Origin of the sequence: Pandoraea sp. PE-S2T-3, assembly GCF_002179965.1 — a bacterium.
Taxonomy (GTDB): domain Bacteria; phylum Pseudomonadota; class Gammaproteobacteria; order Burkholderiales; family Burkholderiaceae; genus Pandoraea.
The window spans coordinates 57672-173014 of sequence record NZ_NGUQ01000015.1; the positions used below are offsets into that span (position 1 = coordinate 57672).

A 115343-nucleotide genomic window follows, 5' to 3' on the forward strand; every position below is an offset into this window, starting at 1 on the left:
TGCGCTTCGTCGCTGGCGAGGTATTCGAGGAATTTCACGGCGTTGTCGCGGTTCGGTGCGTGCTTGGCTACACCGGCACCCGCAACGTTCACGTGCGCGCCTGCGCCGGCCTGATCCGGCCACAGGAAGCCCACCTTCGACATCAGCGCCTTGTCTTCCGGCTTGTCCGAGCGCGCCATGCGCACGTAGTAATACGAGTTGGCGAGCGCCACGCCACACTCACCCGTTGCCACCGCCTTGATCTGATCGGTATCGCCACCGCGCGGTGCACGCGCGAAGTTCGCGACCATGCCTTCCGCCCACTTCGTGGTCGCCGCCGCGCCGTCACGTGCGATCAGCGCGCCGACCAGCGACAGCATATACGGATGCGAACCCGAGCGCGTGCAGACCTGCCCCTTATGCTTCGGATCGGCCAGCGACTCATAAGACGCCACCGTCTTCGGGTCGACCTTGTCCTTGTTGTAGACGATCACGCGAGCGCGCGTCGAGAAGCCATACCAGTCGGTGCCCTTGTTGGTGCTTGCGGCATGCAGCTTGGCGGGAATGCGCGCGTCGAGCGTCGCGGACTTCACCGGCTGGAAGAGCCCTGCCTCGTCGGCCTTGGCCAGACGCGCTGCATCGACCATCAGAATCACGTCGGCCGGGCTCTTCGCACCCTCGCCTTTCAGACGCTCCAGCAACGCGGCGTCATCCGCCTCGATGCGATTGATCTTGATGCCGGTCTGCTTGGTGAACGTGCCGTAAAGCTGCTCGTCGGTCTGGTAATGACGTGCCGAGTACAGATTCAGCACCTTATCGGTATCGGCTTGCGCGCCGAATGCTGCGGCCATCGTGGCCCCCAGCACCGTCAGTCGCGTCAGTTTGCCAATCGTCGTCGCCTTCATGGGCAGTTCCCCGGAGAAATAGTGAGAGTAAGTGCGAGTGAATCTGAATGCGCCCGGAAAGCCGCTGAAGATCCCGGCAATCGGCGGCAAACGGTTTTGCACAGAGGAACAGCATAATGAAATATTCATATCAAAGCAAATGATTCTTATTCGCATTTGTTTCGATATTCACCATTTCCCGAGTGAATCGTTGCGAGAGCATGGCGAGAGGAGACGGGGGATGGGCACAGCAGAGGGTTGCGGCAGATAAGACGAACCGTGCCGGAGAAGGTTCCGCGAGGAAGCTGACAAGTCGACGCCCTTCGACTTCCCGCGCCAAAAGTGAACTGATGGGTGTTCGTGACGCTCCAATCGCCGTAAAATTGCGCGTCGGTGCTTCTGCCGCCGTACTCGCCCGTCCCGCCCTGTTGGAGTTCTCCCCTTGTTGCCGTTGTTCCCCACTTTGCGCCGTGTGCGCCCCACGCTTGCGGCATTGACCGTGGCCGCCGTGTTGGCTGGTTGCGCCAGCGCCCCGTCCGTCGATATCAGCGCCAATGGCGGGAATGCCCCGGCACCCCAGACCTCCCCCGCTACGCCGCTCGCCCAGACGCCGGCAACACCCGCCACACCGGTCACGCCGCCCAAGGTTGTCCGCCCCCTGAAGATCGGGCTGGCACTCGGTGGCGGTGCCGCACGTGGCTTTGCGCACGTGGGCGTGATCAAGGCACTGGAAGCGCGTGGCATTCACGCTGACATCGTCGTCGGCACGAGTGCCGGCAGTGTCGTGGGCGCCATGTACGCCTCGGGTCTGAACGGCTTCCAGCTCAACCGTCTGGCCTCGACGATGGACGAAGCCTCGATCAGCGACTGGACCATGCCGTTCCGCTCACGCGGCATGCTGCGCGGCGAAGCGCTTCAGTCGTACGTCAACAAAATCCTCAAGGACCGTCCGATCGAACAGATGCCGCGTCAGCTCGGCATTGTGGCCACCGACCTGCAAAGCGGCGCGCCGATCCTGTTCCGCCGTGGCAACACGGGGCAGGCCGTGCGGGCGTCCAGCAGCGTGCCGGGCGTGTTCGAGCCCGTGCATATCGGCAACCGAGATTACGTGGATGGCGGCCTCGTGGCGCCGGTGCCGGCCGAGTACGCGCGTCAGATGGGCGCCGACTTCGTGATCGCGGTCGACATCTCGGCCAACCCGACCGCACAGGCAACGCAGGGGCAGTTCGACATCCTGATGCAGACGTTCACGATCATGGGCCAGTCGATCAAGCAGTACGAACTGGAGAAGAACGCCGACGTGGTCATTCGCCCGTCGCTGGCCAAGATGGGAGCCTCGGACTTTCAGGGGCGCAATCGCGCCATTCTGGCGGGCGAGGAAGCCGTGTCGCAGTTGTGGCCGCAGATTCAGCGCAAGCTCGCCGAGGCTCAGGCACAGGCGGCCAGCGGCACCCAGCAAGCCGCCCGCTGAACCCACTCGCGCCCAATCCGCGCCCGCCATAAAAAATGCCGCCCGAGGGCGGCATTTCTTTTGTTCGTCTGGCTCAGGCGTCCCGGCGGTTGCCCCGGGCACACCCCCGCCACTTACATCGGGTGATCGTTCTTGAAGATTTGTTCGACGCGCGACAGCTCGGCGCTGGCCTTGAGCGTCTCGACGCGACGCGCGCCGTTGTAGCGGGCCGACCAGTACGACTCGCTCAGCGTTTCCACGCGAATCTTGCCGCCGGTGGCCGGGGCGTGCACGAACTTGTCGCCACCAATATAGATACCGACGTGCGAGAAGCTGCGGCGCATGGTGTTGAAGAACACCAGATCGCCCGGCTTCAGATCGGTCTTGGCAATGCGCTCGCCCACCTGGCTCATCTCTTCCGAGCGGCGCGGCAGCATGAAATTGAGCGTGTCCTGGAACACATAGCGCACGAAGCCGCTGCAATCCAGACCGCTGTCCGGCGTGTTGCCGCCGTACTTGTAGCGCACGCCGATGTAGTTCAGCGCGCCCAGCACAACGTCCGACGCCTTGTCCGTCACATTCGAGAGCAGCTTTTGCGCACGTTGCACACGCGACTCTTCCACGGCGGCAACCGGCGTATCGCCCGTTGCAATACCCGTGACGCCCGTAGAGGCGTTGCTGGTCGAAGTCGAGGAGGAAGTTTGCGAAGCGGCCTGAATGGCAGCCGCCGCAGCGCGGGCGGCGGCCGAGGGGCCGTTGTTGTAGTCGTCAGCCTTTGCCGTCAACGAGGCGGTGACGAGCCCAGCGGCAGTGAACGCGAGAAGGAGAGTCTTGCGGGTGCGCTTAGGTTTCGTCTGCATTGGTCGCCGGGTTGAGGGTGTCGGATGGCCGATGAGTAGCTCGTCAGGTGCAACTACGGTGGTGCTATGTCGGATATCTCGGGGTTACCCTCGCTTTCGCTTCGGTTAACTCGTTGAATATTCAACTTAATTGGTACGCGATAGTAATGTGAACGTCACACGATGTCAAAAGGTAATAGAAAAAAACAATCAATACAATCAGAAAATTTTCATTAACAATCAAGCCCTTGTGATTTAGCCGACGTTTCGTGACGTTGCACGATGTTTCGCCGCGGCGTCACGCAACTTGAGGTGACTACAACATGGCAGCCGCGACCAGTTCCCGGGTGTAATCGTTTTGCGGGTCAAAAAATACTGATTCCGTATCGCCCTGCTCCACCAGATGCCCGTCTTTGAACACCAGCACGCGGTGCGCCATGGCCCGCATGACGGCCAGATCGTGACTGATGAAGAGGTAGCTCAGGTTGTACTTCACCTGTAGCTGTGCCAGCAGATGGAGCACTTGCTGCTGAATCGACACGTCGAGCGCACTGGTCGGCTCATCGAGCACGAGGATCTGCGGATCGACCACCAGCGCCCGCGCAATGGCAATGCGTTGCCGTTGACCGCCCGAGAATTCATGCGGATAACGCGACATCGCGCGGGCGTCGATGCCCACTTCGCGGAGCACATCCGCGACCCTTGCGCGGCGGTCCGCCTCCGACTGCTGCGGACGGTGCAACGCCAGCCCTTCGCCGACAATCTCCTCGATGGTCATGCGCGGCGACAGCGAGCCGTAGGGGTCTTGAAACACGATCTGCATATGCGAGCGCAACGTGCGCTGCGCCATGCCCCGGTAGCTGGCCAGCGGCTCGCCGAGGAACTCGATCTGCCCCGCACTCGCCCGCTGCAACCCCAGCAGCGTCATCGCCAGCGTCGACTTGCCGGACCCCGACTCCCCCACCACGCCCAGCGTCTCACCTTGGCGCAGCGACAAGTCGACGGGATGCACCGCACGGAACAGACCTCGCTTGAACCAGCCGCGCATGCCTGGCTGTGCGATCGAGTAATCGACCGTCACGCCTTTCGCTTCGAGCAACACCGGCGCAATCGGCAACACCGGGTGAATCTCGCGCTGCGGCCGGCTGTTGATGAGCTTCTGCGTGTACGGATGCTGCGGCTGGGTGAACAGCGTTTCCGTGTCGGCACACTCCACCAGCACGCCCTTCTCCATCACCGCCACACGTTCGGCAAAGCGGCGCACCAGATTCAGATCGTGCGTGATGAGCAGCACCGCCATGCCGCGCGTCGCGGCAGCATCACGCTGCAACTCCAGCAGCAGCTCCATGATCTGCGCGCGAATGGTGACGTCGAGCGCTGTGGTCGGCTCGTCGGCGAGCAGCAGCTTCGGGTGACACGCCAGCGCCATCGCGATCATCGCGCGCTGGCGCTGCCCGCCGGACAACTCGTGCGGAAAGTGAGAAACGCGGCGCTCCGGCTCGGGAATCCCGGTGCGGCGCAGCAAGGCAATGGCACGCGCCTTGGCGTCTTTCGGCGAGAGCCCTTCGTGCAGCTCCAGCGCCTCGGCAATCTGCTCGCCGATCGGATAGAGCGGATTGAGCGCGGTCATCGGCTCTTGGAAGATCATCGCGATATCGTTGCCGCGCAACGCTCGCATATCGCGCTCGCGCAGCGAGGCGAGATCGACGCCATCGAGCAGTACCTTCCCCTGCACCTGCGCATCTTGCAGCAGCCGCAGAATGGCCAGTGCCGTCACGCTCTTGCCCGAGCCCGACTCGCCCACGAGGGCCACGCGTTCGCCGCGCCCGATGGCCAGACTCAGATCCTTCACGACCTCGGTGTCGCCAAAGCGCACCGACAGGTTTTCGATACTCAGCAGCGGCGCGCTCACATTACCCCCCCGGCGGCGGCCTGCTTGTCGGCGACGCGCGTGTCGAGCGCGTTGCGCAACGCATCGCCCATGAACGTGAGCAACAACAGCGTGAGCACGAGCACCACGAACGTGGCCAGCGAGATCCACCAGGCGTCGAGATTCGCCTTGCCCTGACTCAGCAGCTCACCGAGGCTCGGCGTTGGCGGCGGCACACCGAGACCGAGAAAATCCAGACTCGTCAGTGCAAGAATCGCCCCGCTCATGCGGAACGGCAGAAACGTGATGACCGGCGTCATGCTGTTGGGCAGCACATGCCGCCGGATGATCTGCCAGTTCGACAGCCCCATCGCCCGCGCCGCCCGCACGTAATCGAGCTGGCGATTGCGCAGGAACTCGGCGCGCACGTAATCGGACAACCCGATCCAGCCGAACAGCGACAGCAGCACGAAGAGCAGCCACAACTGCGGCTCGAAGATGGACGCGAAGATGATCAGCAGATACAGCTCCGGCAGCGAGCCCCAGATTTCGATCAACCGTTGCAGCGTCAGGTCGATGCGCCCGCCGTAGAAGCCCTGCACGGCGCCCGCCAGAATGCCCAGCAGCGTGCCCGAAATGGTGAGCGCCAGCGCGAAGATCACCGACAGCCGGAAGCCGTACAGCAGCCGCGAGAACACGTCGCGGCCGCGATCGTCGGTCCCGAGCCAGTTCTCGGACGACGGCGGCGCCGGATTGGGCACCTTCGCGAAGTAGTTGATGGTGTCGTAGCTGTAGCGCACCGGCGGATAGATTGCGAAGTTATCGCCCGAGCGGATGCGCTTCTCGATGAACGGATCGAGGTAATCGGTCGGCGTAGGGAAGTCGCCGCCGAAGGTGAGTTCGGGATACGTCTTGACCAGCGGGAAGTACCACTGGCCTTCGTAACGCACCACCCACGGCTTGTCGTTGCAGAGCACTTCGGCGAACAGGCTGATGCCGAACAGCACGACGAACGCGATGAGGCTCCAGTAGCCGAGCCGCTCGCTGCGAAAGCGCCGCCAGACGCGCCAGCGCGGCGAGCGCGACGTGTATGACGACTGCGACGCACGGGCAGGTGCCGCAGCGGGCGGCAGTGACGAACGAGGCGGACGCGGCGATGGCGTGTCGGATCGGTTCACGTCAATGCTCCAGTCGGTCGAATTGAATGCGCGGGTCGACCAGCACGTAGCACAGGTCGGAAATGAGTTTGGTCACGAGTCCGATCAGCGTGAACAGGTAGAGCGAGCCGAGCACGACCGGATAGTCGCGCCGTTGCACCGATTCGAACGACAACCGGCCGAGCCCGTCGAGCGAGAACAGCGTTTCGATCAGCAGGCTGCCCGCGAAGAACGCACCGATGAAGGCGGCGGGGAAGCCGGTGATGAGCGGAATCAGCGCATTGCGGAAGACATGCTTGAACAGCACCTTGCGCTCCGAGAGCCCTTTCGCGCGCGCGGTCAGCACGTACTGCTTGCGGATTTCGTCGAGAAACGCGTTCTTGGTGAGCATGGTCACCACCGCAAAACTGCCCACGACCGATGCCGTCACCGGCAGCGTGATGTGCCACAGATAGTCGGTAATTTTCGCGGGCCACGACAGCTCGGCCCAGTTGTCCGAGACGAGTTCGCGCAGCGGAAACACCTGCCAGAACGAGCCGCCACCGAAGAGCACAAGCAACAGCACGCCCAGCACGAAGCCCGGGATGGCGTAGCCGACGAGCACGACCAGACTGGTGAGCGTGTCGAAGCGGGAACCGTTGCGCACCGCCTTGGCGATGCCCAACGGCACCGATATCAGATACGTCAGGAAGAAGGTCCACAGCCCGAGCGAGATCGACACCGGCAGCTTCGAGACGATCAGCGACCACACGCTCTGATGATGAAAATAGCTCTGACCGAGATCGAACTGCGCGAAGCGTTTGAGCATGAGCCAATAGCGCTCTGCCGGCGTCTTGTCGAAACCGTAGAGCGCCTTGATCTGGGCGAGTTGCTGGGCATCGACGCCGTTGCGGCCGCGATAGTTGTTGCCGCTGCCCCCGCCGCTCGCTTCACCGCCGCCACCGCGGTGCTTGAGCTCGAGAATCACCTGTTCGACCGGACCACCCGGCACGAACTGGATGACGACGAAAGTCAGGGTGATCACGCCGAGCAGCGTCGGGATCATGATCAGCAGACGCTTGAGTATGTAGGACCACATAGTGGAAGACAGCTCCTGTAGGTGCCCGGCGTTCAGTGACGGTCGGTGCTGTCCGCGCGCTTGCCGACACGCGAATCCCACCACATTGCGATGAGCCAGCCATCGGCGGTGTAGTACAGCGGCAGCGTGTCGGGAAAGCGCAGATAGCTTTTGTAGGCCATGCGGTGCGTCGACGAGAACCAGTGCGGCACGATGTAGTAACCGTGCGAGAGCACGCGGTCGAGCGAGCGCGCCGCGGCCACCAGATCTTCATAGGTGTGGGCACGCACCAGCGCCGCCACCAGCGCGTCGACGGCCGGGTCCTTGAGGCCGATGACGTTATCCGAGCCGTCGACATTGGCCGACTGGCTGCCGAAGCGGTCGATCAACTCGGTACCCGGAATTTGCGAGTCGGGAAAGCGCAACGAGATCATGTCGAAGTCGAAGGTCTCGATGCGTTTCTGATACAGCGCGAAGTCGCTCGTGCGGAAGTTCAGCGTGATGCCGAGTTTGGCGAGATTGCGCGCGTAGGCCGAAGCGACCGGGCCCATCGAACCGCCGTCGTCGATGAACTCGAATTCGAACGGCTCACCCTTCGCGTTACGCAGTGCGCCGTCGCGATACGTCCATCCCGCTTGGGCGAGCAGCTCACGCGCCTGACGCAGGTTTTCGCGCAGGCTCGCGGGGGGCGTCGTCGTCGGCTGCACGACCATCGGTCCGAACACGGCCGGGTCGAGCTTCGCGCGCAACGGTTCGAGCAGCTTCAGCTCATCCGCGGTCGGCAGGCCGCGCGCCGCGAGATCGCTGTTGGTGAAGTAACTGTAGATGCGCTGGTACTGGTCGTAGAACAGTTGGCGGTTGAGCCATTCGAAGTCCAGCGCCAGATCGAGCGCGCGGCGCACGCGCACATCCTGAAACATCGGCCGCCGCGTGTTGAAAATAAAGCCCTGCATGCCGGCCGCGTTGTGATGGCCGAACTCGCGCTTGACCAGCTCACCGCTCTTGAAGCGCTTGCCGACGTAGCTGCGCACCCAACTGCGCGCGCGATACTCGGTCGTTGCATCGAACTCGCCCGCCTTGAAGCCTTCGAGCCGCACGATGTCGTCGGTGTACAGCTTATAGGCGATGCGCTCGAAGTTGAAAGTGCCGCGCCGCACCGGCAGGTTGTCGCCCCAGTAGTTCGGATCGCGCTTGAAGGTGATACGCCGGCCGCCGTCGTACGACTCGATCAGGTACGGGCCGCTGCCGATGGGCTTCTCGAAGGTCAGCGCGTCGAACGGCTTGCGCTTGCCGTCCGGGCCCATGCCCCACTTCGGCGAGAACACCGGCACGCCCGCCACCAGCAGCGGCAGATCGGGGCTCACGCGGCGAAAGTCGAAGCGCACGCGGCTTTTGTCGAGCACGGTGACGCCCTTCACGTCGGAGAGCATCACTTTGAATCCGGGGGCGGCCTGCGGACTGATGAGCGTGTCGAAGGAGTATTTGACGTCCTGGGCGGTCACCGGATCGCCGTTGCTGAAACGTGCGGCCGGGTTCAGGTGGAACGTGACCGAGGCGCCGTCGGGCGACACCGCAATGTCGTCGGCCAGCAGGCCATAGACGGTTGCAGGCTCATCGCCGCTGCCGATGCCCAGTGTCTCGAACATGAGGCTGGCGACACCGGCCGGTGCCGAACCGCGTAGCGTGAACGGATTGAATTTGTCGAAGCTGGTGCGCCGGTCCGGATTGGCCAGCGTGAGCGTGCCGCCGCGCGGGGCATCCGGATTGACGTAATCGAAGTGGGTGAAGCCTTGCGGGTATTTGGGCTCGCCATACTGGGCGATGGCGTACTTGGCGTACGCGGACTGGCTCATGCCGAGGCCAGCGAACAACACGACAATCAACGCAGCAAAAAACGCTTTGAGAGGCACGAATGGCCGAGGCAAATCATCTTCGGTCGTGCGTGGATGCTGTGTCGTTTGCGCGCTCATGCGTCTCCTGTCGTCTCCGATGCAGCATCGTGTGTGCACCCGCCTGCCGGGGCTGAACGCATCCTGCCCCTCCCCTTCGTCCCGTCGGCATCGTGCGCCTGTGATCTGCACACAAGCGCGTTTGTGCCGTAACCTGCCGTAACCTCTCGTAACGCGTCTGCCGGAGAGATTCCCCCGTGAGGCTTGGCGGCAGGGCCGGACCGCGCGACAATTGTACCCAAAAGCCCGGTCTGTATGCCGCTCTTAAGGACACATACCTGCCGGATCGGTTCCCCCGCTCCCGCCCTGGAGGCCGCCGTTGAGTGCTACACGATCGCCTGTGCAGAACCCCAACCGTACCCTGCCCCGCTGGCTTGCCCGATTTTTTTTCCGGTGTGTTGAAGCCGCGCAACGCCGCATTGCCCGGGGTTCACTGGTCGGTGACCGGCCCATCTTCGATAACGCCCTGTTCCCTTGGGTCGGCGCACTCGAAGCACAGGCCCCGGCGATCGCCAAAGAACTCGAAGCCGTGCTCGCCACGCCCGGCCGCCTCCCGGCCTTCCACGAAATCTCCCCCGACGTCGCCACCATCACGCAAGACCACCAGTGGCAGACCTTCGTGTTTCTCGGCTACGGCATGCGTGCCGAGCGCAACCTCGCGCGATGTCCGGCGACGGCGGCTGCACTCGATGGCATTCCCGGATTGCGCACGGCCTTCTTTTCGATTCTCTCGCCGGGCAAGCAGATTCCCCTGCACAGCGGCCCCTATAACGGCGTGCTGCGCCTGCACCTCGCGCTGAAGGTGCCGCGCGAGCGCGAGCAATGCTGGATTGAAGTGAATGGGCAACGCTACGTGTGGCAGGCCAATCGTGCGGTGATCTTCGACGACGCCTATCCGCATGAAGTGCACAACGACACCAACGAAACCCGTGTGGTGCTGTTCGTCGATTTCGAGCGCCCCTGCAAGGTGCCGGTGTCGTGGCTGAATCGGTTGCTGCTGGCGTTCGCACCGCTGACACCCGAGTTGCAGCAAGCCAAGACGAATCATGAAAAGTGGGAGCGCGATTACTACGCCGACGACGGCCAAGCCGCGCCGGACCCTGCGCCTGCCACTGCCGTCACTGCCGCTACAGCAGCCGTTGCTACGCCCGCACCCAACGTGACGACTGCGCCGGCCGCCAAACCACGCGTAGCGCCTCAGGAGGCCGATGTATCACATGCGGGGCACGCAGAGCACTCCGAACACGCAGAACACGCGGAAGCGGCCGGTAACGAGCGCGCACACGGCTGACGAATCGATCTGGTCGCCACAAACAAAAAGCCAGCGAAATTGCTTTCGCTGGCTTTTTGCTTTGTTGCCTTGTTGCTCTATTGCCTCTCAACGGCGTTGATTGGCTAGCGCCAGCGCCTTCACATGGACGGGGTTACGTCTGACGCCCCGGCTGCGCGAGCACGTCCTGCGCCGGCGGCGGCACGAAGTTCGCTGCCAGCACGGCAACGAGCGCTGCCGCCATCATCGCGCCAATGCCGAGTGCCGCATCCCCAAAGTGCAGATACGCCATCTTCATCGCCTCGATCACAGCCACCGCCACGACGATGGTGATCATGCTGAGCATGCCCGCGACTGTCGCGCGATTGGGGCTGTCCACGGCAAACAGCGACTGCCGATACACCACGCCATAGCTCATGCCCATGCCGAACGCATGCAGCGATGTGCCGACCAGCAGCGCCGGATACCCGGGGGCCAGAATGGCCGTGCCCACGAGCGATACCGCCGCGCCGATCAGCATCGCGGCTACCCCGGTGGCCAGCAACCGGCCATTCGACCAGCGGCCCACCTGACGCGCGAGCACCACGTTGCCGAGAATCAGCGCCGCGAACACCGGCACCTGCAACATCGCGTAGTGCATCTGCGACAGCCCGGCACGCTCGATCAGGAACACCGGACCCAGTGCAATCCACGTGAGCAACGGCGTAATCGCCACGCCTGTCAGCACCGCACCGCGCCAGAACCGCGCGCTCGAGAGCGGCAGCTTGTAACCGGCCCAGAGCGCCTTCGCGTTGAGGGCATTGCGGTCATGCCGTGAAAGCTCCGGCATCGTGCGATACAGGCCGATAAACGACGCCACGGCCACCAGCGCAATCAACCAGAAGATGCTGCGCCACGGCCAATACGACACGACAGCAGCCCCCGCGAGCGGGCCGAACAAGGGCGAGAGCAGCGACACGTTGGCCATCAGCGCCATCACCCGCACGGCCGTCTTTTCTTCGAAGGCTTCATGTACGGTCGGGTAGCCCACGGTCAGCACGAAGCAGCAGCCCATGCCTTGCAGGAATCGCAGTGCAATGAATTGCGGCATCGTCTGCACGTAGTGCATCGCCAGACACGCGAGCACGAACATCGTGAGACCGGAGAGCAGTACGCGACGGCGTCCGAAGCGATCGGAGAGCGGGCCGAGCAGCCATTGCAAACTCGCGTTGCCCAGCATGGCGGCGGTGAGTGCGAGTGTCGTCATTTCCGCCGACGCGCCGAATTCGCGCGTCACCAGCGGCATGCCGGGCATGATCATGTCGTTCGAGATGTAGACCGCGAACTCGAAGAGCACCAGCGAGAAGGGAAACCAGAATCGTGAAACGCGTAAAGCAGGAGTTGCTGAGTGAGACACCTCGTAAGGCTCCTTTGTGTGGCCGACGCTCATGACGAAGGCCCACGTAAAAAGACAACACCCCCGGTGCCAGCGAGGCACCGGGGGTGTCTGTTGCATCGGCCGTATCGTTATCGGTCAGATACGGCGTTCGATGGCTCAGACTTCCAACAGTTCAACCTCGAAGACCAGCGTTGCGTTCGGCGGAATCACACCACCGGCGCCGCGTGCGCCATAGCCGAGTTCGGGCGGAATGACGAGCTTGCGCTTGCCGCCGACCTTCATGCCGGCAACACCTTCGTCCCAGCCACGAATGACCATGCCGCCGCCCAGCACGAAGGCGAACGGGTCATTGCGGTCTTTGCTCGAATCGAACTTCTTGCCGTCGGTGAGCCAGCCGGTGTAGTGAACGGTCACGGTCTGGCCGGGAGTGGCTTCTGCGCCGTCGCCCACTTGGAGGTCGTCGTATTGCAGGCCGGAATCGGTAGTGATGGTCGACATCGTGGTTCTCGCTCGAAGAGGGGGGAAAGAATCGACGCGCGAGGTATCGCCAACGCGCGAACTCGGGAAAGAAAAAACCCCCGGCTCTCCGCGAAGAGCCGGGGGTGTTCCGCCAAGGCGACTTGGCGGAGACGGAGGGATTCGAACCCTCGATCCAGGTTTTGGCCCAGATGCTCCCTTAGCAGGGGAGTGCCTTCGACCTCTCGGCCACGTCTCCCAAACTTGTCGTCACATCAGGGAGGTGATGTAACGAAGGCGTGATATTACCTAGTGTTCCGCGTTGCGTCAAACATTATGCGCATCAAAATCCAACTTTTTTTGCGCACCTGTCATGCTTTCGCCACGCACGGGGAGTTTTCCCCGCATCACGACACCGCAATGTCGTTTCGCGCCGCATTCACGCCCCATCCGTCTCGCGAGAATCCGACGCGAATTTCTGCTGCTGATTCAAACACTTCAATCACTTCGCATCACACGTTTGCACGTGCGATGCGACTGTGATGTCTTGCGGCTTCGAGTGACTTACGCCTGATCGAGTTCGAAAGCCTTATGCAGCGCGCGCACGGCGAGCTCCATGTACTTTTCGTCGATCAGCACCGAGATCTTGATTTCCGAGGTGGAGATCATCTGGATGTTGATGCCCTCTTCCGACAGCGTGCGGAACGCCTTGCTGGCGATACCGACGTGCGAGCGCATGCCCACACCCACGATCGAGACCTTCGAGACCTTCGGGTCGCCCGATACTTCCGCGGCACCGATATGGCCTTGCACGTCGTTTTGCAGCAGCGCCATGGCGCGCTGGAAGTCACCACGCGGCACCGTGAACGTGAAGTCGGTCTTGCCGTCCACGCTCTGGTTCTGGATGATCATGTCGACATCGATGTTCGCGTCGGCGATCGGGCCGAGGATCTGGTAGGCGATGCCCGGGCGGTCCGGCACACCGCGCACGGTGATCTTGGCCTCGTCGCGCTGGAATGCGATACCCGAAATGATGGCCTTTTCCATTTGTTCGTCTTCCTCAAAAGTAATCAGCGTGCCCGAGCGCGCTTCTTCATCGAGCGCAATCATCGGATCGGTCAAGCTCGAGAGCACACGCGTCTTGACCTGGTACTTGCCGGCGAATTCCACCGAGCGGATCTGCAACACCTTCGAACCGAGGCTGGCCATTTCCAGCATCTCTTCGAAAGTCACCTTATCGAGGCGGCGAGCCTCGTCGACCACACGCGGGTCGGTGGTGTACACACCGTCCACGTCCGTGTAGATCAGGCACTCGTCGGCCTTCAGTGCGGCAGCGACGGCAACCGCCGACGTGTCCGAACCGCCACGGCCAAGCGTGGTCACGTTGCCGTTCGGGTCGATCCCCTGGAAACCGGTGATGACGACCACGCGGCCGGCATCGAGATCGGCCATCACGCGCTTGTCGTCGATTTCCGAAATACGGGCTTTGGTGTGGGCACTGTCAGTCTTGATCGGCACTTGCCAGCCGGCGTAGCTCACGGCGTCGACGCCCTCGGCTTTGATAGCAAGGGCCAGCAGGCCAACGCTCACTTGCTCGCCCGTGGCGGCAATGGCGTCGAGTTCGCGCGGATCGGGTTCGGCCGAAATCTCTTTGGCCAGACCCAACAGACGATTGGTTTCGCCGGACATTGCCGACGGCACCACCACCATCTTGTGACCGGCCTTATGCCATTTGGCCACGCGCTTGGCGACATTCTTGATGCGCTCCACCGAGCCCATCGACGTGCCGCCGTATTTGTGTACGATCAGAGCCATAACATTGCTAACACATTGATTTGAAACCGTTTATGAATCCTGCGCAGATACCCTGGAACGGGCATCGATGACGTTTCGATTCGCGGAACTTTTGATTATCGCACGAATGTATCGCGCATGAGCCGGTTTGGCGCAGATTGCACTGTCCGGGGGCTCACACGCCGCATTCGGCAGCAGATCATGCTGCGGATTTCAGTGGTTACGAGGGGATATGCCGAATCACCCGATCAAGGGCGGAGATAGCAGCATGATGTGATTGGCGTGGTGGCTGGAACTGACCCGATGCGTGCCGGCCAGCCGATCATGCCTCGTCACGCCACGTCATCCGCCAGCGCGGGCCGTCGACGCACAATGCAGCACCATCGATGCCCAGACGCGGCACGAACACGATGTCCGCCGCCTGCCAGACGATCGGCACATGGCGCTGCCACGCCGGCACTCCCTTGTTCTGATACCAATGCTTGAGCGAGCGCGAATGCCCGTCGGGGCGTTCGCGCCAGCGCTCGCCCCCTGCCCGCTCGCGAGCGATCAGCGGGTGCGCACGCAGCGCCGCTTCGGCAATGCCGGCTGTCTGTGTTGCCGCGTCGGCATCCACGACAGGGTCGAATACGACACTGCCCTGCCACTGCGGCAACGGCCAGACGCGCTCGCCTGACCAGCGCAGCACCACGTCATCGACGGCCGCATCGGCATCCGCTGCGGCATAAACCGGCGTCCATTGCAGCACATCGCGATACAGGCGCAACACGGCGTCACCGTGCGGCAGCGTGAGCGACGCGTCGGGTTGCGCATCGCGAATCTGCCGCACCCACTCATCGAGACGCGCCTCGGGCGGCGCCGCCAACCCCTCGCGCGCGGCCCAATAGCGCAACAGGTTCGCCAGACGCGCCGTGTCGAGGCCCTGCAAACGACGGCGTTGCAGACGCGACGCATCGACATGCGCGGCGTCAAAATCCATCTGTGCGAGTTGATCGAGCAGCGACTGGGCTTGCGCTGCGTGCCGCGCGAAACGGGCGAGCGTCTCGCGATAGGCGGGGACGTGCGCGGCAATCGCGGGCATCACGTCGTGACGCAGCGCATTGCGCAAATACTGACGGTCCTGATTGGAGGGATCCTCCACCCACGACAGCGAACGCACCGTCGCAAAGGTCTGCATCGTTTCGCGCGACACGTCGAGCAGCGGACGAAGCAATTGCGCCGACGAAGCGACCGGCAACACCCCTGCCACGGCCATCGCCGCGACACCCGGCAGCCCGGCGCCGCGCAGCATTTGCAGCAACACCGTCTCGGCCTGATCGTTCGCATGATGGGCCGTGAGCAGCCAGTCGATGCCATGCGCGGCACAACACTCGGCCAGCGCCGTGTAACGCGCGGCGCGCGCGGCCCCTTCGATACCTTGGCGGGCATCGCGCGGCACGTTGACGCGACGCGCCTCGAAGGCAAAGCCCCGCAGACGCGCCTCGCGCTCGCAGGTGGCCAGCCACTCGTCGGCGTGCCCGGACAGTCCGTGATGAATATGAATGGCCAGCGGCTGCGCCACTGGCTCACCGGCGTCGCGTCGCGATTGCGTCCATTGCGCCAGTGCGTCGAGCAGCACCATGGAATCGAGACCGCCGCTGAGTGCCAATGCCAGCCGTGGCACGGCAGACGATTCGCGCGAAGCGAAGGCATGCGCCAACGCGACGCGCAAAGCGACGTCCACATGAACAACTGCCGCGTCACCTCGGGCAGAGGCGAACGCGGCAGCGGTGTGAGGCGAGGAAGACACGGGCGGTTCGACGCCAGGCGTCATCGCCACCAACGGCGACGACGCGCTGGCCGACGACTTACTTGGCGCCGGCTTCCTTGAACTTGCCATAACTCATCAGACGCTCGAAACGACGATCGAGCAGTTCCTTGTGGCTCATGCCCTGGAACTGGCGCACCGAGTCGGCAAGCGCACGCTTGAGCATGCCGGCCATACCGAGCGGGTCGCGATGCGCTCCACCCAGCGGTTCGTTGATGATCTTGTCGATCAGGCCGAGCGCCTTCAGACGGTGAGCGGTCAGGCCCAGCGCTTCAGCGGCTTCCGGCGCCTTGGCCGCGCTCTTCCACAGAATGGAGGCGCAACCTTCCGGCGAAATGACCGAGTACGTCGAGAATTGCAGCATCGCGACCGTGTCGGCCACGGCCACGGCGAGCGCACCGCCCGAGCCGCCTTCACCGATGATCGTGGTGATGATCGGCGTCTTGAGCTCGGCCATGACGAACAGGTTGTGGCCGATGGCTTCCGACTGACCGCGCTCTTCGGCATCGATACCCGGATAGGCACCCGGCGTGTCGACGAACGTGAACAACGGCAAACCGAACTTCTCGGCGAGCTTCATCAGGCGCATGGCCTTGCGATAGCCCTCGGGACGCGGCATGCCGAAGTTGCGCAGCGCGCGCTCCTTCGTGTCGCGGCCCTTCTGGTGACCGATGACCATACAGGCCTGACCGTTGAAACGGGCCATGCCGCCCACGATGGCATGGTCGTCCGAGAACTCGCGATCGCCATGCAACTCGTGAAAGTCGGTAAAGATGTCGCGCACATAGTCGAGCGTGTAAGGACGCTGCGGGTGACGCGAGATTTGCGAAACCTGCCACGGCGACAGGTTCGTGTAGATGTCCTTGGTGAGCTGCTGGCTCTTTTTAGAGAGGCGCTCGATCTCTTCGGAAATATCGACGGCGGAGTCGTCCTGCACGAAGCGTAATTCTTCAATCTTCGCTTCGAGTTCGGCGATCGGCTGTTCAAAATCCAAAAAGGTGTTCTTCATCAGGTTTCCCCGGAAATGCGGCAGCGTATTGTACCGCCGGCGACCACTGTCCGATCAAGATAGACAACTTTCATCGCCTCTCGACAAACAATAGACACCGATAATGACTAAATGATACGGAATCGGACGCGGATTATACGTCCTAAGCGGAACAATCAGTATTCGACCGGTACCGGTTCGAGACTTCGCCACATGTACCACGTGGCGACGGAGCGCCAGGGCTCCCAATTGGCGGCCACTTCGCGCGCTTCACTGCGCGTGACGGGCTCGCCGCTGAAGTAGTTGACGCTGATGGCATTGATGAGCCCGACATCGTCGAGCGGCAGCACATCGGGGCGCAACAGGTTGAACATCAGGAACATCTCGGCCGTCCAGCGACCGATGCCGCGAATGCCGGTCAGCTCGGCAATGACGGCTTCATCGTCCATGCTGGCCCAGGCGTCCACGTGCAGCGCACCCGACTTGAAGTGGGTTGCCAGATCGAGGATGTACTCGGCCTTGCGACGCGACAGCCCGCAACCGGCCAGCGCGTCGTGCCCGGCCTTGATGAATTGTGCCGGCGTGAGCTTCGGGCAGATGGCGACCACACGGTCCCACACGGCCTGTGCCGCTTTGACTGAAATCTGCTGGCCGACGATCGAGCGCGCGAGCGTGACAAACGGCTCGCCGCGACCGGTCAGATGCGCCGGGCCGAATTGGGGAATGAGTTTCTTGAGAATGCGATCGCGTCGCATGAGATCGGCGCAGGCCTGATCCCAGAAGTCGGGGCGGGTCGCGCCCGGCGCGACCGGCAGCGGCACCACACCAGTGACGGCCTGCTCCACGACGTCGGTTTCGATGCGGGCAATCTCCGGCGTGACGATACGCGTCTCGCCGTCGCGCTTGGCGATCACGCGACGCGTGGTCGCGACGCCCGCCGCGCCATTGCCTTTCGCCGCCGCTCCCGTGACACGCGTCGTCTTGGCGGGCTTCGCCTGACGGGCCGGTTTGGTCGCCTTGGTTGCCTTAGCCGGCTTCGTCAGCACATCCGCGCCATCGGCTTTGGACGTCCGGGCCGACACTTTGCGTGCCACGCCCGCAGCGACCTTGGTCGACTTGCCCGCGGCACCGTTGCCGGCTTCTTTCACCACCTTCTTGGGCTTGTCGGCAACCGCCGCCGCACCATTGCCGCTGCTGGCACGTTTGGCCGTCACGGGCGCCGTCTTCGCGCCGGTCTTGCTCTCGACCTTACGGGACTGGCCATCAGCCTTGGCCACCTTGGCAGGCGCCGCGCGCTTGGCCGTCGGCCGCGTTGCCTTGGCAGCACGTCCGGTCGTGGCGGTTTGGGTCGCAGCCTTTGCGGCCACGGATTTACGAGTCACCATGAAATTCGCCTCGATACGCCGCGCTCAGGCACGACGCCATTCGGTGGCGCCTCCGGGACGATCTTCCAGCACGATGCCGTCGGCGAGCAACTCGGCACGAATGCGATCGGCTTCTGCGAAATTCTTCTCGCGCTTGGCCTGCGCACGCGCTTCGATGCGTGCCTCGACCGATGCGCGCAACGCGTCGGCATCACCCAACTCGCCGGCACCTGCCGCCCCTTGCAGGAACGACTGCGGATCGCGGCCGAGCAAACCGAGCGTACCGGCCAGACCCAGCAACTGACGCACGAGCACCGGGTCACGCTGCTTGTTGATTTCGCCGGCGAGTTCGAACAACACCGAAATCGCGATCGGCGTATTGAAATCGTCGTTCATCGCCGCCGCAAAGCGCTGCGCGAACGGTTCGTTCCAGTCGAGTGCGGCACCGTCGCCCTGCGCATCTTTCAACGCGGTGTACAACCGCGTCAGACCGCCACGTGCGTCGTCCAGATGGGCATCGCTGTAGTTGAGCGGACTGCGGTACTGCGCACGCAGGATGAAAAAGCGGATGACTTCGGCATCGAACTTCGCCAGCACTTCACGGATGGTGAAGAAGTTGCCAAGCGACTTGGACATCTTCTCGTCGTCCACGCGCACGAAGCCGTTGTGCAGCCAGTAGTTCACGAACGTCTCGCCCGTGGCGGCTTCGCTCTGCGCGATTTCATTCTCGTGGTGCGGAAACTGCAAATCTGCGCCGCCGCCGTGAATGTCGAACTGGTTGCCGAGCAACTGGCAGCTCATGGCCGAGCACTCGATGTGCCAGCCCGGGCGTCCTGCGCCCCACGGCGAGGCCCATTTCGATTCGTCGGGCTCGCTGTCTTTCGAACGCTTCCACAGCACGAAGTCGAGCGGGTCCTGCTTGGCGGTGTTCGCGGCAACGCGCTCACCCGCACGCAGGTCTTCGATCGACTTGCCGGAAAGCTGGCCATAGTTGGCAAACTTGCGCACGGCATAGTTCACGTCGCCGTCTTCGGCCTGATACGCATAGCCGTTACGTTGCAACGTGCCGATCATGTCGACCATCTGCGGAATGAAGTCGGTCGCGCGCGGCTCGTGATCGGGGCGCTGCACACCGAGCGCGTCGGCGTCTTCGTGCATCGCGGCGATGAAGCGCGTGGTCAGCTCGCGCATCGTTTCGCCGTTCTCGACGGCACGCTTGATGATCTTGTCGTCAACGTCGGTGATGTTGCGCACATAGGTCACGCGGTAGCCGAGCGTGCGCAGCCACCGTTGCACCATGTCGAACACCACCATCACGCGCGCGTGGCCGATGTGACAGTAGTCGTACACGGTCATGCCGCAAACATACATGCGGACTTCGCCGGGAACGAGGGGCACGAACGGCTGTTTGTCTCGCGCGAGCGAGTTGTAGACGCGGAGTGAATCCATAGATAAATGCTTGACCGGGGGCGAGACAGCGCCGGGCGCTGCGACGATGCCTCCGGGCACGATTCGCGTCGTGCGGCGGGAGCGACATCGCGAGGCGGGCTGCGCGCCGTGCGGTAGAAAAAACGAACCTGCGAACCGTATCCGCCGCCACAAGATGAAATGGCGCAGGCCGGGCGCAGGTGTTTTGTTAGAATGCGGCCGAGTATAGCATCTCTTGCGCACCTCTCAGGTATCCCAAGCACCCATCATGACGCAACGAAGCCGGTCCCTTTCGCGCAGTGCAACGCGCCTGCTTTCCCGCCTCCGCCCGAGCGCTTTCACCATGAACGCTGCCCGCCGTCATACCCACGCGCTCACGCTCGCAGGCGTGACGCTCGGCCTTGCCGGCTCGCTGTTCGCGCTGCCCGCAGGTGCCCAGGCGATCATCGATCCGCCCCCGCCTGCCCCGCTGCAAACGCCGCAGCAGGCCAGCGAATCGGCGATCAACAAATTGGTCGAAGCGCGCAAGTTCAGCGACGCCCTCACCAAGATCGACGATCACCTGAAGCAATACCCGCGCGATGCGCAGGTGCGCTTCACGCGTGGCCGCGTGCTCATGGAGCTGGGCCGCACGCCCGAGGCCATCGACGCCTTCACCGCACTCACGCAAGACTTTCCGGAATTGCCCGAGCCGTACAACAACCTGGCCGCGCTGTACGCGCAGACGGGTGAGTACGACAAGGCGCGCGCCGCACTGGAAAGCGCGATCCGCAACAACCCGAGCTTTGCCGTGGCGTATTCGAACCTTGGCGACATCTACGCCAAGCTCGCACAGCAGGCCTATCAGAAGGCACTCAAGATTTCGCCGACGGCGCGCGTGTCGAGCCGCGAGAAGGTGCTCGCCGACATGCTGGCCCCGCAACGTGCCGCACCGGTCGCGCAGACGCCCTCGCCGGCCAAGCCCGGCGAAGATGCCAGTTTGAAGAACGTCGGCAAGTCGGGGAACTGATCGCCCCTCGCGCGACATCCAACGACCTCATACGAATTCATAGCCCAGGAGACCCGCATGTCCCTTCCGAATCGCCTGCGCCGCGCACTGCTCGGCGGTGCCGTCGCTGCCGCCGCACTGACGGGCACCGTTGCCAGCCTGCCGGTGCTCGCACAGGCCACGCAGCCGCAGGTGCAATTCAAGACGTCGGCCGGCAACTTCACGGTGGAACTCAACCCGAAGGCTGCGCCGAAGACGGTTGATAACTTCCTGCAATACGTCAACAGCGGCTTCTACAACGGCACGGTCTTCCATCGTGTCATTCCCGGCTTCATGATTCAGGGCGGCGGTTTCACGCCCGACATGAACGAGAAGCCCACCCGCGCCCCGATTCCGAACGAATCGCAAAACGGCTTGAAGAACACGAAGGGCACCATCGCGATGGCGCGTACGTCGAATCCGAATTCGGCGACTGCGCAATTTTTCGTGAATGTGTCGGATAATGCGTCACTGGACTACCCAAGCCCGGACGGCTATGGTTACGCAGTGTTCGGCAAGGTGGTCGCCGGCATGGACACTGTCGAGAAAATCAAGGGTGTCGCCACGACCAGCAAAGGCATGTACCGCGACGTGCCTGTCACGCCCGTCGTGATCGAATCGGCCAGCGTCGTCAAACGCTGAACACGACGCTGAACTCCTCCGGCCTGCCGGGACCATTTCATCAGAAGGAAAGCATCATGGTTGAACTGCAAACGAATCACGGCGTCATTCGCATCGAACTCGACGAAGCCAAAGCACCGAAGACGGTTGAAAACTTCCTGACCTACGTGAAGGAAGGCTTCTACGACAACACGGTGTTCCACCGCGTGATTAACGGCTTCATGATTCAAGGCGGCGGCTTCGAGCCGGGCATGAAACAAAAGGCCACCAACACGCCGATCGAGAACGAAGCCAACAACGGCCTGAAGAACGACAAGTACACGCTGGCCATGGCCCGCACGAACGATCCGCACTCGGCCACGGCTCAGTTCTTCATCAACGTGAACGACAACGACTTCCTGAACCACAGCGCACCGACGCCGTCGGGCTGGGGCTACGCCGTGTTCGGCAAGGTCGTCGAAGGCCAGGAAATCATCGACGCGATCAAGGGTGTCAAGACCGGTTCGCGTGGTATGCATCAAGACGTGCCGGTTGACGACGTCGTCATCGAGAAGGCCGTGATCGTCGCGTAAGCGCCCATCTCGTCACCGACGACACTCGATGCCAGTATCGACTGCGCGGTGCCCGCAATGTCCCGTGACACCACGGGGCGACGGGCCCGCGCTTTTCATTTCCGATCTTCACCTCGCGCCGGCGCTGCCGCGTACGGTGCAAGTCTTCGAAGACTTCCTGCGCGGACCTGCGCGTGAAGCGTCCATCCTCTTCATCCTTGGCGACCTGTTCGAATACTGGGTCGGCGACGACATGCTCGGCGCTGACAAGGATGCGCCCGCCCGACACACCGGCACCCCCGACACCGAGCCCCTTGGCGCCTTCGCACGCCGCATGACGGCCGCCATCGCCGAGCTGTCCGCCAGTGGCGTGCCCGTGGCGATCATGCGCGGCAATCGTGATTTCCTGCTCGGCAAGCGCTTCGCACGCGCGGCAGGCGCCGTCATGCTCGACGATCCCTGCGTGTTCTCGTTTCTGGAGCAAGCGCTGGTGCTCAGTCACGGCGACCAGTTGTGCACGGACGATGTGGGGTATCAGCGCTTTCGGCGCGTCGCGCATTCGCCGCTGGGCAAGGCCTTCTTCCTCGCGCTGCCGCTGCGTGTGCGCATGGCGATTGCCGATCGTATCCGGCGGCGCAGTGCGGCCAAAGGCGCCCATCGCATGGCCTACGCCGATGCGAATGCGCAAGCCATCAACACCCTGCTCGATGCGGCCGGCGAGCGCACGCTCGTACATGGCCACACGCACCGGCCGGCGCGACACGCCGAAGGCCGGCGTGTGCGCTGGGTGCTGCCCGACTGGGAGTTCGATATCGAGCCGCCACGCGGCGGCTATCTGCAATGGGACGCGCACGGACTACGGGCGATCGATCTCGTGGCATCGACGCCCGCGCCCGCTCACATGTCCTGAATTTCCTTGCCGAGCTTGCGCAGTTCGGCCGTGTCGATCTTGCTCGCACCGAGCGCTTCGAGATGCGCACCCAACTGGTTGAGCGCGGCCACCATCACATCGATCTTGTGCGACTGGTCGGTCGCGTTCTCGATCAATCCGTGAATGGCCAACGACACCGGATCGTCTGCGTTCGGTGTGATGCCATAGGCGGAAAACTCGGCTTTGCGGCCATTGCCGTTCGGCTTGCCTTCAGCATTTTCACGCGGGGCATCGGGACGAATGACGCGTGCCGGATTGCCCACCGCCGTGCCGCCTGCGGGCACCGGCTTGACCACCACGGCGTTCGAACCGATCTTCGCGCCCTCACCCACCGTAAAGCCGCCGAGCACCTTGGCACCAGCACCGACGATGACGCCGGCCTCCAGCGTCGGGTGACGCTTCGCGCCACGCGAGAGCGACGTGCCGCCGAGCGTGACGCCCTGATAGATCGTGCAATCGTCGCCGATGATCGCCGTCTCGCCGATCACCACCCCCATGCCGTGATCGATGAACACGCGGCGGCCCAGCGTCGCGCCCGGATGGATTTCAATGCCCGTGAGAAAGCGTGCGTAATGCGAGACGAAGCGCCCGAGCCACTTGAAACCGGACGTCCAGCAACGATTCGCCACGCGATGGAGCATCACGGCATGCAGGCCGGGATAGCAGGTGAAGACTTCCCAGTTACTGCGGGCAGCGGGGTCTTTTTGCCGGATAGCGGCAATATCTTCGCGAAGGCGGGTAAACATGAGCCTGATGTCGATCCTGTAGTGCGCGTCCTGCCGTCTTGGGGCGGGATCGTGCGAATTCACCGGAAAGCGTGCTGGCCGAAGCCGGCAGACGTTGAGCGGCGTGACTGACGAGGGATGAGGGACACGACAGATGTCCGGCCTCGCCACGCCGTGGCGCGAGGGCGTGCGTTAACAGTGCACGTGATATGGCAGGGAGGCGGCGCAACGCTCGCGCAATCGGTTCATATTCGCGAAGGGCTAATAAGCTTGTGACTGAGAATTGTATGGGGTTTTCACAATGCGTGCAGACGCCCGGAAAATGACCGGATACTCTGTAAGGGCATAGCGTGTGTGCCCTTCCTGCTCCGTGTCGCTACGTCCCCTGCCCAGTCATCAACGCCGGATCTTGCGCTCGAGAATGTGCTTCGAGATACCGCGCAGAATATTGACCTCTTCGCGCTCCAGATGACTCTTGGCGAAAAGGCGACGCAGGCGCGTCATGAGTTTCTTGGGATTGTCCGGATCGAGATAGTCGAGATCGACCAGCGCCCGCTCCAGATGCGCGAGCATGCCTTCCACATCGTCGCGCGTGGCGAGATGATCGTGCGGTGCACCGGCATTCGCACTCGCACTGACAGCGCCCGCCGCCAGCGCAGCGACCGCATTCGCCGCCGCACCACCGCGCTCGACACCCAGACACGCCATGCGCACTTCATACGCGATCAACTGCACGGCCTGCGACAGATTGAGCGAGCTGTAGACCGGGTTTGCGGGAATGTGCACGAGCGCATTGCATCGCTCGACATCCGTATTCGACAAGCCCGTTCGTTCGCTGCCGAACACGAACGCCACCGCCTCGCCCTGCCCCGCATGCTGCACGGCCAGCGCAGCGCTCTCACGCGGCTCGGCATTGGGCGGGCCATATTCGCGCGTGCGTGCAGACAGAGCAACCGCCCAACTCACCCCCTCCAGCGCGGCGTCGAGATCAGCCACCACGCGCGCGTTGGCCAGCACGTCATCGGCGCCGCTCGCGAGGGCGATGGCTTCCGGGTCGCGCAAGACATCGGCCCCGAAACGCGGTGCTGCAAGCACCAACTGACCGAAGCCCATCGTCTTGATCGCACGCGCCGCCGAGCCGACATTGCCCGGATGGCTCGTCTCGTTGAGCACGAAACGCACTTGATCAAACAGCGGCGACGGGACGGGAGCAACGGACTGGGACATGAGCAGGCGGCAGGTATCGGGATGGCGTTCGGGAAGAAATTCGGGATGAAATTCAGCGCAGGCCGCTATTTTGCCCTGATTCGCCGACCGCGTGGCGTCGAAAAAGGGTCAGAAGATGCGCACAACAGAGCGCAGGCGGCCGGTTTTTGCTAAAATACGCGTTTTCGTCCCTGCAATCGAGCCGCCAAGTCACCTGCGGCACTTGCCGGGCATCGCTCTTGCCCAATTCGTTCGCTTTGTCTGCCATGCCTGCCAGCCGACCCAGAGGGGGTCGTGTTTGACGCGGGCGATGGCCTTAACAGGAATCTGTCATGCAGCATCCCATGCTCAATATCGCGGTGAAGGCCGCCCGTAAAGCCGGCAACATCATCAGCCGCGCGTCGCTCGACCTCGACAAGGTCCTGGTCAGCAAGAAGCAGCACAATGACTTCGTGACGGAAGTGGACAAAGCGGCAGAGCAAGCGATCATCGACGTCCTCCTGCAAGCCTATCCGGACCACGCCATCCTCGCCGAAGAATCGGGCGAAGAACACGGCAAAGCGGGCTCCGAATTCCAATGGATCATCGATCCGCTCGACGGCACCACCAACTTCATTCACGGCATGCCGTATTACTGCACGTCGATTGCGCTCTCCCACAAGGGCATCGTGTCGCAAGCCGTGATCTATGACCCGACGCGCAACGAGCTGTTCACCGCCTCGCGCGGCCGTGGTGCCTACATCGACGGCAAGCGCATTCGCGTGTCGCGCCGCGACCGTCTGGCCGATGGCCTGATCGGCACGGGTTTCCCGTTCCGCGATCTGCAAGGCGTGGAAAACTACCTCAAGATGTTTGGCACGATGACCGAGCATTGCGCCGGCATCCGCCGCCCGGGCGCCGCCGCACTCGATCTGGCGTATGTCGCCGCCGGCCGCATGGACGGTTTCTTCGAGCAAGGTCTGAACCCGTGGGATATGGCCGCCGGCAGCCTGCTGGTGACCGAAGCCGGTGGTCTCGTGGGCAACTACACGGGCGAATCGGACTTCCTGTTCGAAGGCGAAGTGCTCGCCGCCAACCCGAAGATCTACGCGCAAATGGTCAAGGTGCTTGAAGGCTATTCGCGCACCAAGCGCACACCGGCCCCGGCCAAGACCAGCACCGTCACGCTGGAAGCCAAGCCGCAAGCGTAAGTTTCCCGGCGACGGCAGCCATCCCTCGGGAGGGGTGCCACAGTCACAAAAAACCCCGGCGATGCCAAGGCATCCCGGGGTTTTTTGTGACGTCTTGATGCTAGTGAGGCTTGCCGCGTCGGTTACGCCGCCAGACGTGCCAGCACCGTATCGCGGCCCAGCAGTTCGAGCACGGCGTCGATGGCCGGCGTGTGCGTGGTGCCCACGACGAGCAGGCGCACCGGCATCGCCAGTTGTGGCATCTTCATGCCGTGCTGCGCGAGTGTGGCCTTGAACACCGGCGAAATGGCTTCTTTCTTCCACTCCGGCAAGGCGGCGAGACCGGCCGCCAGATCCTTCACCGCAGCGCGTGCGGTGTCGGTCAGATGCTGTGCGACATCTTCGCCGGACGGTTGCGGCTGGCGATAGAACATCTCGGCACTCGCGGCGATGTCCTTGATCGTGTTGGCGCGATCCTTGAACAGCCCCACCACGCCCGCCAGCGACGGACCGCCGTCGATCGACACGCCCGCCTTTTCGAGGAACGGCACGGTCAGACCGGCCAGACGCTCGTTATCGGCCTGCTTCAGATATTGATTGTTCAGCCACAGCAGCTTTTCCGGATTGTGCTGTGCCGGCGACTTGCCCAGGTGATCGAGATCGAACCACTCCACGAACTGGTCGCGCGAGAACACTTCCGCGTCGCCATGCGCCCAGCCCAGACGCGCCAGATAGTTCACCACCGCCTCGGGCAGGAAACCTTCTTCGCGGTACTGCACCACGCTCATGGCGCCGTTGCGCTTGGACATCTTCTCGCCCTGGTCATTGAGCACCGTGGGCAAGTGAGCGTAGATCGGCGGCTGCTTGCCGAGCGCTTCGAAGATGTTGATCTGACGCGGCGTGTTGTTCACGTGATCGTCACCGCGAATCACGTGCGTAATGTCCATGTCGATGTCGTCGACGACCACGCAGAAGTTATACGTCGGCGTGCCATCGGGGCGGGCAATCACGAGATCGTCGAGCTCTTCGTTCGAGATTTCGATGCGGCCCTTGACGGCGTCTTCCCAGACCACGCTGCCCGCGAGCGGGTTCTTGAAGCGCAGCACCGGCTGCACGCCGGCCGGCGGCTCAGGCAAGACCTTGCCCGGTTCCGGGCGCCAGCGGCCGTCGTAACGCGGCTTTTCGCCGCGCTCGCGCTGCTGCTCGCGCAATGCGTCGAGCTCTTCCACGCTCATGTAGCACGGGTAGACGTAACCGGCGTCCTTCATCTGTTGCAGCACTTCGCGATAGCGATCCATGCGCTCCATCTGATAGAACGGGCCCTCGTCGTAATCGAGGCCCAGCCATTCCATGCCTTCGAGAATGACCTGCACGGCTTCCGGCGTGGAGCGTTCGAGATCGGTGTCTTCGATACGCAGCACGAAAACACCGTGGTTGTGACGCGCAAACGCCCACGGGTAGAGAGCGGAACGGATGTTGCCCAGATGGATGAATCCGGTCGGGCTAGGCGCAAATCGGGTGCGGACAGTGGTCATGGTTTGGCTTCGGTGCATCGCGTCGGCAACAAATAAAAACGCCCGCGGCGGAAAGTCTCGCGCAGGCGGGTCGCCGACATTCGGAAGCCGTCATTATATCAGCCGAGTGCGTGCATTCGCGGCACAGTCCGAGCCGGGGTTCGGAATTTCCCCGTACCGGCATCGGACTTCACCCGGCAAGCCATCTCCAAAACGCTGGAATCGCGGAAAACGCCGGCTCAGAGCTTGGCGAGCGACACTTCGGTGGCCTTCACGAGGGCCACGACTTCGGAGCCGACGTCCAGACGCAACTCGTCGATGGAGCGCGTGGTGATGACCGAGGTGACGATACCGCTCGGCGTTTCGACGTCGACCTCGGAGAGCACCGGGCCGCGCAGAATTTCGCGAATGCGGCCTTTGAACTGGTTACGGACGTTGATGGCGGTGATACCCATGATGAACTCCTGCGTTCAGTGATTCGGATAAAAGACGGTCGGATGAACGTCAGTCGGATAAAAAGACGGCGAAGGATGAATGTGACGGGTCAGACAGCCCAGCGCACCGTCGCGGCGGGCCAACTGGGTTCGGGTGCGGCCGCCACCGGCGTGCCGCTCGATTCGGTTTGCAGCACGCGGTCGAGCACCTGCGCTTCGAGTTGTGCGAAATCGACACTGCCGCGTGCGCGTGGACGCGCCAGCGTCACGGGTTGATCGAGCCCCAACTGGCCCTGCTCGATCAGCACCACGCGATCGGCCAGTGCGACGGCCTCCTGCACATCGTGCGTGACGAGCAACGCCGTGAAACCGTGGGCGCGCCACAAGCGTTCGATCAGGGCGTGCATTTCGATCCGCGTGAGGGCGTCGAGCGCACCGAGCGGCTCATCGAGCAGCAGCAAATCGGGTTGATGCACGAGTGCACGTGCCAGCGCTACACGTTGACGCTGACCGCCGGAGAGTTGACTCGGCCAGTCGTTGGCGCGCTCGGCGAGGCCGACTTCGCGCAACACTTCCAATGCCTGCGGATGCGCCGACTTCGGCAACCCGATGGCGACGTTTTGCAGCACCGTACGCCACGGCAACAGCCGCGCGTCCTGAAACATGATGCGCGTCGACACCTTGCTCGACGTGGTGCCCAGCGCATGACCATCGAGGGCGATGGTGCCCGCGTCGGCCGCTTCCAGCCCGGCGATCAGGCGCAGCAGCGTCGACTTGCCGCAGCCGCTGCGTCCCACGATGGCGGCAAAGCCGCCGCGCGGAATCGCCAGCGAGAAGTCCGTCAATACGGCGCGTGCGCCGTAGTGTTTGTTCACGCCATCGATGCGCAACCCGGCAGAGGCCGCGACGTCATTCGTCTGACGCACGACTTTGAGATTCGCGCCGGTATTGCCGTTGGTATTGCCGTTGGCGGGTGTGGCTGACGTGGTGGCGCGTTGTTCGGCGGTCCATTCGGATTCGATATCCACGCCTGCGACGGGGGCCAGTTGTTGTGCGCTCATGCGGCGGTTCCTCGTTGAAAGGCCGGGTGCCAGCGCAACCAGCGAAACTCCAGTTCCTTGGCCAGCACATCGGCCAGCTTGCCCAGCAGCGCGTAGAGCAGAATGCCCACCAGCACAATGTCGGTCTGCAAGAACTCGCGGGCATTCATCGTCAGATAGCCGATGCCCGACTGCGCCGAGATGGTTTCCGCCACGATCAGCGTCACCCACATCAGGCCTAGCGAGAAGCGCACACCCACCAGAATCGACGGCAGCGCGCCCGGCAGAATCACATCGCGATACAGCGCCCAGCCACGCAAGCCGTAGCTGCGAGCCATCTCGACGAGTTGGCCGTCGACGGCGCGAATACCGGCATACGTGTTCAGATACATCGGGAAGAACACACCGATCGAGACGAGAAACAGCTTGGCTTTCTCGTCGATACCGAACCACAGAATCACCAGCGGAATGAGCGCCAGATGCGGGATGTTGCGCAGCATCTGGAACGACGAATCGAGCGCCGTCTCGGCGAACCGCGACAGGCCCGTGAGCATGCCGAGCAACAGGCCGAGACCACCGCCGATTACAAAGCCGAGCACGGCACGGCCGGTCGACACACCGATGTCGCGCCAGATCTGGCCGCTCACCGCGAGTTGCCACGCGGCATCGACCACAGCAGACGGCGCGGGCAAGACACGCGTCGAGAGCCAGCCCGCTTCGGCGGCAATCTGCCAGACGGTCACGAGCACGATGGGAACGAGCCACGGTGCGAGCCGTCGTGCGGCAACACGCCAGACGCGCTGCCACGTGCCCGACGCGGCGCCGGACGCACCCACCGGCGTCGCGGCGGGAGCGAGTGTTGATTGGGTCATACGAATTTCTCCACGGGCCGGGTTGGCCAAATCAGCTTTGCGAGGCCTGCGGCAAGATGTTGTTGGCCATCACTTCGCCGACCGGGCCGCCAAGTTGGGTATTGCCCAGACGCTCGCGCACGTCGAGCGGCAGGTGCGGGAACACCAGTTCTGCGAAGCGATACGCTTCTTCCAGATGCGGGTAACCCGACAGAATGAAGGTGTCGATGCCCAGGTCGGCGTACTCGCGCAGGCGCTCCGCGACGGTCGGTCCGTCGCCCACGAGTGCCGTGCCCGCGCCACCGCGCACGAGCCCGACGCCAGCCCACAAATTCGGGGCGATCACCAGCTTGTCGCGGCGTCCGCCGTGCAGTGCCGCCATGCGGCGCTGGCCTTCCGAATCCATCTTGGCAAACTGCGTCTGCACGCGCGCGATGGTCGCGTCGTCGAGCTTGCTGATGAGCGAATCGGCGGCACGCCACGCTTCGTCTTCTGTCTCGCGCACGATCACATGCAGGCGCAGCCCGAAGCGCAGCGTGCGCCCCAGCTTGGCGGCACGGGCCCGCACGTCGGCGATCTTTTCGGCCACATCGGCGAGCGGTTCGCCCCACGTAAGGTAGACGTCGAGTTGTTCGGCCGCGATCTGGCGCGCCGCTTCCGACGAGCCACCGAAATATAGCGGCGGGTGCGGTTTCTGCACCGGCGGATACAGCAGCTTCGCGTCCACAGCACGCAGATGCTTGCCATCGAAATTGACGGCCTCGCCCGTGTGCGACTTCTCACCCAGCTCGCGCCAGATTTTCAGAAACTCGTCGGTCACTTCGTAACGTTGCGCGTGATCGGCGAAGAAGCCGTCGCCTTCCAGCTCACCGGCGTCGCCACCGGTCACCACGTTGATCAGCAGGCGGCCACCCGACAAGCGATCGAACGTGGATGCCATGCGTGCCGTGAGTGCGGGCGAAGCAATGCCCGGGCGAATCGCCACGAGAAACTTCAACTGCTTCGTTGATCCGATCAGGCTCGACGCGGTCACCCAGGCGTCTTCGCACGAGCGGCCCGTGGGCAGCAGCACGCCCTCGTAACCCAGCGAATCGACGGCGCTGGCGATCTGGCGCGCGTAGTCGAAATCGAACACACGCCCGCCATCGGACGTGCCCAGATAACGCGCATCGCCGTGTGTCGGAATGAACCAGAAGACTTTCATCACGGACTCCGGATCAGGCGGCGAGCGTGGCTTGCAACGCACCGGCACGTGCCTGGTGCGCGGGCCACTGGCGAATCACTTCGCGCTCATGCAGCCATTGCGAGAGCTGGTCGACGGTCGCGCCGAGGCGTTCGGCAACGGCCGCATCAAGCGTTGCGCCCTCTTCTTTCGGCACTTGCTGATCGACGGCGAACACGCCGCGAAGAATGTGTTGTGCGCCCAGCGCGGAGAGCACCGGCTTGAGCGCGTAGTCGAGCGCGAGCAGATGCGCGGGGCTGCCACCCGTGGCAAACGGGGCCACGAGCTTGCCGGCCAGGCCGTCTTGCGGCAACACGTCGAGGAAGGCCTTGAGCAAACCGCTATACGCTGCCTTGTAGACGGGCGTGGCGACGATCACCGCTTGCGCGCCGGCCACTTGGGCGAGCGCATGGCGCAGATCGTCGTGGGTGGTATCAGCCGCGAGCAGCGCGGCAGGCGAGAGCGCGCGAATGTCGATGCGACGCACGGCGATGCCGGCGGCGGTCAGATCGGATTCGATAAAACGCAGCAAACGCGCACTGCGCGAGGCGGCCGACGGGCTGCCGGAGATCGTGACGGCGTATGTCATACTTCCCTGCCAAAGACGGGTGCCAGCGTAGTCCGACGCGCCACACACCCTGAGGATTCGAAGCACACCGGCGTCTTCACGCCGATGCCGGCCGGATCGCCCCGACCACTGGAGAACCAGTGTAGCGATGCGCCCCGCGCGCCCGAACCAATGAATCCGGGAAAGCTTTGCGCGTTTTTTCATAACCTGTAGTCATGCACTTCTCATGCCTTATGCCCAAGGCAATCCTTGAACTTCGCGAATACCGCCCGACCGACAGCACCGACACGCACGATTTCCATCAGGTGGTGATCGGGCACTCGGGGCGGATGGCGATTTCGCTCGACGGCGACGCGTCGCAATACGGCCGCGTGGGCGCGCGCAATGGCGTGGTGATTCCTGCGGGGGTGCGGCATGACTACCGGGGCGACGGGCCGAATCAGCAGGTCGTGCTCGACGTGCCGACAACGGTGGCCCGGGTGACAGGGAGCGAACGGGCGTTCGATCACGAGACGTTCTTCGCGCTCGATGCGGCAATGCTGGCGCTGGTGCGCCGCGTGTCGGCGTTTGCCTCGGCACACGCCGACAGCCATGCACTGAGCGCCGACGATCCCGGCGTGCGCGAGATGCTCGCGATGCTCACCGCGAAGCTGGCCCCGGCGCGCCCGGCCCTGCGCACTGCGAAGCTCGATCTGGCCACGGTCGACGCAAGGCTTCAGGCCGATCTGGCAGCGCCGCCGGACACCGCGACACTCGCGCTCGAAGCGGGCATGAGCGTGCGCCACTTTCACGATTGCTTCGTGGCCATGACGGGCGAGACGCCCCATCGGCATTTGATGCGGCTACGACTTGCGCGCGCCGCCGTGCTGCTGGCAACGGATGACGCCCCGCTTGCCGAGATCGCACTCGATGTTGGCTTCAACGATCAGAGCGCCCTCACCCACGCGTTTCGCCAGCACTATGGCCAGACGCCCGCCGTGTGGCGACGGGAACGCGCCGGCACACGCTGAACACCTGCACCGGCGATGCAGCGACGCACACGCCGGCGGCGTCCCCAAGCCAAGCCGAAGCCACCGCCTGCCGTTTTTCACAATCCCCGCGCACCCTTCGCGCGCTAGGCTTCTCTCTTTCTATTTGTTTCGTGCGGCCACGGCCGTGCGTCAGCACAGGAAGCAGGACATGGCCGAGACCATCGAGTGGCAGGATTTCGAAAAGATCGAATTGCGCGTAGGCACCGTGATCGCCGCGCGCGTGAACGAGAAGGCAAAGAAGCCGGCATACGTGCTTGAGGTCGATCTGGGAGAACTCGGCGTGAAGACGTCGAGCGCACAAATCACCGTGCACTACACGCCCGAGTCGCTCATCGGCCGGCAGGTGCTGTGCGTGTGCAACTTCGCGCCGAAGCGGATCGCGGGCGTGGCGTCCGAAGTGCTGGTCACCGGCTTTGCCGATGAAAGCGGCGCTATCGTGCTCGCTGGTGTAGAGCGCGCCGTGCCGAACGGCGCGCGGCTTCATTAGTCCCGATGAGATTAGTCCCGATGAGTCGCGGCCTCATCCCGGATCAGGGCTGCGGGCAATAGTCGACTTGCCGCGCAAACGTTGCGCGATCGGCGTCGAACACATCGCGTTGCACGATGGCGTTCTCGCCCACGGCGCGGTCAAACGACAGCTTGCCGTCGAGATGGTCGATCTCGTGCTGCAACAATTCGGACTCGGCCAGCGGCAGCTTCGCCTTCATGTGCATCTCGCCCGATAGATCAACGCAACGCACGGAGATCGACGCGTAACGCGACACCCGCACCAGCGTGTCCGGGAAACACATGCAGTCGTCCCAGAGCGTGACGCGCTCATCGCTCGTCCATACGATTTCCGGATTGACGATCACGCCGGGCCAACCCGGCACCGCAAGCGCGATCATGCGCCGGTCGATATCGATTTGCGGCGCGGCGATGGCACGTCCGAAACCATGCGCCGCGCGAAAGGCTGCCAACGCCTCACGCAGATCGGCGGCATCGCGGCGCACCACCGGATCGGTGACATCCGTGACTTCGGCTGCCACCCGGCTCAGCGATGGTGCCCCGACACGAAGAATCTCGCGCGTCATGACGTTTCCCCGATGGCAGGCGTCAGCGCCGCCACTTCGGCGGGCAACGTGCGGCCGCCAAGCGGCGGAACGGGTGAGCTGAGCGGGTCACACATCGTGTCTGGCAGCATCGGAATTCACGAATATCGGTTGAGCGAATGCCACGATTGTAGAGGGCCGCCGCGAAATGCAATTTCGTTGAAGCCCGCTTTACGTCAATAAACTTCCATGCGCGAGCAGGCGTCGCGGCGCTTGCCGATTTGGCGAGTGAAAAACGCCGAACGTGCCGAACGTGCCGGACGCGCCGAACGCGCCGAACGTGCCTTTTCCCACGCAATCGCGTGGGAATCCACTTCAACACACTAATAACTACCCTCATTCGCCTAAAAAAGTCGCACAACGCTGACACTTTCCCGAGTCTTGGCAGTCGAAACGCCCGATTCGGCAGCCCATGCGGTGCCGCGCGGGAACTCTCACCCCGCAAAGACAAATGGCCACAGCACGAACTGGCCCGAAAAAAGCTCGGCGGAGACAGCGATTGAAACCCTTATTGCATCGGCTATACCTCGGATTGGGCGGACTGGCAGCGTTCTGGGCCCTCGGCATGATCAGTGCCAACGAATACGGCAAGAGCGCCGCCCTCATGGCGACCGCCCTGCCCGGCCTTGCCGGCCTTTGCCTGCTATTGCGCGCGCGGCCCGTCTGGTTCAGCGCCACCACGCTCAGCGTCATCGCCGTGTTCTTTTTCGATGCCGCCACCAAGGGCTTCCTGCGCGACTACTTCGGCATGCGCCCCAATCACCTGTTGGTACTGCACGCAGTGTTCAACACCAATCCGTCCGAAACCAACGAGTTCTTCCGCCATAACTGGCGCGACGTCTTCGAAGCCAGTGCCGCCTTCGTGGTGCTGATGGGCGCCGTCGTGTTCGGCGAGCGCCGCCTCGCACGCGAAGAAGCCCGGCAATCGCCCGCACCGATGCAGCGCACCGGCAAGTCGACCGTCGTGGCGCTGCTGGCCGTTTTCCTCGCGCTGCACTTCAACCCGACGATGGCCAAGGAGAATCCGCTGCTCTACTGGCCGATGCGCTATCTCGATTACAAGGGGCAAGCCGATCACGCCGCGCAACTACAACGCGATCTCGACCGCAACATGGCGCAACGTGCGGATTGGCGCGTGCAGTATCACGGGCCGGACAAGAACACCGTCGTCTGGGTGATCGGCGAGAGTTTGAATCGCAACAACATGTCGCTCTACGGCTACGCACGCAACACCACGCCGATGCTCGATTCGCTGCGCGGCGATCTCACGGTGTTCCGCGACGTGGTGTCGTCGGAACCGGCAACGATGTCGTCGCTCATGAAGATGCTCACACCGGCCAGCCTCGACGACCCCGAAGCGTGGACGCGCCAGCCCGATGTCGTGATGCTCGCCCGGGAAGCCGGCTACCGCACTTACTGGATCTCGAATCAGGTGCCCAACGACGGCTGGTTAGGTTTGGTAGCCAAGCGCGCCGACGAGCAGGTGTTCATCAACAAGGGGTACGGACGCGGCGAGAACAACGTCGACGGCAATCTGCTGCCCGCCTTTGATGCGGCGCTGGCCAGCGAAGCCCCGAAGAAGCTGATCATCGTGCATCTGCTGGGGGCGCACCCGACCTACGACATGCGCTATCCCGAAGAATTCGCACGCTTCGACAATACCGACGATGCCGTGATGGCCACGCTCGCGGCACAAGGCCGGTCGACGTGGGTACGGCACCTGCGCAATGAGTACGACAACGCCATCGCGTACAACGATTTTGTGGTCTCCAATTTGATTCGCAAAACGATGGCGACAGGCGCGCAAAGCGACGCCAGTCTGCTGTTCAGTTCCGACCATGCGCAGGAAGTGGGCCATACGCGCAATCACGCCGGGCAGTCGGTGGCCGACGCGTCCGGTTACGAAATTCCGATGGTTGTGTGGTCACGTGACGGCGCGCAGCAACCCGGCGTACCGACCCAATTGACTCAGGCTGTGCTGGAAGCGCGCCCGTACCAGACGGACCGGCTCGAACACACGCTGCTGGGCATGCTCGACATCGACACGCGTTACTACAGCGCTTCGGACGATCTGCTCAGTCCGGCCTTCACGCCGCGCGAGCGTCGTATCAACGGGCAGGCATACACGTGGCTTCAGCCCAACAGCTAGGCAGCGCCCCGCCTGAATTCACTGGCCATTCCATCGGAAATCGACCGGAATTCAATCGCAAGAAACGGAGCGTCTCTGCGCACCACACCGCCTAGACTCCCCCTCGTCTGACCAATTTCGAGGGGATGGGTATGGCACAGGAGTGGGCGCAGAGCCCGAAGGCACCGCCCGTCACGTCGCTCGTGACATCGTTGTCGCATGCGAATCTCGCCGCGCAGTTCAGCGAACAGATGACGCTCGCCGTCATTCCCATCGTTGCCGTCATCGCGCTCGGCGCCTCGGCTGAACAGACGGCCTCGTTGCAGGCGGCCACGACCCTCCCCTTTCTGCTGCTCTCGCTGCCCGCCGGTGTGCTGGCCGATCGCTATCGGCGCAAGCCGCTCATGGTCGCGACCGAACTGCTGCGTGCCGTCGCTTTGCTCGGCTTGTTCGCGCTGTTTCGTGCGCAGCTGCTGACACTGCCCGCGTTGGGCATGCTCGGCTTTGCGATGGCCACGGGCACGGTCGTCTTCGGTGCCGCCGCGCCGTCGCTGGTCGCTGCGCTCGTCGATCCGGCAGATCTGCTCACGGCCAACCGGCGGCTTGAGATTGCGCGCAGTATTGCGTTCACGGCGGGCCCGGCATTGGGCGGCCTTTTGGCGGGATGGGCATCGGGCACGCTCGCGTTTGCCGCCGCGTTCGTGCTCTCGCTCGCGAGCGTCTATTGCCTGACGCGCTTGCCTGCCGAAGCCCCTCGCGTGGCATCCCGCCGCCATTTCGTGCATGAACTTGCCGAGGGCGTGCGCTTCATCGCGCGCAGCCCTTATCTGCGGCCCATCGTGGCGACGGCGTTCGTCTTCAATACCTCGTGGTATCTGCTGCTCGCCATCTTCGCGTACTACGCCATCCACGCGCTGGCGTTCTCGGCGCAGGCAGTCGGCATTGCGTTGGGTGTCTACGGGTTCGGGATGGTGTGTGGCGCGTTCGGCTACCGGCGCGTGGCGAAGCGGCTCTCGTTCGGCCGGCAGATCGTGCTGGGGCCCGCCTGCGCTGCCCTCGCGTCGTTGCTGATGGTGGCGACGTGGCAGATGTCGGGCGGCGTGGCGGCCTATGCCGTGGTATTCGCCGCGTTCTTTCTGTTCGGTTTCGGCCCGATCGTCTGGACCATCTCCACAACATCGCTGCGTCAGGTCGTGACACCGGGCGGGTTGATCGCCCGCGTGTCGGCGGTGACGATGACCGCTACGGCCGGAGCACGTCCGTTCGGGGCGTTTCTCGGCGCATGGCTGGCGGCGACACTGGGCACGCGGTATTGCCTGGCCGCCATGGCGGCCGGGTTCGCGGTGCAACTCGGCATCATCGTGTTTTCACCGGCCTCGCGACTGTCCGCCATCGAAGCGGCGTCGCTGGATGCCGCCAAACCGGCCTGAAGCATCACGCGCGTTGACGCTGCATTGACGCTGAAATGAAAAAAGCCGACGCAGTCGCCTGCATCGGCTTTTTTTGCTACCGGGCGTTCGATATCACACGATCAGAGGATCTGATGCTCAGACGTCGAGACGCGTAACGAACTTCGGTTGCAGGTACGCTTCGAGAGCTTCCGGGCCGCCTTCCGAACCGTAGCCGCTGTCCTTCACGCCGCCGAACGGCACTTCCGGCAGCGCAAGGCCCGAATGGTTGATCGTCAGCATGCCGCTTTCCACGCGCGTGGACAGGCGCTGCGCCGTGCCCGCCGACGTGGTGTAGGCGTACGCGGCCAGACCATACGGCAGACGGTTGGCTTCGGCGATGGCTTCTTCTTCCGTATCGAACGGGTTGATGATCGCCACCGGGCCGAACGGCTCTTCGTGCATGATCTTTGCCGTGAGCGGCACGTTGCACAGCACCGTCGGGGCGTAGAAGTGACCACCGTCGGCGGCACGCTTGCCACCGGTTTTCAGTTCGGCACCGTGAGCCACCGCGTCATCGACGATGGCGCTGATGGCTTCGAAGCGCTTGCCGTTCACGAGCGGGCCCATCGTCGTTTCCGGGTCCAGACCGTTACCCACGCGCACGGCTTCGGCCGCCTTAACGAAGGCTGCGACGAACTGGTCGTACACACCGCGCTGCACGATGAAGCGCGTCGGCGCGATACAGACCTGACCGGCGTTGCGGAACTTGCCGCCAGCGAGGTTGCGCACGGCAGCGGCGATGTCGGCGTCGTTGAAGATCAGTGCCGGGGCATGGCCGCCGAGCTCCATCGTCACGCGCTTCATGTGCAGACCGGCCATGGCGGCCAGTTGCTTGCCCACCGGCGTGGAGCCCGTGAACGAGACCTTGCGGATGGTCGGGTGCGGGATCAGATACGACGAGATTTCGGCCGGCACGCCGTACACGAGGTTCAGCACACCATCGGGCAGACCGGCGTCGGCGAAGGCGCGAATCAGTGCAGCGGGCGATGCCGGGGTTTCTTCCGGTGCCTTGACGATCACCGAGCAACCAGCGGCCAGCGCAGCGGAGACTTTGCGCACGACCTGATTGACCGGGAAGTTCCACGGCGTGAAGGCAGCGACGGCGCCGACCGGCGTCGGGATCACCAATTGCGTGACATTCGGCACGCGCGACGGGACGAGACGGCCGTAAGCGCGTTTGCCTTCTTCTGCGAAGAATTCAATGATGTCGGCGGCGGAGAGCACTTCACCCTTGGCTTCGCCGACCGGCTTGCCCTGCTCCAGCGTCATCTGGCGGGCGATATCACCCACGCGTTCGCGCAGCAGGCCGGCGGCTTTGCGCATGAGCTTGGCGCGCTCGAACGGGGCGACTTCGCGCCACTTGGCGAAACCGGCTTCGGCGGCGGCAAGGGCGGCGTCCAGATCCGGTTGCGTGGCGCGGGCCACGGTGCCGATGGTTTCACCGGTGGCCGGGTTTTCGATCGGCAGCGTCAGGCCTTCTGCGCCCGCTTTCCACTGCCCATTGATAAACAATTCGACTTGATGCGACATTCGACGTCTCCGATGACTTCATGGGGGAATCCCGCAAGCATAGCGTAGTCTCGCCGGACGCGTCGACGCGTCGAAAAGCAGGGGTATCCGTGAATGTTTGCCATGACGCTACCTGTCAACGTTGACAGTTGCTGCGCACACGTTGTGAGCCAAGAGTGGTAGCGAGCCGGTGTGTCGGTGGCAACGCTACGACCGACTTGCAGTCGCCGCCCCGGTATCGCTGATGCCGTAGATGCGATGTGACTGCCCTCACGAGCAACGAGGTAATCGTCATGAACCAGACTTTACGCGCGGGCGATCTCGACCCGTCATTTGGCAACCGCGGGCATTCCGACATACCGGGTGGTCTGGGGACTTCCGCGCTGCGTCCGGATCAAAAAATCGTGACGGTCGAGGGCATCTTGGATAGCGTCGGCATTCGCGTCTTTCGTCACCTACCCGACGGCACACCTGATCCACTCTTTGGCGCCGAGGGAAAAGCAATCCATTTTCCTCACGCGGAGGCAATTAATTTCAGCGTGCTCGGATGCTCGTTCCAGTCCGACGGCAAGATCATCGTGTCAGGCAATCTGAATTTTCCGGAAGAAAGCCGCTACCAGTTGTTGGTCGCGCGGCTGCATGAGGACGGTCAGCTTGACACCGGGTTCGGCAACGCCGGATTCACGATGGTCATTCTGGACAATCCCTATAGCAACGAAATTTTCGGTTTCAGTGTCCAGCAAGACGGTCGCATCGTCCTGTGTATGCGCGGCTCAGGCCGCAGTGCCCTCGTCCGCCTCGCTTCGGATGGCACACTCGACCCCTCGTTTGGCGTGGTCGGCATTTCCTCGGATGTTCCCCCGCAAGCGCATCTTCTCGGCATTTTGCCCCAGAGTGACGGCACGTTGATGTTGTGGGGAACTGCAACGTACGATGCGCCCGTCCACCTGCAACCGCAGGTATCCCGGTACGACGACAGAGGCAAACCCGTTCCGACGTTTGGTGACGACGGGTATCGTTTTTTCGATTATCCGGAGCAGTATCCCGGCTCAACCTTTTGGCAAGCCGTCGCACTCGCGACACGGTCAGACGGAAAGATCCTCGTGCTCGGACTGGCCAGCCCGCCGGAGCGTCCGCAGACGACCTGGATAACGCGTCTTGAGACAGACGGGGCGACGGACATGACCTTCAACGACGGCAAACTCCTCATGACGCCGATTGGTAACGAGGGCAATGTTGCAGGCGCGTTCCTGCTCCAACCTGACGGAAAGTTCATCTGGGCGGGCTATACCGGCGGTGTGAGCAAGACCACGCTTGAACGACGTTTGGCCGACGGGTCTCGTGACCCGACATTCGGCAATGACGGCCTGGTCATCTCGGATCCGCCTCCGGGCTCGCTGATGGCCAAGGGGACACCGATGCTGCAAGCGGACGGCAAGTTGCTGTTGTCTTCGCGGGTGCTTGGCGCACTGACCGGCGTGCGACTCAGCCGCTACTTGCTGTAAGCCGCTAGCTCGATGTCTGCGCATCGGGACGGAATCCGACCTCTCTGACGCTCAGCAAGCAATCCACCGCCCATAGCGTCAGAAACATACCGAACTGGGCGCCAAGCGCGCTTCGTGCGAGCAGGCATGCGACCGTTCCGCCTAACCCCAGAACGATCGCACCACGCCAAAAGTGCAGAGTTTTGACACCGAATGTCGTACGCGGCTGTCGGCGCGAGCCGTAGAACCAGCTCGGGAACACCACCATGAAGATCGAACACGCGAAGTAGCTGAACAGCGCCGGGAAATAACTTCCCATCACCCTCGACCAGCCAACCAGCCAGAACACCCCGGCAAGGAGCAGCAAAGCACCGTACCAACCGGCGCGTGGCAGGTATGTCGTCTTCATGGGCATCTCTCTGATCGAATTCCCGCCATCGTAACGGCGTACATGCCGCCTTGCCAGAACCCAAAGCAAAAAGGGCCGGCACCCCGTGCGACGCATGATGCGCCACCGAATACCGGCCCTTCGAGCGCTGACGTTTCCGTCCACTCTCTGGCGAATCAGCCCGCCAGAACTTCCTTCAATGCGTCCGTGAAGGTCTCGCACTCTGCGTCGGTGCCCACCGTAATACGCAGGAACTGCGCCACGCGTGCGTTCTTGAAGTGGCGCACGATGATCGCGCGCTCACGCAGCGCGGCCGCCAGTTGCGCGGCATCGTGCAACGGATGACGCGCGAACACGAAGTTCGCCTTCGACGGCAATACTTCAAAGCCCAGCGCCGTCATGCGTTCGACCAGCGCCTCACGGCTCGCGATCACCGCCTGACGCGTCTGCTCGAAGTACGCCTCGTCTTCGATCGCCGCCACACCGGCCGCTTGTGCCAGCCGGTCGAGCGGATACGAGTTGAAGCTGTTCTTCACACGCTCCAGTGCTTCGATCAGGTCCGGATGTCCAATGGCGAAGCCAAGCCGCAACCCCGCCAGCGAGCGCGACTTCGACAGCGTTTGCACCACCAGCAGATTCGGATACTTCGCAATCAACCCCGCCGCCGTCTCGCCGCCAAAGTCGATATACGCCTCATCGATCACGACCACCGAGCCCGCGTTATCCGCCAGCACGCGCTCGATCTCGCCCAAGGCGATCGCACGGCCCGTCGGTGCGTTCGGATTCGGGAAGATGATGCCGCCGTTCGGCCTGCGGTAATCCTCTGCGCGAATCTCGAACGTGTCGGACAGCGGCACGGTGTCGAATGCGACGCCATACAGCCCGCAATACACGGGATAGAAGCTGTACGTGATGTCCGGGTAGAGAATCGGTTTGTCGTGCTTGAGCAGCCCCTGAAACACGTTGGCCAGCACTTCGTCCGAACCGTTGCCCACGTGCACGTTGGCAACTTCCAGACCGAAACGCGTTGCAATCGCCTGCTTGAAACGGCGCGCGTCCGGGTCCGGATACAGCTTCAGCGCCTCGGCATCGCTGCCGAGCGCGTCGCGAATGGCGGCGAGCACGCGCGGCGACGGGCCGTACGGGTTCTCATTGGTGTTGAGCTTGATGAGCCGCTGCATCTGCGGCTGCTCACCGGGCACGTAGGGCGTCAAATCGGCAACGCCCGCGCTCCAGAATCGACTCATGTCCGCTGCGCTCCGCTTATTGCGCGTTCGGCGCAAAGCCGCGCGACAGATCGGCCTGAATGTCAGCGGGCGACTCAAGCCCCACCGCCAGACGAATCAGCCCTTCCGTAATCCCCGCGGCAGCGCGCGCTTCCGGCGTGATACGGCCGTGCGTGGTGCTGGCCGGGTGCGTGATGGTCGTGCGCGTATCGCCCAAGTTGCCGGTAATCGACAGCACACGCGTGTTGTCGATTACACGCCAGGCGTTTTCGCGTTGTTCGGCCGGCGTGGCGCCCTTCAGTTCAAACGCGACGATCGCACCGCCCGCCTTCTGCTGACGCTGCGCCAGTTCGTATTGCGGGTGCGACGGCAGGCCCGGGTAGAACACGCGTGCGACTTGCGGTTGCTGCTCCAGCCATTGCGCCACAGTCAGCGCGCTGGCCGATTGCCGCTCCATGCGCAGCGACAGCGTTTCCATGCCCTTCAGAATCACCCATGCGTTAAACGCCGAGAGCGTCGGGCCCGCGCTGCGCACGAACGGGAAGACCTTGCCCATGATGAAGTCTTTCGTGCCCACGATGGCACCACCGAGCACACGGCCCTGACCGTCGAGATACTTGGTGGCCGAGTGCACGACCACATCCGCACCGTATTCGATCGGACGCTGCAACGCCGGCGTACAGAAACAGTTGTCGACGACGAACAAGGCGTTCGCTTCCTTCGCGATCTTGCCGATGGCGGCAATGTCGGCGATGTCGGTGAGCGGGTTCGACGGGGTTTCGAGGAAGAACATCTTCGTGTTCGGCTTGATCGCGGCGCGCCAGGCGTCGAGATCGGTCGGATCGACGAAGGTCGTCTCCACGCCGAAACGGCTGAAGATCGTCGAGAACACGTTCAGCGTGGAGCCGAAGATGCTTTGCGAGCTGACAAGGTGATCACCGGCCGACAGCGCCGTCATCACGACCGAGACAATCGCCGCCATGCCCGAAGCGGTGGCCATACAGGCCTCGCCGCCTTCCAGTGCCGCCAGACGGTCCTGGAACATCGACACCGTCGGGTTGGTGAAGCGCGAATAGGTGAAGCCCTCTTCCGAGTGCGCGAAGCGCTCGGCAGCCTCGGCCGCGCTCTTGAAGACGAAGCTCGAGGTCAGGTACAGCGCCTCGGAATGCTCACCGAACTCGGAGCGCTGCGTGCCCGCGCGCACCGCCAGGGTATCGAAATCGAAGGAGTCCATCGTGTATCTCGTTTCAAAAAGAAAAAGCCCGTTTCGCTTGTCAGCAAAACGGGCTCGAAATCCATCTGTCTAGGCCTCGCTTTAGCTGTTTCGGGGATGTTCCCCCACGTCCGCAAGCTGAAATCAAATCGACGTGAAAAGCAGTGTAGCACGTTGCAGGCACGGAAGGAAAATCCCTCCTTGCGCTGCTGGCCGGCCTCTGGCGCCGTAGCGCGCTGGCCAGCCTGTCTGAGCGGCGCGCTCAGCCATTGGCCTTACAGGCCGAGCTGAGCCCCGCGGGGCTCGTTTTCGTCACCCTCGCCGCCATCGCCATTATCACCGGCATCGCGCTCGACCGACGCCTTAGGCGCCTTGCGTTGCTGTTCCAGACGGTTCAGGTATTCGACGGTGATGTCGCCCGTGATGTAGTTGCCGTCGAAGCACGAGGCATCAAAGTCGGTCAGCGCCGGGTTGATGTCGCGCACAGCAGCCTTCATGTCTTCGACGTCCTGATAAATCAGTTCGTCGGCACCGATGATGCGCGCCACTTCTTCGTCGCTGCGATCGTGGGCCACCAGTTCGCTGCGCGTCGGCATGTCGATGCCGTACACGTTCGGGAACTTCACGGGCGGCGCCGCCGACGCGAAGATCACCTTGCGGGCACCGGCGTCGCGCGCCATCTGCACGATTTCCTGGCTGGTCGTACCGCGCACGATCGAGTCGTCGACGATCAGCACGTTCTTGTCCTTGAACTCGACGCGCATGGCGTTGAGCTTCTGGCGCACCGACTTCTTGCGCATCGCCTGGCCGGGCATGATGAAGGTACGGCCGACGTAGCGGTTCTTGAAGAAGCCTTCGCGATAATTCAGGCCCAGACGCTTGGCAACCTGCATGGCTGCCGGACGGCTGGAGTCCGGAATCGGCATCACGACGTCGATGTCCTTGTAATCGATCTCGCGGCGAATCTTCTCGGCGAGATAGTCACCCATGCGCAGACGTGCGTCGTACACCGCCACGCCATCGAGCACCGAGTCAGGACGGGCCAGATACACGAGTTCGAAAATGCAGGGATGCAGCGACGTGGCTTCCGCGCATTGCTGCGAAGTCAGTTCGCCGTCGTTGCTGATGAAGATCGCTTCGCCCGGCTTGACGTCGCGCTCGAACGCGAAGCCCATGCCTTCGAGCGCCACCGATTCCGACGCCACCATCCACTCCGTGCCGTTCGGGCCTTCGAAGCGGCCGATGCACAGCGGACGGATACCGTTCGGATCGCGGAACGCGAGCAGACCGAAACCGGAGATGATCGAGACAATCGCGTACGAGCCACGCAGGCGGCGATGCACACCGCGCACGGCTTCGAACAGCGACGGCACGCTCAGGCCTTCGAGCGAGCTTTGCTGCAACTCGTGCGCGAGCACGTTGAGCAGCACTTCGGAGTCGGAGGTCGTGTTGATGTGACGGCGGTCGATGCGGAACATCTCGTCTTTGAGCTGTTCCCAGTTCGTCAGATTGCCGTTGTGCGCGAGCACGATGCCGTACGGGGCATTCACGTAGAACGGCTGCGCTTGCGCGGCGCTCGACGAGCCAGCCGTCGGGTAGCGCACCTGACCGATACCCACCTGACCCGGCAGGTCACGCATGTTGCGCGTGCGGAACACGTCGCGCACCATGCCGTTGCCCTTGTGCATATAGAACGACTGGCCATCCGTCGTCGCAATGCCGGCGGCGTCCTGGCCGCGATGCTGCAAGAGCAGCAGGCTATCGTAAATGAACTGATTGACAGGGGACTTGGAGACTACACCGACGATGCCACACATGGCATGAATCCTTCAAAAAACTTCGAAATCTGTGTCAAACGAACGGACCGTATTATCCGTCATTCGGAAACCTTGTGCAGGCCGGCGGACGGCGCGGCCGATCCGCCGCTGCGCATGCCCCATCCCTGCTGTACGCCATCGCTCGCACCGGGGCTCGCCAAACCGGCGCCCGGCGCTTGGCCGGAGGCGCTCCCAGCGCTACCGCCGCCGAGGCCCGCGTTCGTTCCGGCGTTCGCAACCCCGCCGGCACCGTTCGCCTGCCCCGCCCCTGCGGCACCGCCGCTGAGGTTGTCGCGAATCCCGACCATCTCGCCACGGCTCTTCAAGCCGCCCTGCCCGCCGAGCATTTCCTGCATCCGGCGACTCGGTTCCAAACTACGTTCCAATTGTGGCAAGGGGATCGGCGTCCCCAGCGAGTTCACGCTCGGCACGGCCTCTTCGGGCTTGTGAAGGTAATGCTGGACCGGCTCGGGCAGATACGGCATCAGGCGCTCCAGCCCGGCTTCGACCCACGGGCGCACCATCGAGTGCTGCCACGCCGGTTGCTGAGGCAATGCTGTCAATCTGGCGGCGACCAGCAACAACATCAAGAGCAACATGCCGCGCACGATACCGAACAACATGCCTAAACCGCGATCGGCCGGACGCAGCCCGATCATGTCGGTCATGCGCCCCACCAGCGCGCTCACGATGCCGGCCCCGAAGACGACGGCCACCAACACCAGCAGGAAACCGAGCGCACCCTGCGTCATCTCGCCGCCGGGCAGGTCGGCTGGCAGCCAGTGCGCCACGGTCGGGCCGAAAGCGCGCGCCACGAAGAAGGCCACCACCCAGCCCACCAGATTGAACAGCTCGCGTACCAGACCGCGCAACATGCCCAGCACCATCGAGCCGAGCAAAATCGCGATCGCCGCGTAATCCACTACGGTCAGCAGACCGCCCTGCGCAAAATTACCCAACTCAGCCCGCCTCGGCGACCATGGCCGTCAAACCGGCATCACGGATCTTCTTGCTGGCGGCTTCGGCGCTGTTGCGGTCAGGGAACGGACCGGCACGCAGCAGGTAGAGCTCGCGGCCGTCGACGTTGCCCTTCACCATGTAGCTCGGCACGTTCACGAGCTTGAGCTTGACGAGCCACGCCTGCGCGCGGTCCTGCGTCGAGAAGGCGCCGATGCGCACCAGATACTTGCCATTACCGGCAGGTGCCGCCGCTTTGGCTTGTGCGTTGTCGTGATTGGCCGCCGGCTTGGCGTTGTTGTTCTGCGCGAACTGGGCGATCGGGTCGGCAGCGTTCAGATCAGGTTTGTTGGCTGCCTTGGGCGTGTCGTGCGATTCGCTGGGCTTGGCCGCAGGCTTCGCTTCGGCGTGCTGCTCGGGCTTCTTCACCTCAGGCTTGCTGTCCGGCTTCGATTCCGGCTTGGCCTGCGCCACCGGCGGCGTGACCGGCGTGAGGGGCACGGCAGGGGCGACCGATGTACTCGGCGACGACGGCGGCACACCTGTCGGTGCCGGTGGCACCGCCGCGGCTTGCGACTGGGACGATGCCGGCTTGTTGGTGTTGCTGCCGCTGCTGTTGCTATTCGCGAGCGAGTTGCCGTCGACGGCTTCTTCACCCTTGTCGAGCGACGCATCGGTCGACGGTGCCGCCGCTTGCGGCTTCACGCGCACGGGCGGCGAATTGGCATCTTTACCGGGAATCTGGATGGCGATGTCGTCGGCCGCCGGCTTGGGTTCGGGGGCCAGCACCATCGGCAAGATGATGACGGCCGCGAGCACCAGCGCAAGCGCGCCTACCAGACGGCGGCGCGCGCGTTGCTTCTCGGGCAGCAGCGGGTCGAGTTGTTCGTGCTCGCTGTATTCGCCCCCTCCCGCCGTACGGCTGCCGGTGCGGCCGCTCTTGCGGCTACCGCGCTTCGGGGAAACGGCTTCGGCGTCTTTCTTGCGGAAGGAAAACAATCCCATAGGCCCTTGGCTCAGGTCGAAACTTGCGTCGTTGGATTGATCATCGCGCATCCGGTGCATACTGCGCATGACATTTCTCGTAAGAAAATGTCACTGCATGTCACTGCGATTACACCATCAGGCGTTAGTGGCGCTGCAATTTGCGGTGCGACATCACACCCGCCACCGTAAAGAACGATCCAAAAACCACAATTCTATCATTCTCCCCGCACTGCTCGAGCGCGGCGGCATAGGCTTTCTCAGGGGATTCGAAGGTTTCGACCGAATGATCGGCGTCTTCGACAAACCCGACGGCACGAAGCTTCTCTTCAAGCACTTCCGGACTCGCCGCGCGCGGGGTCGGCAAACCGCACAGGCGCCAGTGATCGACCTTGTCGACCATGTGCCGCAGTACGCCTTCAATATCCTTGTCGGCCATGGCCCCGAACACCGCGTAGGTATACGGAAAGAACCCCATGCCGTCGATGTTGTGTCCCAGCGCAGCGGCCGCGTGCGGGTTGTGTGCCACGTCGAGCACCACGGCCGGACGCCCCGGCAACACCTGAAAACGCCCCGGCAATTCGACGGAGGCCAGCCCCAGACGGATGTCCTGTGCCGACACCGGCAACTCGGCCCGCATCGATTCCAGCGCCGCCAGTGCAGCAGACGCGTTCAGCAACTGGTTGGCGCCCCGCAGTGCCGGGTACGCCAGTGCCGGGCGTCGCATGTTGCGCCCTGCGTAGCTCCACTGCTGCTTGTCGCCCTGATAGTTGAAGTCGCGCCCAAATTGCCAGAAGTCGGCACCGATGCGCTCGGCTTCGGCAGCCAGCGTGGCGGGCGGCATCGGGTCGCCGCAGACCGCCGGCTTGCCGGCGCGGAAGATGCCGGCCTTCTCGATGGCGATCGCTTCGCGCGTGTTGCCCAGATACTCGGCGTGATCGATGTCGATGCTGGTGATGACCGCGCAATCGGCGTCGATGATGTTCACGGCATCGAGACGGCCGCCCAGTCCGACTTCGAGAATCACCGCGTCGAGGCCCGCAGTGGCGAACATCTGCATGATCGCCAGCGTGGTGAATTCGAAATAGGTGAGCGAGACGGGTTCGTCAAAGCTCGTGCGGGCACGCTCGACGGCCTCGAAATGCGGCAGCAACGTCGCATCGTCGACGATCTCGCCATTGATGCGGGCGCGCTCGTTGAACGTGAGCAGGTGCGGCGAGGTGTGGCAGCCGACGCGATAACCGGCCGAGAGCAGAATCGCCTCGATAATCGCGCAGGTCGAGCCTTTGCCGTTGGTACCGCCGACGGTGAAGACCGGACAGGGGAAATGCAGGCCGAGGGCCTCTTTCACGCGCCCGATGCGCGTAAGTCCCATGTCGATGCCCACAGGGTGAGCGGTTTCAAGATGGGCGAGCCAGGCGTCGAGAGTGGAGTATGTCGGCATGAATGTGCGGGCAGAAAAGCAAAGCGCGGACGAACGTCCGCGCTTGAGATCCTGCTAAGTAATGCAATGGCAGTGGGTGACACGTACGTGGCACTGCGTGGCGTGGCGCCATTTTACGCCGATGGGCGCGCCTTGGGGGCGGCATACCGAACGTTGCAGCGCCATGCCGCAGTGTTTCGCCGCAACGCTTCACGTAGTGCAGCGGTGCGGCACACCACGCATCAGGCCACCGCGTCAGCCGGCTGGCACTGCATCAGTGCGATCAGACGTGCGATTTCTTCGCGCATCTTGCGGCGGTCGACGATCATGTCGATCGCGCCCTTTTGCAGCAGAAACTCAGAACGCTGGAAGCCTTCCGGCAGCTTCTCACGCACGGTCTGTTCGATCACGCGCGGACCGGCAAACCCGATCAGCGCCTTCGGCTCGGCCATCACCACGTCACCCAGGAAGGCGAAGCTTGCCGACACGCCACCCATCGTCGGGTCGGTCAGCACCGAGATGAACGGCAGCTTGGCATCGGCCAGTTTGGTCAGCATGGCCGTGGTCTTGGCCATCTGCATCAGCGAAAGCAGGCTTTCCTGCATGCGCGCACCGCCCGAAGCGGTCACGCAGATGAACGGCACGCCCTGCTCCAGCGCATTCTGCGCACCGCGCACGAAGCGCTCGCCGACCACCGAGCCCATCGAACCGGCCATGAACGCGAACTCGAAGCACGCCACTACCACCGGCAGCGTGTGAATCGCCCCGCCCATCACAACCATGGCGTCGGTTTCACCCGTGTCGTCCATGGCTTCCTTGATGCGGTCCGGGTACTTGCGGCTGTCCTTGAACTTGAGTGCGTCGACCGGCACGATTTCCTGACCCAGCTCGTAGCGGCCTTCCGGATCGAGCAGCGCGTCCAGACGGGCGCGCGCACCGATACGCATGTGATGATCGCACTTCGGGCAGACATGCAGATTGGCTTCCACGTCGTTGCGATACAGCACGGCTTCGCACGACGGGCACTTGATCCACAGCCCTTCCGGGATGCTCTTGTTGCGCTGCGTCGGATCGGTTTGCTTGATCTTCGGGGGCAGCAGCTTATCGAGCCAGCTCATAGTTTCTCCTTGGCAAACGCCCGCCCCCGGTCGGGGACAGGCGTCTCAGCGGCCTGACGGCCGTTTCAATTCAGCGTTTCATCGGCGGGATGATACCCCACCCGGCCGCGCGTGTTACCGCGCTGGCAGGCCCTCGTCGAGCGCCTGACGGATTTCGCCGATGAATTCAGCCAGCGATTTTACCGCGTTCTGGCCTTCCAGATCACGCGGCGTGTTTTCAAGCCGTTGCACGATGGCACTGCCGATCACCACGGCATCGGCCACCCCCGAGATGGCACGGGCCGTTTCGGCATCGCGAATGCCGAAGCCCACGCCCACCGGCAGCGGTGCCACCGCCTTGATCTGAGGGATTTTCGCGGCCACGCTGTCCAGATCGAGGCTCGCCGCACCGGTCACACCCTTGAGCGAGACGTAGTACAGATAGCCGCTCGCCTGCTTGGCCACGGCGGCAATGCGCGCGTCGGTCGACGTCGGCGCCAGAAGGAAGATCGGATCGATACCGCGGGCGCGCATGGCGCCGGCGTATTCCTCAGCTTCTTCCGGCGGATAGTCGACCACCAGCACGCCGTCCACCCCGGCCGCCGCTGCCCGTTCGGCAAAGGCGTCGAGCCCCATCGCCTCGATCGGGTTGGCGTAGCCCATCAGCACGATCGGGGTGCGGTCGTTGGTCTGGCGGAATGCGGCCACGTAGCCGAGCACCTCGGCGAGGCTCACGCCGCGTGCCAGCGCACGCTCGGAGGCGCGCTGAATCACCGGGCCATCGGCCATCGGGTCGGAAAACGGCACGCCGAGTTCGATGACGTCGGCGCCGTTATCGGCCAGTGCATGCATCAATTTGACCGTCCAGCCCGGCTCGGGGTCACCGGCGGTAATGAACGGAATGAGGCCCTTCTTACCCTGCGCTTGCAAGGCTTGGAACGTCGCTTGAATGCGGGACATGATCGGAAAGTCTCTGAAGTCGTTGGTTGGCGAGCGCGTGGTAGTGCGCGTTCAGCTCGAAGCCGACGAAACGCCGGCCGTGCAGCGCGCAGGCCACGGCAGTCGTGCCACTGCCCATGAACGGGTCAAGCACGAGGCCGCCGGGCGGGCAACTCGAGAGCACCATGCGCTCGATGATATGCAGCGGTTTCTGCGTCGGATGATCGACGCGTTCGGGGTCTTGCCGGTGCAATCGCGAGATGGACCACAGATCCTTGGGGTTGTAACCGAGTTCCAGCCACTTGCTGCCCTCGAAGATACGACGCGAGCGCGCTTTCTTCGTCGCGGCGTCGTAAGGCACGCGCACGGCATCGAGATCGAAGTAATAGTCCTTCGAAATCGCGAAGAAGCCGATGTTGTCGTGCACCGACGAAAAGCGTCGCGTGCTGCCGCCCATGCTCGGTACGCGGCGATCCCAGATGATCTCGTTGATCATCAGCATGCGCTGCTTGAGGAACACGAACAGCTCGGGGGCGTATTGCCACGTGCAGAACAGATACAGCGAGCCGCGCGGCGCGAGTTTCGGAATCGCCGCTTCGAGCCAGCCGTAGGTCCAGCCGAGGAAATCCTCGCCCGAACGCTTGTCGGAGTCGTTGCCGTAATCCTTGCCGAGCCCGTACGGCGGGTCGGCAAGAATCAGGTCGACGGACCCGTCGGGCAGTTCATGCACGTGTTGCAGGAAGTCGGCATGACGTAGCGCAATGTCGCCCGGCGCCCAGCGCGCACGAAGCTCGCCGGCCGCCTCCATGGCTTCAAGACGCGCAGCCGCGGCTTCGGTGGCATCAACAGGACGAGCGGGACGCACAGTCCCGAGGACGTCATTTTGTGCCTCGCCCTGAGCGATGGTCTCTTGCGGCGGCGCGTTGCGGTCGGTCATGCGGATTCTGGTTACCTGTCGGATCGGTGGAGTCTCGCGGCGCCGCTCAGGCGTCGCTGGCCGGTTTGGCCATCGCCATCACGGTGTGCATGTCCTTGTCGCCCCGTCCCGAGAGGTTGACCAGAACGATCTGGTCGCGGCTCAGTGTGGGCGCAAGCTTGCACGCGTAAGCCAGCGCGTGGCTCGACTCCAGTGCGGGAATGATGCCCTCGATCCGGCAGCAGTCATGGAATGCCTTGAGGGCTTCGGTATCGGTGATGCCCACGTACTCGGCGCGATGGATGTCGTGCAGCCACGCGTGTTCGGGGCCGACACCCGGATAGTCGAGACCGGCCGAGATCGAATGCGTCTCGGTGATCTGGCCATTGGCGTCTTGCAGCAGATACGTGCGGTTGCCGTGCAACACGCCCGGCGTGCCACCGATGATCGACGCCGCGTGACGGCCGGTCTCGATACCGTCGCCCGCCGCTTCCACGCCCACGAGCTTGACGTCGGGCAGATCGATATACGGGTAGAAGATGCCCATGGCGTTGGAGCCACCGCCCACGCAGGCGAGCACATAGTCCGGCTGACGGCCGGCGAGCTCGGGCATCTGCACCTTGCACTCGTCGCCGATCACGCGCTGGAAGTCGCGCACGAGCATCGGGTACGGGTGCGGGCCGGCCACGGTGCCGATGATGTAGAACGTGCTTTCGACGTTCGTCACCCAGTCGCGCATGGCTTCGTTGAGGGCATCTTTGAGCGTCTTCGAGCCTGATTCGACGGGCACGACGGTCGCACCGAGCAACTGCATGCGATAGACGTTGGCCGCCTGACGCTTGACGTCTTCCGCGCCCATGTAGACGACGCATTCCATGCCGAAACGCGCCGCGATGGTTGCGGTCGCCACGCCGTGCTGACCGGCACCGGTCTCGGCAATGACGCGGCGCTTGCCCATGCGACGGGCGAGCAGCGCCTGCCCGATCACGTTGTTCACCTTATGCGCGCCGGTGTGGTTCAGGTCTTCGCGCTTCAGATAGACCTGTGCACCGCCCAGCTCGCTGCTCCAGCGCTTGGCGTGATAAATCGGCGACGGACGGCCGACGTAGTGCTTCAGTTCGTAATTGAATTCTTCGAGAAAGGCGGGATCGTGCTGGTACTTGGCGTAAGCCTCACGCAGCTCGTCGAGCGCGTGAATCAGCGTCTCGGCAACAAAAACACCGCCATATTGGCCAAAGTGGCCACGGGCATCGGGCAAATCGTACATGGTCGTCACTCTTCGCAGTAACCGGGTGTGCAGCCCCTTGCGGGCGCCCCGGCAGGTTGCTATTCGGCGTCGGCAGCGCGTACTGCGCGCACGAACGCCGTCATTCGGGCGGGATCTTTCACGCCCCGTGACGCCTCAACACCGCTCGACACGTCGACGGCGTACGGCGTCACCTGGCGGATTGCCTCAGCAACGTTGTGTGCGTTCAAGCCACCACTCAAAACGGCCCGACGCGCGATGTCTTTTGGAATAAGTGACCAATCGAAAACCTTTCCCCCGCCCCCGTAGCCCTCAACCAGGGCATCCAGCAAAATACCTTGCGCGGCGGCGTATGCGTTTGCGAATTGTAGCAAATCGCTACTGTCTTTCGTCTCCGGGCCAATACGCATGGCACGCATGTACGGACGGTGCCCTGCGGCGGCGGCCAACGCCGCGCAGACTTCGGGCGATTCATCGCCGTGGAACTGCAACGTGGTCAGCGGCACCGCCTCGACGGTACGCGCGATGTCGTCTGCCGTGGCATTGACGAACAACCCCACCACGCTGACATACGGCGGTACCCGGCGGGCCAGTTCGGCGGCGCGTGCGAGATCGACGTAACGCGGGCTGGGCGGGTAAAACACGAGGCCGATCGCATCGACGCCGAGGGCGACCGCGTGGTCGACGTCCGCCGGCTGCGAGAGGCCGCAAATCTTGATTCGGGTGCGAGATGTCATGAAGGGGTTCCGTCTTGTGCCCAAGGCATCGGGAACGGCCACGCCGCCCAGTTGGGCTCGGGCACTGCGAAGCGCTCAGGATACCCCACGCGTGCGAGATACAAGCCATCGGGCATGAAGGTCGGCGCGGCCTGACGGCGGTCGCGGCTCTCCAGCACGGCAGCCATCCAGTCGACCGACTGACGGCCCCGGCCGATCGCTACCAGACACCCCATGATGTTGCGCACCATGTGATGCAGGAACGCGCTCGCGCGAAAGCGGAACACGAAGAAGTTGCCCTGCTGTTCGATGTCGATGGCGTACAGATGCTTCACCGGCGTCTTGGCCTGACATTCGGACGAGCGGAACGCCGAGAAGTCGTGTTCGCCGACCAGCGCCTGACCGGCGGTGCGCATGGCGTCGAGATCCAGCGGCGTGTGCAGCCAGCCGCAACGGCCTTCGAGCAGCGGCGAGCGCACCGGATGCACGTAGAGCACGTAAAAGTACGTGCGCTCGAACGCAATGAAGCGCGCGTGAAAGTCATCCGGCATCGCCTGCGCCCATTGGACGGCGACGGTCTTCGGCAGAAACGCGTTCACGCCGCGCACCCACGAGAACATCGCCCGGTCGAGTTCGGTGTCGAAATGCACCACCTGCCCGATGCCGTGCACGCCCGTATCCGTACGCCCGGCCACGGTCGTCGGCAGGGAGACGCCGCCGAACTCCCGCAATGCGGATTCGAGCGCCTGCTGCACGGTGTTGCCATGCGGCTGCGATTGCCAGCCGGAAAACGCCGTGCCGTCGTAGTGGATGCCCAGTGCGATTCGCATATCTGATGCGCGCCCAACGGCACGCCTGCGGTAAAAGAAAAACGGGCGCCCAACCTACGAGCGCCCGAAACTACGGTCAACCTGTGGTGTGTTCGCCGATCGCTGCCGGCGTCACTGTGTCGCTATATCGCTATGTTCCTGCGGACGATCAGGGTGTTCGGCAATGCCTCCGCCTCGCACCCGACGTCGAATTTCACGCCGTTTTCGTCACTTTCCGAGTTCCGCCAGACGGCTGCGAGCGACCGACTGTTGCGCCTCGTCGCCACCGGCGATGACTTCTTCGAGCAACTCGCGCGCACCGTCATCGTCGCCAATCGTCTGGTAGGCCGCCGCCAGTTCGAGCTTGGTGTGGAACTCGTCAGGCACTGCCAGATCGGCCAGTTGCGGCGCGATGGGGCTGGGCGCTGCGGGCGCGGGTGCGGGCGCAGCGGGGGCCTGAGCGGGTGCCGCCGGCTCCGCAGGCGACGCAAAGGCCGGTGCCTCCGGTGACTGCGACGGGGCTGCCGCTTCCGTCACGTCTTCCGCAGCCGCGTGTGCCCAAGTCTGAGCCGACGGCGTCGCGTGGGGCGCATACCCCGTCGACGGGGCCGCTTGTGCGAAGGTGTCGTGCTCGACCAGCGCTTCATCGCCCGTGGCTTCCGGCAACGTCGGCGCGCTCACGAAGGCAGGCGCGATAGTTGTTGCGGACGCGTCGTCACCCTTCAAGTCCAGACTGAAGTCCGACAGGTCGAACGACATCGGCTTGAGCGACGGGGCTTCGTGCGCACTGTCGGTATAGCTGCGCGGCGATTCGGCGGCGGCCTTGAGCGCCGCGTCGAAATCGGCGTCGCTCAGTTCTCCGTCGTCGGCATCGAAATCGCCTTGATCGCCGGACGGCGCGTGAATATGGGCTTCACCCGCCTGCGGTGCCATCGTGAACTGCACGGAACCGATACCGCTTGAGAGCGACGGCAATGCGCCGCTGGCAATCGTGCCGACGTGCGCCGGCTGACCCGGCAAGCCGAGATCGAGATCGCCCAGCATGCCTGCCACACCGTTTTGCGGCTCGGCTTCTGCGACAGGTTCGGCAACCGGCGCTTCGTGCTGCGGCTCGACCACCGGCTCGGCCACGTGTGCCGAGGCTGCGGCAACACCACCGACGGCGGCAGCAGCACCGAGAGCCTCCAGCGCCGACAGACTTGCGGCGGCCGGATCGTCGTGCGGCGTCTGTGCTACCGGCACCTCGCCCGCCTGTTCGGCGAAAGCGTCGTCCCAGTTGATTTCCGGCTCGCTGACGCCCTCCGCGACGGGTTCCTCGGCAACGTCATGCGCCGGCGCTTCCGGCGGCGTAACGAAGGCCTCAGGGGTGTCGGCGAGCGTCTCTGCGGCATCGAACGACGCTTCGTGCGCTTCGTGCGTCTCGTGTGTCTCGTGCGTTTCGTGTGCCTGATCGGCCAGCTCGTCCGTCAGGTGTTCCTGTTCGGCGTCCCATTCGCCCGGCAGCGCTGCGCCAGCAACCGTCGCATCGGGATGCTCGGCTTCCAGCGCGGCAACGCCATCGCCTTCAGTCGGCTCGGCGGGCTCCGCCCAAGTGTCGTCGGCGCTCGGATGCAAATGCTCGTCGGCTTCGGCCTGATGGGCGGCGTACATGGCAGCAGCGCCGGCGGCGCCTGTGGCCACCGCTGCGCCCGTCACAACGCCTGCCACCGTCGAACCGCCTTGCGACAGCTGCGGCTCAGCGCCATGCGGGCCGTCATGCGGCGCGCGGCCATCGCTGCCATCACGGCCATCGTCGTACGGACCGTCCTGCCCCACCGGCGGCTCGGCGCGACGGCGGCGCATCAGCCACCAAAGGCCCATCAGCACCACCAGAACGCCTGCGCCCGGCAGCACGTACGGGTTGTCGCGCACGGCACGCCAGTTCATCGAAGCATTCGGCGCAGGCTTCGTATCGGCAACCGCCGCACTGGCCGCCTGCGTCGCGGACGCTGCCGCTTCGCTCGCCACCACGGCTTGCGCTGCGGCATCCGAAGCGCTGGCTGCCGCAGTCGCGGCCGAGGCACCCTCCGCCGCCGCGCCCGACGCGTTCGCGTCATTCGCCGCGGTCGCCGTGGCATTGGCCGCATTAGCCGCATTGGCTGCGTTAGCAGCATTCGCCGCGGGCTTCGCGTCCTTGGCTGTCGCGTTGGCGGCGTCCTTACCCTTGACGGTATTCGCTTGCTTGTCTTGTGCAGCCGCCCCGGAAGCGGTGGCGGCCTGCTCCTCCAGGTTGGCGACCGCTTGATTCTTCATCGCCAACAACTTCTGGAGATCTGCTACGTTCTTCTGCAACTCATTCACCCTGCCCTGAGCCTCGGTCTGCGCCTTGCCCTGAGCGATTTGTTCTTCCTCGCCGTTGCCGGTCTTGCCGGCTCCGCGCCCCTTACCGGGTCGCGACAGCTTCAATTCATCACGCGCGGCGGGGGCGGCGGCTTCCGGCGCCTTGCCCGCTTCAATCGCACCCTGAGCACTGCGGCCATTGGCCGGTGCTGCCTGCTGTGCCGTCGATTCGGCCAGCCGCGCGCGATACGCATCAAACTGTTCCCGCGCCGCCGACACGAACTTGCGTGCCTGCGTGGGCGGGACTTCCTGCACCTGTGCATCGGACGGGCGCGCGAGCGTCGCCCCCTGACGCAAACGATTCGGGTCGTTGCCAATGAACGCCGAGCGATTCGATTCGAACAGCGCCGTCATCATCTGCGCGAGCGTCGTACCGCCCTCGCCGCCCGTGAATTCGCGGGCAATGGACGACAGCGAGTCACCCCGCTCTACCGTGCGCGCACCGTCGGCCGAAGCGTTCGAGGCAGCCGCCGCCGGTCTGGCGTTGGCTGCATTGCCCGGACGAGCGGGTTGGTTCGATGGGGTCGATGGGTTCGATTGGCCTGACTGACCTGACGCAGCGCCCTGCGCCGGCGCACTTGCTGCGGCATTCGGCGAGGCACTGGCCGCCGCAGCCGCCGGCACAACGGCCTGCGGTTGCGCAGCACTGGCTTCGGGAATGGCCGAGAGCGTCACGGCATTGGACTGTCGTCCGGTGCGCCACTCCAGCACGAGCAACAAATCGAGGAACGACGTGCTGATCGGCTCGGCCGAATCGACGTGCACGAGATACGTGCCGCTATAGCCCGGCTCGCGCCCGCCCGTCGGCTCGACAGAGACGGAAATCTTCTCGAGCGTCGGGTCGTAGCGCAGTCCGGCTTGCCGGAACGCGTCGCGCCCGGCGAGCTTGACGGACAGCCCATCGGCCTCGGCCTGCGACACATTGCCCAGCACGATCACCGCACGCAGCGGTTGCCCGGCAGCGGAGCGCACTTGTTGCGGGCCGAACTCGGCCGCACCGGCATTGAGAAGCCCGAGGCTCCACAAGACGGCCGCCGCCGCAGTCAGTCGAAACGAGTTGCGGGACGAGTTCCGGGACGAGTTTGCGCGCTTGCCGATCGAGTATTTCCGCACTGTGTCTTGTCAAGCCTGTCAGTCGATTGTTCTCACTGGCCGCCCCGCGAGTTGCAGGGGGCGCCTCCCAAAGCGCGGACGGCGGCCACGCGGGCCGCCGTTCTTCACGCCTTACCGATGCACTGTAACGCTCAAGCGTCCAGCAGGATCCGCAGCATACGACGCAGCGGTTCTGCCGCACCCCACAGGAGCTGATCGCCCACCGTGAACGCCGACAGATACTCCGGACCCATCGACATCTTGCGCAGGCGGCCCACCGGAATCGACATCGTGCCGGTCACGGCAGCAGGCGTCAAATCCTTCATCGACGCCTCGCGCGTGTTCGGTACGACCTTCACCCAGTCGTTCGCCTGACCGATGATGTCGGTCAGTTCATCTAACGGCACATCCTTCGTAAGCTTGATGGTCAGTGCCTGACTATGGCAACGCATTGCACCGATACGCACGCACAGACCGTCCACCGGAATGGCGCGCGTGCCCGGGAAACCGTCGCCCAGACCCAGAATCTTGTTGGTCTCGGCACCGCCCTTCCATTCTTCCTTCGACTGGCCGTTGCCCAGATCCTTGTCGATCCACGGAATCAGGTTGCCGCCCAGCGGCACGCCGAATTGCTTGGTCTCGTCAGCCGTCAGTGCGTGCTGCTTGGCCAGCACCTTGCGGTCGATTTCGAGAATCGCCGAGTGCGGGTCGTCGAGCAGCGCCTTGACTTCGGCGTTGATCGTGCCGAATTGCGTGAGCAGCTCGCGCATGTGTTGCGCACCGCCGCCCGAGGCAGCCTGATACGTCATCGACGTCAGCCAGTCGACCAGACCGTGCTGGAACAGACCACCCAGGCCCATCAGCATGCAGCTGACCGTACAGTTGCCGCCGACGAAGTTCTTGGTGCCCTTGGTCAGCGCATTCTTGATCACATCGAGATTGACCGGATCGAGCACGATGATGGCATCGTCCTTCATGCGCAGCGTCGAGGCCGCGTCGATCCAGTAGCCGTTCCAGCCCGCTGCGCGCAGCTTCGGGAAAATCTCTGTTGTGTAGTCACCGCCCTGGCAGGTAATGATGATGTCGCATTTTTTCAGCTCGTTGACATCATTGGCGTCTTTCAGCGAAGTCTCATTCTTCGCCATCGACGGGGCTTTGCCGCCCGCGTTGCTGGTGCTGAAAAACACCGGCTCGATCAAGGCGAAGTCGTTCTCCTGCTGCATGCGCTGCATCAGCACCGAACCGACCATGCCCCGCCAACCTACCAGACCTACGGTTTTCATTTGTCCACTCTCTTATCGTTGCAATTGCGCTGAGGGGCGTCTCCCGACGCCCCGTCAACGTTACAGCGCGGCAACCACCGCCGCGCCCATTTCGCGCGTACCGACCTTGGTCGCGCCTTCCTGCCAGATATCGGGCGTGCGCAACCCCTGCGCCAGCACCTTCTTCACTGCGCTCTCCACGCGATCGGCCTGTTCGGCGCGACCCAGCGTGTAACGCAGCATCATGGCCGCCGACAGAATCGTTGCCAACGGATTGGCCACGCCCTTGCCGGCGATGTCGGGTGCCGAACCGTGCGACGGCTCGTACAACCCCTTGTTGTTGGCGTCCAGCGACGCCGACGGCAGCATGCCGATCGAACCCGTGAGCATTGCGGCTTCGTCCGACAGGATATCGCCGAACATGTTACCCGTCACCACCACGTCGAAGTTCTTCGGCGCTTTGACCAGTTGCATCGCGGCGTTGTCGACGTACATGTGCGACAACTCGACGTCCGGATACTGCTTGGCGACCTCGATCATCGTGTCGCGCCACAGCTGCGACGTCTCGAGCACGTTGGCCTTGTCGACCGAGCACAGACGCTTGTCGCGTTTGGCCGCTGCCTGAAACGCCACGTGGGCGATACGCTCCACTTCGGGCACGCTATAGCGCATGGTATCAAAACCTTCGCGCGCACCTTCGAAAGCGCCATCCGGCGATTGACGGAAGCCCTTCGGCTGACCGAAGTAGATGTCGCCATTCAGCTCGCGGATGATCAGGATATCGAGGCCTGCCACGATTTCCGGCTTCAGGCTCGATGCGTCGGCCAGTTCCTTGTACAGAATGGCCGGACGGAAGTTGGCGAACAGCTGCAAATGCTTGCGCAGGCCCAGAATCGCCTGTTCGGGGCGCAGCGCGCGCTCCAACGAATCATACTTCCAGTCGCCCACGGCGCCAAACAGGATGGCATCCGCTTCTTTGGCCAGCTTGAGCGTGGCGTCGGGCAGCGGGTGTCCCGATGCCTCGTAACCGGCGCCGCCGACGGGCGCTTCTTCCAGTTCGAACGTCTCGCCAAGCGCATTGAGCACATTGACGGCTTCCTTCACGATTTCCGGACCAATGCCGTCACCCGGCAACACTGCGATTTTCATGCGTTTCTCCTATGGGGTACGCGGGGCTCAGCCCGGCAAACGCGTCGAGAGCCACGGCTGCTTGGCAAGCCGCTCCGCTTCATATGCGCGAATCTTGTCGGCGTGACGCAGCGTCAGACCGATATCGTCGAAACCGTTCAGCAGGCAGTACTTGCGGAACGGCGCGATGTCGAACTCATACGCGCGGCCGTCAGCGGCGATCACGGCCTGCTTGTCGAGGTCGATGGTCAACTGATAGCCCGGGAACGCAGCCGTCTCGTTGAACAGGTGGTCGACCTGCAACTCGGACAGCGCGATCGGCAGCAGCCCGTTCTTATAGCAGTTGTTGAAGAAGATGTCGGCGAAGCTCGGCGCAATCACGGCGCGAAACCCGTATTGCTGCAAGGCCCAAGGCGCGTGCTCACGCGAGCTGCCGCAACCGAAATTCTTGCGGGCGAGCAGCACCGTCGCATTCTGGAAACGCGGCTGGTTCAGCACGAAATTCGGGTTGAGCGGACGCGTGCTGCAATCCTGACCGGGCTGACCCACGTCGAGATAACGCCATTCGTCGAACAGGTTCGGGCCGAAACCCGTGCGCTTGATCGACTTCAGGAATTGCTTGGGGATGATCGCGTCGGTGTCGACGTTCTCACGATCGAGCGGTGCCACCAACCCCGTATGGACGGTAAATTTTTCCATCACAAACCACCTGATCAAAACAGTTCGGCTGCGGTGTGATCCTTCGCCCTTTGGCGCAGGCCACCCCAGCCGGGATTCTCAAAGGCGCATATCGTGAGTCCGGTGAGACCGGAATCGTCACGACACCCGCCGTCGCATCACTTCTTCGCCGCGTTTTCGAGCGCCGAGCCGGCAGCCTGCGTATCTTTGCCGAGGCCGGCCATCGTATTGCAGCCCGTCACGCCCAGTAGCAGCACCGCACCGATCAGCATCCACAGTTTCTTCATGGTTTTGTCTCTTTAAAAGAAATTGTCAAACGACGGATAAATCGATGCCTGGCGCTCAGACCAAGCGGCGCACGTCGACGAAATGACCTTCGATGGCAGCTGCCGCCGCCATGGCCGGGCTCACGAGGTGCGTACGGCCACCTGCGCCCTGACGGCCTTCGAAGTTGCGGTTCGAGGTCGAGGCACAACGCTCACCCGGCTCCAGACGGTCGGCGTTCATCGCCAGACACATCGAGCAACCCGGCTCGCGCCATTCGAAGCCGGCGGCCTTGAAGACCTGATCCAGCCCTTCCTGCTCGGCCTGGTGCTTCACTAGCCCCGAGCCCGGCACGACCATCGCCAGACGCACGTTCGAGGCCACACGGCGGCCCAGCTTCTTGACCACGTACGCGGCTGCGCGAATGTCTTCGATGCGCGAGTTGGTGCACGAACCGATGAACACCTTGTCGACGGTGATGCTCGACATCGGCGTGTCCGGCGTGAGCGCCATGTACTCGAGCGCGCGCTCCATGGCACTGCGCTTGACCGGGTCCTTTTCCTTCTCGGGGTCCGGCACGCGGTCGTCGATGCTGACCACCATTTCCGGCGACGTGCCCCAGCTCACTTGCGGGCGCAGGTCGGCGGCGTTGATCTCTACGACGTGGTCGAACTTCGCGCCCGCGTCGGTGTGGAACGTGCGCCAGTAGGCTTCGGCCTGCTGGAATTCCACGCCGCTCGGCGAGAACGGACGGCCCTTCACGTAGTTGATCGTGGTGTCGTCCACGGCGACCAGACCGGCGCGCGCGCCCGCTTCGATCGCCATGTTGCACACGGTCATGCGGCCTTCCATCGTCAGCGAGCGAATGGCCGAACCGGCGAATTCGATCGTGTAGCCGGTGCCGCCTGCGGTACCGATCTTGCCGATGACGGCCAGCACGATGTCCTTGGCCGAGCAGCCGCGCGGCAGCGTGCCTTCGACCTTCACGAGCATGTTCTTGCTCTTCTTCATGAGCAGCGTCTGCGTGGCGAGCGTGTGCTCGACTTCCGACGTGCCGATGCCGAAGGCCAGCGCGCCGAACGCGCCGTGCGTCGACGTATGCGAGTCACCGCACACGACCGTCATGCCGGGCAGCGTGGCGCCCTGCTCAGGGCCGATCACGTGCACGATCCCCTGACGGAGATCGTTCATCTTGAATTGGGTAATGCCGAAGCTGTCGCAGTTGGTGTCGAGCGTGTCGACTTGCAGACGCGAAATTGGGTCGGCAATGCCTTGCGTGCGGTCGGTGGTCGGCACGTTGTGGTCCGACACCGCGAGGTTCGCGGACAGACGCCAGACCGGACGCTGCGCGAGTTTTAGCCCCTCGAACGCCTGCGGACTGGTCACCTCGTGCAGCAGGTGACGGTCGATGTAGAGCACCGTAGTGCCATCGTCCTCGGTATGCACGACATGTGCATCCCACAATTTGTCATACAGCGTCTGGGCCATGATAAAAACGCGGGGCTAAATATTGTTCTGGGAACAGATTTCGTTCTGGGAACTTTTGATTATGCCATAGCGCTTTCGCGCCGGCGGAATACAAAATCCCCGGGAAACCGGGCGGTAAACGCACGATCAACCGGGGATTTGTGCGAATCACGGCAGCGTGTGCCGTGGATTCGAATATAGCGCAACGAGGGCTCGTTGCGGGCCGCACCGCCTTGCCGTTTCAGCAAGGTTACGGTGCCGGCACGGCAAGCGGGGGCCGTGCCGGAAGCCTCGACGCGCTTAGCGCTTGTCGATGGCTGCGACTTCGCGCGGCGTGTGGCCGATGAACAGCTGACGCGGACGGCCGATCTTCTGATCCGGCTCGCCGATCATCTCGTTCCACTGCGCGATCCAGCCCACGGTACGGGCCAGCGCGAAGATGCAGGTGAACATCGACGTCGGGATACCCAGTGCGCGTTGAACGATGCCCGAGTAGAAGTCGACGTTCGGGTACAGCTTGCGCGACACGAAGTATTCGTCTTCCAGCGCGATCTTCTCGAGCTGCATGGCCAGCTTGAACAGCGGATCGTCGTGCAGGCCCAGTTCGTTGAGCACTTCGTAGCACGTTTCGCGCATCAGCTTGGCACGCGGATCGTAGTTCTTGTAAACGCGGTGACCGAAGCCCATCAGCTTCACGCCCGAGTTCTTGTCCTTCACTTGCTTGATGAACTCAGGAATCTTGTCCGACGAACCGATCTGCTCGAGCATGTTCAGCGCGGCTTCGTTCGCACCACCGTGTGCCGGGCCCCACAGACAGGCGATACCGGCAGCGATACAGGCGAACGGGTTGGCGCCCGACGAACCGGCCAGACGCACGGTCGAGGTCGAAGCGTTCTGTTCGTGATCGGCGTGCAGGATCAGGATACGGTCGAGGGCGCGCACCAGCACGTCGTTGACCTTGTACTCTTCGCACGGGTTGGCGAACATCATGCGCATGAAGTTCGCGCTGTACGACAGGTCGTTGCTCGGGTACACGAACGGCTGACCGATGCTGTACTTGTACGCCATGGCGACCAGCGTCGGCAGCTTGGCGATCAGACGAATCGCCGAGACTTCACGGTGATTCGGGTTATTGATGTCCAGCGAGTCGTGGTAGAACGCCGACAGGGCGCCGACCGAGCCGGTCAGCACAGCCATCGGGTGCGCGTCGCGACGGAAGCCACGGAAGAAGAAATTCATCTGCTCGTGAACCATCGTGTGACGGGTCACGGTGTCGACAAACTCGGCCTTTTGCTGCGCGTTCGGCAGTTCGCCCTTCAGCAGCAGGTACGAGGTCTCGAGGAAGTCGCAGTTGGTGGCCAACTGTTCGATCGGGTAGCCGCGGTACAGCAGCTCGCCCTTGTCGCCATCGATGTAAGTGATGGCGGAATTGCACGACGCCGTCGACATGAAGCCCGGGTCATACGTGAATTTGCCGGTCTGGCCGTACAGCTTGCGGATGTCGATCACATCCGGACCCATCGTACCCTTGTAAATCGGCAGCTCTACGCTGGGCGATTCATCAGAGAAAGATAGGGTGGCTTTAACATCAGACGGAGTCATATCGCTTCCTCAAAAAAATACTTAAACCCCTACACGGCACGCAAAAGCGCCAGCAGGCGCTGCACGTCCGGCCCGTCCAGATCCGCCTCGGGCTCTTTACGCGCTAGCAGCAGATCCATCAAATCGTTGTCGCTCAAATCGAGCAGCCTAGTCAGGGCGCCGACGTCCTCATCGGTCATCGAGGCTTCGTACTTGGCGAAGAACCGCTCTAGGATGAGGTCGTTTTCCAGCAAGCCGCGACGTGCCCGCCAACGCAGGCGGGCACGCTTGACCGGATCAGACTGGTGAGTAGTGTCCGGCATGATCTGTGATTAGACGGCGCGACGCACCATCAACTCCTTGATCTTGCCGATGGCCTTCGTCGGGTTCAGACCCTTCGGGCACACGTCCACGCAGTTCATGATGGTGTGGCAGCGGAACAGTCGGTACGGATCTTCCAGGTTGTCCAGACGCTCGCTCGTCGCCGTATCGCGGCTGTCCGCGATGAAGCGATAGGCTTGCAGCAGGCCAGCCGGGCCGACGAACTTGTCCGGGTTCCACCAGAAGCTCGGGCACGACGTCGAGCACGATGCGCAAAGAATACACTCGTACAGACCATCCAGCTCATCACGCTGTTCGGGCGACTGAAGGCGCTCCTTCTCCGGTGCCGGCTCGGGGTTGATCAGGTACGGCTTGATCGAGTGGTACTGGTTGAAGAAGTGCGTCATGTCGACGATCAGGTCGCGAATGACGGGCAGGCCCGGCAGCGGCTTCAGCACGATCTTGTTCGGCAGATCCTTCATGTTGGTCAGGCAGGCCAGACCATTCTTGCCGTTGATGTTCATCGCGTCCGAACCGCACACGCCTTCACGGCACGAGCGGCGGAAGGCGATGCCTTCATCGATCTTCTTGAGCTTGACCAGGGCGTCCAGCAGCATGCGCTCATGACCGTCGAGTTCGACCTCGTAGGTCTGCATGTACGGTGCGGCGTCCTTGTCCGGATCGTAACGGTAGACTTCAAAAATACGTTTCATGATCTTGCGAATCCCTTAGAACGTCCGCGCCTTGGGCGGAACCGAGTCGACGGTCAGCGGCTTGAGTTGCACCGGCTTGTAATCCAGACGATTACCTTCGCTGAAGAACAGCGAGTGGCGCATCCAGTTGGCGTCGTCGCGCTCCGGATAATCGCTGTGCGCGTGTGCGCCACGGCTTTCCTTGCGGGCTTCGGCTGCGATCATGGTGGCCTTGGCCACTTCGATCAGGTTGTCGACTTCCAGCGCTTCCATACGCGCCGTGTTGAACACCTTCGACTTGTCCTTCAGGTGGACGTGCGACACGCGCTCGGCCACTTGCAGAATCTCGCCCACGCCTTCCTTGAGCAGGTCGGCGGTACGGAACACGCCTGCATGCTTCTGCATCGTGGCGCGGACATCGTTGGCGACGTCCTGGGCATACTCGCCCGAGCTCGACCCTTCGAGGCGGCCCAGACGTGCCAGGGCGTTCTCGCCGGCGTCGGCAGGCAGCGGCTTGTGGTCGCCGTGATTCTTCACGAAGTCGACAATGTGGTTACCGGCCGCACGGCCGAACACCACGAGGTCGAGCAGCGAGTTCGTGCCCAGACGGTTCGCACCGTGGACCGACACGCACGAGCACTCGCCCACGGCGTAGAAGCCGTTGACCGGCACCGAGGCGCCTTCTTGCTGCACCACGACCTGGCCGTGATAGTTCGTCGGGATACCACCCATCTGATAGTGGATGGTCGGCACGACCGGAATCGGTTCCTTGATCGCGTCGACGTTGGCGAACTTCAATGCGATTTCGCGAATCGACGGCAGGCGCTTCATGATCGTCTCGGCACCGATGTGCGAGAGGTCGAGCAGCACGTAGTCGCCGTTCGGGCCGCAACCGCGGCCTTCCTTGATTTCCTGGTCCATCGAACGCGACACGAAGTCACGCGGCGCCAGATCCTTCAGCGTCGGGGCGTAACGTTCCATGAAACGCTCGCCGTTCGAGTTGCGCAGAATACCGCCTTCGCCGCGCACACCTTCCGTGATCAGCACGCCCGCGCCGGCCACGCCGGTCGGGTGGAATTGCCAGAATTCCATGTCTTCGAGCGGAATGCCGGCACGTGCCGCCATGCCCAGACCGTCACCGGTGTTGATGAACGCGTTCGTCGAGGCAGCGTACACACGGCCGGCACCGCCGGTCGCGAACAACGTGCACTTGGCTTCGAGCAGGTAGACTTCGCCGGTTTCGAGTTCCAGCGCCGACACACCGAGGACATCGCCTTCGGAGTTACGGATCAGGTCGAGCGCCATCCACTCCACGAAGAAGTGGGTCTTGGCGGCGACGTTTTGCTGATACAGCGTGTGCAGCAGGGCGTGACCGGTACGGTCGGCGGCCGCGCAAGCGCGCTGGACCGGCTTCTCACCGTAGTTGGCCGTGTGGCCGCCGAACGGGCGCTGATAAATCGTGCCATCCGCGTTACGGTCGAACGGCATGCCGAAGTGTTCGAGCTCGTACACGGCGTTCGGTGCCTGACGGCACATGAACTCGATCGCATCCTGGTCGCCGAGCCAGTCGGAGCCCTTGATGGTGTCGTAGAAGTGGTAATGCCAGTTGTCTTCGCTCATGTTGCCGAGCGAAGCGCCGATGCCGCCTTGGGCAGCAACGGTATGCGAACGGGTGGGGAACACCTTGGACAGCACGGCCACCGACAGACCGGCCTTGGCCAGTTGCAGCGACGCACGCATGCCCGAACCACCTGCGCCCACGATGACAACGTCAAAGCGGCGGCGCGGCAGCGAATTTTTAATTGCAGCCATTCTTTACACTCTCCACAGAATCTGCGCGGCGTAGCCGGCACAAGCCAGCAGCCAGACGATCGTCAGCGCGTACAGCGCCAGTCGCAAACCGACCGGCTTGACGTAGTCCATCCAGACGTCGCGCACACCGACCCACGCGTGATAGAACAGCGCGAGCAGCGTGACCAACGTGGCCAGCTTCATCCACTGATGCGCGAAAATGCCGGCCCAGCCTTCGTAGGAGAAATCCTTGGCGGTGAAGAACCACACCAGCAGGATCACGGTGTACACGGCCATGATGACCGCGGTCATGCGCTGCGCAATCCAGTCGCGCAGCCCGTAATGGGCGCCGACGACCAGGCGCTTGGAACCAATATTGTTCTGTGCCATCTTAGAACGCTCCGAACAGCTTGAGGGCCACGGCCAGCGTCAGCACGAGCGACACGACCACGACGACCACTGCCGAGTTCTTGCCGCCTTCCTTGCTCACGGCGTCGTGATTGAAGTCCATGCGCAGGTGGCGCACGCCAGCACAGAAGTGCTGTAGGAAACCCCACGACAGCGCAAGGATGACGAGCTTGGCAAACCAGTTGGAGGCGATGCTTCGCAGAACGTCGAAGCTGAGTTCCGACGTGAGGCTCTGTTCGAACAAATACAGCGCGAACGGCAACAGAAGGAACAAGATCACACCGCTAATACGGTGCAGGATAGACACGATACCAGCCAGCGGGAGACGGTACGTGACAATCTGTCCGATACCGATATTCCTGTAGACTGGCCGCTCTTTTTTTACCACTTCAGCCATGCTAGACCCCATGTAGTTACATCAGCCCCGGATTTTAGCGCCGTTTCTAGTGCGATGCACCATCACGGTTCCCAATGATCCGGAAATTCCTGCCAACGGCGCACGACACGCCGCCCCTCATGCCTCCAGCCATCAGGTATCTGCCGGCCACGACGCCAACCGATACCCTCGACCGCCCTACCCTCTCAACTTAATTCGTTCTGGTAATGATGTTCCGTGGTGACATACCAGCCCCGGCGCACTTCCACCGGTTTGTCCCCGTAAGTGTAGGAGACGCGCTCCACACTCAGCAGAGGGAAGCCCTTCGGCACCTTCAGCAGATCCGCCGTCGCGTCGTCCGCGGCCACCGCGCGAACTTTTTCCACGGCGCGAATCATGCGCGTGCCGAATTCGGCTTCGAAGAGACCGTACATCGGCCCCTTGTATTCATTGAGTTTTTCCGCCGTCAGGCCGCGAAACAGCGTGCCCGGCAGCCAGATTTCGTCGAGCACCGTCGGACGGTCCGAGAAATCCATCATGCGGCGAATCAGAATCACTCCGTCGCCGGCGCGCAGGTCGAGCTGACGCGCGATTTCGGCCGGTGCGCGCATACGGCGGCACTCGATCAGACGGCTGGGCGGATGGTGTTGTTCGCCCGAATCGGGCGCGAGGCGCAAAAACCGGAACTGCACCCGGTCTTCGTGGTGCGTGGCGACAAACGTGCCGCGCCCCTGACGGCGCACAAGCAGGTTTTCGGCCGCAAGCTCATCGATGGCTTTGCGCACCGTGCCCTGACTGACCTTGTAGCGGCCGGCCAGATCGACTTCACTCGGAATGATTTCGCCGGGCTTCCATTCGCCGGCTTGAAGGCTCTGTGTAATGAGCCCCTTGATCTGCTGGTACAGCGGGCTGAACGTCGGCGACGCGCCTGCCGCAGCCATGCCCGATGGGGCTTGGGGAGCCGGTGCGGCGTCACGCGCGCTGTCCGGCCGCTGCTGGGCATCGACAGGCGGCGTGGTGTTGGATGTGTCGCGAACGTTCGCATTCATGGCGGGGATTTGACCACAAATCAAGACCTTCGTCCATCGAATAACAGCAATAATCCTATGTCTTATATAAGACATAAGATAGAGTTGACATTCAGTGTGGCCACTCCTACACTGACGCGGGCTAACAGGGGCCTGCGCAGCCGCAATATGGCTATCTTATAAGAGAGTCCGGCGCTTCGCACGCGTCGATGGCAGCACACCCCGCAGCCCGCAAGCTTCCGTAGGTCAAGGAATTTTAGAAGCTTCATGTGACGCGGCGCTGTCAGCCTGGCAAAAAAGCCACCCGGACGGCGAGCTTATCTTGAGCTTCGCAGGAATTTGTACACGTCTGGAGAGATTCTCATGGCAAAACCCGCAATGCGTGTCGCCGTCACCGGCGCCGCTGGTCAAATCGGCTACTCCCTGCTGTTCCGCATCGCCAATGGCGACATGCTCGGCAAGGATCAGCCCGTCATCCTGCAACTGCTCGACCTCCCGCAAGCTCAAGCCGCCGTCAAGGGCGTCGTGATGGAGCTCGAAGACTGCGCATTCCCGCTGCTCGCCGGCGTGGTGGTGACCGACGACCCGAAGGTCGCCTTCAAGGATGCTGACGTCGCACTGCTGGTCGGTGCCCGTCCGCGCTCGAAGGGCATGGAACGCAAGGACCTGCTCGAAGCCAACGGCGCCATCTTCACGGTGCAAGGCAAGGCCCTGGACGAAGTCGCCAAGCGCGACGTCAAGGTCCTCGTGGTCGGCAACCCGGCCAACACGAATGCCTACATCGCCATGAAGTCGGCCCCGAACCTGCCGAAGGAAAACTTCACCGCGATGCTGCGCCTGGACCACAACCGTGCCCTGTCGCAAATCGCCGCCAAGACCGGCAAGCCGGTCGCCAGCATCGAAAAGCTGGCCGTGTGGGGCAACCACTCGCCGACGATGTACGCCGACTACCGCTTCGCCACGATCGACGGCCAGAACGTGAAGGCCCTGATCAACGACGACGTGTGGAACAACGACGTGTTCCTGCCGACCGTCGGCAAGCGCGGCGCGGCCATCATCGAAGCCCGTGGTCTGTCGTCGGCTGCTTCGGCTGCCAACGCTGCCATCGACCACATCCATGACTGGGTGCTCGGCACGAACGGCAAGTGGGTCACGATGGGTATCCCGTCGGACGGCTCGTACGGTATTCCGGAAGACGTCATCTACGGCGTGCCGGTCACCTGCGAAAATGGCAAGTACAAGCGTGTGGAAGGCCTCGAGATCGATGCCTACTCGCGCGAAAAGATGAACTTCACGCTCAAGGAACTCGAAGAAGAGCGTGCAGGCGTCGCACATCTGCTGGGCTAATCCCCTCGGAGACCTCGGCCCCCTGCGATGTCACAAGCATCGCGAGGGGCCGAAACAGCGCCGGCGGCTTACCCCCATGCCGGTGCTGCCCCCTCTGGTCGAGGGATTGTCTTGAACCGACAAGCAAAACCGCAGTCACAAAGTTTCGCGTATCTCCACGCGCCCTCGATTGGCGCATAAGATAGCGACTCTGAGAGCGAATTTTTGGCCAAGCGAATGCAAATCCTCAATGCCGCCGCAAGCCCGCCGCACCCAACCCCGGGCGCCGGCGTGCCGATGACAGCAACGGATTCACCGGCTTTACCGGATTCACTGCCTTCCACGTCCGCCCTGCCCGCCCCGCGTTCGTTTCGCCAAGCATCCTCTGCCCGTCGCAGCCGAGTCAGACGCGACACCCAACCCCGCACTGCAACATATTCATCAGCGACGCCGGTTCGTACCGCCGCCGCCCGCTGCGCTTGCCCGTCCGGAAATGAAAAAATTTGTATGGTGACGACGAACTACGCGAACTTCGTACGATAATCTGCGCTTTCGTTTTCTTACCGACTGGAGACTCACCATGAAGAAGCTTTGCCTGACCGCACTGGTCGCCCTGTGTTCCGCTGCCATGGTGCCGGCTGCGTTTGCCGCCGACGCGTCCACCACGACGACCAAGAAAGCGGCGCCGAAGAAGAAGGCACCGGCAAAGAAGAAAGCCGCAGTGGCTGCCGCCCCGGCACAACCGGACGAAGGCTCGGAACTCTGGAGCTGCAAAGAGAACAACAAGCTGTACATCAAGGGCGACATGAAGCGCGACCAGATTCTGACGATGTTCTGGGAAGGCCGGAATTACAAGCTGCCGCGTCAGGTGACGACGACGGGCGCTGACCGCTTCTTCGACGCCGCCAGCGGCCTGGATCTGATCGTGATCCCGACCAAGGCGATGCTCTTCACGCACCGCGAAGGCGGCAGCCGTCTGGCCGACGAGTGCATGACGCAAGCGATGTCCGATCAGAACAAGCTGGCCCCGACCCAGTCGGTGGAACTGCTGAAGTAAGACGTCTCCGGCCACGAGAGACGCATGCAGCACCAGCCACTTTCCTGTCAACCGTAATCACGCTGTACCGGCGTGCCAGCGGGCACACTCCCCTGTGCCCGCTTGACGCCGGCCCCCACTAAAAAGCCTCAACACCGCTTCGTTTTTCTGTATCACTCAAGGAAAGATCATGGCCCACAACCTCCACAAAACGCTTAAAGAGTTCAAACTCGGCGGCGACAAGAAAGGCAAGTTCTACTCGCTGCCCCAACTGGGCAAAGCCCTGGGAGTGAATGTCGAACGCCTGCCGGTGTCGATCCGTATCGTGCTCGAGTCCGTGCTGCGCAATTGCGACGGCAAGAAAGTGACCGAAGAGCACGTCAAGCAGCTCGCCAACTGGAAGCCGAACGCCGACCGCATCGACGAAATCCCGTTCGTCGTGGCGCGCGTCGTGCTGCAAGACTTTACGGGCGTGCCGCTGCTGGCCGACCTGGCCGCCATGCGTAACGTCGCTGAGCGTCAGGGCAAGAACCCGAAGCGCATCGAGCCGCTGGTGCCGGTGGATCTCGTGGTCGATCACTCGGTTCAGATCGATCACTTCCGCGAGAAGAAAGCGCTCGACCTGAACATGAAACTGGAATTCCAGCGCAACAACGAGCGCTACCAGTTCATGAAGTGGGGCATGCAGGCGTTCGACACGTTCGGCGTCGTGCAGCCGGGCTACGGCATCGTGCACCAGGTGAACCTGGAGTACCTGGCACGTGGCGTGCACAAGAAAGACAACGTGTTCTATCCGGATACCCTGGTCGGTACCGATAGCCACACGACCATGATCAACGGCATTGGCGTAGTGGGCTGGGGCGTGGGCGGTATCGAAGCCGAAGCCGGCATGCTCGGCCAGCCGGTGTACTTCCTGACGCCAGACGTCGTCGGTGTGGAACTGACGGGCCGCTTGCGCGAAGGCGTGACGGCTACCGACCTGGTGCTCACGATCACTGAAATGCTGCGTCGCGAGAAGGTCGTCGGCAAGTTCGTCGAATTCTTCGGCGAAGGCACGGCCAGCCTGGCGCTGCCGGACCGCGCAACGATCGCCAACATGGCCCCGGAATACGGCGCCACGATGGGCTTCTTCCCGGTCGACGAAAAGACCATCGACTACTTCGAAGGCACGGGCCGCACGAAGGCCGAGATCGATGCGTTCGCGTCGTACTTCAAGGCTCAGAAGCTGTTCGGTATTCCGAAGTCGAACGAAATCGACTACACGAAGACGGTCAAGCTGGATCTGGGCTCGGTGGCCCCGTCGCTGGCAGGCCCGAAGCGTCCGCAAGACCGTATCGAAATCGGTCACGTGAAGTCGACGTTCGCCGATCTGTTCACGAAGCCGACCGCAGAAAACGGCTTCAACAAGACGACGGAACAACTCGAAACGACGTACCAGACGGCCAGCGGCATCGACGTGAAGAACGGCGATGTGCTGATTGCTGCCATCACGTCGTGCACGAACACGTCGAACCCGAGCGTGCTGCTCGCCGCCGGCCTGCTGGCCAAGAAGGCGGTGGAAGCCGGCCTGAAGGTCGCCCCGCACATCAAGACGTCGCTCGCCCCGGGAAGCCGTGTGGTGACCGAGTACCTCGAAGCGGCCGGCCTGCTGCCGTACCTCGAGAAGCTGGGCTTCGGCGTGACGGCTTATGGCTGCACGACCTGTATCGGCAACGCCGGCGATCTGACGGCGGAACTGAACGAAACGATCACCAAGAACGACATGGTCGCCTCGGCCGTGTTGTCGGGTAACCGTAACTTCGAAGCACGTATCCACCCGAACATCCGTGCCAACTTCCTGGCCTCGCCGCCGCTGGTCGTCGCTTACGCGATCGCCGGCAACGTGACGCGCGACCTGATGACCGAGCCGGTCGGCAAGGGCAAGGGCGGTAAGGAGATTTTCCTGGGCGACATCTGGCCGACCAGCGACGAAATCCACAAGCTGATGAAGTTCGCGATGAACGCGAAGGTGTTCAAGACGAACTACGACTCGGTGAAGACGCCGAGCCCGCTGTGGGCGAAGATCAGGGGTTCGAAGGGCGAGGTCTACAACTGGCCGACCTCGACGTACATTGCTGAGCCGCCGTTCTTCGACGGTTTCGCCATGGACCCGAACACCGACATCAAGCCGGTGAACGGTGCGCGCGCCCTGGGCGTGTTTGGTGACTCGGTCACGACCGACCACATCAGCCCGGCAGGTTCGATCAAGGAAACGTCGCCGGCCGGCAAGTGGCTGCTGGAGAACGGCGTGCTGAAGGCCGACTTCAACAGCTACGGTTCGCGCCGCGGCAACCACGAAGTGATGATGCGCGGCACGTTCGCCAACGTGCGTATCAAGAACCTGATGATTCCGGCCAAGGAAGACGGTTCGCGCGTCGAAGGCGGCCTGACGATTCACCAGCCGAGCGGCGAACAACTGTCGATTTACGACGCCGCGATGAAGTATGTCGACGAAGGCACTCCGACGGTCGTGTTCGGCGGCGAAGAGTACGGCACGGGCTCGTCGCGTGACTGGGCAGCCAAGGGCACGCAACTGCTCGGCGTGAAGGCTGTGATCACGCGCTCGTTCGAGCGTATCCACCGCTCGAACCTGGTCGGCATGGGCGTCCTGCCCCTGCAATTCAAGGGCTCGGACAGCGTGCAATCGCTCGGCATCACGGGCGAAGAAACGTTCGATATCGAAGGTCTGACGGCCGATATCAAGCCGCAACAGGACGTCACGCTGGTGATCCATCGCAAGAACGGCGAAACGCAAAAGGTGCAAGTCCTGCTGCGTATCGACACGCCGATCGAAGTGGATTACTACAAGCACGGCGGTATCCTGCCGTTCGTGCTGCGTCAGTTGCTCGCAGCGGCTTAAGTGGCTGCCTAAGCCGTTACGACGACTTGCCACACGCGGGCTGACGGGTGACGCTTCGGCGTTTCCCGTCTTCCGATGAAACCCGGCTTCGGCCGGGTTTTGTCGTTTACGGGCTCGCCCCTTGTCATGTCCGAAAATGACTAGCACCGCCCCCGCCTCGCGCGTAGAGTGACACCCATACTCTCGTAGCCCCGCCGGGGCGCCCCATCATGACGCTTGATCCCGAAGTCTGCTACAAAGCCGTCTCCGCCCGCGATCGCCGCTTCGACGGCTGGTTCTTTGTCGGCGTGTCCTCGACCGGCATTTACTGCCGCCCGGTGTGCAACGTTCGCACGCCGCGCTTCGAGAACTGCTCGTTCTACGGCAGCGCCGCCGGTGCGGAAAAAGCCGGCTTCCGGCCCTGCCTGAAATGCCGGCCGGAGCTCGCGCCCGGCGTCGCCCGCTTCGACGCCACCCGCGAACTGGCCGACGCGGCCGCCGCCATGATCGACGAAGGCTTCCTCAATCGGGCCGACCTGCCCGCCCTCGCCGCCCGCATCGGCATTACTGAACGCCACCTGCGCCGCATCTTTGCCGACGAATTCGGGGTCTCCCCGGTCGAATACGCCCAGACGCAGCGCCTGCTGCTCGCCAAGCGGCTGCTGACCGATACCGCGCTCCCCGTCACGGAAGTGGCCCTCGCGTCCGGCTTCGGCAGCGTGAGGCGCTTTAACGGCCTGTTCAAGACGCGCTATGGCTTTGCTCCCGGGCGTCTGCGCCAGACCGCCCGTCACGCCGCGATTCCTGAGGGCGATCTCGTCTTTCAACTCGCCTACCGACCGCCGTTCGCGTGGGACGCGCTGCTCGATTTTCTCGGGAATCGCGCCATCGAAGGTGTGGAACATACCGACGGCAATTCCTACACGCGCACGCTGCGCATCGAACGCGAAGACGGACAAACACTCGTCGGCTGGTGCCAGATCACCCCGCTGCCCGATCGCCACGCCCTTCAGGTGACGTTGCCCCCGTCCCTCGCCGGATGCGTGCCGCAAGTGCTCGGCAAGCTCCGTCATCTCTTCGATCTCGGCGCCCGCCCCGACATCATCGACGCGCATCTCGGCGCCCTCGCCCTCTCGACACCCGGGCTTCGGGTGCCCGGCGCGGTCGATGGCTTCGAAATCGCCGTGCGTGCCATCGTCGGCCAGCAGATCACGGTCAAAGGCGCGCGGCGCCTGCTGGGACGGCTGGCACAACGCTTCGGCACACCGCTGGCCACCCCCGTCGACGGCTTGACGCACACGTTTCCGAGTGCCGCACAAATGCTCGCGGTCCCCGTCGACTCGCTCGGCGAAGCCGGTATCATTCGCAGTCGTATCGCCGCAATTCACGGGGTCGCGCAAGCCATCGTCGATGGCGGGCTTCGTCTGGACCCGCTGGCGCCGCTAGAAGCCACGGTGAAGGCGCTGCTGGCCATCAAGGGCATCGGGCCCTGGACGGCGCAGTACATCGCGATGCGTGCTCTCGGCTCGCCCGATGCCATCCCGGTCGACGATCTGGTGTTGCGTCAGGCCTTGGGGGTGCCGGATGGGCGCGCAGTCGCCGAACGCACGGCGCAGTGGGCCCCGTGGCGGGCTTACGCGGCGCTGCATGTCTGGCGTGCCGCGGCACAAGGACCGGCAGGGTTGCCGGTCGTCACATTGCAGGAGATTTGTGTATGACGCGCTTTAAAGCCCCCGCCAAAAACCTGTATGAAGCCATATACGACAGCCCACTCGGCGAGATGCTGCTCGTCTCGAATGGCGACGCCCTCACCGGGGTCTATTTCTCTCGTCAGAAGTATTGCCCGGACGACGACGCGCAGCGCCGCGACGGTGCTGACGTTGCCGTGTTGAATGACACCAAGCGCCAACTCGGCGAGTACTTTCACGAAGGACGCCGCGCGTTCACGTTGGCACTGGCCCCCGAAGGCACGCCGTTTCAGCAACAGGTCTGGGCGCAGTTGTGCAGCATTCCTTTCGGCGAGACCCGCAGCTATGGCGATCTCGCTCACGCCCTCGGCGACGCCAACAAATCGCGCGCGGTCGGTGCGGCCAATGGCCGGAATCCGATAACGATCATCGTGCCGTGTCATCGGGTGATCGGCGCGGACGGCACGCTCACGGGCTACGCCAGCGGTGTGGAGCGCAAACTTGCGCTGCTCTCGCTGGAAGGTGCCGCGCTGGCGGCCGTCGACGCCGCAACCGGCACAAAACGCAGCGCCGCCACGGCCCGCACGCGACTTTCCGCCCCGGCCAATCTTGCTTTTGACTTCTGACCACTGACGCCGGCGGGTGCGCCGGGCTCCCCCTCACCCGCCGAAGATGTCGCCTGCGGGCACTGCGAAGTGCCCCGTATTCACGCGAATACCTTACCTTGCCGGTAACCGTCCCCTCAATCGCGTTGCCGCATGCCGTACAATCGTGAGTTCATGTGTTTCTGCCTTGCACGACTATGCGCCCACGCACCGCCAAAAGACTGACCCCCGACGCTGAAAAGCTGGTCGGCCACGCGCTTGCGCTGGCTGCCTCAGGCAGCCGTATCGAAGACCGCTTTTGGGAAGCCCAACTCGACACGCTGCTCACACGCGTGCTGCGCACCGGCAACCAACCCGCCATCGATGCTGCGCTCGACCACCTGCAAGCCAATCACAGCGAGGCCTACGGCGCGCTCGCCGATCTGATCGAATCGCAAAGCGAATCGGCCGAACCGGAAGCCGACGGCAAGGACTGGGACGGTCTGCTGATCGCCATCCCGATTCTCGCGTGGACGCGCTACGCGATTCCCTCGGGCCCGGTGAAGGACGACGCCCTGATGCCGATTCGCGCGCATCTGCACGCCCACGTGCTGGCCGACGCAGCCCGCGTATCGATCTCTCCGTATCTCTACAGCATCGACCAACTGCCGCGCACGCACTGCGAGTCGTGGAAGGTCACGCAGCAACTCGTGCGTGCTGCCGTCGACAACGCAGAGGTGAAGCATCCCGGCAACGATCTGCCGGAGACGGCCCCGATTCTCGCCGACCCGCGTTTCCTGCTCGCCGCTGTCGTGGTGGCCAAGGGCGCCCCGATGTTCCGCTGGCAGGAAGAGGACGCCCGTCACGCCGAGCGCGGTCAATGTCAGGAAGCGTGGACCGCACAAGGCGGCCCGAATCTGAACGCGCTGCTGCCGGGCTGCGAGATCGAATGCCTGCTGCCGGACGCGTACTACGCCAGTTGCCGCGAGGCTGACGAACGCATTCGTCCGCACACGATTCGCACGGCCCTGCGCTACCTCGAAGACGTGCTCACGCTCACGCCGACCGAGTTGCGTGCCGTGGTTGCGGGCTTCGGCGAACAGAACATCGACGAGTACCGCATTGGCTTCACGCAACGCGGCAGCAACGACGTGATCTATGGCGTCGTGTGGCCGTTGTACGGCCGTGAAAACGGCGAAGTCGAAGGCGGCACACTCGACGAAGTCACCGACCTGTTGAAAGCCTGCGGCGTGACGGAAATTCGCAAGCATCCGGGACGCTTCGACCCCGAGTATTGCGACGATTGCGGCGTGCCGCTGTATCCGGACCCGGTTGGCGAAGTCGTTCACGCCGAAATGCCGGAAGACGCCGAACCGAGCCGCCCGCACTTCCACTAAAGCCAATGTGCGCCACGTGCGCACAACCTCGACGGCAAAACAAAGGCCATGCGCTCATCACGCATGGCCTTTGTCATTACAGCGGCCAACTCACGCGGCCCCTGTCTTCCTACAGCGTCACTTGTCCCGTCGGTGACTCGCCCGGCAGCGTTGCCACGCAACGATGCAGCGCATGCCCGGACGCCAGATATTTACGCTCGAACGGTGTGACGGGTGTCTCGGGGTTCCAGACTTCCACCGCCGGCTTCACGCCCGAGAGCCGCTCGACGGCCAGCGCAAACTCTTCGACGTACACATCCCAATTGCTGCGGCACTCCAGCACACCACCGAGTGCAACGATCGTCGGGAACACGGCATGGCCCTGCCAGCGACGCGAGAGTTGTCCGATCTTCGGCCAAGGGTTGGGATACAGGATGTAATGACGCGCCGGCCGAATATCGGCAGCGAGCAACTGCCGCCAGAAGTCGACGAGATCGGCGCGCACCCACACGAAATTCTCGGGCCAGACCTCACCCCACCAATCTTTGCCGCGCACGATGCGGCTCTCCGATTGATCGATGCCGATGACGAAATGATCGGGAAACTGTGTCGCGAGGTGCAGCGTACTTTCGCCGACACCACAGCCCGCATCGATGATGAGCGGCGGCGAACCCACCGAGCGCCAGACGGCAATCGCCGTGTCGAAAGCGGCTGCGCTATAGGCCGCGAGCGGCTTGCGAAACGTGGCGTCACGGTGTCGCGCGACGAGTTCGGCGAGCTTGTCATGCGGGCCGGGCTGCGCGCTGGCGACGGTGCGGGAATTAGCAAACATGCGACGAAGAGCAGAAAGAAAAACGAGCGGAAAACATCTGCGTAAAACGAAACGAACGCGGAAAAACCGCCGGTATTCAAGCGATTGCGCGGCGTACATCGATGCCACAATCGCGGTCCTTTGCGAAAAACCATCGCCGATATTTCTCGGCATGACCGCAGCACTTACCCACCATTGGCAGCGCGTGCAATCGCGCGAAACACGGACAAGATGGCGAGCATTGTAGCGCGCCGTAACTTTCAAGCTTCGGCGAAACACGCGGGCGTGCCCCGCCTGAAGGGCGTCGGCGACTTTTTTTCGGTTAAGATTGAACTCGCTTTCGCCGTTGTCTTTCAAATAGCGGCTAAGCCCTTTCACGAGCGTCGCGCGTGCAGAACTCACTGAATGAGTCATCGCGCAGTCGCATTGCTCCGCAGCGTTGTGCGTCCATGTGCCGGTGAGTGGCATGTCGTCAGGTTCCGCCCGAACGCCCCCGAGAATACATCTAGCAATGTCGAATCGATTTCTTCAACGCGCCGCAGGCGTGGTCATGCGAGCCGTGCGCCAGGTCGCCGGTCTCGCAGCCATGGCTGCGCCGCTGTGTCTGTCGGCCCTGCCGGCACCGGCACAAGCCTTTACGCTCGAACAGCACCGTGCGCTGGTCGAGCAATTCATCAACACCCGTCATGCCGACCCGCTGGTGGCCGATTGCGCTGCTCACGCGAGTTTTGTCGTCGCGACGTTGCCCGGTTACGAGAGTGTCGACTATGGCGACACGGCGCTCGATCCGGCGCATGCGAAAGTCGAGCCGTGGAACGGCCCGTTCGATGATCGCAAGCAACGCGTGGATGTGACGCAGATGGTGCAGCTCGATGGCGTGGGCAAGCGCACGAACGGCCAGACGGACAACATCCACATCCGTTGTGGTTATGCCGATGGCCGCATGATGGGCTTCGACTACACGTCGCCGCTGCCGCAGGTCGAACAACCGGTCAAACGCGCCGCACGCAATACGCGCGGCACGCGAGGCAATGCGGCACATGCCACCGGTAAGTCGAGCGGCAAGAAGAGTACTGCGGCCAAGTCGTCGGGGACCAAATCGACGGCGAAGTCGACGGCAAAGTCAGGTACCGCCAAGAAGAGCACGACGACGGCCAAGAAGAAGACGACGAACTGATGGCAACCGATGCCGTCACGCCATTGCGGTGTGACGGCATCGTCGTCAGATCAAACCGTCTGGGCCTTGTCGGCCTGCATCTGCGACTCGATAGCCGCAAGCATCGACGCGCCCAGTGCCGCACTGCGCGCGCCGCTCCAGCCGACGTTGGCATCGGGGCGGTTGGCGTTGTCCTTGAACGGCATCTCCAGCGTCAGCGACAGGCAGTCGAAGCGGCGTGCGATCCACTTCGAAGCCAGCTTGAGCGATTCCGCCGCGTGCTTGCCCGGCGGGTAGCCGAACTTGTCCTGAAAATCGAGACTCGCGGCCTTGAAACGCTCGATGTAAGCGCGCTCACGGGCCAGCATCGCCTCGCTCGCGCCTTCCACGCCCTCGTTGCCCGCGACGAACACGTACGGCAGCGCTTCGTCGCCGTGAATGTCGAAGAACATGTCGCAGCCCGTCGCCTCGATGGCGGCACGCACGTGAAACACCTCCGGGCTGCGCGTCAGATCGGGTTCGAGCCATTCGCGATTCAGGTTCGCGCCGGCGGCATTGGTGCGCAGATTGCCACGCGCCGACCCATCGGGATTCATGTTCGGCACGATATGGAAGACGGCCTCCGCCAGCAGCGCCTTCGCGAGCGGATCGCCTGCCCAGTCGCCTGCCCCCAGCAAGCGGCGCATCAGCCCTTCCACGAACCACTCTGCCATCGTCTCGCCCGGATGCTGACGCGCGATGATCCAGATATGGCGCTTGCCGTCGCCGACTTCGCCGATAGTCAGCAACGTCATGTCGCGGCCGTCGAGGGTGGCCCCCAGCGAGCGCGAACGCACGAGCGGCGAGTTTTGCGCCGTGCCCAGCAACGCCAGATGGCGCTCCTCGGCGTACGGCTCGAAGTACGCCAGATAAACGCTGTCGTGCGACGGCGTGAACGACACGGTCATCGTGCGGCCGTCATACGTGGTCGGCACGCGAAACCACGTCACGCGGTCATACGACGCCACCGCGCGATAGTCCTGCCAGCCGCGCGGATACGACGTTTCGCTCGCGTTGTCGAAGACGATCCGGCACGGCGTACCCGCCACACCCTGCACGCGAAAATGAAACCACTGCGAGAACTCGGCCGCGTTGTCCTGCGGAATGCGCACGTGAATGTCGTCGGCGCGCTCGGCGCTCACCACGTGGATGGCGCCGCTATCGAACGTGCTGCTGATGAATACGGTCATGACTCGCCTCGCTGGCTGCAATGAAAAACCCCGGGACACGGCCCGGGGCTAAAGGTAAGTGCGGGTCAGGCCACGCGACGGCGGAACACCCACAGCGCGTCGTTCGACACGCTGTCGTCGAAGGCGTAGCCCTCGCTGTCGAAGGCCTTGAGTTGCTGCACATCGGTCACGCCCTGCTCGATGGCGTAACGCGCCATCAACCCGCGTGCCCGCTTGGCGTAGAAGCTGATGATCTTGTACTTCCCGCCCTTCCAGTCTTCGAACACCGGCGTGATGACCGGCGCAGCCACCAGCCGGCGCTTGATCACGCGGAAATACTCTTCCGAAGCCAGATTCACCAGCACGCGGCGCGTTTCCGGGTGTTCGGTGAGCGACGTATTGATCGTGTCCGTCACGCGCTCGCCCCAGAAGGCATACAGGTCGCGGCCACGCTTGTTGGCAAAGCGCGTGCCCATCTCCAGCCGGTACGGTTGCAGCAGATCGAGCGGACGCAGCACACCGTACAGACCCGAGAGAATGCGCAGATGGCGCTGTGCAAATTCGAGTTGCGGCGCGCTCAGGGTACGGGCGGACAGGCCTTCGTAGACGTCGCCGTTGAAAGCGAGCACGGCCTGCTTGGCATTCGAGGTATCGAAACGGGGCGTCCAGTCGGCGTAGCGCGTGGCGTTCAGCGCGGCGAGCTGGTCGGAGATGCTCATCAGCGAGCCGACCTGCGCCGGGCTCAGGGCGCGCAGGCCGTCGATCAGTTCGGCGGCCTCGTCGACGAATTGCGGCACGGTGTGCGTGCTCACGTGCGGGGGTGTTTCGTAGTCGAGCGATTTGGCCGGCGAGAGAACAATTATCATAGGGGGTGCAGCGTTCCTGCGAAAACGAAAACCGTCATTCTATCCAATGCTTCAAAACGCTGTTGCCTCGCCCGCCGAACGGGCCTTTGCCGAACATCTCGATACGCTCGCTACGCCGCCGCGCGTGGTGTTCGACACCAATGTCTGGATCGACCTGCTCGTGTTCGACGATCCGGTGGCGCGCCCCGTGCGCGACGCCCTCCTCGATCACAAGCTGACCGCGCTCATGGCGCAACGCTGCCGCGATGAACTGGCCGTCGTGCTCACTTACCCGCAATTCGTCTCGCGCGCCGTGGATAACGACGCCGCGCTGGCGTGGGTCGACAGCCACACGCAGCGCATCGTCGTGCCCGAGGACGCCCCGCCGCCTGCGCAATTGCCGCTGTGCCGCGACCGCGACGATCAGAAGTTTCTCGAAGCCGCCCGCGACGGTCAGGCGCACTGGCTGGTGAGCAAGGACAAAGCCGTGCTGAAGTTGCGCAGCCGCGTGGCCCGCCAGTTCGGCTTCCGGATCGTGACGGCCAGCGCGTTCGTCTCGCTGCTCATGGCCGGACGTTGATCCTGCCTGATCTTGTCTGATCCCGTCTGGTCCTCCCGCCACCGGCACGCGGCGCGTGTCGGCGGTAAAATGAGCGCCATCGTCCAACCCGACCCGCATTTCGCCCTGCCTCAATGAACGCGCCCCACACCGCTTCTGCTGCCCCGGCCCCGCTGGCCGCACCGGCTCTCATCTCCCGCCTGCCGAACGTCGGCACCACCATCTTCACCGTGATGTCGGCACTGGCTGCCGAGAAGCAGGCGGTGAACCTCGGTCAGGGCTTCCCCGATTTCGAGTGCGATCCGAAGATCGTCGACGCCGTCTCGCGCGCCATGCGCGACGGTCACAACCAGTACCCGCCGATGGCCGGTGTGCCCGCGCTGCGTCAGGCGATCGCCGCGAAGATCGGCCAGTTGTATGGCCAGCATTACGACTGGAATACGGAGATCACCGTGACGGCGGGTGCCACGCAGGCACTGCTCACGACGATTCTGGCGACCGTGCATCCCGGCGATGAAGTCATCGTGTTCGAGCCGACGTACGACAGCTATGTGCCGTCCATCGAACTGGCGGGCGGCAAGCCGGTGTTCATCACGCTCGAAGCCCCCGAATTCCGCATCCCGTTCGACAAGCTCGCCGCAGCCATCACGCCGCGCACGCGCCTGATCCTGTTCAACACGCCGCACAACCCGAGCGGCACGGTGTGGCACGAACAAGATCTGGTGAAGCTCGCCGAGATCGTGGCCGGCACCGATGTGCTGCTGCTCTCGGACGAGGTCTACGAGCACATGGTGTACGACGGCAAGCGCCACGAGAGCGTGGCGCGGCACCCTGAATTGGCTCGCCGCAGCTTCATCGTGTCGAGCTTCGGCAAGACGTACCACGTCACGGGCTGGAAGGTCGGCTTCGTCGCCGCGCCCGCCCCGCTCATGGCCGAATTTCGCAAGGTGCACCAGTTCAACGTGTTCACGGTGAACACGCCCATGCAGGTCGGCCTTGCCGACTACATGCGCGATCCGGCGCCGTACGTCGAACTGGCAGGCTTCTATCAGAAGAAGCGCGACCTGTTCCGCGACGGCCTCGCCAACACGCGTTTCAAACTGCTGCCGTGTGAAGGCACGTACTTCCAGTGCGTGGACTACAGCGCGATCAGCGACATGAGCGAAGCCGACTTCGCGCTGTGGCTCACGGGCGAAATCGGCGTCGCCGCCATTCCTGTGTCGGCGTTCTATCACGCGCCGCATGAGTCGGGCGTGGTGCGCTTCTGCTTCGCCAAACGCGACGACACGCTGCGCGAAGCGCTCGCACGTCTGGCGAAGATCTGACGCCGGGCGGTCTTGCACCGCCTCGCCGAATTACGCCTCGGACTTCTTCGCTTGCTGCGCCTGCTGATAAGCCTTCATCTCGGCGCGCGTGCGCTGGAACGATTCGCGCTCGGCGAGCACTTTGCCGTACGCCTTCCAGTCGACACCCGCGGCTTGCAGGAAGTCTTCGCCGAACACGGCCTGCGTTGCCATACCGATGATCGGCAGGTGAATACCGGCAGCGACGTCGGCCATCGTGAACTGTTCACCGGCGACATACGGCGCGAACTTCGCAATCCGCTTGAACGCGATGATGTTGCGGCGGAGCAGCTTTTCGGTGCGTGCACGCGTGCCTTCCGACGCGGTACCGCCAAAGAACGCCTGCCCGTAGACCTCACGCGCCACCAACTCGAGATGCAGCTCGAGCATCGTGATCAGCTCGCGCTCCTTGGCTTGCTGCCAAACATCCTTGGAAAACAGCGCGGGCGTCGGGTGCGTGACTTCGAGGTAATCGCAGATCACCTGCGACTCGGCGAGATAGCCGCGCTCGGTTTGCAGATACGGCACCTTGCCCAGCGGCGAGCATTGCAGCAGTGGCTCGTCCTGACTCGGAATGGATTCTGACTCTTCGAAGGCCACGCCCTTCTCGTACAGCACGACCTTGACCTTGTTGTAGTAATTGCTGATCGGAAATCCGTACAACTTCAACATGATGTCTCCCATGGTGTTTTCTCCGTAGGGCAGTGTAAGGCCTGCCTCGGCGGTTGACGACGAATTTGCGACCGCAATCACGGGTAGAACGTCTCGAAAATCGCGGCGATGGTGTCAGGTCGCCTGTTCCGGAAAAACCCGCTCACGCATGAAGTCGATGAACACACGCAGCTTCGCGGGCACCTGTCCGCCCGATGGCCACATGATGTGAAACGGGATGCCGGTCTCCGTGCAATGTGGCAACACCTGCACCAACTGGCCGGTGCGCAGATACCCGCGAATCGAGAAATCGGGCAGGTACGCGATCCCCACGCCCTGCAACGCAAAAGCGATGCGCGCTTCGAGGTTGTTGCACACGACGGACGTCGATAACGGGAAGCCTGCTGCCTCGCCACTCTCGCCATCCGCCTCCGCCTTGCGGTCTTCGCCGAGCGGCCAGACCTGAAGCTTGCCCGTGTTCGGGTAGCGAAACTGAATGCACGCGTGCTGCGCGAGATCACCGGCCGTGCGCGGTGTGCCACGTCGTGCGAGGTAGTCCGGCGCCCCTACCAGCAGCATGGTCAGGGCACCGAAGCGTCGCGCCGTCAGCCGCGAATCCGGGGCGTCGCCACTGCGGATCACCGCATCGAAGCCTTCTTCGATGATGTCGACGCGGCGATCGGTGAATTCGAGTTCGAGATCGACGTCGGGATACGCCAGCTTGAACTGCCCCATCACGCTCAGAAACGGCTCGCCCACCAGCGGCACACTCAGCCGCAGCCGGCCGCGCGGGCTCAGATTGACCTGCGACAACTCGGCCTGCGCCGCTTCGAGTTCGGCCAGAATGCGCCGCCCCCGCGCGAGAAACATCCCGCCCTCTGCCGTCAACGTCAGGCTGCGGGTGCTGCGATGGAACAGCCGCACGCCAAGTTGATCTTCGAGCGCACTGACCCGCTTGCCGACCGCCGACGCCGAAATGCCCAGCAGCCGCCCGGCGGCCACGAAGCTGCCCGTCTCGGCCACCTGCACGAACACATTCACCGCAGTGCTTTCCATCCGAGCCCTCGCGCCAACGTTTTCTGCTTCTTCCGAATTACGGAGCATTTACTCCGTATAGACACGAACTCTACCCCACTTACTCTGCAATGCGGGCGTCCCTACGATCGAGGCTCTTCTCTTTCACGAATGCCAGACATTCGCAGGTGCCCCATGAATCGTACGTTCCAACGCTGGGAAATCCCGTCACTCGGCCTCGACAAGCTGGCTTTGCAAGACATCGCGCTGCCCTCGCCCCTGCCGGGGGAGGTCGTCATCGAAGTCGAAGCCGTCTCGCTTAACTATCGCGACGCGGAAGTGGCGGAGTCGGGCATGGGCAACGCCCTGAGTTTTCCGTTCACACCCGCGTCCGACATGGCCGGCCGGGTCGTGGCCGTCGGTGACGGCGTCACCCGTTTCGCGGCAGGCGAGCGCGTAATCGCGACCTACATGCCCGGCTGGGTCGACGGTGCCCCGCGTTCGTGGACCGACGCGCCCACGCGTGGCGGCCCGCTGCCCGGCATGCTCGCCCAATACGTCGCCACGCCCGCCGACGGCTGCGTGCTGGCGCCGAGTACCCTGAGCGCTGCCGAAGCCAGCACGCTGCCCGTGGCGGCCCTCACCGCGTGGATGGCGCTGATCGAACTGGGTCATCTGCACGCGGGGCAAACCGTCGTGGTGCAAGGTACCGGCGGCGTCTCGCTGTTCGCCGTGCAGTTGGCTGCCGCCCATGGGGCCCGCGTCATCGTGACGAGCGGCAGCGACGAGAAAATCGCCGGGGCACTGGCGCTGGGGGCCACCCATGGCATCAATCGCCACACCACGCCCGACTGGCAGAACGCAGTGCTCGATCTGACCGGCGGGCGCGGCGCCGATCACATTCTGGAGATGACCGGCGGCGAGAACATCGAGCGCTCGCTTCAGGCGGTCAAGCAAGGCGGACGCATCTCCGTGATCGGTCTGCTGGACGCCGACCGCATCAGCCTGCCGATTCTGGCGCTGCTGGCCAGCCGTGCCTCGATTGTCGGTATCGCCGTGGGGCCGCGCCGTGCGCTGGAAGACCTCGTGCGCGCCGTCGATCTGCTGGGCATCAAGCCGGTGATCGATGCGGTGTATCCGTTCTCGCAGGTCCCGCAGGCGTTCGCGCATCTGCAACGCGGTGCGTTCGGCAAGGTCGTCGTGGAGGTGACGCCGTCATGACCCCTCGCCCGTGCCTGAGAACCGCCACCGCAACGTCACGCACCGGAGCGAGCGCATGACGGCCCTCGTCAGATCGGCCGCGGCCATGCCCGCCATCATGCTCGGCCTGTTCGGGCTCTACACCCTCGAGTTCGGCGTGGTCGGCATTCTGCCGATGATCGTCGATCGCTTCGGCATCACCGTCTCGCAAGCGGGCTGGCTGATGGCCGTGTTCGCCCTCGTGGTCGCCACGCTCGGCCCGGTACTCGTGCTGATCTCCTCGCGTTACGACCGCAAGAAGGTACTGGTCGTCTCGCTATTCGGCTTCGCGGTGTGCAGCGCGCTGGCCGCGTACGCGCCGAACTTCCCGAGTCTGATGGCGTTGCGTGTCGTACCGGCCCTGCTGCATCCGGTGTTTTTGTCGGCCGCTTTCACGGCGGCTGCTTCCCTGTACCCGAAGGAACAACGTGCCCATGCGCTGGCGCTCGCGTTCGTGGGCACCTCGATGGGGCTCGTGCTCGGCGTGCCTGCCACCACGTGGGTGGCCGATCACGTCTCGTATGAGGCCTCGTTCCTGTTCTGCACCGCGCTCACCGGGTTGTCCGGCGTGGGGCTGTGGATGATGCTGCCGTCGCAGGGCAAGCCGGTAGCGATGAGCTTCGGCCATCAACTCTCGGTGCTGCGCAAACCGGCGCTCTGGCTGACGATGGCAGCGACTGTCACGATCTTCACGGCCATGTTCTCCGTGTACAGCTACGCCGCCGAATACCTGAAACGCGAAACCGGCATGGACGCCACGACGATCAGCCTGATTCTCGTGATCTTCGGCGTCGGCGGCGTGCTCGGCAACCTGTTCGCCGGGCGTCTGCTGGCGCGGCATCTGGTGAAAACGACGTTGCTGCATCCGGTGGCGCTGGGCGCCGCGTATCTGGTGCTTTACTTCGGCGGCAGCGCCAACGTGCTCAGCATGGCGGTCATTGCCGTGCTGTGGGGCGCCGCGCACACGAGCGGGTTACTCGTCTCACAGATGTGGCTCACGTCGGAGACCGCAGAAGCGCCCGAGTTCGGCACAAGCCTGTTCGTCTCGGCGGCGAACGGCGGCGTGGTGCTCGGCTCAGCGCTCGGGGGCGTGTTCATCGATCATCTCGGCATCGCGGGCGTCATTGGCTGCGGCCTGATCTTCTGCGCGCTGTCGGTGGCGGTGATCGCGGCAAAGGCATGGCGTTATCGCGAAGCGCCGCCCCGGATCGGCCCGGTCAGCGCCGTCCATTGAGCCCCGCTTGCCATCTCAGGCCATGTCCGAATCGTCGAGACAGGCTCGCTTTGGCTCGCTTTGGCTCGCTTTGGATTGCAAGGCAATTTGCAAAAGTAACGGGGGCAGGATGGAGCGCGTCACAGCCGCTCTGCCCTGCCCCCGCGCCATGTCCCGGCAGGACCGGGAATGGAGACGAACCTGACGCGTTAGTGCGATGCCGCCAGGAGTACCGGTCCCGATGGCGGATAGGCCGCCAACGCCGCCGGGTCAACGATGCCAATATCGTTCGCGCGCAGCGCAATGACCGATTGCGCCAGATACGCCAACTTGGCGGCGCCCGTCAGGTGATGCGGTGCCGTGGACGTCACCTGTTCGCTGCCTGCCACCCGCGAATGCGCGTCGCCGAACGACGCCATCGGAAAATCGTACGACCTATGAGTCGGCGTCCAATCGGTGGCGATTCCCAATTTCTCTAAAAGCTCTCGAGTGACGTCTTCTCTCGACTCTCGCACGGCATTGTCGATGCGGGCTTCCTTTTCGAATTTCCCATCCCGGAAGTACATCCCGACAACGCCCACCGTCGGCCCCTTATCGGTCCACCGGCCGGTGTAGGTCTCGCTCACCTCCGTGCCGTGATCGTCGCGCAAATTGAATATCCCCTCACCCAGCGTTTGGCCCGGCGAAAAGTGCTTCAGATCGACGTTGATGTCAGCGATAAGTCGTTTTTCCTCAGGCGGCGGCACGTCGCCTTGCGCCATTTCAGCGACATAAGACTCCAAGTTTTTCATCAAATTGGAAACGGCTTTGAATCTTACAAAAAATAGACTGATCTTTGGTTGATCCTTAGCGAGATCATTCAATCCGGTGAATGCGTCACCAAGCTTGGCTCTCGTCCCCGCATCAAGCTCATCGATGAGTTTCGTGTAATCGGCAGTCATGAAAGAAGAATATTTAGCCGAATTTGCAAACTCTTTAATAAGACCCGCAACCTTCTCGCCACTGTATTGATTAAATTTTGACATCATATTTCTCCAAAAATGAATCTTCGAAATTAAAAATCAACAACCCACCCAGCAAGCCATTGGCAATCTCTCACAGAAATAAGACCAACCCGACTCACGCTCGTCGCACAGTGAATAGTCACAACCACAACGGGAGAAATCACCCGCAAACGGAGGGAAATACCACTTTGATCAACCCCCTCGGCACAACCCCATTCATTTGATTGAATTTTGAAAGTCGATTGAAATTCGGCTTTGATCGATGAACCCGTTGCGGCGTGACACCTGCACCGGGCCGTTGCCCGCCGGCGGACGACCGCTGGGCGGAACAAGCGCTGGCAGTCAACGCGAGATAGGCGACAATAGCGGCAACGCGATAAGGGCATCGGTTTGCATCGTCCGGCCATACGAAAGGAAATTCATTTCCCGACCGACCGGTCGGACGATAGAATGGCGAGCGACGTCCGCGCCCTGACAACAACACCTATCTCGAGACATTCCGAATGACTGCATCCTCTTCCCCGGACACGGCGAACGCGCTCGCCAAATCCATCGATACGCTGGGTATCGTCGGTGCCGGCGCCATGGGCCGTGGCATCGCCCAGATCGCCGCGCAGGCCGGTTTGCGCGTCAAGCTGTACGACACCAATGCGAAGGCCGTACAGGCCGCGCTGGACACCCTGCGCGAGACGCTCGACAAGCTGGCAGCCAAGGGGAAGATCGACGCAGCCGCCGTCGACGCGACGATGGGCCGCTTGCAGGCCTGTGCCGCACTGGAGGATCTGGCCGATTGCGACCTCGTCGTCGAAGCCATCATCGAGAAGCTGGAAATCAAGCGCGACCTGTTCCGCGCGCTGGAGGGCATCGTGGCCGCCGACGCGATTCTCGCGTCCAACACGTCGTCGCTGTCGATCACCGCCATTGCTGCCGCGTGCGAGCGCCCCGAGCGCGTGGCGGGTTATCACTTCTTCAACCCGGTGCCGCTGATGAAGGTGGTCGAAGTCATCGACGGCCTGCGCACCGCCCCCGAAGTGGGCGATGCCCTGCTCACACTGGGCCAGCGCATGGGCCACACGGCCGTGCGTTGCAAGGACATGCCGGGTTTCATCGTCAACCACGCCGGCCGTGGCATGAACACCGAAGGCCTGCGCGTGGCCAGCGAAGGCATCGCGAGCTTTGCCGACATCGACCGCATCCTGCGCGAGCAGGCAGGCTTCCGTCTCGGCACGTTCGAATTGCTCGACCTCACCGCGCTCGACGTCTCGCACCCGGTGATGGAGTCGATTTACCACCAGTTCTACGAAGAGGCGCGCTTCCGCCCGTCGCCGATCACCGCCGTGCGCTTTGCCGGCGGCCTGCTCGGCCGCAAGGTCGGCGAAGGCTTCTATCGCTATGTCGACGGCAAGCAGCAAGTGCCGGCCGAAGCGCCCGCCCCGAGCGCGCTGCCGGCCAGCGTGTGGATCAGCCGCGCCGACACGCGCGGATTTGCCGCTGTCGTAGAGCTGCTGGGTGCCACCGGCGTGACCATCGAAAGCGACGACAAGCCATCGGACAACGCACTGATCATCGTTACGCCGCTCGGTCTGGATGCAACGACCTGTGCCGTCGAACAAGGGCTCGATGCCACGCGCACCGTCGCCGTCGACACGTTGCTGCCGCTGGCCGGCGCCAAGCGTCACACGCTGATGACCACCCCCGTGACCACGCACGACGCACGCGACGCCGCCCATGCGTTGTTCGCCCAAGGCGGCACGCCGGTGACCGTCATCCGCGACTCGGCGGGCTTCGTCGCCCAACGGGTGATCGCGACCATCGTGAATATCGGTGCCGACATCGCCCAGCAACGCATCGCAGCGCCGGGCGACATCGACCGCGCGGTCACGCTCGGCCTCGGCTACGCCAAGGGTCCGCTGGCCCTCGGCGACGCCGTCGGCGCACGTCAGTTGCTCACCGTGTTGCGCAACCTGCAATCGTTCTACGGCGACCCGCGTTATCGCCCGTCGCCGTGGCTCACGCGTCGCGCGCAACTCGGCGTGTCGCTGCTCACCGAAGAACAGTGATCCGGAGGCCCTGCCCATGAGCGCCGAACTGCTTGCCGAACGCGTCGACCAGACGTTGGTTCTTACGTTGTCCAACCCGGGCGCCCGCAATGCGCTGCACCCGGATATGTACGCTGCGGGCGTCGAAGCCCTCACCACCGCCGAGCGCGATCCGTCGATTCGCGCGGTCGTGCTCACCGGTGCCGACAACTTTTTCTGTGCCGGCGGCAATCTGAACCGCCTGCTGGAAAATCGTCAGAAAGACCCCTCGGTGCAGGCCGCGAGCATCGACGCGCTGGCCGAATGGATCGAGGCCCTGCGCTCGTGTCCGAAGCCGATCATTGCGGCCGTGGAAGGTGCAGCCGCCGGTGCTGGCTTCTCGCTGGCGCTGGCCTGTGATCTGCTCGTCGCTGCCGACAACGCCAAGTTCGTCATGGCGTACGTCAAGGTCGGGCTCACGCCGGACGGCGGCGGCTCGTGGTTCCTCTCGCAAGCCCTGCCCCGCCCGCTGGCCACCGAGATTCTGCTCGAAGGCAAGCCCGTCGCCGCCTCGCGACTGGCCGCGGCCGGCCTGGTGAATCGCGTGGTCGCGCCGGGTCAGGCGCGCGCCGAAGCGCTCAACTGGGCGACGGATCTGGCCCAGCTTTCGCCCAATGCCGTGGGCCGCATCAAGTCGCTCATCGACAGCGGCGCGAGCGAGACGCTCACCTCGCAGCTTGGCGCGGAGCGCGATAACTTCGTCGCGTCGCTGCATCATGCCGACGGGCTGGAAGGCATCACGTCGTTTCTCGAGAAGCGCCCTGCAACTTACCGATAGACTGTCGGTCACTGTCTTGCAGAGCGCTTCGGAGAGATCACGCATGAGCACGATTGGACGTCTTGGGGCCGACACGGGTCCGCTGGAATTCACCCCGCCACAACGCCGCCGCATCTACTTGATGCGCCACGGCGATGTGACGTATTTCGACGATAGCGGCAAGCCTATCGACGCCGACACCGTTGCCCTCAACGAGAACGGTCGCGCACAAGCGAGCGCCGCCGGGCGCGCTTTTGCAGCGGAGAACATCCGCTTCGATCGCGTGATCGTCAGCGGTCTGCCGCGCACGCGTGAGACCGCGCAACGTGTGCTTGCTGAAACCGGGCAGCAAGTCGAGATCGAGACGTGGACGTGCTGGCAGGAGATTCGCTCGGGCAGCTTGTCCGATCTGCCGCCGAGTGAGATCGCACAAGCCTTCCTCGGCGCATTCGACGGTCTGGTGGCCGAAGACACGCGCTTCATGAATGGCGAATCGGTGCGAGAACTGCTCGACCGCGTGGTACCGCCACTGGCAGAGTTGCGTGAAGACAAGTCGTGGGACACCGTGCTGCTCGTGCTGCACGGTGGCGTGAACCGCGCAATTCTCTCGCATGCCATGCATCCGCTGGGCCGCCTGTTCATCGGTCAACTGGCGCAGACACCGGCATGCATCAACGCGCTCGACGTTGGCGACAAGCCCGAAGACTGGGTCGTGCGCCTGATGAATTTCGCGCCGCCGCAGCCGCTGCATCGCGACAACCGGCTGACCGTCATGGAGAAGATTTTCGCGTCGTTCATCCGCTCGCGTCAGCCAAAGTAATCCCCGCAGAAAAAGCCGCGCGTGCCGGTATCACGAGGCCAAAGACCTCACGGCACGCCCAGCAACCCGTCGTCCCAACCGTTGCACCGGAAATGCAGGAGACAGCATGGCCGAGGAGCTTCCGCAGGACTTTTCCGCTTTCGCCGGCGAGCGTTCGCTCGGCGAGCACCCGCCCTTCGATGCCGCCGCCCTGTCGCAGTGGCTCGCCACCCACGTCGACGGTTACGCCGGGCCGTTGCGCATCGCGCAGTTCAACGGCGGCCAGTCCAACCCCACCTATCGCCTGAGTACGCCCGGCGCCGAGTACGTGCTGCGCACCAAGCCCGCGCCTGCCGCGAAGCTGCTGCCGTCGGCACACGCGATCGAGCGCGAGTACCGCGTCATGCATGCGCTGGCTGACACCGATGTCCCGGTCGCCCGCATGCTCGGCTTGTGCGAGGACGAAACCGTCATCGGTCTGGCGTTCTACGTGATGGCATACGTACCGGGGCGCGTGCTGTGGGACCCGTCGCTGCCGGGAATGTCGCCGCCTGAACGCACTGCCATTTATGACGAGATGAACCGCGTGATCTCCGCGCTGCATCGCGTCGACTACCGCGCGATAGGTCTGGAAACCTACGGCAAACCCAGCGACTACATCGCGCGCCAGATTGCCCGTTGGAGCAAGCAGTACCGCGCGTCGGAGACCGAGCCGATCGAAGCGATGGACCGGCTCATCGACTGGCTGCCCGCGCACCTTCCCTCGGGCGAACCGGAGCGCACGACGATCGTGCACGGCGACTTCCGGCTCGACAATCTGATCTTCCATCCGAGCGAGCCGCGTGTACTTGCCGTGCTCGACTGGGAGCTGTCGACGCTGGGCGACCCGCTCGCCGATTTCAGCTATCACTGCATGGCGTGGCATGTCAGCCCGGGCGTGTTTCGCGGTATCGCCGGACTCGACTGGGCGGCCTTGGGCATTCCCGATGAACAAGATTACGTGGCGCGCTACAGCGAGCGCACCGGCATCGCCCGCCCGCCGCAATGGCACTTCTATCTCGCGTACAACATGTTCCGTATCGCGGCGATTCTGCAAGGGATCATGAAGCGCGTCGCCGATGGCACGGCGGCGAGCCAGCAAGCGCTCGACGCAGGAAAACGTGCGCGCCCCATGGCCGAACTCGCATGGCAATACGCACAGCATCGCGACTGACAAGACAACTGGAGCACGGCAAACCTCATGGATTTCAGCTATAGCCCGAAAGTCGAAGCGCTGCGTGCGCGCCTGAGCGCCTTTTTCGACGAACACATTTTCCCTAACGAGCGCCGCTATCTCGAAGAGATCGAGATCGCCCGCCGCCACGGCGACGCATGGCAGCCGTCGCAGGTCATCGAGCGGCTCAAGCCGCTCGCGCAACAGGCCGGATTGTGGAACCTGTTCCTGCCGGATTCCGGGCGAGGTGCGGGCCTCACCAACGTGGAATACGCGCCGCTGTGCGAGATCATGGGCCAAGTGCCGTGGGCACCGGAAGTCTTCAACTGCAACGCGCCGGACACCGGCAACATGGAGACGCTGGAGCGCTACGCCACCGACGCGCAAAAAGCGCAATGGCTCGAACCGCTGCTGCGCGGCGAGATTCGCTCGGCGTTTCTGATGACCGAACCCGACGTGGCGTCCTCGGATGCCACCAACGTGCAATGCAGCATCCGGCGCGACGGCAACGATTACGTGATCAATGGCCGCAAGTGGTGGTCGACGGGTGCAGGCGCCCCGCGTTGTGCGCTCTACATCGTGATGGGCAAGACCGACCCCGACGCACCGAAGCACGCGCAGCAGTCGATGATTCTCATACCGGCCGACACGCCGGGCATCTCGCGGGTGCGCCCGCTGACCGTCTTCGGCTACGACGATGCGCCGCACGGCCACATGGACATCGTGCTCGACGACGTGCGTGTGCCCGCGAGCAGCATCCTGCTGGGCGAAGGGCGTGGCTTCGAGATCGCACAGGGCCGCCTCGGCCCGGGCCGTATTCACCACTGCATGCGGCTGATCGGTCTGGCCGAGCGCGCGCTCGCCCACATGTGCCAGCGCACGCTCTCGCGTGTCGCCTTCGGCAAACCGATTGCGGCGCAGGGCGTCACGCGCGAGCGCATTGCCGAAGCGCGCTGCCTGATCGAACAGGCCCGTCTGCTCACGCTCAAGGCGGCGTACATGATGGACACCGTCGGCAACAAGGCCGCGCGAGCGGAAATCGCGATGATCAAGGTGGTGGCACCCAATATGGCCTGTCAGGTGATCGATTGGGCGATACAGGCCCACGGCGCGGCCGGCCTTTCGGGAGACTTCCCGCTGGCGTATGCCTACGCGAGCGCCCGCACGCTGCGCTTTGCCGACGGCCCGGACGAGGTGCACCGCAACGCCATCGCCAAGCTCGAACTGGCCCGGCACATGCCGCAGGACTGAGACCGAGGCGTCTGCGAAGCTGGCGCCAGTGCATGCCTCGGCAGCCCCGTGGCCCTAGGGGCCTCTCCCGGGGCGGCCTGACCCGCTTGGCCCTGTCGACGGCAGGGCCAAACGTTCTGTGGTGTAATTTCCGGGTTTTGTCACCCATTTCGCCACTGTGCCGAGCGCATGTGCTGTGTCAATGCGCTTCCGACGCCCACCGATTTCGAGGAGCTGCAATTGATTCAGGTCTATTCCTGGGCCACGCCCAACGGTCACAAAGTCCACATCATGCTGGAGGAATGCGGGCTGCCGTACCACGCGCACGCGGTCGATATCGGCGCGGGCGACCAGTTCAAAGAGGCGTTTCTCGCCATTTCCCCGAACAACAAGATCCCGGCCATCGTCGATGAGAACGGCCCGGACGGCAAGCCGATCTCGCTGTTCGAGTCGGGCGCCATCCTGACGTATCTCGCTGGCAAGACGGGCCGTTTCCTGCCCGCCGACGTGCGTGGCAAGTACGAAACCCTCGAATGGCTGATGTTCCAGATGGGCGGCGTGGGCCCGATGCTGGGGCAGGCGCACCACTTCCGCATCTATGCGCCAGAGAAGATCGACTACGCCATCAAGCGCTATACCAATGAAGCCCGCCGTCTGTACGGCGTACTCGACAGGCGCCTGAGCGATCACCCCTACGTGGCGGCCGACGAATACACCATCGCCGACATCGCCATCTGGCCGTGGCTGCGCTCGTGGAAGAATCAGGGCGTGGAGTTATCGGACTTCCCGAACGTGCAGCGGTGGTTCGAGGCCATCGAGGCGCGTCCGGCGGTGCAGCGCGGCATCAAGGTACTCGCCGACGCGCGCAAGCCGTTGCAGGACGACAAGGCCCGCGAGATGCTGTTCGGGGCCACGCAATACGCACGCCGCTGACGTGCTGACGCCCGGCGCGGGGCCGTCTCCCGCGCCAAGTCATTTACACTTCGAAACAACGTGCACGAATCGCGAGGTATCGCCAAGGCGTCGGCGGTGCTAATCTAGCGAAAATTTCCCGGTGTTACCGCACGGCGGATGACACCGGATGCTGTCTCCGACACGGCCGGCTGCCGTCAGTATCTTGTAGTTTGCAGTTCGCAATTCGTGTTTCGCAGTGCACTTCGCGCATTGCCCGCCGCTGGCTTTTGGAAGATCCGGGAGATCCACATATGTCAGGCAAATTCGAACTCAAGCGCAGTCCCAACGGTGAGTTTCACTTTCACCTGCTGGCCGACAGCGGCCACATCATCCTGTCTTCCGAAACCTACAAGGCGCGTGCGTCGGCACAGAACGGCATCGAGTCCGTGCGCAAGAACGCCGGTGAAGACCATCGCTTCGAGCGCAAGACGTCCACCTCGGGGCGTCCCTACTTCGTGCTGAAGGCGCGCAACGGCGAGATCATCGGGCAAAGCCAGATGTTCTCGTCGTCCGAGCAGATGGAAGACGGCATCACGCAAGTCAAGCGCGATGCCCCGGCGGCGTCGGTGAGCGATCTGTCGCACTGACGGCAAAGTGGACGCGCATCCCCGGCGTCACACGCCGGGGCCCCCTGAATCATTTTTCATGCGCCCGGGCGATCGGTTCCTTGTTCCACTTCTCGTCGGTCAAACTTGGCGAGCAGTTGGTCACCACCGCATCGCCGTTGCTTCTCGCGCTCGGCCAAATGCAGATCCCATTGGCGCTGAGGACTTTCGTGCTGGCGTTGTAATCGAACCATGGCGGCACCGACCCCGGCAACGCGACTACCGCGTCGTACCGGCCGAGCGCCGGATTGTGGGTGAGTCGCAATACGGGCACGTATGGCGCACCGCGCGGCACCCATCCGGCGTAGACCGAGCGTTCCGGGTTATTCAATTCGAAGAAGCTCTGTTTGACCTCACCATCCGTACAGGGCATGACGCGCATCGGACTCGTGTCAGTGACGCCACCTGTCAGACAGCTGTCCGGATAGCGGACAGACCGGAGTCGGTAAGGGCCTTCCGGCAACAGCTTATGCACCCTCACGCACGACACCTTGCCCCCGAGCGTGCCACTTTTATAGCCGTTGGCAATCAACACATCCTTACCGTCGCCATCGTTCAGGCGCGTACCGACTGACTTGTCCTGACTCAGCCCGACACCGGTTTTGGCCACATTCCCCGTCAATTCGCCCCCCGTCCTGAACGACACCACATACTTGGCAAATGGCTGCGATCCGTTGCACGACGGCTCATCGTGGAACTCGATTTCCATACCTTCATGGGCGCCGGAAATCGAAAATGAGTAGTACTCGTCGTTTTTACACTGACCCGACTGGGTAAAGTCGATACTCCCCCCGTCATACAGGGCGAAGCTGCATGTCTTGTCGACGTCGTTCTCGTACATGGTGATGTTGGGCAACGCGTAGTTTTTCGGCGTCACGGTCTGGCACGCGCCCAGCGCCGCGACGCTGAGGATGAGCAGACCGCGCAGCACGGTCCAAAGTCGACTTCGAAGGGTATTGCCCATGATTCACCTCACCTGACGCCGTCACCGGCAACTTTCTCGCTCGGGTTGAGCACTTCAAACGACAGACGCCGGGAACTCTGCCGCCCTCCCTCGTGAAACCCCACCTGATACTCGATGAGCAGCCGTGAGCCATGCGCCAATGGTGCGAGCCACGCGGCCGGCACCGTCGTAAAAACACCTTGTGCCGCCTCAGTCGACGTGACCCGGTGCGCCGTGCGCATGTAGTGCTGGTAAGCACCCGGTTGCTGCGCGCTCGTACCGTCGCACCACAGCCAGAGCTGCTGCCCTTCGAATGCGAGATGCCAGCGCGGCAGGTCGACGCGCAACCCGTTGGGCAACTTGTCCGGCTCGATGCGATCGCTGCCGGCCAGATCCGGCAACTGCGGCATCGGCATGTCTTGCAGGTTGAACGCCGTCACGACCAGCGACAGCCGTGACGAGTCCGCCATGTCGCCGTCTCGATCGACCGTGTAACCCACTTCTACAGTGGCATTCACATTCGCCGCGACGAGATACGGCTCGATCCCGAACGGGAGAAAATCCGGCACAGTGGCCGGCACCGTCTGCCACGCCGTGTCGATGCTGCCTGCGTCGCTCACGCCATGCCAATGCACCTGCACGCGCTGCCCGGCGAGCATGCCGCCATAGCGCACGTGAACTGCTGTGCCTTGCAGCGCAGAGATCGGATTGAGCCGCCCGCCCGGCGCATCGGAAACGATCGGCGGCACCAGATCCAGTGGTGGTACGAGCAAGACAAGAATCGTCTTCTCCAGCGCAGTGCCGACGACGGTGCCATCGGGCTTCTCACATCGATACGTAATGCTGTGATTGCCTTCGGCCAGCGCACGCAGGGCACTGCCCGGATAGCGCACCTCGATCGGACCGACGTTCTCGTCGTCATCGGTCAGCGCACGCGTCATCGATGGCACATCTACGCCGTCGACCATGCAAAACAATCCGTCACCCGGCGCGGTGCCCGGGGGGAACATCGGCACGTCGGCCGGCAGCGTGTCCTCGTTGGCGGCAAGATACGCCGCGCTCACGCCGTTGGCGTCGACTTCCGGCGCCACCTTCAATGGGAAAAACGGAAACTGTTTCATACCGTGCTCTCTTCATTGGATTCATCCGCCGCTGTACCCGACTGCCTTCGTCGAATCTCCAACGACGCTTGTGACGGCGCCGAATAATAAGAACCCGATGACGTGGAGCCCGACGCCATGCCGGAAATGTTGGTGAAAGTTTGGTAAGCACCGTTCGCGAACAGACCCGTCAGGCCGACGGTCGATGCGGTGCTCGGCGCAGGTGATGACGGCAGCGATGCGACCGTGCCCGCCGAAGACACAGAGCCGCCCCGCGATACCTGCGGGCTTGCGCTCGACAACCGGGTGACCGCCGTACGCGCCGCCTCACGAAATCCCGGCGTTTCGACCGGCAGTCCCCTCCTCGACGATCGCATCCGATCCACGACACTGCGCATGGTGCGGTGCACCGATTGGTGGGCCGCCCGCGCCGGTGCGATCGCGAGGCCGATACCGATCATGCCGACCACACCACTCGCCACCGTGAAGGCTTGCGCCACATCGCTCGCCCCCGTCGTACTCAGCACGATATCCGCCGTCGAAAGCATGCCGGCGACGCTGCTCGTAATGATCGATGCCGCCACCGCCAGTTGTCCCGAGGAAACACTGACTACCGCACCGGTGGCCGTGAGCGCGGCCGTCACACCGACCTTGCCTAAGGCTGCCGCACCGGTGAGTGCGAGCGCCGCCCCCGCCGCACTGAACCCGCCCGCCGAGACGACGGTCAGCGCAATGCCTGCCATGACCCCCAGCACGCCAATCACACCACCGAGCCAACTGGGCAGATGCCCGCTCGGATCGATCGCATTGACCGGGTCGATGCGTGCGTACGCATTCACGCCACCACCGTCGAACGGCGAGAACGTATCCGGCACCATGAAACGCCCGAGCACCGGCGAGTACATGCGGGCATTGCCGAGCCACAACCACTGCGTCAGCGGGTCGACGAGTTCGCCATCGTGGCCGGGCACGCCGTCGAGGGTTGCCGTGTCGGCGCGATAGCCGGTCGGGCCGTAGACCACCCGCTGCGACGCGCTCGCCGGACCGTGCGTGGCGACCACACTGGCCTGCCAGTCGGTGGCGTACACGCGCAACGCCCCGGCTTCATCGATGTCGCCAAGGGTTTCGGCACCGGCGCTGCCGTCGCCCAGATAGGCACGCGAGAACGCGCCGCGAATCTCCGTGACGAGCCGGTTTTCGCGGAATACGCGCTCGTGCACGGGTTGCCCTGCGCGTACCACGCGGTGCTGTTCGTCCAGCGCGTTGTATTGATACTCGACGTGAGCCCCATCCTTCCGCCCAATGGATGTCACCTGATCGAGCGCGTTGTAGGTCACCGTGTGGCCCTGCTCTGCCTCGATCATGCGACCGGCGCCGTCGTAGCGGAAAGTCTCGCGACCGTCTGCACTGCCATAGCCGGTGCGAACCAGCGAGGTCAACTGGGTAGGATCGAGCGCGTTGTCATAGTGATAGACGACCAGCGCCGACGGTTCATCGGTCGGCGGCCACGAGATGATCTGCCGGATGTTGTCGAAGGCATCGAAGGTCCATTGCTGCATCATGATGCGCCGCGTGGGGAGGTGCGGATCACGTGGTGCGTCTTCGCCGATGGCGTAGTACAAATCAATACGGCCGCGCGGATCGTAGGCGAAATTCTCGGTGAGCATCACCTGACCACCCACCATGCGCTGGCGCACGGACAGCGCATCGGTCGCGTCATATTGCTGCGTGATGGACATGCCGGGCTGACCGGGGGCGTCGTAGTCACGCTGCACTTCCCGCCCCACATCGTCGTAGGTGTACGTGGTAGTCAGTCGCAGTTGCGCGGCCTGATGGACCTGCTGCTGCCGCACGCGGCCCAGCGCGTCGTAAGCGAAACTCACCGCCACGCCGGCACAATCGATCTGCGTCAGACGGCCGATCCCGGGCGCGTACTGGTAGCGATAGACATTGCCGGCGACATCGTCGTAAGTGAGCGGCAGCCCCAGCAGCGACCACGTATGCCGGCAGACGCGCTCGCCGTCGGCGCCGGTGTACGAGACTTCCCGAAGGTTGCCCGTGGCATAGCGCAGGCAATGGTATTCCGAAGGCAGCGCCCCGTCGCTTTCGTGCCTCGCGTGGGTCAGCAAACCGGAGTGCGGATCGTATTCGAAGCCGGTCGTCACACCGTCAGCGTGGCGTTGCGTCACGTGGTCCGTGAGCGACGGATCGACGTCGTACACGGTTCGCTCACCTGCCGCGTTCTGCACAACACTCGGTTGCCTGCGGTCCGCGTGGTACTCCCATAACGTCACGCGCTCACCGACCGTCTGAGATGTTTTGCGCAGCAGTCCATCGAGATCGCGGCGTCCCACCTCGACGCCGTTCACGCGCAGCGTGGCGACCTCGTTCTCGTCCGAATGGGCAACGTAACTGCGCTCAACGACGTCGCCACTCGCGCCGTTTGGCAGCATGGTCCGCACTACCCGGTCGGCAAAGTCGAACTCGTAGGTCACGACACGCCCCACCGGGTCGGTGACGGCGACACAGCGCCCCACCCCGTCGTACTCGTAGCTTTGCCGGCTGATCAATCGGTTGCCGTTGTCGTAGCGCTCTTCCCATTCGACTTCATCGAATGCATTGCGCTGACGTACCACCCGCCCCGTTCGTTGGGCGACGGTGTCCAGCCAGATCGTTTCCTCTTGGGTGATCGGGTTCCACTCGGCATGTTCCGTCATGCCATCCGGGCGAATCACGGCCGACTGACGCTCCCAGCCGTCGTACCGATATTGTGTGGTCGCCGCCAAGGGGGTGCCGTCGTGAACGTCGGTGATCGTCTCCGACACCAACCGGCCAAGCGTGTCGTAGACACAACGACGCACTTCAAAGGCCGCGCCCTGTTCGACATCGGGTTCGCGGCGCAGCGTGCTCACGTCGAGACCGGTGCCGTCGAACACGCGCGTATCCTCAACCCCGAATTCGTTGGCCGTCACCTGCCGCACGTTGCCACCGGCTTGCCCGACCAGAAAGTACGAATGCCGCACCGACGCGGTGTACGTGCTGTCGCCCGACGTCGGCGTCGTCGTCGATTCGACGATACGGCCCAACGCGTCGTGGACGAAGGTCACGCGCGCGTCGGCGCCATCGCGCTGCGTTTCCAGCCCGGTGCGCACCGACACATGAATGGCCGTCGTACTTCGCGTCGTGTCGAAATCGGTGTGCTGCGTCTGCGTCGTCACCAGCGCGTCACCGCTCAGTTGATAGGTGAAATCGACAATCGTCTGCCAGGCCCACATCATCCGCGTGCGGCGCTTCACCCGGCCGTGCCGCAGCAACGACGCAGGCTCGTCGTAATACTCGGCCGTCACGGTCGTGTGAATCTCGCCGGGGGTCTCCAGCGTCTCCCCGATGCATTCGAGAAAACCCGGCGCACCCGCCACGAGGGAGGGCAACAGCCCGTAGCGATATCGAGTCGTGCGAGTGGGTGTTTGCCGAGCGGAACCGCGGCGGACCCACGCCGCCGTCGATGCCACGATGGCTTTCGACTTCATCGTTCTTGGCGTCGGCCAGACCGGGTCTGCTGGACATCCCGTTTCTCCCGCCGGGTTGTAGTAAGTGATCTGCTCCCGAATGCCATCGGGCGTAAGCGTCTCGACGAGATTGCCGTAGTCGTCGTAGCGGAAAGTGGTCACATCGTCGCGAAAGACACTGTCGCGACGAAACCGCTCGATACGCTCGGCGGGTAACTGAACGATCGCCGACTGATCGGCGAACGGTTTGCCGGGTTGGTCGTGATACTTCTCGAGCGTCTCGTGCTCGCAGCCGTCTTCGATGCGTCGCTCGATGCGCCGCAAGTGGAAGCGATCGAACTCGCGGTAGATCGTCACGAGCGGCTCGCCCTGCGGCCCGAGTTGGGTCTGCGTGCTGTGATAGCGATAGTCGACCAAGACTTTGTAAAGGGCGTCGGTCGCATCTTCCCAATCGACACCGGCACCAAAGCCGAGAAAGTTGTTCGTCGAATACTGGTAGGTCGAGATACGTTGCGGCAACCCTTCGCCCGGGTCCATCACATGGCGAACGACATACGGCAGCCGCTCGGGCAACTTGTCGGGCGGATCGCCCGCCCGCCGCGGAAAGGCGTGCCCCTCTTCCTCATAGGCAAGGGTCTCGACACTGCCCGTCGGTGATATCACCTGCGTGAGGAATGGCAGGTCGGCCTCGGTGTAACGCTCGTAGCGCAACTGCCAGACCGCCTGTTCGGGCACCGGCAACCGTATCGCGGAGACGAGATCGCCATTGAGCGTCATGACGTAGTCGACGGAGGTCGCGCCGGGGCCTGCGCCGGGCAGCGTGAGGGTCACGGCCTGATCGTTACGCGTGACGCGCAACAGCGGCTTTCGCTCGTGATCGTCGATGCCGACAAGCGACGGATGCCCTGCAAAATGCTGCCATTGCAGATAGATCGAGCGCCCCTGTGCCGACACGATTTCCACCGGCACATAGGGTGACAGCGGATCGCTCTCGTCAAACATCACGAGGCGCTCGCGCCGCCCCGACTTGTACGTGACGATGACCGTCTTGTCCTGCTTCTGCACGGCAAACGTCGGCAACTTCCGGTCGGGGAATTCGATGCGATCGGGATAGACGATAGCCAGATGCGTTTCACCGTCGGACAGCGTCAGACGCTTCGTCGCCGGCAGCAGCCGCGTCATGGCCCATGACCAGCCACGTCCCAGCCCGGCGTCGACGTTTTGCAACGGATCGAAGGCGAGTGACAGCGACAGGTCCGGCCCCGCCAGCGCGTTCATCGCGATCTTCGGCAATGCCACGCGAATGGAATACGTACCGGTGCGCGGATCCACCCCTTTCTCGAGGAAACTCAGGAAGCTCTGCGCGCCGGAGTACAACGCGCCACTATCAGCCTGAGAGCGTTCTTGCGGAATATCCTGCATGGCATCCTCCCCTCGTCTGTCGGCGGGTGCTGCTGAAGCCTTCATTCACTTCATTCACTTCACTCACGCCAGGCTCTCGGACCGCTCCCGGTTCTGCCCCTGTCTGCGAATGAATTGCGACCCGCCGGGCACGCTCTGACGGGCAGGCCCCGCGCCGCGCAGGGCCATCACACGCAGGGCCCGTGGCGTGCCATTCAGATTCGGCGACATGCCTTGCGGGGGCGATCCGATGTCACTGAACGATCCCCTCGGGGTCCCGTACACGGACGACGCCCGGCTGGGTGTCGGCGACTGAGCAGGCGCGAGTTCCAGCCAGTTGACTGGGCTTGTATTGCCTTGACCCGGCGGCTGGGGGGCTTGCCGTTTGGCGCCCGACCGACGACCACTTTGCGCCGCTTCGCGAGCAAGCCTTTCCTGTCGCAAAACGCCAATTCGCCGGTCAAATTCCGCGACGCTGGCCTTCCGCCGAGTGTTCACCACCGACCGATAGGTTCTGAGCGTCGCCGGCCCCCCGAAGAGGAACGCGCCCGTCGACAGGGTCCCGCCCACAGCGCCCAGTATCCCCGCCAGTTCGGTATTGTCCGCGGCACGCGTGGCGGACGAGCCGACCATGGTGAGCGACCCCATAGCGCTGCCGACGATCTTGGCCGACGACAGCACCGCCGTGGTAACGGTGATCCCTTTGGCCGCCGCCAGCGTTGCGGCGCTGCCGGCGGCGGCCAACCCCGCCTTACCGAGCGCAGCTCGCGCCGATACGTTAAGCACAATCCCGACGCCCTTAATGCCCCCCGCGACCGATACGGCAGTGGTGATCGACACGGCCGCAAGCAACGCGGGGATCGTAATGGCCAGCCATTTCGGGATATGGCCAGAGGGGTCGGTCGCATTGACCGGATCGATGCGCGCGTACGCGTTGATGCCGCCGCCATCGAATGGCGCAAACGTATCGGGCACCATGAAGCGCGCGAGCACCGGGGAGTACATCCGTGCATTGCCTAACCAGAGCCATTGCGTGGCCGGATCGGACGTTTCGCCGTCGTACCCGGGCACCCCGTCGAGCACGGCGCTCGTTTCGCGAAAACCCGACGGCGAATACACCACCGCATGCGTAGTCTGCGCATCGTAGGTCTGCATGACGCTCCCCTTGGCATCCAGCGCGTAGACCTGCAACGCGCCGGTCTGATCGATCGTGCCCGCGCCCCCATCGAGATAGACCCGCGACATCGTGCCCCGCACTTCGGTGACGAGCACGTTCTCACGGAAGATTCGTGCGCGGGACGGTTGCCCGGTCAAGGTGACCGTGCATTGCTCGTCGAGCCCGTTGTATCGATACGCGGCAAGTTCCGCGCCGCTTCGCGACACCGAGAGCATCTGATCCAATGCGTTGTAGGTGATGTGGTAGCCACTCTCCGCTTCGATCATTCGCCCGGCGGCGTCATACGCAAACGTCTGCGTACCGTTGGCGGCGCCATAGCCTTCATAGACGAGCGACGTGAGCTGAGTCGGGTCGGCCGCGTTCTCGTAGCGGTAATCCGCAATGCCCGGGTCCGTTGCAGGCCCTTGGTGCCACGTCGTTACCCGGGTGATGTTGTCGAGCACGTCGTAATCCCACTGCTGGAGATAGATGCGTCGCGACGGGTCATGCGGGTCGTGCGGTGCCTGATCGCCGATGGAGGCATAAAGCGCCAGTCTGCCGCGCGTGTCGTAGTCAAAGGTTTCGGTGAGTACAGGCGCACCGCCCAGCGCGCGCACGCGTGACGTCAGCAGGTCAAGACCGTCGTACTGCTGTTCGATGGAGAATGCCGGGCGGCCGGGGGCCACATACTCGCGCAGGATTTCGCGGCCCGCTTCGTCATACGAGTAAGTGGTCGTGAGCATCGTCTGACCGGCCTGCGTCACGCGTTGCTCACGCACACGGCTCAGGGCGTCGTAGGTCAAGGCCGCCGTCACGTTGCCGCATTGCACGTCCATCAGGCGCCCCGTGTCCGTCTCGAAGCGGTAGCGATGATCAAGTCCGGTGACATCGGTGTAGCTGACGGGCAAGCCCTGCAACGACCAGACGTGGGCCGTCGTACGCCGGGTGTCGCCTTCGAGCCACGTCTCGCCGGACAGGTTTCCCGAAGCGTCACGTTCGCACCGGTAATCACTGGCGGGCTGGCCGGTCGTTTGCACGCTGGCATGCATCAACAACCCGGTCTTTTGGTCGTAGTCATAGTCGATGCTGACAGCACCACTGGTGCAGCGCGTCAGGCTCGACGGCAGCGACGGATTGACGTCATAAGTCACGATCTCACCGCCGGGATCGCGTACCTCACGCGGCAGCGTGCGATCGGCATCGAAGGCCCACGTCGACGTGCGTCCCCCGATGGTCTGGCGGCTCACCCGCATCAGGCCGTCGAACTCGCGGCGGCCGATGTCGATGCCGTTCAACCGGATGGCTGCGACTTCGTCGCTATCGGCATGGGGGACGTAGTCGTTCTCGATCACGTCCGTGCCCGGCAGCGTGGTTCGCACGACGCGATCAGCAAAGTCGTATTCGTATTGGGTGCGCTGTTGACGCGGGTCGGTCTCCGTTTCCAGCCGCCCCAACCCGTCGTAGGTGTATGCCAGCCGGCTGATCAAGGTGCCGGCGACGGTCCGGCGTTCGGCCCAGTCAGCGGCGTCGAAGTGATTCATCTGACGGACCGTGCTTGCACTGCGCACCGCCCCCGCGCTCGCCGATGCCCAGCTTGTCTCGACCTGCGTGAGCGGATCGTATTCCGTATGGTCGGTCACGCCGTCGGCGCGCACCACAGACACCTGCTGATCCCAGCCGTCATAGAGAAACTGCTTTGTCACGGCAATGGTTTGCCCATCATGAATGTCACTTGTCAGGTCCTGCGCGGCGCGCCCGAACGCGTCGTAGTCGATACGGTGAATGTCATGAGGCTGTCCCTGTGCCACGTCCGGCGCCATGCGCGTCTCGCGTACGAGCAGGCCAGTCCCTTCGAAGACTTGCGTCGTCACGACACCAGACGCCGTCGTGCTGATCTGACTCGCCTCGCCCCCGGCCAGCCCGATGAGCGTAAAGGCGTGTCTAAGCGTCGCCGTGTAGGCACTCTCGCCGGTCTTCGGCGTTGTGGTCTCTTCGACTACGCGCCCCAGAGCGTCGTACACGTACGTCACGATCTCGTCAGCGCTCTCGCGGCGTGTTTCCAGACCGGAGATGACCGAGGTATGGCGGCTGGTCTGAGTGACGGTGTCGTCGAAATCGGTGCGGGTCGACTCTTCCGTGACCAGCGTGTCGTCGGCCAGCGCATAACTGAACCCGGTCGTGATGCTGCGTCCGCCCATCGCCTCGACCTGCTGTTTCAAGCGGCCGTGCAGCAGCAGCGAAAGCGGGTTGTTCTCGAAGTCGTACGTGTTCGTCTGATGGACGCCGGCGGGGGTCTCCAGCGTCTGCTGTATGCATTCCAGATAACCGGGAGCGCCCGGTGCCATCGAGGGCAACAAGGCGTAGCGATGGCGTGTCGTGACGGTCGCCGCGACTTTCGAGCCCGGCACCGCTGTCGCAGGCACCATTGCCGTCGTCTTCACTGTGTGCGGCGTGTCCCAGACAGGGTCCGGCGGACATCCGTCTTCTCCGCCGGGCAAATAGTACGTCGTGCGCTCCGCGGTGCCGTCCGGACCGATTTCTTCGGTCGTATTGCCCCACGCGTCGTAGCCATAGCTCGTGAGATCGTCGCGCGACACCCCGCCGCGCCGAAACCGCGTGGTATGCGTGCGGATCTGGTTGACGGTGATCGGCTGGTCATGCCACGGCTTACCCGGTTCCTCGTGATATTCAGTGAGCTGACTCTGCTCGCAATCGGCTTCGGTGCGACGCTCGATGCGCGTGCCGTGGAAGCGGTCGTATTCGCGAAAGATCGTGACCTGCGCGGTACCCGCCGTGTTGAGCTGCGATTCGGTACTTGTATACCGATAGTCGCTCGTGACCTTGTACAGCGCGTCGGTCGCGTCCTCCCAGTCGACACCGGCTTCGAACCCGAGAAAGTTGTGCGTCGAATACGAGTAGGTCGTCACGCGCAGCGGCTGCCCCTGACCGGGATCGAGCGCGTGGCGTGCGACGTAGGGCAGCCGTTGGGGTTCCGTGCCTACCGGATCGCCCGCACGCAGCGGAAACGCGTGTCCGCGTTCTTCATAGGCGATGGTCTCGACACTGCCCGTCGGGGAACGCACTTCCGTCAGCATCGCGAGATCGGCGGCGGTGTAGCGGCTATAGCGCAGATGCCAGGCCACTTGCCCGGGAAGGGGCAGTTCGATGGATGAGACGAGATCGCCTGAGAGCACCAGCCGGAATTCGATCGCGTTGCCGTCGGTGCCGGTCAATGCGATGGTGGCGGCCTGCGCCGTGCGGCTGGCGCGCAGTAATTCGCGCCGTTCGTGATCGGCGATCGTGGACAACATAGGCTGCCCCTCGAAATGCACCCAAGTCAGGTGAAGCGAGCGGCCCTGCGGCGAGATGATCTCGACCGGGACATACGGCGATAGCGGATCACTGTTGTCGAACTTTGTCAGCCGCTCGCGACGGCCTGAGCGATAGGTGACGGTGAGTGTGTCGCCCGCTTTTTCGGCGATGAACGTCGGCAGTTTCTTGTCGGGAAATTCGATGCGATTTTCATACACGATAGCCAGCTGAGTTTCGCCATCCGCCAGCGACAACCGTTTGGCACCGGGGCTCAGACGGCTCATGCCCCATGACCAGCCGCGCCCCAATCCGACGTCGGCATTCTGCAAGGCATCGAAAGCGAGCGACAACGCCAGATCCGGCCCGGTCAGCGCATTCATTGCCAGCTTGGGCAGCGCCACCCGGAGGGAGTAAGTGCCGGTGCGAGGATCGACACCCTTCTCGAGAAAACTCAGAAAGCTTTGTGCGCCTGAGTACAACGTGTTGCTATCGGCCTGCGCCGGTCCTTGATGCGTGCCTGTCATGGTGCGCCCCTGTCATTGTTGGTCGGACCGGGATGCTCAGGCTTGGCTGAGTGTCAACGCATCGCACGCGGGCGTAATGTTCACGCGCACCCGGTAGGGCGTGCCGTACTGATCGCGCAACGTGTAGGTGCAGCCCTGCGCGTTTGCCGCGCCCTGATAGGGCCCAAGACTGTCGTTGGCGACGAACGCGATGGCGGCACAGGCGACACGTGGCCAATCGTTCTTCGCCACGCGGAACGCCCCGGTGTATTGGACTTGCGAATAGACAAATTCGGGGGTCGGCTGCTGGTCGGTCGGTGGCTCGGCGTAGCCGCAAAAAGCGCCACTCTGAGAGTTCGGGCTCAACCACTTGTAGCTACTGGCGAAACTCGCCGGGGCCACTTCCATCGTCCGCATCGCCTGACGCGCACCCGTGGCCAGCACGAGGCCGAGGTAGTAGATGGTGACCTTGATGTTCGAGCCGACGGTGTATTTGTGCGTCTGCTCCCAGTCCTGATTCCACGCCGAGAATGGCGGGCTGACCGGGGCGACGGGAATGAGATCGACTGTACCGTCTGAATGGCTGATGTTTTTTGAAAAGATCTCCTGATTGTTCTCCAGCGTGATGCGCATGCCGATCGTCTTCCTCGCATTCGCGAAGTCCGCCGTCTGCACGTAGTAGTGAAGGAACTCCCTGTTTTCGACCGCGATATCAGCGCCGCCGGGATGGAACTCATACACGTTCTTCGCGAGCGATGACCCCCATGTCCCGATAGGCACCGGCATTGACGAATCGACGAGGGGCACCTCCTGCTCCGAGTTGCCGTCGACCACACGAAGCGTCGCGGTTTCCGCAGGCGACAAGTTCTTGTCGGCTATGAGTTCGATTTCCAGCCGGACCTGACAAAGCCCGTTGTTGTAAGTCCGTTCGCCGCCGGAGCTGACGGTGACCTTGAACGTATGAATGATCGTTGCACGCTCGTCCGATTTCGTATCCATGAGTCACCTCGCCGCAGTGGCAGTATGCGACCCATGTTACGAGCGCCGATATGCCACACAACTGTCAACGTTGACAGGTCGGCGAGGATGCCGGGGATGCGCGCCTCAGGAACTGCGTTTCAGACTGCTTTTCAGGTGCTGCGTTTCAGGTAGAGGCCGGTGCCGCGAAAACGGCACACTTCTTCGCCGTGCTGGTTGGTCGCCGTCCATAGCTGGCGCACGATGCCGCGATCGGGGCGGCTTTTGGACGGCCGCACTTCGAGCGTGCTGCTGGTCACGTTGATCGTATCGCCCGGGCGCACGGGGGCGAGCCATTCGATCTGCTCAACGCCGGGCGAGCCCATGCTCGAGGAGCGCACGAGCAGCTTGTCGACGTTGAGCCGCATCATGATGCTGCACGTATGCCAGCCACTCGCGACGAGCCCCCCGAAATGGGACGCTCGCCCGGCCGCTTCATCCACATGGAACGGCTGTGGATCGAACTGCCGGGCGAAATGCACAATCTCGTCGGCAGAGAAGGTGTACGTCCCGAGGTCGAACGTATCACCGACGGAAAAGTCCTCAAAGTAGTACTCAAGCGTTGCCATGACAGCCTCCTGTGACCGGATGAGAGAGTCGGGAATGCCCGGATAATGCCGCGCCTTAATCCGCCACTTTACACCCAAGATGAACGGTTTTTGATAGCGGCACGGGCTTCGTCACGCCCACCATGAATCGCCTCATCATCAAGATTTCGTGCAGCGATATTGGAAATATGATTAGCACTACGAATATAGTTTCAACCGCCTCCCCCATCAATTCGGCAACCGCCTGCGGTGCCTCTCCCAATCAGCAACTCACCGGCACGTCTGCCCCGGCAGAAGGTCACGCGATCGTCCAGACGTTGCTTGCCGACCTGCACGTCCCCGATGCCGCCCAGTGGGCGCAACAGTTGGCGCAGGCTTGCGCGGAGAATACGGGGCTTCGCACCAGTCTGATGCTGGCGCTCACACAGACACCGCTTGGCGACATCGCGAGATGGCTTGAGGCGGACAATGATCCGCTCGTCCGGACACTCAACGATCACGCGGATCTTGCAGAAGGCATCCTCGCCTCGCTGGAGCGCGCACTGCTGGCGCGGCGCCCGTACGAGTCGCTTGAAGAGGTCGTCGCCGGCGTCACATCGCGAGACAATCTGCGCAATATCCGGCGCTCGTATGCGCGGGACGACGGTCGCCGCCAACGCGAGTTCGACGCGCGAGACGGCCCGCTCGACGTCGGCGATCGCTGGAAACAGGATCTGTGCGACACATTTACCTGGTTGCGAATGATGGGCACCGGCCACGATCCGTGGCAACAGGATCGGGATTACGAAGCCATGGCGCGGGCGCTGGCGGCCGAAATGCCCGCCGGACCGGATCACCCCGCGTGGCACAAGCATGGCGCCATCGGCGTATTGACCGGGCTGCTCTATGCGTTCGGCGGCGTGAAAACGACGTTCGACGCGATCGGCGACTGCCTCATGCGCGTCGTCGACAGCCTGGGCACGGCCGTGAATGTCCCGCTCCCCGCCGATCCGCTGGTGTTTGCCGCCGCACAAGGCGCCGTGATCGAGCGAAGCACGGCCCTGCCCCAGCCGCTGCGGCATGCCCTCCATCATCAACTTCACCACCATCATCATCACCATCGGAAACACGACGTCCACACGCTCTCGCAGGGATCGCAGGCCGACGGGGTGTCTGCCGCGCACACCCATCATGTGCATGGGCACCGCCGCCATCAACGACGGCATCTGAACGAGACGCACACTCCCGAGCACTCGCCGCTGGCGCCGTCCGCGACGATTCAGCGGCTGATCGCCCTCGCGACGACCCAGATTGCCCGGCATGAGGCGCAGTTCGATTTCACCGCACGGGTCGCGAACATCACGGACTGGTCGCAGTTGATCCGGAAAAACCTCGCCGCGGCCGCCACGCCCGGCCGGACCCCGTTCAACTCGGACCAATGGTTTCTAAACCGATTCCGGTTCTTCTACCCATCCAAGGAAAACGGGGCACTGGCCGGGCAAATGGATCGCGGCGGCCTTGAGGAATCGACGAAATTGACGCGGGCTGCCTTGCAATATTTCGGGTCGGGGGAAGCCCTCGGCGGCGCCGATGTGGAATACGGCATCTATACGCACGGCACCCCTCGGCTCGGCCACTATCTGCCGTCCGGCGAGTCGACCCGGCTGAGCGTGAGGCGACTCATGCAGACCATTCACGCCACTCGGCCGGTGCCGCTCCAGACACTCGACGCCATGCGCTCGCACAACACCAGCACGCCGCTCGATGCGCCGCTGTATCGCCACGGGGTCACGATGCTCGCCTACGATGCCGAGCTGGAATACGCGGCCGGACAACTCTCGCAGACCGGGCTGATCCTTGCGCAACTCGTCGCTTATGCCCCGAGTGCGGCGCTGCGCATCGCGTCGGATTCGAATCTGGCCGAGCTTCAGGGGTACACCGTCGATGTCGAGATTCCCGGGCGCCGCGGTCTGTCACGCCCCGGCGGCATGTTCGCAGTCTCGCAGTCTGCGAGGACGGCAACGGACAGCGGGGGGCGGGTCATTCTGTACGCGGCCGGCAGCACCGCGCCGCTCAGGGAGTACGCCTCGATCGGGCATCTGGTGCAGGACTTCGCGCGTGGCAAGGTGTCGGGCGCCTACGGCGACATGATGCAGCGACTGCCCCTGTCGATTGCCCGGGACATCATGAACGGCACGGTATGCGCGATCTCGCTGACGGCAACGGACGGCGATCTGGTGCACCTGTCGCTGGCGTCGAGCGCTGAAGTCATCGGCAACGACATACGACGCGCCGGCAGACAACTCGTCTCAGGCGAACGGCGCACGGCATGGGCGCACTGGCTGGCGGGGGTGCCGTCAACCGACTTCGAAGCCGAACTCGAACGGCCGGCGCCGCAGGTCACCGGATTCAAAGACCCGCTGCCGCCACCACAGCAGCTTCACATTCGTCTGGAGACCATGCAGCAGGTGCGGGCAATGACCGACCTGCGCGCCAGCGTCTCGGCGGCACTGCCCGACCTGCGGCGAGGTGCCGTGCAGTATGCCGCGCAGTTGGTCGAGGATATGTCGGGGGCCAGCATCGACGCGGCAAAGGTGTACATGCACGTCTACGAGATGCATATCGGGCAGGGACCGATCGCCAACCCGCCATGGAAAACGGTGCAGGCGTCAGGGACCGGCACGCTGGACCAGATCGTTCTCGACATTGCACAAGGTGAGCGCGAGACGACGTTGTCCGCCAATACGGAAGCCATCTTCTCGCTCGACAGCGAACCCCACGGCGCCCGCGCGCTGTCCTTGGGATCACTCACGCCGGTGCAGTTGCTTGCCCGCATCGATGCCGGTCATTTCATCGCTCAGCAAGGCCGCCGGCTCGACACCTTCTGGAATACGCACGAGGGGCAGGTGCGCAGCGCACTGAAAAGTGCCTTCGTCATGGATGCCTTTCTGCAAGGGCACGAGCGCACCCTTGGCGCCGAAGGGGTAGACATCGCACGACGCATTGCCCGCTGCGAGCGCATGGATTTGCTCGACCTCGACCACTTGCCGGAACATTTCGTGCTTGCGGGCTCGCGCCTGCAAACGGCGTGGCTGCGCATCGGCGAGGCGATCTCCGATATTCAGGAATTCACGGATCTCCGCAATGGCTGGATTCTGATTTACACGCCACGCCTGTTGGCGAACAGCGTGAAAGAATTTCCGGACCGCCGGCAGCTCAGCGACTGGGTGAGAGCCCAGGCGCGAGACCCGCACACCTGTGCCCGGCTGCTCAGTTGCTTCTCGCAGGCAGACCGCCGTGACGAAATGGCCCCGGGCGTCGACGCCGTGCTTGCCGCCATCGACATCGGGCCATCCACGCCACACAAGATTTTTCCAAGCGAAACGTTTGTGGGTGACCCGTTCTCGGAATTTGTGCACGTGTTCCGCCAGCGCACACGAGACGAGATCATCAACCCCCGTATGGCGCTGCCGGCCAACCCGCAAGCGGTCATTGTCTCGCGCATTCTGCAATCGCTCGCGATGCTGAACTGGATGACCGGGTTCGGCATCGTCGTTGAGGCGCCTGTCCCCGGCCTGCTGGAAGCCAACGTCATGCTGTCCTTCAACAACATCGCCATGGGCGGGACCACCGCCGCGCTGGGTGACGCACAGACCCGCCCGGCGGGCTGGGCGTCGTTGATGGCGGGCATTGCCGGTGGCATTCCCATCGGCTACCACTACAAGGCCAGCCTTACCTTTCAGGACGAAGTGCAGTTGTTTATCAACCGCACACCGTTCGAGCAGCTCAAGCGGCTGATGCCCAATCTGTACCGAAGCGAGGCGGGATTTGTGGCGGCATCGGGGGACGCCCGCTTCGACGTGGAGTACTACCCCGCGCAGGGGACTTGGCGATTAACGGACCCTACCGGGCTGAACGGACCGGGGCCGGCAATTTCACAGACGTCGACCTACGAGTGGGTACTCGACGCGGCAACGCCATCGGCCGAGAGCACGGCCCCCGCTGCGTCGTCAGTGTTTCATGACGACATCAGCCGAAATTTCGTGGATGTGGAATTCAGGGCAAAAAGCGCGGCACTGGCAAACGCAGTCGTCGATGCCGACCGAGAGGCCTTTCTCGCCGGCAAGATCGAGGCCGGGGCCAGCCCGCTGCAATGGGACGCGTCGTACCGCCCTGCCGACCTGCTGAAACTCGACTTCACCGACCCGGCACAGAAAGACCCGCGATTGCTTGGCATTCTGGCACGCCGGATCAACGATGCCCTTCGGTTCGAATCAACCCAGCGAGCTATCGCCAACGCCCGAATCATCGCCGAGGACGTCCGCGCGGCAGGAGGAATCTTCGAGCCCTTCACGCAGGCGGCCTACGTCAACAGCAATGCCGACGGTCACACCGGCTTCTGCCTGCCCTTGACACGTGCGATGGCGGCCGCGCTCCACATTGGCCGCGACGGCGCATTCATCGGCAACCTGCGGCGCGCCATCGCCAATCCGCAATCGGAGGCCGCGATCCGGCTGCGCGACAATCTCGTCGCGCTGCACTCGAGTGTTCCGGCAAATCGGTTGGAGTTACCTCTGCACGGCATGCGCAGTGGGGAGAACGCGCTGAACATGGAGCAGCTCTTCCGCCTGTTTACGGCCGGGCACCTCGACATGCGCACGTACGTCATCAAGACGCGGGCGCATGCCATGTCCGTCACGGTGGGGAGCCGTGCTTCGTGGTTCTACGATGCGAATTTCGGGTTGGCCCGATTCAGTACCCCGCAGCAGCTTGCGGTAGCTTTCGCGACGCACCTGACCGAGCGAGGACTGGGCCGTCTCTACCAGTCGTATGGCACCGCCGACAACCTGCTCTTTCTCGTCGACACGCTACAGACACAGTTGCTGCGGCACGTCGGGCTGCGCCCGGGGATAACCGTCAACGACATCCTGAAACCGATGTTGTGACGAGGGACTGAGGCGTGATGAGGCGGTAGTGCGCTGGCGGCAAGGGCGCCCTATTGCAGGGTTTCTTTCGCGCCTTCGGGGATGGGCAGCGCCATGACATCAATACCCTCTTCGGCAAGGGCCTCGGACTCTTCGCGTGAGACGGTGCCGCGGATATTGCGCTCCGGGGCTTCCTGATAGTGGATCTTGCGGGCCTCTTCGGCAAAATTCTTGCCGACGTCTTCCGTGTTGGCGATCACATGGCGCACTGCCTTCATCCACAGCGCCTGAATCTCGCGTTGCGCTTGGGCGACTTCGGGCGGCAATGACGGGGCAGACGAGGGACCGGACTTTGCGGCGCTCCCCTTCGCTCCCGGGGAGGTGCCTGCCGAGGCAGCCGAAGCGGCCGAAGCGGCATTGCGCCCCGTCGCGCCCGACAGATTCAGGCGCGGGGCTGAAGGCACGCGCACGATGCCCGTGTCGCCGCAGACGGGGCAAGCGACCAGCCCGCGAGACTGCTGCGAAAGGTAATCGTCCTCCGAGCCGAACCAGCCTTCGAAGGTGTGCTCGTGCGCACAACGCAAATCAAAAACCTTCATGACGCAATGAGTGTGTCCCTGCCCGGCCATGGACCGGGACCGGAATCAATAGAGGGGCGCCCGCTGCGGCGGGCGCCGTGGCTTCAGCGCAGCGGCGAACGCTCGTTCGGCTGCCAGACTCCGGATAATATCTTTTCCAGCCAGAACGCGCCGATAACCGATTTGACGTCCGTGATACGGCCATCGCGCACCCATTGCAGCAACTCGGTGGCCGGCATCTTGAACACATCGAGAAACTCACCGTCGTCGAGCTTCTGTTCACCCAGCCTAAGGTCACGCGCCAGCCAGATATCGATGAACTCGGTGGAATACGAAATCACCGGGTGGATACGCGTCAGGTAGTCCCAGCGCTCGGCGTGATAA

General features: G+C 63.4%; 94 protein-coding genes and 1 tRNA gene (2 of these 95 cut by a window edge). 31 read left to right on the forward strand and 64 right to left on the reverse strand.

Translation table 11 applies throughout. The features are described 5' to 3' along the window. A protein-coding gene (locus CDV46_RS12500; RefSeq protein WP_087722820.1) for a Fe(3+) ABC transporter substrate-binding protein crosses the window boundary here: on the reverse strand, positions 1 to 884 show its 5' portion. It extends 172 nt beyond the left edge of the window; 884 of the gene's 1056 nt are visible here — the first part of the coding sequence; it begins with the start codon at positions 882 to 884; its stop codon lies off the left edge, out of view. Between the two features lie 361 nt (positions 885 to 1245). On the opposite strand from CDV46_RS12500, the gene CDV46_RS12505 reads away from it, so the two are divergent. Continuing rightward, positions 1246 to 2334, forward strand: a complete 1089-nt coding sequence (locus CDV46_RS12505; protein WP_441339337.1) for a patatin-like phospholipase family protein — start codon at positions 1246 to 1248, stop codon at positions 2332 to 2334. Positions 2335 to 2447: 113 nt separating this feature from the next. Here the strand turns inward: CDV46_RS12505 and CDV46_RS12510 are convergent, their stop codons facing one another. The 5 genes from CDV46_RS12510 to CDV46_RS12530 all read right to left on the reverse strand — a co-directional run bounded on the left by CDV46_RS12510 (position 2448) and on the right by CDV46_RS12530 (position 9206). After that, a complete protein-coding gene (locus CDV46_RS12510) occupies positions 2448 to 3173 on the reverse strand; it encodes a C40 family peptidase (RefSeq protein ID WP_087722822.1) in 726 nt (241 codons plus the stop codon). Between the two features lie 295 nt (positions 3174 to 3468). Beyond that, positions 3469 to 5064 (reverse strand): ABC transporter ATP-binding protein, encoded by a 1596-nt coding sequence (locus CDV46_RS12515; protein WP_087722824.1) that lies wholly within the window; start codon positions 5062 to 5064, stop codon positions 3469 to 3471. Further along, positions 5061 to 6155, reverse strand: a complete 1095-nt coding sequence (locus tag CDV46_RS12520) for an ABC transporter permease (RefSeq protein ID WP_087723270.1) — start codon at positions 6153 to 6155, stop codon at positions 5061 to 5063. Before CDV46_RS12520 ends, CDV46_RS12515 begins: the two co-directional genes overlap by 4 nt. Before the next feature lie 46 nt (positions 6156 to 6201). Beyond that, on the reverse strand, positions 6202 to 7257 hold the full coding sequence (locus CDV46_RS12525; RefSeq protein ID WP_087688128.1) for a microcin C ABC transporter permease YejB: 1056 nt from the start codon (positions 7255 to 7257) through the stop codon (positions 6202 to 6204). A gap of 32 nt (positions 7258 to 7289) precedes the next feature. Then, positions 7290 to 9206 carry an extracellular solute-binding protein gene (locus CDV46_RS12530; RefSeq protein ID WP_087722826.1) on the reverse strand — a complete coding sequence of 639 codons (1917 nt, stop codon included), beginning with the start codon at positions 9204 to 9206 and terminating at the stop codon, positions 7290 to 7292. Positions 9207 to 9504: 298 nt separating this feature from the next. On the opposite strand from CDV46_RS12530, the gene CDV46_RS12535 reads away from it, so the two are divergent. Then, complete coding sequence (locus CDV46_RS12535) at positions 9505 to 10476, forward strand: aspartyl/asparaginyl beta-hydroxylase domain-containing protein (protein WP_254916038.1); 972 nt, start codon at positions 9505 to 9507, stop codon at positions 10474 to 10476. Between the two features lie 133 nt (positions 10477 to 10609). Here CDV46_RS12535 and CDV46_RS12540 read toward each other — a convergent pair whose 3' ends face one another. The 8 genes from CDV46_RS12540 to cysS form a co-directional block, all read right to left on the reverse strand. Next, complete coding sequence (locus tag CDV46_RS12540; RefSeq protein ID WP_064675095.1) at positions 10610 to 11851, reverse strand: MFS transporter; 1242 nt, start codon at positions 11849 to 11851, stop codon at positions 10610 to 10612. 138 nt (positions 11852 to 11989) lie between these two features. Next, complete coding sequence (locus tag CDV46_RS12545) at positions 11990 to 12331, reverse strand: FKBP-type peptidyl-prolyl cis-trans isomerase (protein ID WP_087688131.1); 342 nt, start codon at positions 12329 to 12331, stop codon at positions 11990 to 11992. 123 nt (positions 12332 to 12454) lie between these two features. Continuing rightward, positions 12455 to 12548: transfer RNA gene (locus tag CDV46_RS12550), tRNA-Ser, on the reverse strand. A gap of 305 nt (positions 12549 to 12853) precedes the next feature. Beyond that, a complete protein-coding gene (locus CDV46_RS12555) occupies positions 12854 to 14104 on the reverse strand; it encodes an aspartate kinase (protein ID WP_087688132.1) in 1251 nt (416 codons plus the stop codon). A 301-nt stretch (positions 14105 to 14405) separates the two neighbouring features. Next, complete coding sequence (tilS, locus tag CDV46_RS12560; RefSeq protein ID WP_176399069.1) at positions 14406 to 15872, reverse strand: tRNA lysidine(34) synthetase TilS; 1467 nt, start codon at positions 15870 to 15872, stop codon at positions 14406 to 14408. Between the two features lie 58 nt (positions 15873 to 15930). Beyond that, positions 15931 to 16899: an acetyl-CoA carboxylase carboxyltransferase subunit alpha gene (locus CDV46_RS12565; protein WP_087688134.1), complete on the reverse strand. Its 969-nt coding sequence runs from the start codon at positions 16897 to 16899 to the stop codon at positions 15931 to 15933. 155 nt (positions 16900 to 17054) lie between these two features. Then, positions 17055 to 18263, reverse strand: coding sequence for an endonuclease III domain-containing protein (locus tag CDV46_RS12570; RefSeq protein WP_087722833.1), 1209 nt, complete (start codon positions 18261 to 18263; stop codon positions 17055 to 17057). A 24-nt stretch (positions 18264 to 18287) separates the two neighbouring features. Beyond that, positions 18288 to 19691: a cysteine--tRNA ligase gene (gene cysS / locus CDV46_RS12575; protein ID WP_087722835.1), complete on the reverse strand. Its 1404-nt coding sequence runs from the start codon at positions 19689 to 19691 to the stop codon at positions 18288 to 18290. Positions 19692 to 20013: 322 nt separating this feature from the next. Here cysS and CDV46_RS12580 point away from each other — a divergent pair, with 322 nt between their 5' ends. From CDV46_RS12580 to CDV46_RS12595, 4 genes are all read left to right on the forward strand, one after another. Then, positions 20014 to 20679 carry a tetratricopeptide repeat protein gene (locus CDV46_RS12580; RefSeq protein ID WP_087722837.1) on the forward strand — a complete coding sequence of 222 codons (666 nt, stop codon included), beginning with the start codon at positions 20014 to 20016 and terminating at the stop codon, positions 20677 to 20679. Positions 20680 to 20736: 57 nt separating this feature from the next. Beyond that, entirely contained in the window at positions 20737 to 21339 is a 603-nt protein-coding gene (locus CDV46_RS12585; protein ID WP_087722839.1) for a peptidylprolyl isomerase, read from the forward strand. Between the two features lie 56 nt (positions 21340 to 21395). Further along, complete coding sequence (locus CDV46_RS12590) at positions 21396 to 21890, forward strand: peptidylprolyl isomerase (protein WP_058379291.1); 495 nt, start codon at positions 21396 to 21398, stop codon at positions 21888 to 21890. A 64-nt stretch (positions 21891 to 21954) separates the two neighbouring features. Next, entirely contained in the window at positions 21955 to 22779 is an 825-nt protein-coding gene (locus CDV46_RS12595; RefSeq protein WP_087722841.1) for a UDP-2,3-diacylglucosamine diphosphatase, read from the forward strand. Here CDV46_RS12595 and cysE read toward each other — a convergent pair. Both cysE and CDV46_RS12605 read right to left on the reverse strand, forming a co-directional pair. Further along, entirely contained in the window at positions 22767 to 23546 is a 780-nt protein-coding gene (gene cysE / locus CDV46_RS12600) for a serine O-acetyltransferase (RefSeq protein WP_058379293.1), read from the reverse strand. The genes CDV46_RS12595 and cysE overlap by 13 nt on opposite strands. Before the next feature lie 375 nt (positions 23547 to 23921). Then, on the reverse strand, positions 23922 to 24752 hold the full coding sequence (locus CDV46_RS12605; protein ID WP_087722843.1) for an RNA methyltransferase: 831 nt from the start codon (positions 24750 to 24752) through the stop codon (positions 23922 to 23924). Positions 24753 to 25063: 311 nt separating this feature from the next. Between CDV46_RS12605 and CDV46_RS12610 the strand changes: the two genes are divergently transcribed. Beyond that, positions 25064 to 25921 (forward strand): inositol monophosphatase family protein, encoded by an 858-nt coding sequence (locus tag CDV46_RS12610; RefSeq protein WP_087688141.1) that lies wholly within the window; start codon positions 25064 to 25066, stop codon positions 25919 to 25921. Between the two features lie 122 nt (positions 25922 to 26043). Here CDV46_RS12610 and gltX read toward each other — a convergent pair whose 3' ends face one another. From gltX to ssuE, 6 genes are all read right to left on the reverse strand, one after another. Further along, on the reverse strand, positions 26044 to 27435 hold the full coding sequence (gltX, locus tag CDV46_RS12615; protein ID WP_087722845.1) for a glutamate--tRNA ligase: 1392 nt from the start codon (positions 27433 to 27435) through the stop codon (positions 26044 to 26046). Positions 27436 to 27653: 218 nt separating this feature from the next. Further along, complete coding sequence (locus tag CDV46_RS12620) at positions 27654 to 27869, reverse strand: TOBE domain-containing protein (protein ID WP_010807342.1); 216 nt, start codon at positions 27867 to 27869, stop codon at positions 27654 to 27656. An 89-nt stretch (positions 27870 to 27958) separates the two neighbouring features. Further along, complete coding sequence (locus CDV46_RS12625) at positions 27959 to 28909, reverse strand: ATP-binding cassette domain-containing protein (RefSeq protein WP_087722847.1); 951 nt, start codon at positions 28907 to 28909, stop codon at positions 27959 to 27961. Then, positions 28906 to 29760 (reverse strand): aliphatic sulfonate ABC transporter permease SsuC, encoded by an 855-nt coding sequence (gene ssuC, locus CDV46_RS12630; RefSeq protein ID WP_087688144.1) that lies wholly within the window; start codon positions 29758 to 29760, stop codon positions 28906 to 28908. Before ssuC ends, CDV46_RS12625 begins: the two co-directional genes overlap by 4 nt. A 31-nt stretch (positions 29761 to 29791) precedes the next feature. Then, entirely contained in the window at positions 29792 to 30943 is a 1152-nt protein-coding gene (ssuD, locus tag CDV46_RS12635) for an FMNH2-dependent alkanesulfonate monooxygenase (protein ID WP_087722848.1), read from the reverse strand. Positions 30944 to 30956: 13 nt separating this feature from the next. Then, positions 30957 to 31550, reverse strand: coding sequence for an NADPH-dependent FMN reductase (ssuE, locus tag CDV46_RS12640; protein WP_058379299.1), 594 nt, complete (start codon positions 31548 to 31550; stop codon positions 30957 to 30959). 212 nt (positions 31551 to 31762) lie between these two features. Between ssuE and CDV46_RS12645 the strand changes: the two genes are divergently transcribed. Together CDV46_RS12645 and CDV46_RS12650 are read left to right on the forward strand one after the other, a co-directional pair. Next, positions 31763 to 32539, forward strand: a complete 777-nt coding sequence (locus CDV46_RS12645; RefSeq protein ID WP_176399070.1) for a helix-turn-helix transcriptional regulator — start codon at positions 31763 to 31765, stop codon at positions 32537 to 32539. 169 nt (positions 32540 to 32708) lie between these two features. Then, positions 32709 to 33047, forward strand: a complete 339-nt coding sequence (locus tag CDV46_RS12650) for a tRNA-binding protein (RefSeq protein WP_087722852.1) — start codon at positions 32709 to 32711, stop codon at positions 33045 to 33047. A 43-nt stretch (positions 33048 to 33090) separates the two neighbouring features. Here CDV46_RS12650 and CDV46_RS12655 read toward each other — a convergent pair whose 3' ends face one another. Beyond that, positions 33091 to 33633, reverse strand: coding sequence for a peptide deformylase (locus CDV46_RS12655; RefSeq protein WP_087722854.1), 543 nt, complete (start codon positions 33631 to 33633; stop codon positions 33091 to 33093). Positions 33634 to 34150: 517 nt separating this feature from the next. Between CDV46_RS12655 and CDV46_RS12660 the strand changes: the two genes are divergently transcribed. Next, positions 34151 to 35800: a phosphoethanolamine transferase gene (locus CDV46_RS12660; RefSeq protein WP_087722856.1), complete on the forward strand. Its 1650-nt coding sequence runs from the start codon at positions 34151 to 34153 to the stop codon at positions 35798 to 35800. Positions 35801 to 35931: 131 nt separating this feature from the next. Further along, positions 35932 to 37209 (forward strand): MFS transporter, encoded by a 1278-nt coding sequence (locus CDV46_RS12665; RefSeq protein ID WP_087688150.1) that lies wholly within the window; start codon positions 35932 to 35934, stop codon positions 37207 to 37209. Between the two features lie 117 nt (positions 37210 to 37326). Here the strand turns inward: CDV46_RS12665 and CDV46_RS12670 are convergent, their stop codons facing one another. After that, the gene (locus CDV46_RS12670; protein WP_087688151.1) at positions 37327 to 38760 is read right to left on the reverse strand and encodes an NAD-dependent succinate-semialdehyde dehydrogenase; all 1434 of its coding nucleotides are present in this window, start codon (positions 38758 to 38760) and stop codon (positions 37327 to 37329) included. 272 nt (positions 38761 to 39032) lie between these two features. Here CDV46_RS12670 and CDV46_RS12675 point away from each other — a divergent pair, with 272 nt between their 5' ends. Next, positions 39033 to 40244, forward strand: a complete 1212-nt coding sequence (locus CDV46_RS12675) for a hypothetical protein (RefSeq protein WP_087722858.1) — start codon at positions 39033 to 39035, stop codon at positions 40242 to 40244. A 4-nt stretch (positions 40245 to 40248) separates the two neighbouring features. Here the strand turns inward: CDV46_RS12675 and CDV46_RS12680 are convergent, their stop codons facing one another. From CDV46_RS12680 to CDV46_RS12805, 26 genes are all read right to left on the reverse strand, one after another. Then, positions 40249 to 40632 (reverse strand): hypothetical protein, encoded by a 384-nt coding sequence (locus CDV46_RS12680; RefSeq protein WP_140413353.1) that lies wholly within the window; start codon positions 40630 to 40632, stop codon positions 40249 to 40251. A gap of 155 nt (positions 40633 to 40787) precedes the next feature. Beyond that, positions 40788 to 41858, reverse strand: coding sequence for a histidinol-phosphate transaminase (hisC, locus tag CDV46_RS12685; protein WP_087722862.1), 1071 nt, complete (start codon positions 41856 to 41858; stop codon positions 40788 to 40790). Between the two features lie 16 nt (positions 41859 to 41874). Next, positions 41875 to 43071: an O-succinylhomoserine sulfhydrylase gene (locus tag CDV46_RS12690; protein ID WP_058379309.1), complete on the reverse strand. Its 1197-nt coding sequence runs from the start codon at positions 43069 to 43071 to the stop codon at positions 41875 to 41877. Between the two features lie 254 nt (positions 43072 to 43325). Beyond that, entirely contained in the window at positions 43326 to 44867 is a 1542-nt protein-coding gene (gene purF, locus CDV46_RS12695) for an amidophosphoribosyltransferase (protein WP_087722864.1), read from the reverse strand. 59 nt (positions 44868 to 44926) lie between these two features. After that, on the reverse strand, positions 44927 to 45826 hold the full coding sequence (locus CDV46_RS27280; protein ID WP_254916039.1) for a CvpA family protein: 900 nt from the start codon (positions 45824 to 45826) through the stop codon (positions 44927 to 44929). Between the two features lies 1 nt (position 45827). After that, entirely contained in the window at positions 45828 to 46829 is a 1002-nt protein-coding gene (locus tag CDV46_RS12705) for an SPOR domain-containing protein (protein WP_087723272.1), read from the reverse strand. Between the two features lie 124 nt (positions 46830 to 46953). Further along, positions 46954 to 48252, reverse strand: a complete 1299-nt coding sequence (folC, locus tag CDV46_RS12710; protein ID WP_087688156.1) for a bifunctional tetrahydrofolate synthase/dihydrofolate synthase — start codon at positions 48250 to 48252, stop codon at positions 46954 to 46956. Between the two features lie 221 nt (positions 48253 to 48473). Beyond that, positions 48474 to 49349 (reverse strand): acetyl-CoA carboxylase, carboxyltransferase subunit beta, encoded by an 876-nt coding sequence (gene accD / locus CDV46_RS12715; protein WP_058379314.1) that lies wholly within the window; start codon positions 49347 to 49349, stop codon positions 48474 to 48476. 114 nt (positions 49350 to 49463) lie between these two features. After that, positions 49464 to 50288, reverse strand: coding sequence for a tryptophan synthase subunit alpha (trpA, locus tag CDV46_RS12720; protein ID WP_087688157.1), 825 nt, complete (start codon positions 50286 to 50288; stop codon positions 49464 to 49466). Continuing rightward, positions 50242 to 51075: a DNA-methyltransferase gene (locus CDV46_RS12725; protein WP_087688726.1), complete on the reverse strand. Its 834-nt coding sequence runs from the start codon at positions 51073 to 51075 to the stop codon at positions 50242 to 50244. The genes trpA and CDV46_RS12725 overlap by 47 nt, the downstream gene beginning before the upstream one ends. A gap of 175 nt (positions 51076 to 51250) precedes the next feature. After that, the gene (gene trpB, locus CDV46_RS12730) at positions 51251 to 52450 is read right to left on the reverse strand and encodes a tryptophan synthase subunit beta (RefSeq protein WP_058379316.1); all 1200 of its coding nucleotides are present in this window, start codon (positions 52448 to 52450) and stop codon (positions 51251 to 51253) included. Between the two features lie 59 nt (positions 52451 to 52509). Next, entirely contained in the window at positions 52510 to 53166 is a 657-nt protein-coding gene (locus CDV46_RS12735; protein ID WP_087722866.1) for a phosphoribosylanthranilate isomerase, read from the reverse strand. Beyond that, entirely contained in the window at positions 53163 to 53975 is an 813-nt protein-coding gene (gene truA, locus CDV46_RS12740; RefSeq protein WP_087722867.1) for a tRNA pseudouridine(38-40) synthase TruA, read from the reverse strand. The genes CDV46_RS12735 and truA overlap by 4 nt, the downstream gene beginning before the upstream one ends. A 207-nt stretch (positions 53976 to 54182) precedes the next feature. After that, the gene (locus tag CDV46_RS12745) at positions 54183 to 57359 is read right to left on the reverse strand and encodes a FimV/HubP family polar landmark protein (protein WP_176399071.1); all 3177 of its coding nucleotides are present in this window, start codon (positions 57357 to 57359) and stop codon (positions 54183 to 54185) included. Between the two features lie 218 nt (positions 57360 to 57577). Then, positions 57578 to 58708, reverse strand: a complete 1131-nt coding sequence (gene asd / locus CDV46_RS12750; protein WP_084656274.1) for an aspartate-semialdehyde dehydrogenase — start codon at positions 58706 to 58708, stop codon at positions 57578 to 57580. Positions 58709 to 58768: 60 nt separating this feature from the next. Continuing rightward, positions 58769 to 59836, reverse strand: coding sequence for a 3-isopropylmalate dehydrogenase (leuB, locus tag CDV46_RS12755; RefSeq protein ID WP_087688161.1), 1068 nt, complete (start codon positions 59834 to 59836; stop codon positions 58769 to 58771). A gap of 27 nt (positions 59837 to 59863) precedes the next feature. Further along, on the reverse strand, positions 59864 to 60514 hold the full coding sequence (gene leuD / locus CDV46_RS12760) for a 3-isopropylmalate dehydratase small subunit (RefSeq protein ID WP_087688162.1): 651 nt from the start codon (positions 60512 to 60514) through the stop codon (positions 59864 to 59866). A gap of 137 nt (positions 60515 to 60651) precedes the next feature. Further along, the gene (locus CDV46_RS12765; RefSeq protein WP_058379323.1) at positions 60652 to 60780 is read right to left on the reverse strand and encodes an entericidin A/B family lipoprotein; all 129 of its coding nucleotides are present in this window, start codon (positions 60778 to 60780) and stop codon (positions 60652 to 60654) included. Positions 60781 to 60835: 55 nt separating this feature from the next. Next, positions 60836 to 62245 (reverse strand): 3-isopropylmalate dehydratase large subunit, encoded by a 1410-nt coding sequence (leuC, locus tag CDV46_RS12770; protein ID WP_087722871.1) that lies wholly within the window; start codon positions 62243 to 62245, stop codon positions 60836 to 60838. A 279-nt stretch (positions 62246 to 62524) separates the two neighbouring features. After that, positions 62525 to 63826, reverse strand: a complete 1302-nt coding sequence (gene gltA, locus CDV46_RS12775) for a citrate synthase (protein ID WP_058379325.1) — start codon at positions 63824 to 63826, stop codon at positions 62525 to 62527. A 29-nt stretch (positions 63827 to 63855) separates the two neighbouring features. Next, positions 63856 to 64128: an FAD assembly factor SdhE gene (locus tag CDV46_RS12780; RefSeq protein WP_058379326.1), complete on the reverse strand. Its 273-nt coding sequence runs from the start codon at positions 64126 to 64128 to the stop codon at positions 63856 to 63858. 9 nt (positions 64129 to 64137) lie between these two features. Further along, a complete protein-coding gene (locus tag CDV46_RS12785; protein WP_064675097.1) occupies positions 64138 to 64842 on the reverse strand; it encodes a succinate dehydrogenase iron-sulfur subunit in 705 nt (234 codons plus the stop codon). Between the two features lie 12 nt (positions 64843 to 64854). Beyond that, positions 64855 to 66630 (reverse strand): succinate dehydrogenase flavoprotein subunit, encoded by a 1776-nt coding sequence (gene sdhA, locus CDV46_RS12790; RefSeq protein WP_087688164.1) that lies wholly within the window; start codon positions 66628 to 66630, stop codon positions 64855 to 64857. Positions 66631 to 66633: 3 nt separating this feature from the next. After that, entirely contained in the window at positions 66634 to 66999 is a 366-nt protein-coding gene (gene sdhD, locus CDV46_RS12795) for a succinate dehydrogenase, hydrophobic membrane anchor protein (protein ID WP_058379329.1), read from the reverse strand. A 1-nt stretch (position 67000) separates the two neighbouring features. After that, positions 67001 to 67414 (reverse strand): succinate dehydrogenase, cytochrome b556 subunit, encoded by a 414-nt coding sequence (sdhC, locus tag CDV46_RS12800; RefSeq protein WP_058379330.1) that lies wholly within the window; start codon positions 67412 to 67414, stop codon positions 67001 to 67003. 185 nt (positions 67415 to 67599) lie between these two features. Continuing rightward, entirely contained in the window at positions 67600 to 68334 is a 735-nt protein-coding gene (locus tag CDV46_RS12805) for a GntR family transcriptional regulator (RefSeq protein ID WP_371328765.1), read from the reverse strand. Between the two features lie 450 nt (positions 68335 to 68784). Here CDV46_RS12805 and CDV46_RS12810 point away from each other — a divergent pair, with 450 nt between their 5' ends. From CDV46_RS12810 to CDV46_RS12835, 6 genes are all read left to right on the forward strand, one after another. Continuing rightward, positions 68785 to 69768, forward strand: a complete 984-nt coding sequence (locus tag CDV46_RS12810; protein WP_058379332.1) for a malate dehydrogenase — start codon at positions 68785 to 68787, stop codon at positions 69766 to 69768. A gap of 559 nt (positions 69769 to 70327) precedes the next feature. Then, positions 70328 to 70804: a hypothetical protein gene (locus CDV46_RS12815; RefSeq protein ID WP_058379333.1), complete on the forward strand. Its 477-nt coding sequence runs from the start codon at positions 70328 to 70330 to the stop codon at positions 70802 to 70804. 169 nt (positions 70805 to 70973) lie between these two features. Beyond that, on the forward strand, positions 70974 to 73682 hold the full coding sequence (acnA, locus tag CDV46_RS12820) for an aconitate hydratase AcnA (protein WP_087722873.1): 2709 nt from the start codon (positions 70974 to 70976) through the stop codon (positions 73680 to 73682). A gap of 209 nt (positions 73683 to 73891) precedes the next feature. Next, positions 73892 to 75379 (forward strand): DNA-3-methyladenine glycosylase 2 family protein, encoded by a 1488-nt coding sequence (locus CDV46_RS12825; RefSeq protein WP_087722875.1) that lies wholly within the window; start codon positions 73892 to 73894, stop codon positions 75377 to 75379. Beyond that, positions 75376 to 75975 carry a methylated-DNA--[protein]-cysteine S-methyltransferase gene (locus tag CDV46_RS12830; protein ID WP_087722877.1) on the forward strand — a complete coding sequence of 200 codons (600 nt, stop codon included), beginning with the start codon at positions 75376 to 75378 and terminating at the stop codon, positions 75973 to 75975. Before CDV46_RS12825 ends, CDV46_RS12830 begins: the two co-directional genes overlap by 4 nt. Before the next feature lie 176 nt (positions 75976 to 76151). After that, positions 76152 to 77330, forward strand: coding sequence for a DUF2863 family protein (locus CDV46_RS12835; protein ID WP_058379337.1), 1179 nt, complete (start codon positions 76152 to 76154; stop codon positions 77328 to 77330). A 109-nt stretch (positions 77331 to 77439) separates the two neighbouring features. Here CDV46_RS12835 and trmB read toward each other — a convergent pair whose 3' ends face one another. After that, the gene (gene trmB, locus CDV46_RS12840) at positions 77440 to 78141 is read right to left on the reverse strand and encodes a tRNA (guanine(46)-N(7))-methyltransferase TrmB (RefSeq protein WP_087722879.1); all 702 of its coding nucleotides are present in this window, start codon (positions 78139 to 78141) and stop codon (positions 77440 to 77442) included. A gap of 529 nt (positions 78142 to 78670) precedes the next feature. On the opposite strand from trmB, the gene CDV46_RS12845 reads away from it, so the two are divergent. After that, a complete protein-coding gene (locus CDV46_RS12845; RefSeq protein WP_140413354.1) occupies positions 78671 to 79297 on the forward strand; it encodes a BspC domain-containing protein in 627 nt (208 codons plus the stop codon). Between the two features lie 50 nt (positions 79298 to 79347). On the opposite strand, the gene CDV46_RS12850 is transcribed toward CDV46_RS12845, so the two are convergent. After that, complete coding sequence (locus CDV46_RS12850; protein ID WP_087722881.1) at positions 79348 to 80505, reverse strand: M14 family metallopeptidase; 1158 nt, start codon at positions 80503 to 80505, stop codon at positions 79348 to 79350. A gap of 65 nt (positions 80506 to 80570) precedes the next feature. Then, positions 80571 to 81350 (reverse strand): peroxide stress protein YaaA, encoded by a 780-nt coding sequence (yaaA, locus tag CDV46_RS12855; RefSeq protein WP_058379341.1) that lies wholly within the window; start codon positions 81348 to 81350, stop codon positions 80571 to 80573. Between the two features lie 46 nt (positions 81351 to 81396). On the opposite strand from yaaA, the gene CDV46_RS12860 reads away from it, so the two are divergent. Then, positions 81397 to 81909 (forward strand): putative toxin-antitoxin system toxin component, PIN family, encoded by a 513-nt coding sequence (locus tag CDV46_RS12860; RefSeq protein ID WP_087688173.1) that lies wholly within the window; start codon positions 81397 to 81399, stop codon positions 81907 to 81909. 113 nt (positions 81910 to 82022) lie between these two features. Then, complete coding sequence (locus CDV46_RS12865) at positions 82023 to 83213, forward strand: pyridoxal phosphate-dependent aminotransferase (protein WP_087722883.1); 1191 nt, start codon at positions 82023 to 82025, stop codon at positions 83211 to 83213. Between the two features lie 30 nt (positions 83214 to 83243). Here the strand turns inward: CDV46_RS12865 and CDV46_RS12870 are convergent, their stop codons facing one another. Next, a complete protein-coding gene (locus CDV46_RS12870; RefSeq protein ID WP_087688727.1) occupies positions 83244 to 83903 on the reverse strand; it encodes a glutathione S-transferase family protein in 660 nt (219 codons plus the stop codon). Positions 83904 to 84017: 114 nt separating this feature from the next. Next, complete coding sequence (locus tag CDV46_RS12875) at positions 84018 to 84938, reverse strand: LysR family transcriptional regulator (protein WP_087722885.1); 921 nt, start codon at positions 84936 to 84938, stop codon at positions 84018 to 84020. A 153-nt stretch (positions 84939 to 85091) separates the two neighbouring features. On the opposite strand from CDV46_RS12875, the gene CDV46_RS12880 reads away from it, so the two are divergent. Both CDV46_RS12880 and CDV46_RS12885 read left to right on the forward strand, forming a co-directional pair. After that, positions 85092 to 86117 carry a zinc-dependent alcohol dehydrogenase family protein gene (locus CDV46_RS12880; RefSeq protein ID WP_087722887.1) on the forward strand — a complete coding sequence of 342 codons (1026 nt, stop codon included), beginning with the start codon at positions 85092 to 85094 and terminating at the stop codon, positions 86115 to 86117. Positions 86118 to 86172: 55 nt separating this feature from the next. After that, a complete protein-coding gene (locus tag CDV46_RS12885; protein ID WP_217896737.1) occupies positions 86173 to 87369 on the forward strand; it encodes an MFS transporter in 1197 nt (398 codons plus the stop codon). Positions 87370 to 87557: 188 nt separating this feature from the next. Here the strand turns inward: CDV46_RS12885 and CDV46_RS12890 are convergent, their stop codons facing one another. Further along, a complete protein-coding gene (locus CDV46_RS12890; RefSeq protein ID WP_087722889.1) occupies positions 87558 to 88373 on the reverse strand; it encodes a hypothetical protein in 816 nt (271 codons plus the stop codon). A 482-nt stretch (positions 88374 to 88855) separates the two neighbouring features. Here CDV46_RS12890 and CDV46_RS12895 point away from each other — a divergent pair, with 482 nt between their 5' ends. From CDV46_RS12895 to CDV46_RS12925, 7 genes are all read left to right on the forward strand, one after another. Beyond that, complete coding sequence (locus tag CDV46_RS12895) at positions 88856 to 90412, forward strand: 3-hydroxyacyl-CoA dehydrogenase (protein WP_087722891.1); 1557 nt, start codon at positions 88856 to 88858, stop codon at positions 90410 to 90412. A gap of 16 nt (positions 90413 to 90428) precedes the next feature. Beyond that, the gene (locus CDV46_RS12900) at positions 90429 to 91208 is read left to right on the forward strand and encodes an oxepin-CoA hydrolase, alternative type (RefSeq protein WP_087688179.1); all 780 of its coding nucleotides are present in this window, start codon (positions 90429 to 90431) and stop codon (positions 91206 to 91208) included. An 82-nt stretch (positions 91209 to 91290) separates the two neighbouring features. Beyond that, complete coding sequence (locus tag CDV46_RS12905; protein ID WP_170935996.1) at positions 91291 to 92007, forward strand: histidine phosphatase family protein; 717 nt, start codon at positions 91291 to 91293, stop codon at positions 92005 to 92007. A gap of 106 nt (positions 92008 to 92113) precedes the next feature. After that, positions 92114 to 93199, forward strand: a complete 1086-nt coding sequence (locus CDV46_RS12910; protein WP_087722893.1) for a phosphotransferase — start codon at positions 92114 to 92116, stop codon at positions 93197 to 93199. 27 nt (positions 93200 to 93226) lie between these two features. Beyond that, on the forward strand, positions 93227 to 94450 hold the full coding sequence (locus CDV46_RS12915; RefSeq protein ID WP_087722895.1) for an acyl-CoA dehydrogenase family protein: 1224 nt from the start codon (positions 93227 to 93229) through the stop codon (positions 94448 to 94450). A gap of 219 nt (positions 94451 to 94669) precedes the next feature. After that, positions 94670 to 95362, forward strand: a complete 693-nt coding sequence (locus CDV46_RS12920; RefSeq protein ID WP_087688729.1) for a glutathione binding-like protein — start codon at positions 94670 to 94672, stop codon at positions 95360 to 95362. 272 nt (positions 95363 to 95634) lie between these two features. Further along, complete coding sequence (locus tag CDV46_RS12925; RefSeq protein ID WP_058379351.1) at positions 95635 to 95970, forward strand: YegP family protein; 336 nt, start codon at positions 95635 to 95637, stop codon at positions 95968 to 95970. Positions 95971 to 96019: 49 nt separating this feature from the next. Here the strand turns inward: CDV46_RS12925 and CDV46_RS12930 are convergent, their stop codons facing one another. From CDV46_RS12930 to CDV46_RS12955, 6 genes are all read right to left on the reverse strand, one after another. Continuing rightward, complete coding sequence (locus CDV46_RS12930; RefSeq protein ID WP_140413356.1) at positions 96020 to 96952, reverse strand: hypothetical protein; 933 nt, start codon at positions 96950 to 96952, stop codon at positions 96020 to 96022. 8 nt (positions 96953 to 96960) lie between these two features. Further along, a complete protein-coding gene (locus CDV46_RS12935) occupies positions 96961 to 98052 on the reverse strand; it encodes a hypothetical protein (protein WP_087722899.1) in 1092 nt (363 codons plus the stop codon). Then, the gene (locus CDV46_RS12940) at positions 98049 to 102962 is read right to left on the reverse strand and encodes an RHS repeat domain-containing protein (protein WP_176399072.1); all 4914 of its coding nucleotides are present in this window, start codon (positions 102960 to 102962) and stop codon (positions 98049 to 98051) included. The genes CDV46_RS12935 and CDV46_RS12940 overlap by 4 nt, the downstream gene beginning before the upstream one ends. A 63-nt stretch (positions 102963 to 103025) precedes the next feature. Then, entirely contained in the window at positions 103026 to 107933 is a 4908-nt protein-coding gene (locus tag CDV46_RS12945) for an RHS repeat domain-containing protein (RefSeq protein ID WP_087722902.1), read from the reverse strand. Between the two features lie 36 nt (positions 107934 to 107969). Continuing rightward, a complete protein-coding gene (locus tag CDV46_RS12950; protein ID WP_087722904.1) occupies positions 107970 to 108911 on the reverse strand; it encodes a hypothetical protein in 942 nt (313 codons plus the stop codon). 131 nt (positions 108912 to 109042) lie between these two features. Beyond that, on the reverse strand, positions 109043 to 109498 hold the full coding sequence (locus CDV46_RS12955; protein WP_087688188.1) for a MaoC family dehydratase: 456 nt from the start codon (positions 109496 to 109498) through the stop codon (positions 109043 to 109045). Positions 109499 to 109665: 167 nt separating this feature from the next. Between CDV46_RS12955 and CDV46_RS12960 the strand changes: the two genes are divergently transcribed. Then, positions 109666 to 114402, forward strand: coding sequence for a dermonecrotic toxin domain-containing protein (locus tag CDV46_RS12960; protein WP_140413357.1), 4737 nt, complete (start codon positions 109666 to 109668; stop codon positions 114400 to 114402). A 50-nt stretch (positions 114403 to 114452) separates the two neighbouring features. On the opposite strand, the gene CDV46_RS12965 is transcribed toward CDV46_RS12960, so the two are convergent. Beyond that, positions 114453 to 114980, reverse strand: coding sequence for a DUF1178 family protein (locus tag CDV46_RS12965; RefSeq protein ID WP_087722908.1), 528 nt, complete (start codon positions 114978 to 114980; stop codon positions 114453 to 114455). 83 nt (positions 114981 to 115063) lie between these two features. Further along, positions 115064 to 115343, reverse strand: the 3' end of a protein-coding gene (locus CDV46_RS12970) for an NUDIX domain-containing protein (protein ID WP_087722910.1). The gene runs 314 nt beyond the window's last position; the window shows 280 of its 594 coding nt (coding positions 315-594); its start codon lies beyond the right edge, outside the window — the gene reads right to left on this strand; the stop codon is at positions 115064 to 115066.

Excerpts from the sequence above, each read along its gene's own strand:
- CDV46_RS12510 (WP_087722822.1), bottom strand. The coding sequence starts at position 3,173 with ATGCAGACGAAACCTAAGCGCACCCGCAAGACTCTCCTTCTCGCGTTC.
- CDV46_RS12525 (WP_087688128.1), bottom strand. The coding sequence starts at position 7,257 with ATGTGGTCCTACATACTCAAGCGTCTGCTGATCATGATCCCGACGCTG.
- CDV46_RS12530 (WP_087722826.1), bottom strand. The coding sequence starts at position 9,206 with ATGAGCGCGCAAACGACACAGCATCCACGCACGACCGAAGATGATTTG.
- CDV46_RS12545 (WP_087688131.1), bottom strand. The coding sequence starts at position 12,331 with ATGTCGACCATCACTACCGATTCCGGCCTGCAATACGACGACCTCCAA.
- CDV46_RS12555 (WP_087688132.1), bottom strand. The coding sequence starts at position 14,104 with ATGGCTCTGATCGTACACAAATACGGCGGCACGTCGATGGGCTCGGTG.
- CDV46_RS12565 (WP_087688134.1), bottom strand. The coding sequence starts at position 16,899 with ATGAAGAACACCTTTTTGGATTTTGAACAGCCGATCGCCGAACTCGAA.
- CDV46_RS12570 (WP_087722833.1), bottom strand. The coding sequence starts at position 18,263 with ATGGTGACTCGTAAATCCGTGGCCGCAAAGGCTGCGACCCAAACCGCC.
- cysS (WP_087722835.1), bottom strand. The coding sequence starts at position 19,691 with ATGGATTCACTCCGCGTCTACAACTCGCTCGCGCGAGACAAACAGCCG.
- CDV46_RS12580 (WP_087722837.1), top strand. The coding sequence starts at position 20,014 with ATGAACGCTGCCCGCCGTCATACCCACGCGCTCACGCTCGCAGGCGTG.
- CDV46_RS12585 (WP_087722839.1), top strand. The coding sequence starts at position 20,737 with ATGTCCCTTCCGAATCGCCTGCGCCGCGCACTGCTCGGCGGTGCCGTC.
- CDV46_RS12590 (WP_058379291.1), top strand. The coding sequence starts at position 21,396 with ATGGTTGAACTGCAAACGAATCACGGCGTCATTCGCATCGAACTCGAC.
- cysE (WP_058379293.1), bottom strand. The coding sequence starts at position 23,546 with ATGTTTACCCGCCTTCGCGAAGATATTGCCGCTATCCGGCAAAAAGAC.
- CDV46_RS12605 (WP_087722843.1), bottom strand. The coding sequence starts at position 24,752 with ATGTCCCAGTCCGTTGCTCCCGTCCCGTCGCCGCTGTTTGATCAAGTG.
- CDV46_RS12610 (WP_087688141.1), top strand. The coding sequence starts at position 25,064 with ATGCAGCATCCCATGCTCAATATCGCGGTGAAGGCCGCCCGTAAAGCC.
- gltX (WP_087722845.1), bottom strand. The coding sequence starts at position 27,435 with ATGACCACTGTCCGCACCCGATTTGCGCCTAGCCCGACCGGATTCATC.
- CDV46_RS12620 (WP_010807342.1), bottom strand. The coding sequence starts at position 27,869 with ATGGGTATCACCGCCATCAACGTCCGTAACCAGTTCAAAGGCCGCATT.
- CDV46_RS12625 (WP_087722847.1), bottom strand. The coding sequence starts at position 28,909 with ATGAGCGCACAACAACTGGCCCCCGTCGCAGGCGTGGATATCGAATCC.
- ssuC (WP_087688144.1), bottom strand. The coding sequence starts at position 29,760 with ATGACCCAATCAACACTCGCTCCCGCCGCGACGCCGGTGGGTGCGTCC.
- ssuD (WP_087722848.1), bottom strand. The coding sequence starts at position 30,943 with ATGAAAGTCTTCTGGTTCATTCCGACACACGGCGATGCGCGTTATCTG.
- ssuE (WP_058379299.1), bottom strand. The coding sequence starts at position 31,550 with ATGACATACGCCGTCACGATCTCCGGCAGCCCGTCGGCCGCCTCGCGC.
- CDV46_RS12645 (WP_176399070.1), top strand. The coding sequence starts at position 31,763 with ATGCCCAAGGCAATCCTTGAACTTCGCGAATACCGCCCGACCGACAGC.
- CDV46_RS12650 (WP_087722852.1), top strand. The coding sequence starts at position 32,709 with ATGGCCGAGACCATCGAGTGGCAGGATTTCGAAAAGATCGAATTGCGC.
- CDV46_RS12655 (WP_087722854.1), bottom strand. The coding sequence starts at position 33,633 with ATGACGCGCGAGATTCTTCGTGTCGGGGCACCATCGCTGAGCCGGGTG.
- CDV46_RS12665 (WP_087688150.1), top strand. The coding sequence starts at position 35,932 with ATGGCACAGGAGTGGGCGCAGAGCCCGAAGGCACCGCCCGTCACGTCG.
- CDV46_RS12670 (WP_087688151.1), bottom strand. The coding sequence starts at position 38,760 with ATGTCGCATCAAGTCGAATTGTTTATCAATGGGCAGTGGAAAGCGGGC.
- CDV46_RS12675 (WP_087722858.1), top strand. The coding sequence starts at position 39,033 with ATGAACCAGACTTTACGCGCGGGCGATCTCGACCCGTCATTTGGCAAC.
- CDV46_RS12680 (WP_140413353.1), bottom strand. The coding sequence starts at position 40,632 with ATGAAGACGACATACCTGCCACGCGCCGGTTGGTACGGTGCTTTGCTG.
- hisC (WP_087722862.1), bottom strand. The coding sequence starts at position 41,858 with ATGAGTCGATTCTGGAGCGCGGGCGTTGCCGATTTGACGCCCTACGTG.
- CDV46_RS12690 (WP_058379309.1), bottom strand. The coding sequence starts at position 43,071 with ATGGACTCCTTCGATTTCGATACCCTGGCGGTGCGCGCGGGCACGCAG.
- purF (WP_087722864.1), bottom strand. The coding sequence starts at position 44,867 with ATGTGTGGCATCGTCGGTGTAGTCTCCAAGTCCCCTGTCAATCAGTTC.
- CDV46_RS12705 (WP_087723272.1), bottom strand. The coding sequence starts at position 46,829 with ATGGGATTGTTTTCCTTCCGCAAGAAAGACGCCGAAGCCGTTTCCCCG.
- folC (WP_087688156.1), bottom strand. The coding sequence starts at position 48,252 with ATGCCGACATACTCCACTCTCGACGCCTGGCTCGCCCATCTTGAAACC.
- accD (WP_058379314.1), bottom strand. The coding sequence starts at position 49,349 with ATGAGCTGGCTCGATAAGCTGCTGCCCCCGAAGATCAAGCAAACCGAT.
- trpA (WP_087688157.1), bottom strand. The coding sequence starts at position 50,288 with ATGTCCCGCATTCAAGCGACGTTCCAAGCCTTGCAAGCGCAGGGTAAG.
- CDV46_RS12725 (WP_087688726.1), bottom strand. The coding sequence starts at position 51,075 with ATGGAGGCGGCCGGCGAGCTTCGTGCGCGCTGGGCGCCGGGCGACATT.
- trpB (WP_058379316.1), bottom strand. The coding sequence starts at position 52,450 with ATGTACGATTTGCCCGATGCCCGTGGCCACTTTGGCCAATATGGCGGT.
- CDV46_RS12735 (WP_087722866.1), bottom strand. The coding sequence starts at position 53,166 with ATGACATCTCGCACCCGAATCAAGATTTGCGGCCTCTCGCAGCCGGCG.
- truA (WP_087722867.1), bottom strand. The coding sequence starts at position 53,975 with ATGCGAATCGCACTGGGCATCCACTACGACGGCACGGCGTTTTCCGGC.
- asd (WP_084656274.1), bottom strand. The coding sequence starts at position 58,708 with ATGAAAACCGTAGGTCTGGTAGGTTGGCGGGGCATGGTCGGTTCGGTG.
- leuB (WP_087688161.1), bottom strand. The coding sequence starts at position 59,836 with ATGAAAATCGCAGTGTTGCCGGGTGACGGCATTGGTCCGGAAATCGTG.
- leuD (WP_087688162.1), bottom strand. The coding sequence starts at position 60,514 with ATGGAAAAATTTACCGTCCATACGGGGTTGGTGGCACCGCTCGATCGT.
- CDV46_RS12765 (WP_058379323.1), bottom strand. The coding sequence starts at position 60,780 with ATGAAGAAACTGTGGATGCTGATCGGTGCGGTGCTGCTACTGGGCGTG.
- leuC (WP_087722871.1), bottom strand. The coding sequence starts at position 62,245 with ATGGCCCAGACGCTGTATGACAAATTGTGGGATGCACATGTCGTGCAT.
- gltA (WP_058379325.1), bottom strand. The coding sequence starts at position 63,826 with ATGACTCCGTCTGATGTTAAAGCCACCCTATCTTTCTCTGATGAATCG.
- CDV46_RS12780 (WP_058379326.1), bottom strand. The coding sequence starts at position 64,128 with ATGCCGGACACTACTCACCAGTCTGATCCGGTCAAGCGTGCCCGCCTG.
- sdhA (WP_087688164.1), bottom strand. The coding sequence starts at position 66,630 with ATGGCTGCAATTAAAAATTCGCTGCCGCGCCGCCGCTTTGACGTTGTC.
- sdhD (WP_058379329.1), bottom strand. The coding sequence starts at position 66,999 with ATGGCACAGAACAATATTGGTTCCAAGCGCCTGGTCGTCGGCGCCCAT.
- sdhC (WP_058379330.1), bottom strand. The coding sequence starts at position 67,414 with ATGGCTGAAGTGGTAAAAAAAGAGCGGCCAGTCTACAGGAATATCGGT.
- CDV46_RS12805 (WP_371328765.1), bottom strand. The coding sequence starts at position 68,334 with ATGGCTGCGGCAGGCGCGTCGCCGACGTTCAGCCCGCTGTACCAGCAG.
- CDV46_RS12810 (WP_058379332.1), top strand. The coding sequence starts at position 68,785 with ATGGCAAAACCCGCAATGCGTGTCGCCGTCACCGGCGCCGCTGGTCAA.
- CDV46_RS12815 (WP_058379333.1), top strand. The coding sequence starts at position 70,328 with ATGAAGAAGCTTTGCCTGACCGCACTGGTCGCCCTGTGTTCCGCTGCC.
- acnA (WP_087722873.1), top strand. The coding sequence starts at position 70,974 with ATGGCCCACAACCTCCACAAAACGCTTAAAGAGTTCAAACTCGGCGGC.
- CDV46_RS12825 (WP_087722875.1), top strand. The coding sequence starts at position 73,892 with ATGACGCTTGATCCCGAAGTCTGCTACAAAGCCGTCTCCGCCCGCGAT.
- CDV46_RS12830 (WP_087722877.1), top strand. The coding sequence starts at position 75,376 with ATGACGCGCTTTAAAGCCCCCGCCAAAAACCTGTATGAAGCCATATAC.
- CDV46_RS12835 (WP_058379337.1), top strand. The coding sequence starts at position 76,152 with ATGCGCCCACGCACCGCCAAAAGACTGACCCCCGACGCTGAAAAGCTG.
- trmB (WP_087722879.1), bottom strand. The coding sequence starts at position 78,141 with ATGTTTGCTAATTCCCGCACCGTCGCCAGCGCGCAGCCCGGCCCGCAT.
- CDV46_RS12845 (WP_140413354.1), top strand. The coding sequence starts at position 78,671 with ATGCGAGCCGTGCGCCAGGTCGCCGGTCTCGCAGCCATGGCTGCGCCG.
- CDV46_RS12850 (WP_087722881.1), bottom strand. The coding sequence starts at position 80,505 with ATGACCGTATTCATCAGCAGCACGTTCGATAGCGGCGCCATCCACGTG.
- yaaA (WP_058379341.1), bottom strand. The coding sequence starts at position 81,350 with ATGATAATTGTTCTCTCGCCGGCCAAATCGCTCGACTACGAAACACCC.
- CDV46_RS12860 (WP_087688173.1), top strand. The coding sequence starts at position 81,397 with ATGCTTCAAAACGCTGTTGCCTCGCCCGCCGAACGGGCCTTTGCCGAA.
- CDV46_RS12865 (WP_087722883.1), top strand. The coding sequence starts at position 82,023 with ATGAACGCGCCCCACACCGCTTCTGCTGCCCCGGCCCCGCTGGCCGCA.
- CDV46_RS12870 (WP_087688727.1), bottom strand. The coding sequence starts at position 83,903 with ATGTTGAAGTTGTACGGATTTCCGATCAGCAATTACTACAACAAGGTC.
- CDV46_RS12875 (WP_087722885.1), bottom strand. The coding sequence starts at position 84,938 with ATGGAAAGCACTGCGGTGAATGTGTTCGTGCAGGTGGCCGAGACGGGC.
- CDV46_RS12880 (WP_087722887.1), top strand. The coding sequence starts at position 85,092 with ATGAATCGTACGTTCCAACGCTGGGAAATCCCGTCACTCGGCCTCGAC.
- CDV46_RS12885 (WP_217896737.1), top strand. The coding sequence starts at position 86,173 with ATGACGGCCCTCGTCAGATCGGCCGCGGCCATGCCCGCCATCATGCTC.
- CDV46_RS12890 (WP_087722889.1), bottom strand. The coding sequence starts at position 88,373 with ATGTCAAAATTTAATCAATACAGTGGCGAGAAGGTTGCGGGTCTTATT.
- CDV46_RS12895 (WP_087722891.1), top strand. The coding sequence starts at position 88,856 with ATGACTGCATCCTCTTCCCCGGACACGGCGAACGCGCTCGCCAAATCC.
- CDV46_RS12900 (WP_087688179.1), top strand. The coding sequence starts at position 90,429 with ATGAGCGCCGAACTGCTTGCCGAACGCGTCGACCAGACGTTGGTTCTT.
- CDV46_RS12910 (WP_087722893.1), top strand. The coding sequence starts at position 92,114 with ATGGCCGAGGAGCTTCCGCAGGACTTTTCCGCTTTCGCCGGCGAGCGT.
- CDV46_RS12915 (WP_087722895.1), top strand. The coding sequence starts at position 93,227 with ATGGATTTCAGCTATAGCCCGAAAGTCGAAGCGCTGCGTGCGCGCCTG.
- CDV46_RS12925 (WP_058379351.1), top strand. The coding sequence starts at position 95,635 with ATGTCAGGCAAATTCGAACTCAAGCGCAGTCCCAACGGTGAGTTTCAC.
- CDV46_RS12930 (WP_140413356.1), bottom strand. The coding sequence starts at position 96,952 with ATGGGCAATACCCTTCGAAGTCGACTTTGGACCGTGCTGCGCGGTCTG.
- CDV46_RS12935 (WP_087722899.1), bottom strand. The coding sequence starts at position 98,052 with ATGAAACAGTTTCCGTTTTTCCCATTGAAGGTGGCGCCGGAAGTCGAC.
- CDV46_RS12940 (WP_176399072.1), bottom strand. The coding sequence starts at position 102,962 with ATGCAGGATATTCCGCAAGAACGCTCTCAGGCTGATAGTGGCGCGTTG.
- CDV46_RS12945 (WP_087722902.1), bottom strand. The coding sequence starts at position 107,933 with ATGACAGGCACGCATCAAGGACCGGCGCAGGCCGATAGCAACACGTTG.
- CDV46_RS12950 (WP_087722904.1), bottom strand. The coding sequence starts at position 108,911 with ATGGATACGAAATCGGACGAGCGTGCAACGATCATTCATACGTTCAAG.
- CDV46_RS12955 (WP_087688188.1), bottom strand. The coding sequence starts at position 109,498 with ATGGCAACGCTTGAGTACTACTTTGAGGACTTTTCCGTCGGTGATACG.
- CDV46_RS12960 (WP_140413357.1), top strand. The coding sequence starts at position 109,666 with ATGATTAGCACTACGAATATAGTTTCAACCGCCTCCCCCATCAATTCG.
- CDV46_RS12965 (WP_087722908.1), bottom strand. The coding sequence starts at position 114,980 with ATGAAGGTTTTTGATTTGCGTTGTGCGCACGAGCACACCTTCGAAGGC.